Here is a 115343-nt window from a genome sequence, read left to right on the forward strand (position 1 = left end):
ATCTTTAAAACCGAGTTCGTTCGCGGTCGTCATTTCGCAAGTTTAGAAGAATTGACCTTAGAATTGAACGACTACGTAAACTGGTTTAACAATGTCAGAATCCATGGAACACTGGGCTATTTGAGTCCTGTTCAGTACAGTACAGGCAGGAACACCTTAAAAAAATTGTCTAGTTTCGTGTTGACATACCATCAATTAACATGCCTTATAACAATTCTTTCACAACTTGGTGTGGATGGTTACTAGATTATAAAACAGACACTTTAATCATTCTAGATGAGGAAAAAGTTAAAGTGGAGGCAGTTATTAAAGACTTTGAATCTATTGGTTTAGATAATATTATTGCTTTTGCACCTTTAAAGGTAATACAAAGATTTACTAGATTAGAAAGTTACAAAGAAGACACATCAATCGAATTATATCCGCATATAAAAGGTGGAAGTGTTAAGGTAATCGACGTGCGTAGTAAAAAAGAGTGGGAGGAAGGACATCTTCATGATGCAATACATATCCCTTTAGGAAATCTATTTAAGCAGCTAGATTGTATACCAAAAGATTGCCCAATAGTTTTACAATGTCGAACTGGATTGCGTTCCGCTATAGCAGCTAGTATTTTACAAAGAGCTGGTATAAAGGAAGTAGTGAATTTAAAGGGAGGATTTCTTGCATGGAAAAAAGAAGGGCTTCCTTATACAACATGCAATCTCAATGTGTAGAAAATATTATATGAAATGTGACTAAAAATATTATTGCGAAATTAGTAAAATAGTAAAGAAGGTCGTCATTCACGGCGACCTTCTTTACTATGCGTTATACCCAAATAATTTTAAATCTTCTCCTGAATCTGAAATGATTTTCTCAAATTGCAATCCTACTTTTTCTAAAAGCTTTCCTGAATTGATGTTATCTATAGTAGTAATTGCTACAATTCGTTTCAGCCCTAGTTTTTGTACACCGTATTCGATTACAGCAGAAGCTGACTCGTAGCCATATCCTTTTGAACGGAATTCTTCTAAAAAGGCAAAGCCGATATCAACATCTTCTAATGAATCCCTTTTTATAAGGCCGCACATACCAATTGGTGTGTGATCTTCTTTTCGTTCAACTAAGTAAAGGCCAAATCCGAGTTTGTTATACATATCGATTGGTCCTTTTACAATATAATTTTTTGCATCTTCCAAGTTTCTAATTCCTTTATTACCAATAAACTGAATCCATGCAGGATCGTTTACTAACTCAAGAATAAACGGAGCATCTTTTATATCGAGCCAACGAAGAGTGAGTCGTTCAGTTTCAAGAACTATCAATCTATTGCACCACCTTTAAAAGTTATAACAATTAGTATGGATTGAGAAATACAAAAGTGCAACATATTTTAATGGGGCTTTGTTTGTTCACATAAAGTTCGTTTGTTTTGTATAAAAGGATATTTTATAATTAGATTTGATTGTAAAGAGTGAGATGCTTATACAATGACTCCTAGGTGACTAGGAGTTTTTACTATATAACTATCATTATTACTAAATATGACACACTACACATTCTACTCAAGGAGGTATATAATGAAGAAATTATATAATGCATCGTTTACGTATTTGATTATCGGTTTATTGTCAGGGATTTTCGCTAGGGAATATGGAAAGTATAAGGGGATTGTAGGATCTACTTTGTTAAATCTTTTGCATACACATATACTTGTACTAGGCTTTTTCTTCTTCTTAATTGCTTTAGGATTAGCAAAAGTATTCGCGTTTCATGAAGCGAAAAGTTTTAATAAGTGGTTTATTGTACATAATATCGCATTAATATTAATGTTAGGCTCATTGGCAGCAAGAGGGCTTCTTCAGTTAAATGGAGCGGACTTTAAAGGGTTAACTTATATTGTTGGTTTTTCTCATTCGCTGATGGCAGTTACTTTAATTTGGTTTATGTTGTTAATAAAGAAGTCATTTAAAATATAGTTTTATAGAAAAGAACTTGCAGCAATTGCTGCAAGTTCTTTTCGTTTATTCGAAAGTAAGAAATGAATTATATGTAAAACTTGAATTATTTAATTTTTCGGATTATTATGTATAAAATAGTTAGCATATTTTGTAATTCGGATTTATAGAAAGAAGGAGAGTGTACAATGGAAATAACGGTAGAGCGTTTAGTAAATGAATTAAAGGGTGTACTTCCCGAAGATCGAGTAGTTGTGAATACGACAGTAAGAGAGTTACATAGTAAAGATGAATCTTATCATGCTAGTAGTTTACCTGATGTAGTAGTTTTTCCGAAAACGACCGAAGAGGTTAGTAGAATAATGAAAGTAGCGAGTGAGCATAAAAAACCTGTCGTTCCTTTTGGGGTAGGTTCTAGTTTAGAAGGCCACGTTATTCCATATGAAAAGGGAATTACAATGGACTTGTCACTTATGAATAAAATACTTGAGATAAGAGAGAAAGATTTTCTAGTGAGAGTACAACCGGGAGTGACTCGCTCTCAGCTTAATAAAGAATTGAAAAAGTATGGATTGTTTTTTAGTGTGGATCCAGGAGCAGATGCAACGTTAGGTGGAATGGCTGCTACAAATGCGAGCGGAACGACAGCGGTAAAGTATGGCGTTATGCGTGATCAAGTTCGTGATTTAGAAGTTGTTCTTGCTGATGGAGAAATAATACATACCGGGAATTTAGCAGCGAAGTCGTCATCAGGTTACCATTTAAATGGTGTTTTCGTAGGATCAGAAGGTACGCTTGGATGCTTTACAGAGTTAACATTAAAAGTATACGGCATACCAGAGCATGTTATGGCCGCAAGAGCATCGTTTCCAACTATAAATGATGCAGTTGAAGCTGTTATTAACATACTGCAAGCCGGTATTCCGATTGCGAGAATTGAACTCGTTGATGAACTATCTATGAAACAAGTCAATCATTACAGTGAAACAAGTTACAGAGAAGAACCTACACTGTTTTTAGAGTTTCACGGTAATGAAGCAGGGCTAAAGCAAGATATTGAATTTACGAAGGAAATTGTTTGTGATCATAAATGTAAAGAAGTTGCTTTTGAAACGGAAACTGCAGCGAGAAATAAATTATGGGATGCACGGCATAACCTAGCATACGCTTACGTTCATAGCTATCCTGGTAAAAAGCTTATGAGTACAGATGTGTGTGTACCAATTTCAGAATTAGCTGGGGCAATTCAACATGCGAAAGAGACATTAGATAAGGTTGGTCTTGTTGGTGGTATTCTTGGTCATGTAGGAGATGGGAATTTCCATGTGCTTTTAATGGTGGATCCAAACGATAAAGAAGAAGTGGAAAAGGCAGACGAAATAAATGAAAATATCGTTTTGTATGCTCTTAAACGAGGGGGAACGTGTACAGGAGAACATGGCGTCGGAATCGGAAAAAGGAAGTATCAAGAAGAAGAACACGGGGCGGCATTATTCGTAATGCAAAAAATAAAGAGAGCTCTTGATCCGCAAAATATTTTGAATCCGAATAAGGTGTTTCAATTAAAGGATAGGGGCTGATTGGGTGAAAGTACTAGAGGCGATAAGTAATATAGCTGGAAAGTATTTTGCATTTTGGGTTATTTGTATTGCAGCTATTACATATTTTATTCCTGCTCCATTTCTCGGGTTAACTAGTTACATAACGATTTTACTTGGGGTTGTCATGTTTGGGATGGGATTAACATTAAAAGCTGTTGATTTTAAAATCATTGCTACAAAACCATTGCCAGTTATTATCGGAGTATGTGCTCAGTTTGTTATTATGCCACTTGTCGCATACGTACTAGCCTACGTTATGAATCTGCCAGCCGAATTAGCAGCTGGATTAGTGTTGCTCGGTTCAGTACCGGGTGGCACTGCATCAAATGTTATGGTTTATTTAGCAAAAGGGAATTTAGCGTTGTCTATTGCAATGACGTCATTATCAACGTTACTAGCACCAATTGCTACACCACTTATTTTATTATTACTTGCAGGACAATGGATGCCGGTTAATCCTATGTCTATGTTTCTTTCTATCGTACAAGTCATTATCATACCGATTATTTTAGGATTAGTAGTGAAGAAGTTTTTCCCTAAAACTGTTACGAAAGGAATGACCGTTATCCCTTTAATATCAGTTTTAGCAATTATCATTATTGTTTCTGCGGTTGTTTCAGCGAATGTAAGTAGCATTACTTCTTCAGGCCTTCTTATCTTTATTGCTGTTATGCTTCATAATGCTTTCGGTTTTTTACTCGGGTATATAACAGCATTCATACTTAGACTAGACGAAGGGACAAGAAGGGCTATTTCAATAGAAGTAGGAATGCAAAATTCAGGTTTAGGTGTTGCGCTGGCAACAGCACATTTTGGACCAGCAGCTGCGCTTCCGAGTGTATTAGCGGCAGTGTGGCATAACATTGCAGGGCCGATTTTAGCAACCATCTGGTCAAAAAATGCAAAGAATACTTTCGGTGATGAAAAATTCTCGGTAAATATAGAAAAATAGGAATGATAAAGAATGCAAAAACGTATTGTACATTTTGAAGGCTTAGTTGTATTCTTGGCCGCGATTTATACGTATTCATTATATGAATTTAGTTGGATCATATTTTTGGTATTCCTATTAGCGCCGGATTTATCAATGTTAGCTTATCGGATAAATAATCAAGTTGGTGCTAACATTTATAATTTATTTCACACATATATTATATCCATATTAATTGTTATCATAGGTATCTTTTTTAAGATAGACACAGTAATTATGATAGGCCTAATATGGACAGCACATATTGGAATGGATCGAATGTTTGGATATGGATTGAAATATGAGACGGATTTTAAAGATACTCATATTCAAAGGTTGTAATTGTTTGTGAGAAGAGGGATATATTGAAAAAGAGAATTACTATAGAAGGATATAACACCAAATGGGAAATTGAATTTAATAAGCTACAAACTCTCATTAACGATGTAATGGAAGAGAGCATTTTATTCATTGAACATGTTGGGAGTACATCTATTAAAGGACTTGCAGCAAAACCAGTATTAGATTAGATATTGATATAGTAATAGAAGATTACGAAATTTTTCCTGAAGTAGTAACAAAGCTTGAAGCGATAGGATACTATCATCAGGCAGAATGGAGTTACAAAGGGAGAGAGGCGTTTGGCAGAAAGGACGCTTTCGTTCCGTGGGACGGAGAAAGTACAGATTGGATGGAACATCATTTGTATGTGTGTGATAAAGAAAGTGAAGAGTTAAGAAGACATATAGCGTTTCGGGATTACCTTCGTGAACATGAAGACGTTGCTGTTGAATATGGGCGTTTAAAGGAAGAGTTAGCAAGAGAATCGAAAAATCAATCCAGTTATAGTGAAGGTAAGACGGCATTTATTACAAATATATTAGGGGAAATAAACTAAGGTCGCATGGAGTATATGCGGCCTATTCTTTTTAAATTGAAAGCTGCCACTATAAAATAATGACAAACTGTCCCTTTTGATTGATGCGATTACTAAATATAATAGGAAATAAAATAGAAAAGAGTGGAAAAGAGGGAGCTTATGTATATACCAAAATATTTCGCAATACAAGATGAAGAAATGAAGTGCGAAATAATGGAAAAAAATAGCTTTGCAACGTTATTTTCTCAAAATAATGGGGAACCATTTGCAACGCATTTACCGTTGTTATTAAATAGGGAGACCCTTACTTTACATGGTCACTTCGCACGGCCGAATGAACAGTGGAAAGATATTGAGAATCAACAAGTGCTTGCTATATTCCAAGGGCCACACAGTTACATATCACCGTCATGGTATGAAACAAACAATGCAGTACCAACATGGAATTACGTTGCTGTACATGTATACGGTGAATTAGAAATTGTTGAGGGTGAACAGGAATTAATAGACTCTCTTCAAGAATTAGTACATAAATATGAAGATCCACAGAGTACCTACTTGCTAAATGAGGTAGATTCGAATTATATGGCAGGATTAAGTAAAGGGATAGTTGGTTTTAAAATTAAGATTAGTAAAATAGAAGGAAAAGCGAAGTTAAGCCAAAATCATTCTGTGGAAAGAAGAAAATTAGTTGTGGAGAAACTTGAGAAAGTTGGTAGCGAGGGGAGTAGGGGGATTGCTAGAATGATGACGTGGAATTCGTTGTAATAGAAAAAACAAGTTATATATTATTGATTTTGGTAATGTAAATGAAATAAGAGAGCTAAGAAAAAGAAGCAAAAGTTTCAACGAATAAAAATGAAGTCATACGATAATGCATGACTTCACTTTTTTCGCGTGAAAAAATGTATTGATCAACCGCCTCCATCACCTACAGAAAGGCTTTGTATCTTGGTATTAGAATGATCCAACTTTGTTGGACTTGTTATACCAGTACTAAATGCTAGAATTGTAACGATTCCCATAAAACTTAAGAGTAATTTTTTCATTTTAATCCTCCTTTAGCATTTGCTTTTTTCTTTGCTTGTAATGCCATATAAAAATATTTACTTGCTTCAGAATGTTCGTTTTCATCATAGAATTTAATTGCCAATGTTTCATATTGTTCCTGAACATCTTCATATAATTCTTCGCGTTCGAAATATTTAATTCCTGCTAATGCTATTTTTTCAAATGTTTTAGCAGGTGAACTGTTATTTAGTTCTTGTAAAATCATAAAGCGATGTTGGAACTCCTCTTGTTTTAGTTCGTTACTAATATTTAATCCCCTTTTTATTAGCTCGTCTGCGACGCTAAGTTCCTTTAATTTGTAGTATTCTAAGGCGCTAGCAAAGATAGCTTTATAATGATTTGGGGATTTCTCGATAACTTCAGAGAGATAACGAATAGCTAATGCATTAAGATTTTGATTTGAATACATCCATCCTAAGTTATGTCGAACCATTAAAATGAATTTTTCTTCTCCTATTTTTTGGAATTGATTCATTGCAGCTGTAAAGTGTTCTTCAGCAAGCTCCCATTCTTTTAAGTTTATACATGCTAAACCTAAAATGTTATCACAAAAAGCTACATTCACTTCATATCCTAGATGATTAGAAAACATATCTTTAGCTTTTGTTACTTCTTTGATAGCTTGAAGTGCTTGTTGATTATCATAGTAGGAATATCCTAGTTTATAGTAGAACTCTGCTTTCTCAATTTCATCTGGAATGTATTGAAGCAAAGCTTCAGCTTTATCATAATGTTCTCTCGCTAGTATATAATTTCCAATTGCATCTGAGTGAATAGCTTTAAAGAAATGATAGTAATATGATAAGAAATTATTTGTTGGAATTTCAAACGACTCAATTTTATTAAAACTGTCTTTAGAGACGCCTAAGTTATCAATTAAATAATTATATCGGAAATTTAGTAAAGAATAATAGAGCAATAAGTTTTGATCAGGTATACCTTTTGGATAGTTGTTTTTTAAAATGTTGATTTTATTATCTATTTGTTCTTTAAAACGGTTTGCGCTATCAATGCGTCTTAAACGGATTTCTATGTACCATTCATTTAATAGTTGTGTGATTTGTTCACTTTTAGTGGATGTAAACATGAAGATTCCTCCTTCTTTAGAATATTCTTATAAATAATAATAACAAAAATAATAACACTAAAAAGCAAAACTTATATTTCTCAACATTTTTCACGAATATAGTCAATTAATATGATTGGAATAGTGATATATGTGTGGTTTGATTGGAGTACGATTTATGCTTATGTAAAAAAATGTGCCTTCAATAATTGAAAGCACATTAAAAAAGATTAAATCATCAAGTCCCACAAAAAGTACGATAAGGACGATTCGTCGGCGCAGGCGGAACGCAGTAATCTTCTTGCTCTGCGGAATACGCATAAGGATTTGATAGAGCCTCAAGAAGTTTCTCCATTACACTATAATCTCCACTTGTAACAGCTGCTTCTAATGCTTCTTCTACACGGTGGTTTCTTGGAATGATGGATGGGTTATTATTTTTCATCATTTCGTAGGCATTTTCTTTCGATTCCTCTTGTCTTTCTAATCGAGATTGCCATAGTTTGTACCATTCTTTAAATTCAGGGCTATCGAATAGAGGGGCATTTTCGATCGTATCAAGAGTTAATGAACGGAATGTATTAGTGTAATCTGCTTTATATTTCTCCATCATTTTTAAAAATTGCTCAATAAGTGAATGATCTTGTTCTTCGTTGCTAAATAGTCCTAATTTCTTTTTCATTCCAATGAACCACTGGTTTTCATACTGTACGCTAAATTTTGAAATTTCATCTTGAGCAATCTTTAATGCTTCTTCTTCATCTTCATGTAGAATCGGTATTAAAGATTCAGCTAGTCGCGCGAGGTCCCATGCGGCCATATATGGCTGATTTCCATATGCGTAGCGACCTTGTGTATCGATAGAGCTAAAGACGGTTCCTTGGTCGTAATTGTCCATAAATGCACAAGGGCCGTAATCAATCGTTTCTCCGCTAATTGTTATATTGTCAGTGTTCATTACACCGTGGATAAATCCAACAAGTTGCCATTTAGCGATGAGACTTGCTTGTTTCTTTATGACTTCTTGTAGTAATGCAGTATATCGGTTTTCATGAGCTTCAATTTCTGGATAATGCCTTTTTATTGTATAGTCAGCTAGTGATTGAAGATCCTCGATAGAACCACGAGCTGCAGCATATTGAAATGTGCCAACACGAATATGACTACTAGCGACCCTGGTTAAAATTGCTCCAGGTAACTTTGTTTCACGATATGTTGGTTCACCAGTTGTGACAACTGCTAAACTACGAGTAGTCGGAATATCAAGTGCATACATTGCCTCACTAATAATATATTCACGTAGCATCGGACCGAGTGCAGCACGACCATCACCGTGGCGTGAATACGGAGTAGGGCCAGAACCTTTCAGTTGAATGTCAAAACGTTTACCTGAAGGATTAATTTGTTCGCCAATTAAAAGAGCACGACCGTCGCCTAACATATTAAAATGTCCGAATTGATGTCCAGCATACGCTTGCGCTAATGGATGAGCTCCTTCTGGGAGTGCATTACCAGCGAAAATAGCAACTTCGGCTTCTTTCTTCATTTCTTCAGGATTAAAGCCAAGAGATATTGCTAGCGAATGATTTAGTTTAACTAGCTCCGGTGAACTTACGGGAGTAGGGGGGATTTCTGTATAAAATGAATGTGGTAAAGTAGCATAACTATTGTCTAAATTCCAACCTACTTCATTATTTTTAGTCATTTTATCTCCTCCTTATTTATTTTTTATTATGTATTTGTACGTATGTATTCTTTGTAAAATCAGCTAAAAGTATAATATGATATTTCCCCTTGCAATCTATTGTAAGGACTTCAGTGCACTATGTCTATTTAGCAGCAAATTTAAAACCTCCATTTTAAAAAAAATGGAGGTTTTATTATTATTTTATTTTTACAATTATTTTTCCTTTTGCTCTTCCAGCCTCTGAATATTCCATTGCTTTTTGAGCATCTTCAAAAGGGAAGACTCGATCGATTACCGGTTTGATTTTTCCGGCTTCAATATAGTTTGCGATAGTACGTAATTGATCACCGCTTGGCTTCATAAATAAAAATGAATATTGCGCATTATGTTTCTTTTCAAGGGCAGTAAGTTTTTTAGATATACCTTTTTTCTATTATGCTAGATTATAGTAATAGGATACATATTCTTCTAGACCATGAACCTCTTTTTCAGGTGGCTCAATACCACCTTTTCTGCCGTAGCAAACATTTCTCAAGTATTCTCCAAAAATCATAGAGCGGCTTTTCTCGTTTTCCATCCAATTATATCTATTAATTATAAACTCACCATCAAAACTTGTATCAAATGTATATGGGATACAAGTAATAGTTTTAGGTAAATGTTTTTTTAATACTCTATATTGACGACCAGCGCCTAAACTTTTGCATACAAATAGTAGCCGATTAATCTTTGTGAAATCAAAAATCTTTTTCGCTTCCATTACATTAGCGATAGAATGGAGGGAGTTTTTCTCGAACATGATAGCGTCGCTTGGTACGCCATGTTCAATTAATTTATTTACAATTACTTCTGCATCTGACAAATCCCCGTAATTCCAGCTTGGATGTTTCATGCCATGTAAACTAGTACCACCTGTAACGATAATTTGATTTCCTAAACCTTGCCGATAAGCTTCTAGAGGGGCTTGCCAATTGCCCGGGTGAGAACCGCCGAAAACGAAAATGGCATCACATTTTTGTGGTGTTATTTCTTTTAGAAAAGTGATTTCTGTAATTTGATCGATTTGTTTTTTCGTAAGAGCAGGAACATCAGGATATTTAGGGATTACCATTTGAAAACCTCCTATATAGTAAAATGATAAATTCATTATATAGCGATTTTATTAAGTGGAAAAAGGGAAGCTTTTCATTTGAAAGTACCCCTTTTAAGATAACTCCCCAATAAACCAAATTTCTTTTTTATCGATTGCATCCTCATCATAAATGACTTCTTGAAATTGTAACATTTGGGCAGTAGGACAAATTGAAATTCCCCATGTTTCCCAAAAATTCATTTCATTTGAAAGAGGAATCCATGTTTGAAATTCATTATTTCTATTGAAAAAGTTATGAAAGTAGTCATCGTCTTTAAATACGATAATTTGAGAACTCCATAAATTTTCTATAGAAATGAAAACAATAACTCGATATGTATGTGTATCGCTCGGTTTTATTTTTATTAAATGCTGTGCTTGATTTAATAAGGTTTGTATACACAATCGTTTTACTTTTCTAGGCGTTTTACACGAATCGATAAAAGCTTGGGAAACTGGTAAAGGCATATACCAATATTCATTGTTATAGAAAGCAGAAGGGAACGTTTTTGTATGTTCCTCAATGCGTTTAATCATAGTGTTTGTTTTTCGTTTCATCCCACGTATTTTCTTTTCATGCATTGTGAGTCATCTCCATAAATTTTTGTAATGCAGCTGAGCGAAATATATCGTTTCTAGTAATAAAAGTAGTAGGAACTTTTTTGAAGCTATTTGGTAAAGGATTGAATGATACGTCATGTTCATGTCCCTTTAAAATTGATTTCATCATAATCGCTACGCCCATACTTGATTTTACACATGCAAGTATCGCTTCGATTGTTCCGAATTCTAATACTCGTTTAGGCGAGACCCCTTCTTCTTGAAGCCAGTCTTCTAATAAACTTCTATAATAGCAACCGTGACTAAAAGCGAGTAAATTCATATCTTCTATGTCTTTAAGAGAGGATAAAGGTTTTTTACTAATGAGAATTAATTCTTCTTCATGAAATACATTTGTATGAAGTTCAGCATGCTGAGTAGAGCCAGCTATAAATGCTCCGTCAAGTTTTCGCTCTAATACAAGCTTAATTAGTTGTTCAGTTGTATTTGTTTCTAAAATCAAATCGACTTTTGGGTATTTCTCATAGTAGGCCGTTAATATAGAGGGGAGCCTTACCGCAGTTGTAGATTCTGTACATCCAATTTTTAAAGTGCCTTTTGGTTCAGTTCCATTATTTTGAACCGCTTTTATAGATTGATCCATTAAGTGGATAATTTGTTTGGCGTACGTTAATAAAATCTCACCGTTAGAAGTTAAAGTTACACCTTTTCCGTTACGGTAAAATAAAGGCACGCCTAATTCATTTTCTAGTTGTTTCATACGCATTGTTACGCCTGATTGTACGTAGTTCAAATTTTTCGCTGCGTGAGAAATATTGTTTTCTTTCGCGACTTCGTAAAATACAGTTAAATCTTTTATGTCCACGTATCATCCCTCCAAAAAGGTATCATTTTTTTTGATGGATTATATAATGAATCTTTATTTTATATGATATCAGAACTTTCATACAATGGAAGAGGATGGAGGGATTATTGTGTTAATGGAAGAAAGGATGAACAGTACTTCTAAGTGGGTGATGTTAATTGTTGCGACGATTGCTCAAACAACAGCGACGCTTATAACATATGGTGTCGGGGTCTTCGCTTTATTTTGGAAAGAAGAATATGCGCTTACGAATACGGAGAGTGGATTGTTAGTAAGTGTTGTAAATATTGGACCGTTATTTTGTATGCTTTTTGTCGGACGGCTACTTGATCAATATAATGAAAAAATATTAATTTCTATCAGTTCATTTTTGTTAGGAGGTTCGCTTTTACTGACTAATATAGTAAATGGATTTAAGGGGTTATTATTTGTACTTTTATTAGTAGGAACGTTTTATAGTGTTTCCCAGCCGGGAGGAAGTAAAGTGGTTATAAAATGGTTCCCAAAAGAAATTCGCGGATTAGCGATGGGAATAAGGCAAGCTGGTATACCGATTGGTGGCGCGTTAGCGGGAGTGTTAATCCCGTTTCTTACAATACAATATAATGTGACTTACGCGATAAATAGTATTGCATGCATTTGTATAATTGGAGGACTATTACTTCTTTTTTTTTATAAAGAGCCATATGTTCAGGAGGAAGCAAGGAAAGAACATATTAAAATTGCTTTTTGGACGGAGCTAAAAGTAGTGATATGTAAAAAAGAGTTGTATCCCATTTATATGACGGGTATTTGCATGATTTCATTGCAAATGGTGTTAGTTGGGCACTTTATGAAATTTTTAGTAAGGGAACAATCCATTACATCTATTGTAGCCGGCTCAGTATTTTCAGTGATGTTCTTTTCTGGAATGATTGGCCGTGTTGTATTAGCAGCTAGTAGTGATTTGTTTTATAAAGGGAATCGACATACGCCTTTATTTATAGCTGTCTGTGCTTCTATCGGTTTGATTCTATTGTTAGTAATGAGCATACATACAGTAACGAGTGGAGTATTGTATGGTATAAGCGCATTGTTAGGCTTCTTTTCAATTGGTTGGTTTAGTCTTTTTATCGTCGAAGTTGCTGAATTGGCAAGTGAAGAATCTGTGGGAATAACAGTTAGTTTGGCACTTACATTCAATCAAATTGCGGTTATTATTGCACCTGTTTTATTTGGTTATATTGTCGATGAGAAAGGGTATACGTATGCGTGGTTGTGTATAGTGGTATTACTAAGTATTTCGGCAGTGAGTTTATCCCGCAATTTGCCAGGCAGCCAGTAAAAGCCGGATTGGGGTGGGCTAATAATCAGTGGGGACGGACAAAACACCACTGATTAAAGCTTCACTTTATATAGTAAAAATAAAAGAAAGTTAGCAATGTAAATTTTTTATGAAGACAGTCTAAAGAAATGCAAAATGAGCGACATTTCTTTTTTATATGTTGTATAATCATAATATAAATGAGATTCGTTTTCAGTTATGTTCATTTCCTCTTTTGAAATTGCCTGTTACTTTAGCCATAATGAGTTGTTTTTCTGAATCATTATGTGCATAATTTATTTTGGATAAAAATTTTTCAGCATCATTTCCTTTTAATACCATAATCTGTTTTCCGTAATATTCAATTAAAGCTATGCTGTTTTTTGTTACCCTGTAATGAAACATCCTATCATTTAAACGATTGCGTTTATCGGTATTTTTCATCGTAATAACTCCGTTTCTTAATGTGTGTAACAAATGTTACATAAGATGTTGAAATTATAGTAGGGGGCATCCGATTGTAAGGTGGAAATTTCGCAAGAAAGAAATACAATAGAAAGTAGCCAAAAACTGAATATGAGAAAAAGGAATCTAGTTTAATTAGGTGAATAATAGATAGGTAATAATATAAAGTATTTAAAAATTAATAGAGATAGAATAGAATGGATGCGCGTTAAGTGAAACTAGATAAAAGAGGGTTCCTATTATGCTGAAGAAATGGTTAATTGTTTTCTTTATTTTTGCTATTTTTTGTGGGAGTGTCGTTGCACTAATACATGCAAATAAAGGTAAGAAATATGATATAAAGGCATTTTCTAATTTAAATAGTAAGCAAAAGGACGATATGCAAGAAGTTGATGCAACTGAGAAAAAACGCTATGAAGCTGTAGCTGGAAAACTAGATCAATATTTAAAAGATAAAGGATTTAATGGGAGCGTTCTTGTAGCTAGTAAAGATCATGTGATTTTACGAAAAGGTTATGGATATGCGAATGTGAAAGATAAAGTAGTAACAACGCCAAGAACGAAATATCGTATTGGTTCTATTACGAAAACGGTCGTTGCAATATCTATTATGCAGCTAAAAGAAAAAGGAAAATTAAATATTGAAGATAATGTAAATAAGTATATTCCATCGTTTCCAGCAGATAAAAACATTACGTTACGAAATCTATTAACACACACGTCAGGCTTACCAGATCAAGGACAAGGTAGGGTGGATGCGGGGTCACGTTTAAAGTTAGTAACGTGGATTGGAGCGCAAAAATTGCAATTTCCTGCAGGGACAGGCTGGAAATATACAGACTATAATTATATGGTACTTGCATATATTGTAGAAAAAATTACGAATAAACCGCTCGCTGAATACGTCAAAGAAAATATTTTTGCTCCTGTTGCAATGCATGAATCTGGAATGGGGGCAACTCTCCCAGAAGATATTTTTTTAGCAGAAGGTTATACGAAAAAAGATAATGAATTAATTGCTGCACCCCGCTTAAAAATGAACTGGTTGTATGGGTGTGGTGAAATGTATACGACTGTTGAAGATATGAAAAGATTAGATGAGGCAATTATGGACGGGAAACTGTTATCGAAACAAAGTGTATTAGATATGTTTACGGCATCACCTGCAAGAAAATATGGATTTAGTTTCTATACGTATCCAGATTATTATCATAACCACGGCGTATTAGCAGGTTGGAATACTTTTAATAATTTTAACTCGGATAAAAAAATGTTTGTCATATTATTCTCTAACGTCCAAAATGGTATGAATGATGCATTTAATCAAGAGTTTAGGAAAATGGCAAGTGATTTAATAGAAGGAAAAGGAGCCTAAAAGAGAAAGAGCCTCTAGTGAGAGAGGCTCTTCTTTTTATAATGCTGAAAATTCTTCAACAAGTGCATTAAAACGATTTAATGCACTTTCAAGCGGTTCTGGCGTAGTTAAATCAACACCAGCTTTTTTCAATAAGTTTAATGGGTAGTCTGAACTTCCGCCTTTAAGGAATTCAATATAATGTTTTTGAGCATTTGGATCGCCGCTCAATAACTTATCGGCAATTTGAATTGCAGAAGCGAATCCAGTTGCGTATTTGTATACGTAAAATGGACGATAGAAATGCGGTATTCTAGCCCATCCGTATTTTACTTCCTCGTCAAATACGAGGGAGTCGCCATTATACTCTCTGAACAAGTTTTCATAAACTTCGCTAAAGACTTGGGCATTTAATGGTTTGCCTTGCTGCGCCATTTCATGTGTGATTTTTTCAAACTCAGCGAACATAATTTGTGTAAAGAAAGTGCCTTTAAATTTCTCGATGAAATGGTTTACTAAATGGTTACGTACATTAGCATCTTTTGCTTCTTTTAATAAATGATGGATTAATAGCACTTCATTTACTGTAGAAGCGACTTCTGCAACGAAAATAGTATAGTGTGCAGAAATTCTTGGTTGGTATCCGTGTGAGTAGTGCGTATGCATACCGTGTCCACATTCATGAGTGAGAGTGAAAAGGCTATTTAAATCATCATGATGATTTAAAAGAATGAAAGGATGAACACCGTATACACCAAAGTTATAGGCGCCGGAACGTTTTCCTGGCGTTTCTCTCACGTCAATATAACGTTTATCTTTAAAGCTTTTTAATGTTTCAATATATTCTTCACCTAATGGAGCTAGTGATTTGATCATGATGTCAAACGCTTTGTCATATGGAATGTCTTGTTTTACACCCGTTACTAAATCAACGCTCAAATCGTACTGGCGTAGTTCATCTACATTTAATTTTTCTTTTCGAAGTTGATTATAAGTATGTAATGACTGAATGTTTTTTTTCGTTGTCTCAATTAAATTTTCATAAACTTCTTTCGGAACCATATCGCCAAATAATGACTTTTCTAAAGCTGATGGATATTTTCTTAGCTTTGAAACAGTAACATTATTTTTAATAGCGGCAGATAAAGTAGAAGCGATAGAATTCTTTAATTGAACGTATGGTTTGTAATAAGCTTTATAGGCTTCTTTACGTTTCTCACGGTTCTCATCTTCTATTAACTTTGCATACATTCCTCGTGTTAAAGTAACTTTTTCTCCCTCATCAGTAGTCACTTCACCAAATAGTATATCTGCATTATTTAACATGCCATATGTACGCTGAGGAGAGGAAAGTGCTTCCCCCATTTGTGATAAAATCTCTTCTTGGTCCTTATTCAATACGTGTTTTTTATAACGGTACAATTCAAATAAGTCTTCTTTATAATATTGTAAGCCTTCTGCTTCTTCTATGTAAGAATGTAATGTGTTTTCATCTACGCTAAGTAAGAATGGAGAAAAGAAAGATTTAGCCGCACTTACTTTCACATGTAATTGTGACACTTTATCGACAAGAGATTGGGCGTCAGTATCGCGCGTATCAAGATCAGATTGTAATCGTGCATAAGCAAACATTAAAGATATTATGCTAGATATTTCTTCACTCTTTGTTAAATAAGCTAATAAGCTATTACCATCGTAAATATTTCCATTAAATTCGTGTAATTCTTTCGTTAATACTTCAATTTTATGAAAATCGCTTTCCCAATCTTCAATGGTATCGTAAATATCCGTTAAATCCCATTTGTCTTTCTCATCTACTTGTAGTCGATCTTTAAGTTCAGTCATAATCATTTCCTTTCTAAATATGTAGTTATATTCCTATATAACTATGAAATACAACAAATTGCAAAAAATCCCTGCTGAAAATTTTTAACCCTTGCTAAAATGGCAAGGCTTAAAAATTATAATGTAATTCCGAATTTTGAATGTAAAAGATTTTTATATTGCACATCTGTAACGTTTTCTTTCGTTTTTTTACCGTTTTTCGCTATTGTCAGAGTATCCTTTGTTAAAGATGCATGCCCATCTTCAGTTAGTTTTACAATCAGAGGTACTTTGTTAAATGGTGAGCCCTCATGTTCAACAATAATTTTTTCTTTTAGATTTTCTTTTGATATTTCTGTAAAGTTGTTTTCGAGAATATTTAAGTTTTCAAAGGGGACAGTTTGCGCCATTGCTTGCATAATGTGAGGCAAATATTCAAATGAAACTGTTTCTTTTTCTTCTATATTTACTCGCGTGAAAAATTGTTTTTGATAGTCAGTCATAGAAACCCCTCCGTCATGCTTTTATAGATAAATTGTAAACAATCTTGAATAAGATGTGAAATGAAAACTATGTTGAATATTTGAAGGTAAATTAAAAATAATGTGGAAGAGTGACAGATTGATACTTTACTAACAGAGGGATGAATATTATAATAATTCTGATAAACTATGCAAACGTTTTCTTTAAAGGGGATGGTTTAAATATGTTGAAAAAAATAACAGTAGTCGGCTTGTCGGCTGTTTTGTTTTTACCTAGTATATATGGGGAGAGTAAAGCGTATGCAGATACGGTTAACAATGGAACGTTAATGCAGTATTTTGAGTGGTATGCTCCAAATGATGGGAATCATTGGAATCGCTTGCGTTCGGATGCTGGAAATTTAGCTCAAAAGGGAATTACATCCGTTTGGATACCACCTGCATATAAAGGAACTACGCAAAATGACGTAGGATATGGAGCATATGATTTATATGACTTAGGGGAATTCAATCAAAAAGGAACTGTGCGGACGAAATATGGGACAAAAGTACAGTTGAAATCTGCAATTGAAGCTTTACATAAGCAAAACATCGATGTATACGGTGATGTAGTTATGAATCATAAAGGTGGGGCTGATTATACGGAAACTATCACAGCAGTTGAGGTAGACCCGAGCAATCGAAATATTGAAGTATCAGGTGATTATGAAATTAATGCATGGACAGGGTTTAACTTTCCTGGGCGCGGAGATTCTTATTCTAATTTCAAATGGAAATGGTATCATTTTGACGGAACGGATTGGGATGAAGGAAGGAAATTGAATCGAATTTATAAATTTAGGGGTATAGGTAAAGCGTGGGACTGGGAAGTGTCTAGCGAGAATGGAAATTATGATTATTTGATGTATGCAGACCTTGATTTTGATCATCCAGATGTTGCGAATGAGATGAAAAATTGGGGGACGTGGTATGCGAATGAATTAAATTTAGATGGTTTTCGTTTAGATGCTGTTAAACATATTGATCATGAATATTTACGCGATTGGGTAAATCATGTCAGACAGCAAACGGGGAAAGAAATGTTTACGGTGGCTGAATATTGGCAAAATGATATCCGAACTTTAAATAATTATTTAGCGAAAGTCAATTATAATCAATCTGTATTTGATGCACCACTTCATTATAATTTTCACTATGCTTCAACAGGAAATGGAAATTATGATATGAGAAATATTTTAAAAGGAACGGTAGTTGCGAATCATCCTACACTTGCGGTTACTCTAGTTGAAAATCATGATTCGCAGCCTGGACAGTCCTTGGAATCTTTAGTAAGTCCGTGGTTTAAACCGTTGGCATATGCATTTATTTTAACTCGTGCAGAGGGCTATCCTTCAGTTTTCTATGGTGATTACTATGGGACAAGCGGAAATAGTAGTTATGAAATTCCAGCGTTAAAGGACAAAATTGATCCGATTTTGACGGCACGAAAAAACTTTGCATATGGTACGCAGCGTGATTATTTTGATCATCCAGATGTGATTGGCTGGACAAGAGAAGGGGATAGTGTACATGCTAATTCTGGTTTAGCGACATTAATCTCTGATGGACCAGGAGGATTAAAGTGGATGGATGTTGGAAAGAGTAACGCAGGGGAAGTATGGCATGATATTACGGGTAATCAAACAAATACAGTAACAATTAATAAGGATGGGTGGGGGCAGTTCCATGTAAGTGGAGGATCAGTTTCCGTATATGTTCAGCAGTAAGCTTTCCTCTTCATTCTTTACATGCTGCATAGTTATAAAGTTATGACACCTTTACTTCTTACAAAACATATAGTATGATGATTTCAGTAAATTAGATTTCAATGACTATAATATAAATTAATGAGAGGTGCTTTTTGTGAGTGCGGTAGGTACTAAATAGGAAAAATTGAATGAAATAAATCGGATAAGAACAGGGGATTTTTATGTAGATCATACCCCTAATTTTGTCATGGATTTATTTCGATACCTATGAAGATACCTACAATACTTTATAAAGCGTGTAATAAGAGGATTGCCATCTGTTGTTTTATGGCTTATTTACTCATATGTTATTACACATGCCTTGTAAATGTAAAAGCTGCGGTATCCCCGCAGCTTTTTTGTATATAATTTAAATGTATAAAAATGGTAATTTGGTAATGTAGGGCTCACTGGAATCTAATGAGTAGGTATCTTCATTTATGATAGAAATCAATCATAGTGAGGAGAAACAAAATGAATACGATGACTTTTGAAAAGTTACAATATAAAGAATTAAAGGATATAGTGAAATCTTATTGTGTAAGTGGATTAGGTAAGGAATTAATAAATAAATTAGAGCCGAGTGCGAGTATAAAAGTAGTGAGGAATCGATTAAATGAAACGACAGAAGCACGAGTTATATTAGATGCAGAAGGGCATGTGCCTTTTTTCGGTATTTCAAATATTGCTAGTACAATTCAAAAATTAGAAAAAGGGATGATTTTAGATCCAGAAGAATTAGTAAGTGTTTCAGACTTTTTACGTGGATGTAGAAAGATTAAAAATTTTATGTTAGATAAAGAATTTTTTGCGCCAGTATTAGCTTCTTATGCAAATTCAATGACTGAATATAAAAGCATTGAAGAGGAAATTAACTTTTCAATTAAAGGAAATAGTATTGATTCTGCCGCTAGTAAAGAGTTAAAACGAATTCGAAATAACATTGATTCTGTAGACGGAAAAATCAAAGAGCGTTTAATGAAGTTTTTAAATAGTAGTGCAAATAAGAAGTATATTCAAGAATTCTTTATTAGTAAGAAAGATGATAGATATACGATTCCAATTAAATCTTCTTATAAAAATCAAGTTGCGGGAAGTATAGTTGAAGCGTCCGCTAAAGGTTCTACTGTATTTATAGAACCGCATACAGTTACAAAATTAAATGCGGAATTTGCAAGTTTGAAAGCTGAAGAAGCGATAGAAGAATATCAAATTTTAGCGACTTTATCAGGAATGGTAGTAGAAAACATTTATCATATAAAAATTAATATGGAATTGATTAGCCAATATGATATGGTGTTTGCGAAAGCGAAGTTTAGTAAATCAATTGATGGAATAGAGCCGAAATTAAATGATTATGGCTACATTCATTTAGTAAATTGTAAGCATCCGCTTTTAAGTGGGAAAGTAGTACCGTTAAACTTTGAAATCGGTCAAAACTATCGTAGTTTAATTATTACAGGACCGAATGCGGGCGGGAAGACAATTGTATTAAAAACAATCGGATTGTTAACATTAGCGACAATGTCAGGCCTTCATATTGCAGGAGATAAAGATACAGAAATTGCTATTTTTGAAAATGTATTTGTAGATATTGGTGATAATCAAAGTATCGAAAACGCACTAAGTACATTTTCATCTCATATGAAAAATCTTTCTGAGATTATGAGGATGTCAAATAATAATACGTTGTTATTATTTGATGAAATAGGAAGCGGGACTGAACCGAATGAAGGGGCAGCACTTGCAATTTCTATTTTAGAGGAGTTTTATCTTGCAGGATGTATTACAGTTGCGAGTACGCATTACGGTGAAATTAAACGCTTCTCAGAAATGCACGATGATTTTATGAATGCAGCAATGCAATTTAATAGTGAAACGTTAGAACCACTTTACAAATTAGTAATAGGTAAATCGGGTGAAAGTAATGCACTTTGGATTGCAAATAAAATGAACGTAAGAGAACATGTACTGAAAAGAGCGAAAGCGTACATGGGAAATAAAGAATATGCTCTAGAAAAAGTGAATGAAAGTAAAATTAGAAAGCCCAAATTTGTGCAAGAAAAAAGAGAAAATCATTACGAGTATAAAATCGGCGATCGTGTAAATTTATTAGATTATGATGATTTTGGTATCATCTATAAGGAAAAAGATAATTTTTATAACGTTGTTGTATATTATAACGGTGAATTCGTTGAAGTAAATGTAAAACGTATTACTTTAGAGGTATCAGCAAAGGAGTTATATCCAGAGGGATACGATTTAAATACACTATTTGTCGATTATAAAGAAAGAAAAATGCAGCACGACATCGAGCGTGGATCGAAAAAAGCACTTCGTAAAATTCAAAAAGAAATGAGAAAGAATAGAGGGTAATCTAGGGTGGTAACGATTAGACAAGAACAAAAAAATGATTATAGAAAAACAGAAGAAGTTGTAAAAGAAGCATTTTTACATGAAGAGTTTAGTGATAAAAAAGAACATTAACTTGTAAGACGTATTAGAGAATGTGACGTATTTATTCCAGAATTATCAATTGTGGCGATAGATGAAGAAATAGTCGGTCACATTATGTTATCGAAAATTACGATAGAACAGGATGGAACTTCTGAAGAATCATTAGCACTTGCACCAGTTTCAGTTGCTAGGGGTCATCAGAAAAAGGGAATTGGCGGTAAACTTATCGCTTATGCTTTAGAAAAAGCGAAAGACCTTGGATACGGGTCAGTTGTAGTATTAGGACATCCAGAGTACTATCCGAAATTTGGTTTTAAGAAAGCAAGTGAGTGGAATATAAAAGCGCCATTTGAAGTGCCAGATGAAGTGTTTATGGTGATGGAACTGAGAGGAAATGCTCTTGAAGGTGTAGAAGGAATTGTACAATATTCGAGTGCTTTTGCTGAATAGGAGTATCGGTTAAGAAATGTAATCATAAAAGATGCTATCTTTTTGTAGAGATATACAGAAAGATAGCTTTTTTATTAAGCAGATCTATTGACGTATATTTTGCTCAATGAATAATTGAGGTGGTAAAATTGATATAGAAATGTAAAGGGAGAGAATAGAATGAATAAGCGAGAACAAGATAGCAATGAGAATGTAGTTACGTTATATGTTACAAGACATGGTAAAACAATATTAAATACGAACCATCGCGCGCAAGGTTGGGCAGACTCTCCATTAGTAGAAAAAGGTGTGGAAGTTGCCATAAATTTAGGAACCGGATTAAAAGATGTTCATTTTATGAATGCGTATAGTAGTGATAGCGGCCGAGCAATTGAAACTGCTAATTTAGTATTAAAATATAGTGAGCAATCAAAGTTGAAACTTGAGAAAAGAAAAAATTTACGAGAATTAAATTTTGGTATTTTTGAAGGTGAAAAACTTGATAATATGTGGGATACGGTTGGAAAAGCTGCTGGCGTTACATCACCAGAAGAACTTATGAAGTTTTCTATTCAAGAAGTTATTGATCTTATTAGAGCAGCAGACCCTACGAAACAAGCGGAAGATTGGGAAGTATTTTCTACTCGTATAAAAGCAGAGATTGATAAAATTAGTGAAGAAGCTGTTGGAAATGGTGGCGGTAATGTTTTAGTTGTCGTTCACGGACTTTTGATTACAACCTTAATAGAAATGTTAGACAGTAGCAAAACAAAGCTTGGATTGGAAAATGCTAGTGTGACGAAGATTGTATATCAAAATGGAACATATACGGTCGAGTCGGTTGGAGATATGAGTTATGTTGCAAAAGGGAAAGAAAGTGTGGAAATATAATTATATCTCAAATTGAGATAAGAAAAGGAAGGTAGAGAAATCTAGCTTCCTTTTCATTTTGTGAATTATGGGATCAATAAAATCTTCCCTGTGCTTTTACGGCTCTCTAATAATTCATGGGCACGGGCACCGTCTTGTAAAGAGAATGTAGTGGGACTCGCGATGTTTAATTTTCCACTAGCGATCCAATCAAATAATTGGGTAGAGCGTTTTTTACGTTCTTCATATGCAGTAAGAACATTCCAAAGATCTCCACCAGTTAAAGTTTTTGAAGTATCCATAAGCATACGTGGATCAAAGGGCGCGGGATTACCACCAGCCATTCCGTAAAATACGACAGTGCCACCAGTTTTAGTAGCGTTAAAACTTTCCTCTAATGTAGAGCCTACTGATTCATATACAACATTTACTCCAGTACCATTTGTTATTTCAAGTACTTTTGAATGCCATTCTTTAGTATATAAAAATACGTGATCAGCACCAGCTAACGTGGCTACTTTTGCTTTTTCGTTTGATGACGTAAGACCGATTACTTTTCCGCCCTGTAGTTTAATCATTTGAATAAGAAGTTGACCAACGCCGCCAGCCGCAGCGTGTACTAAAGCTATATCACTTTGTTTTATTTGGTAGCTATCTTTCGTTAAATAATGTGCCGTTAGACCTTGCAATAGGGCAGAAGCGGCTGTTTCAAAAGAAATAGAATTTGGAAGCTGAATTGCTTTTTCAGATGGAACGGCAACTAATTCTGCATTTGCAAATGGAACATCAGCAAATGCAATACGGTCTCCAGGATTGATAGTTGTAACGTCAGCTCCTACTTTTTCAACAATACCAGCCCCTTCATAGCCTAATATATAAGGAGGGTTACCAGCGAGATGATAATCACCTCGGCGTCTATAAATATCAGCGAAGTTTAATCCGATTGCTTGCATGCGGACAAGAATTTCATTTGGATTTATGATTGGATCATGTATTTCTTTATATTGTAGTACATCCGGACTTCCAAACTGTTCGAAACAAAGTGCTTTCATATGGAATACCTCCATTTTATTGTTTGTCGATGCTCTTTATCATACAATATAAATATCAATAGACAAAGAGGATTATTTCGATGAAATCAATCGGAAATACCGATTGAAAAGAGGGATGATAAATGGAGATAAAACAATTAATTACATTTAAAGTAGCGGCAGACACTTTGAACTTTACACAAACTGCGAAGAAATTGAACTTTGCTCAATCGAGCGTGACAGCGCAAATTAAAACGTTAGAAGCTGAGCTCGGTACGCCGTTATTTGAAAGATTAGGGAAACGTCTTTTCTTAACTGAAGCAGGAAGGAAGTTTCAATTATATGCTGATAAGATGATTGCACTCAGTAATGAAGCAAAAATGGCTGTGAAAGATGATGAAGAAATAGCAGGTACGTTAATAATCGGTGCGCAAGAAAGTCAATGTACATATAGGCTTCCATCTATATTAAAGAGGTTTAAAGCACAATTTCCACAAATCAAACTTATCTTTAAACCAGCACATTCCAATAAAGATGCGAAGGACCAATTGATGGAGGGGAAAGTTGATCTTGCATTTATTTTGGATGAATGTAAAACGGAAGATGCTTTGTATGTGGAGCCACTTATGAAAGAAGCATTAAAAGTAGTAGCTGCTTCAGGGCATTGTTTACTCGAGCGACCTTCCGTTTCTATAAAAGATTTAGAGAAGGAAACGCTTTTGTTAACAGAACTAGGGTGCTCATACCGGACTTTATTTGAAGACCTGTTTCGTACAGAAGATGTGTATCCAGCGAATAAGATTGAGTTTGTAAGTGTCGAGGCAATTAAACAATGTGTCATTGCGGATTTAGGTATAGCAGTTTTGCCAGCAATAGTAGTAGAAAAAGATATACGAGAGGGAACGATAAAAGAGTTGCAACTAGAAAATACTATCAATCCAATTTTTACACAAATTGCTTGGCATAAAGATAAATGGATGACAGCACCACTGCAGCAATTTATTGATGTAACAAGGGAGTTTTTTACAACGGATTAAGTAGAGAAATATTTATTTTATATAAAAGAAAAAATGGCACTTTTGTATAAAGAATGCTATAAAATGTGTATTTCTCAACTTTTTTTTCGTTTCTGTAAGATGCCTCTAGGTGGAATGAAAGGAGGGGCGTACATAGGGGATAGATTGTCTTTATTATACGTACTTATTTTGAGGGAGGAGATTTACAATGTTTACAAAGTTCATGAAAGTATGTGTGTTAAGTATAGCGAGTGTAGGGGTATGATTTAGTTTTCAAGGAAGTATATTTGCAGCTACCGATCTAAGTAGTTATTTGATATGAAAATGAAAGAGCCTTACTGCAATTTATTGTGGTAAGGCTCTTTAAAGTTGTTTAATAGATTAAGTACATTCATTTACAATGACATATCTTTATAATCACTTTTAAGTATTGCCATAATAATTTCATCCGAGTATGTATCGTTATAAAACAAAGATTGACGTAAGGTTCCTTCTTTTGCAAACCCAACTTTTTCATAAGCTCTAATTCCGCGTAAATTATGGCTAAACACTTCTAACTGTAAACGATTTAATGATAGTTGTTCAAAAACAAAACTTAAAACTATTTTAATAGCTTCAGTTCCATAGCCTTTTCCTGTTAATGACATAGAAAGCATCGATATTCGGAAGCCTGCTCTTTTGTTCCCCTCATCGATATCTAAAATCGACAACTCTCCAATCATTTCGTCATTGCTTTGTAAACAAATAGCGAAATCGTAGCGACTCGAATCATTATTTATATGAGCTATATGTGTCTTTATTTGTTCCAATGAAAAAGTAGGCTTGGTTCCAGTCATATAACGTATCTCTGTATCCATCGTACTTTCTAATATAAAGGGGGCATCTAGTTCGCAAAGAGGTCTTAAATAAATTCTTTCGCTCTCTAATCTCATTATAATTTTCTCCTTTAGTTAGTAATTGAATGTATAAATACTTAGACTTTCTTCAATGAGTTACATAAAAAATATAAATCTTAATTCGATGTTACATGAATTTTATAATGGTATGGTATACCTAAAACAAATAATAAAAGTTTTATACATAACAAAATGTATCAACGAGTTTTTGGATAATACTATTATTATTGCTGTTCATTCCGCTTTTAACTGAACACGAGCTTTTATTTATATTTTAAGCTGAAAATAAGCATGTACCATTAATCTCCATCGTAGTTCAACAAGAATTAAATTATTTTATCGTCACTTTAAAAGGGCTTGTTTTGATCGTTTTTCAAAACAAGCCCTTTCTTTTTGTTTATTTATTCCCCCTTAATGGATAGTAAGACTCCACATTCGAATTGCGAATGAAGCAAAGTAGGTAGGTGGAAGCGGGCTCACTCATAAAAGCCTGATTTAGTATGGATGTTCCTTTCATGTTTTTGGGATAATTTAACATGGAATGTTTTCTTTTATCCAAATTTATGCTGTAATTAAAACAAAGGAGGCAAGTAAATGGGGAATGAGATTAAACGATATGTAATATGTACTTTAATATTTACATGGATACTATGGGGGCTATTAATTAACTTGATAAAATTAAATATTACGACATTAGGTGCACCACTAGCGATGATATTATTTGTTTTCGGGGGAATTATGCCGGCAATCGTTGCAATTAGTTTAAAGAAAAAATATGGATCAAAAGAAGAGTTCCGAGTGTTTATTAAAAATGTTGTTAATCCTAAGTATCATTTTGTATGGTATGTTCTAATCATTGTTTTAGCTTTTATTAGTTGTTATCTTCCAACAATATTTGGTGGAGCAACGATGCAAAAACCATTATACGAGGCATTACTTAGTTTCCCAATAATGATCGTTGGTGGTGGTCTTGAAGAAATTGGATGGAGAGGATTCTTACAACCTGCCCTTCAGAAAAGGCTTTCGGCATTTTTAAGTACGGTTATTGTGAGTGTTATATGGGCTATTTGGCACTGGCCATTATGGTTTATTCCAGGCACGAATCAAACTCAAAGGGATTTTATAGCCTTCATAATTACGACAATTGCTGTTTCTTTCTTACTTACTACAATTTTTAACGCAACTAAAAGTATTTTTATGTGTCTAATTTTTCATGCGCTTCTTAATTCTTTTTGGAGTGTGTACGTGCCAAATGATAAAGTGTTACCAGCATTTTCAACTTTTATTTTCGGAATTTTCATTTTCATTGTGTATAAAGTAGTAATAAAAAGAAAAACCCTCTTATTGATTAGGTAACTGAAATAATAAAAGGAAACATATTAATATATTTTTTTATAGATATTGAATTAGTCAATAAGAACACGACACAAACATAATTAAAATAAAAGTATTTAAGTTTGTGCCGCAAGAAAATTTGCGAAAATATAAACAACATAAAAAAGAATGAAGAGCCTTTCCGTTTACCTAAACAATGTTAACGACAGTTATAGTAGTTCATTTGTTAGAACAATTGAATTAACTAAGGTCTGTATCAGGAGGAGTGTATCCAAGGTGACGAGTCATTGATACAATTTGTCCTTTATGGTGAAACTCATGTGTTTCCGTATGAGTTAAAAGCCATAGCGGAGTTGTACGCCAAGGTTCTTTTTGCCATTTCACTTCATTTGCTATATTTTCGAGCCAACGGTCATTGTATTCATCTAAAAAACGTAGTACAACCTCATCTACTAACTTAAATCTAGCACGGACATTCGCGACATCTGCATGCTCAATTTCAAAATTGCTAGCAAATGAAAAATCTGCTCGTTTTTGCTTGAATGCGAATGATCCAAGCCAGTATCGATAGCAATCAGCTACATGAATATGCGTCTTTATAATGCTACCGCTTCCGAAATTCGGAACAGTGTTATGTAATTTTTCTAGTGGGATTTCTTCCAAAAACGTAAATAGAGTTTCTCTTGTAGAGCTAATATGATTATATTGTTGTTTTAAAACATGTGACATGCCATGACACTCCTCTTTTATTTATTAAACTATTTGTGTAGTAAGTAATTCTATATTTACGAGAGGTGAACCTTTTTATTATTTTTACTAAGCATATTAGATGTATTTCTTCATTGTTTCTGATAGATTAAACAAGGTGAAACTTTAATAAGTTGAACATTTTTAGTTCATAATAAATTGTACATCAAGAAGGGAACGATAAAATGAATAGACTAGTTGGTTTAAAACAATTTGAAATAACGCGCGGGGCATTACTTAAATTTATGGAAACATTAGATAATAAAACTGCGGATACGCAGCCGAATGGCTTTAACAATACAATTCGTTGGCATATTGGTCACGTGTTAACAGCAGCGGAAACATTCATGTTTGGAAGAGAGTTTAAACAATTACCAACGGAATATCCAGGTATGTTTGGATATGGATCAAGACCATCTAAATGGAAAACAGAAGGACCATCGTTAGAAGTGTTAACGGTTCAATTAAAAGAACAAGCAAAACGTATTAACGAAATTCCAGCAGAAGCATTTGAAAATAAACTTCCAGAGCCATTTTTAGGATTGGAAACAGTAGGGGAGCTATACGGTATGATGCTTTATCATGAAGCAGATCATATTGGGCAAATGAAGGCGATGGAACGTATTATTAAGGCTCTTTAGTTAAAAAAACGAAATCCTAGATGGATTTCGTTTTTTTATTGAGCAAATAGAGTAGGTGAATTGATGTTAATGTTTTTACGTAATCAGTATTATCTTTTCGACTGTTTTAAATGTTTGAGTTGTGTAACAATCATAATGCTAATGACAACAAGCAAAAACCATGAGCTAATTTTGCTAAGGTGAACGAGGTTCCATGTTTCTCGTTGATTTGGATATTGCCATGCCCCCCAAAAAGTAGCGATGTTTTCTGCAATCCAAATAAAGAATCCGATAAGGAAAAATGAGAGAACGAGCGGCATTTTATATGTAATACCTTGTAATGAAAATTCCACAAATGTCCGAAAGAAAACAATGAATAAAAGTAAAGTTAATACCCATCTAAAATCGTATATAAAATGGTGGGTGAAAAAATTGAAGTAAATCATAGCTCCTAATGGCACGGCAAAAATAGCTTTCGGCCAATGGTACATATGTAAATGCAACCTTCTCCATGCTTGGCATATGTAACTTGCGACACTCGCATACATAAAACCACTGTATAGTGGAACTCCAAAAACCTTTGAATACGCCTCTTCAGGATAACTCCATGAACCGAAATGTACTTTATATATTTCTAGCAAGAGTCCGATGAGGTGGAAGACAGTAATTACTTTTAATTCATCTTTCGTCTCAAGTCCAGTCTTATACATAATCCACTGCATAAGAATACATACGATGAGTATGAAATCGTAGCGGTATAACCCCGGGGTAGAAATAATTTTTGAAAGGGCTAGTGTTAAAAAAATAACGACTGGAAATAAGCAAGATAACGCTTGCCCGTAAGTGAAGTGTAGTAGTTGTTTTATATAGAACATTGTGTCACCTTCGATATTTTTATTTGAAAACTCAAAATAATGACTAAGTATACTACAATTTTAAAAATAAGCTAGTAGTCTATTTTGCGTGTATTTGTAAGTTTTGGAAGGGAATTGTAATAAGTATTTTAATATTGTAGCAAAGTAAAAAAAATAGTTTGCTATTTAAAAAAAGTGGGGATATAATAACTAAATGAAAATGATAATTATTATCAATAATAATTACAAATAAAAAATGATTATAAAAAACAACTCAATATAAAGGATGAAATGAAACATGTTACATAAGCCTGCTGTATATGCTGGCAATAATCGCTGGATACATATTAAGTTCATATGTTTCATGAGCTTAACAATTTTATGTTTAATTGGATCTATATTTTTGGCCGTTGCATTTGGTGCAAAGGATATTCATTTGCAAACCATATGGGCAGCAGTTTTTGATTACAATCCGAAATTAACGCAGCACCAAATTATATATGAATTAAGGCTCCCAAGGGTCATTGGCGCAGCAGTTGTAGGGGCAGCTTTTGCAGTTGCTGGGGCTGTTATGCAAGGAGTAACACGAAACCCTTTAGCTGATGCAGGTGTGCTTGGGATAAATGCAGGTGCGATGTTTGTAGTAGCACTTAGTTTTGCCTTTTTCCCGCATATGCCGTATTCCTATTTAATGATTGTTTCCTTTGTTGGAGCGGTTTTAAGTACAGTACTCATTTTTATTATCGGATCGGCAACATCAGGTGGATTAACACCGATGAGGTTGACGATTGCGGGGGCAGTCATGGCCGCGCTTTTGCATTCGTTAAGTTCAGGTGTCGCGATTTATTATGACTTAAGTCAAGATTTAGCGTTTTGGTACGCTGGTGGTGTTGCGGGGGTTAAGTGGGAACACTTGAAATTTTTAGTTCCTATTATTCTCATAACAATTGTTTTTGCGACAATGATAGGGCGGTCTATTTCACTCATATCAATGGGGGATGACGTTGCTACGAATTTAGGAGTAAAAACGAACCGAACGAGAATACTAGGAATGATTATAGTAGTCATTCTTGCAGGTGTATCTGTTTCAGCTGTTGGTTCTATCGGATTTGTAGGACTTGTTATTCCGCATATCGCTAGAAAAATAGTTGGTGTTAATTATAGACTCATTATTCCTATGTCAGCATTATTAGGTGCTATGTTATTAGTTATAGCTGACCTAGGGGCAAGAACAGTAAACCCTCCTAAAGAACTTGCGATAGGAATTATGGTAGCTCTTGTTGGAGTTCCGTTCTTCCTCTATATAGCACGTAAAGTTGGGAGGGAGCTATAAGTGAAGAAGATTTTAAACACGGATAAAAAAAGAGCCATTACTGTAACTACAATATTCGGTTGTATTAGTATCGCTGTCATTTTCATTAGTTTAAATACAGGGACATTGAGTATCACACCACTTAAAGTAATTCAAACGATTTTCGGTTATGGTGATTTTGAGAGCGCGACCGTGCTATACGATTATCGTATGCCAAGAATTATAATCACAATGTTAGCGGGTATTGGCCTTGGGATTTCCGGTGCGATTTTGCAAGGATTATCACGTAATGCGTTGGCCGATCCTGGTATTCTTGGACTGCATTCAGGTGCATCTTTCGGGCTAATTATATTCGTTACTTTCTTTCATTCTATTAATGAGAATGCATCGATTTTAATACCGTTATTTACATTTGGCGGGGGAGTGTTAGCAGCATTTTTAATTATTATACTTGCGAGTGATCGATCAAAAGGTTTACTTCCTATTAGACTTATTCTCGTTGGTATTGCTGTTTCAGCTGGATTTAGTGCGATTTCGTTATTTTTCTCTCTCAAGTTAAATGATGAGACGTATACATTCGCTTCTAGATGGCTAGTTGGTAACGTGTGGGGAAGAGATTGGATTCATGTTCTAGCATTATTACCTTGGATTTTCATACTTACCCCGTATGCGTGGTTAAAATCTAAAACGTTAAATGCATTGTCACTAGGTGATAGTGTGGCAGCAGGACTTGGTGTTTCTGTTCAAAAAGAACGATTACTACTTTTAGCGACAGCAGTCGGATTATCTTGCGCAAGTGTATCGATGGCAGGAGGGATTGGCTTTATCGGTTTAGTTGCTCCGCATATCGCCAGAAAGTTAGTAGGTACTACCTATCAACACTTCCTTCCGTTAGCTGGCATAATCGGAATGATTATTTTAGTACTCGCAGATACGATAGGGCGCTCTTTATTTGAGCCAAATTCTATTCCAGCTGGTGTAGTAGTGGCAGCTTTAGGAGCACCGTATTTTCTTTATTTACTTACAAAAACAAAATAAATACTTCAAAGAGGAGAACATATGAAAAAGAAACTTACTATTTTATTTAGCATGATGTGTATTTTAGTATTAGCAGCATGTGGTCAAACAAAACCTAATGAAGAGGCAAGTAAAAAAACGGGGAAAAGTAATGACCCAAAAATTGCTTCAATGTCTATTCACTTAACAAATGATTTACTTGCATTAGGAATTACACCAGTAGGTTCTGTTATTGGCGGAGGTTTAAAAGATTTCTTACCGCATGCTAAAGAGCAGCTGAAAGATACGAAGAAACTCGGCGTTGTAACAGATCCAAATATGGAAGCGTTACTTCAATTGAAGCCATCTGACATTTATGTTGATGAAAAATACGCTGGTAAAGGTTTAGAAAAATACGAAAAAATTGCAAAAACGCATTCTTTCAATTTAGATGAAGGTACGTGGAGAGATCAGTTAAAACAAGTTGGTAAACTTGTAAACCGTGAGAAAGAAGCGGATAAATATATTCAAGATTACGAAGAACAATCAAAACGAGTAAAAAGTTTAATAGATAAAGAATTAGGTAATAACGAAAAAGTAATGGCAATTCGTGTTACTGCAAAAGAATTACGTGTATTTAGTACGAAAAGACCGATGGGACCAATTTTATTCCAAGACTTAGGATTACAACCTGCAAATGGTGTAGAGAAAATTGATGGAAACCGTCCTTTCGAAGTCATTTCACAAGAAGTATTACCTGACTTTGATGCAGATGCGATTTTCGTTGTTGTAAATAGAGATGATAAAGCAAAAGCTGCATTTAAACAACTTCAAGAAACACCAATTTGGAAAGACTTAAAAGCTGTTAAAGGCAAGCACGTATACATTATTAATGACCAACCATGGCTTGACTATTCTGCGTTAGGAAACAAAATGGCAATGGATGAAGCTGAGAAAATGTTTACGAAATAATACAGTTTTGCTATTAGGAAAGGCCCTCTAAATTTGAAGGGTCTTTCTGTTATTGTTAGAATAAATAAAAAATTATACAATGAAGTTAATGCAATATAGAGGAGATGTGCCAATGTCAGCGCTTATTGTGAGTATCCCGTTTATAAAACAGTTGATAGAACAAGGGGATAAATAGGCTCGAATAATTATCCCCGTTATTTAATAAAGGGGGAGTTTGAAATGACAATGAATCTTTTTCAAAATAAAACGATTAAATTATCGGCTATTAGAGAAGCAGCTCAAAGAGATGGGAAGTGTTTTGATCGTATCATTATGGGGATATTGCGGGATGAATGGATAGAGCTACAAGATTAGAAAGCATATTTAAAATTATATATGTAGTATGCAGGAAATATAATGATAATTGGCGAAAATTTACAGTGTATTGATTGAATTTATCCCGCGTTAACGGGCAGTAAAACTCCCACCTCAAAATTCAGTTGGAGCAAAGAAGTTAGGTGGGAGTCGGGCTGTCCGTAAACGTCCGATTGGTTCAACTAATAATCAGAGGGGGGATGAACAACCCCCCCTCTGATTAAAGTTTCACTTTATAAGGAGCTATGCAAAATGAACTTAGAAAAAAGTAAACCAGTAAATGAAGAAGTCGCTGAATTAAAGGAACTAATTAAAGAATTGCATGGAAGTGTACACCAACTGCAAAGTGAAGTGCAGCAACTAAGGCACGAAAGGCCGGTTGTTGAAGTGCGTAAGGGTGTTCAACTCTCACCAGCAATCGTCGGACAAATTGGTGGTATGATATTAGGTGGATTAGCAATTATCGGTATATTTTGGTGAACGAAAAAAAGGTATGCAATTTAGAGTTGCATACCTTTTTTGCTGTTGATATTCTCTGTCGAATCGTTGATATAATTTCACGCACTACAATTTTTACATTAAATAACGTAAATAAATATAGGCGTGTGATAATAGTAATGCAATGATTGTTAAGGGTAAACCAATTTTTAAGAAGTCCATATAAGAGAAAGCATGTCCTTCACGTTTTGCAATACCAGCTACAACTACGTTTGCGGATGCTCCGATTAATGTTCCGTTTCCTCCTAAACAAGCTCCAAGTGATAACGCCCACCATAGTACTTCGATTTGCGGGGAATCGACAGATAGTCCGAGCCCTGTAGCCAAATCTTGAATAAGCGGGATCATCGTTGCTACAAATGGGATATTGTCGATTGTCGCAGATGCGATGCCAGATACCCATAAAATAAGTATCGCAGCGAAACCGATATCCCCGTTCGTTACGCCTATTACTTCTTTTGCGAGTGAAGAAATAAGGCCGATATCAATTAATCCGCCAACGAGAATGAATAGTCCGGCGAAGAAGAAAATGGTTACCCATTCAACATGGGCAAATACATCTTCAATATCATGTTCTTTTACTCCAATTAGCATAAGAAGTGTAGCACCTGTCATCGCGATAATCGCAGCGTCTACCTGAATAATGGAATGGAGTACAAAGCCTAAAATAGTTAGTCCTAAAATCGAAATGGATTTTAAAAGGAGGCTTTGATCTTTAATATAATCTTTTTCGTTTAATGCCATTAATATTTTGATTTGCTCAGTTGTTGTTTTTAGTTTGTTACGATACATGAAGTAAATAATGCCAAGTGTCACGATAGAAATAATAATTACGATAGGAGCTAAGTTAAGTAAAAAGGCATTAAAGTCTAAATGCTTATTTGCTGATCCAATCATAATGTTTGGTGGATCACCGATTAATGTTGCTGTTCCGCCTATATTTGAAAATAGTACTTCTGAAATTAAATAAGGAACAGGATTTACTTTTAAAATACGTGTAATGGATAGTGTAACAGGAACGATTAATAAAACGGTTGTTACGTTGTCCAAAAATGCTGAACCGACAGCAGTTAATAGGGATAGTAATAATAAAATGCGGATTGGCTTTCCGCCAGCTGCTTTCGCTGCTTTAATGGCTACAAATTCAAAGACACCTGATTGACTCGTAATATGTACGAGAATCATCATTCCGATTAAAAGGGTAATCGTTTCCCATTGAATATGTGATGTGAAAGCAGTATGTAGATCTACAACTCCAAAAATAATCATAATAGCAGCACCGAATAGTGCGATTACAGCACGATTCAATTTCTCAGAAATAATAAATCCGTACGTGACTAAAAATACGGCAATTGCAAAATAATATTGCCAATTTGCTACTTCATGTGCTGATTGTTCCAATCATGTCACCTTCTTTAAAGTATGTATTCAATTGTAAACATGCATCCTTCTGCATAATTTATATTGTAGCAAATTCAAAAAAGAAAGAAAACTATTTAACAAAGTGAAGGAAAAAATATGATTTTTACATATGATATAAAAAATATAAAAAACACAGTGCAAATTATTAGGAAAAGTGAGCGTTGTCCTCTAATATAGAGATAGCAATTTACATTATTTTTGCGTAAAATGGTTTAAAGAGGTGAATTCCGATGGAAATAGTAAAAGATAGTTCTCTTATTCAAAATGAAATTGAACGTTTTGTAAATAAAGATGTATATATTCATTTAGAAACGACGAACGGAGCGTATGCATCACACATAAATGAAAAGATGATGACAGTCGGTGCTTTCATTCGAAATGCGATTATCCGTTTTGAGCGCGGGAAAATTACTGGAACAAATCCATACCGAGTTGGTCTGAAAATGGATCATGGCTGGGTATATGCAGAAGGTATTACGCACTGGGAAGTAGACGATAAAGAGCGTTTATTATTAGCAGGGCACGATAATCAAGGTCGCTTAGCGGTAGCGCTTGAGTTAAGCTTAACGCCATTTAAGTAAGAAGGAGGGAAACTTATGGAGAGACATGTACTTGTTGTATTTCCGCATCCAGATGATGAAGCATTTGCTGCGGGAGGAACAATTCGCTTATTAACAGATCAAGGAGTACCTGTAACGTATGCGTGTGGTACTTTAGGACAAATGGGACGTAACATGGGGAAAAACGTATTCGCTAACCGTGAAACGATTCCAAATATCCGTGAAAAAGAATTGAAAGATGCATGTGAAGCGATGGGGATTCAAGATTTAAGAATGCTTGGTTTCCATGATAAAACGTTAGAATTTGAAGATGTTGATTTCGTTGCTGACAAAATTGAAGCAATCATTCAAGAAGTAAATCCATCTCGAATTATTACATTTTATCCAGAGCACGGCGTACATCCAGATCATGATGCATTTGGCCGCGCTGTCGTTCGCGCCGTATCACGTATGTCAAAAGAAGAACGTCCAGTTATTCATGCGGTTGCGATTACGAAAAATCGTGAAGCAGTATTAGGTGAGCCAGATGTTGTAAATAACATTAGTGAAGTATTTGATCATAAATTAGCTGCATTAGGTGCGCACCGTTCACAAACAGAAGCAATGCTGGAAGACATGCATGCAAAAATAAAAAATAAAGATGCAGCAACATTAAAATGGCTGCAACTTGAACAATTTTGGACTTATAAATGGGAGTAGGCTAGAAGGGTACCTTCTAGTAGCTCTTACATAGAAGAAATCGCCGTCACTTGTGATGGCGATTTTTTTGTTAAAGAGTATATATTTCTTAAAGGTATGCTACAAAATTAAAAAATTAACGTGCAGTATAGCCTCCATCAACAAGAAGTGTTGTACCATTAACAAAACTAGCATCATCACTTGCTAAAAATAAGACAGCTTTTGCTACTTTGTCTTTTAATTTCATATAAACCTCTCCATTCATTAATGAATTTAAGTCGAATCTTTTAATCTGGTTATATCACTATTAACCTTAAATAGTAAGTAGATAGAAGAAAAAATTAGCGTTTACTTAATTGTGAAAGTACTAATTTTTTCTTTACTTTCTTTTTTTGCACTTAATCCTTTTAGAACTGATATTTAGTAATAGTGTATAAGAAGCGTATGTTTTGAATTACTTAATAAAATAATATATATTTATATTGATTTAATGATTTTAGTTTGTTAAAAATGGGGAAATCGATATGAAGATTAAATTTGCTGTAATAAAAGATGAAAATTTTGATTATAGTCTATTAGAAACAAAATTATTGAAAACCTTTAAAGAAGTGGATAGTAAAGCTGATATTGTAAAAGTTGAGGATGAAATTATTGAAAACAATGCTATTCAAACACATTTAGTAGAAATCAACATTAATGTTAATGGGAAAAATATCGGATATAGATCTGCTTCAGCTAGTATATTTCTTGTACTAGAGAGTTTATCAATACAGCTATTGCATATTAATATTAGTATACATTAAGTAGCTAAAAAGCTGATTTTTAAGAAGAGCATATTGACTATATTGAGTTGTAAATATGAGAATGGTGATTTAAAGAATAGTAATTATCGTAGGTGCTACCGCATGTTGGATTGCACCTTGTTTGTTGTTAAAAAAATAAAAAAGCCTTTAAATATGCTACAGGTCTTTATGAAAAGGCATATAAAGAGTACTCAGAATACATTATTAAAGTAGAGTAATGAGATTTCCTTTCATACCACATATTATCTAAACGATGATTTATATATAGTAGAATGGAAACCTGTAAGTAATTCAATTAGATTGTACAAATAATTTGGTGCGCGGATATACAGAATGTATTCACGGGTAAGAGGGTTGTCTCATAATATATATAGATTTTCTATTAAGATGAATAGAAGGTGTGAATATATGGAAGATGTTTACGCTAAAATTGACAGTCTCAAGGCGGAGCAAAAAGAAACTATGAGAGACATTCGTAATTTAGAAACGCGTACCACTATTAATGAGAAAGACATAGCAACAATCAATAAGCAATTAGAAAAAATAAGTACAAACACAACTTGGATTTTGCGAATTATTATTAGTGCGATAGTAATGTCAATTTTAGGGTTGATATTAAAAGGGATGATTTAATCTTGTGAAATAGGACGATATAAAAGAAAGAGGGGAGCTCCCCCTTTCTTTTATGTAAATGAGAAGCTATAAATTTTCCGTTTCTATTTTATCTGCATATTTTTCCTCTAAGGAAATTAATAGAGGGATTGATATAGTTACAAGAATGATTAAAGTGGTGATAAAAGATTTAGAAAGAGAAAAAGAACCTTCAATTAAAGGTGATAAAAACTTGAATGAAAGTATACTTGTTATTAAGGAAATTACTAAAAAGCTAAAAAGAGATATATTTTTATTCTTTATAGATGTCTCTATAAAGTCTTTAACACAGGTTATTACGACAAATATAGTTAATATGATAAGAGAAACAAAATAATGTGTTACATTTGTCATACTAATAGTAGGATCGTCGATTATGTAAGCAAGTAACTTTGATACTAACATGCCTCCAAACAATAAAATAATAAAAGCGAGTAATCCTTCCGATATATAAGTGCTGAAATTGTCTTTCTTGTTAAAGAGTTTATAGTTTAGAGTAGATTGGGTTATTTGAATTAGGAATAGGCTAATAATCCATACATAATATACAATTGGTAATTCTCCTGAGAATAGAGAAATTAGAAAGTTTAATACTGTCCTTAAAATTTCAATCATTACGAAAGTCCTCCTACTTGTTCAGCTTTATGACATTAAGAATATAGGGGTCTATCATTTTATAATTAGGTTTATCGATTCAAACTATTTCTAATTATTCCATAATAAGGTGGTTATATCAAGTTGTTATCTTCTATGGCATGTATTAGTTGTTTGTTAATATAAAAAGAATATTCGAACGTTAATACTAGAAAAATAAAAGTAATATGTAATATAATTGAAAAAGTATATTTTAAAATCAATGTTAATATGACCCTCCTATAAGTATTAACATACGTAATTGAGGTGTTTTCTTTGTTGTTTTATGATCGAATTTCTATAATGGCCCCTCCTGTTCCGTAGCTAAGGAAAGTCTTTTTATTTCTGAGATTTTCAAAGTTATAGGAGGGTATGAAAAATGAAAAAAGTCTCAGTACCATCACTTTTGTTAATGATCATTCTTGTCGCATTTCCGCAAATTAGTGAAACGATTTACACACCGTCTTTACCTGATATTTCAAAGGCGTTACATGTAAGTAATAATGAGGTGCAGTTAACACTTAGTGTGTATTTTGCTGGATTTGCTTTAGGTGTATTTTTTATTGGATGGTTATCAGATATAATTGGTCGTCGCCCGGCAATGTTATTTGGAATTTTAATATATGGCGCTGGGAGTTTCTTATGCTTTATTGCAAATTCCATTGAAGTTTTATTGCTAAGTCGTTTTATTCAAGCGTTTGGAGCAAGTGCTGGCTCTGTTGTTACACAAACGATTCTACGTGAAAGTGTAGAAGGGCATAAGAGGCATGTTATGTTTGCTCAAATCTCAGCAGTCATTGCTTTTACACCAGCGATAGGACCGTTAATTGGTGGCTTTCTTGATCAAATGTTTGGATTTAAAATCGTATTTTTAAGTTTAGTAGTTATGAGTGTCGGGATTTTTCTGTATACGTTTGTTTCTCTTCCGGAAACAAAGACGGATTCAGTAACTAATAAAATAAATGTGTTTTCAGTCTTGAAGAGGTTAATTACAAATCCAAAAGTAGTAACATATGGGGTATTAATTGGGGGAGCAAATGGTGTTTTATTTAGCTATTATGCAGAAGCACCGTTTATCTTTATTGAATACTTTCAGTTATCGCCTAGTATGTATGGATTTCTAGGTATTGTTGTTGCGTCTGCTTCTATTGTTGGGGCGAAAGTTTCAAAAAGATTGCTTGTCACGTATAGACCAGAGAAAATTATATATATTGGTTGTCTTGTAATGACAGGAGGAGCTATTCTTTTATCTGTTATTACTTCATTTGGATCAAATCCAAACATAATATATATGATTGGATTTTTAGTAGCGATGTTTATATTGTTATTAGGAATTGGAGTAGCGTTACCTAACTGTTTAAGTTTAGCATTAGTGGATTTTCAAGATGTCATTGGTACAGCCGGAGCATTGTTTAGCTTAGGATATTATGTAATTGTAACGATGACAATTTGGGGAATGAGTCATCTGCATACAGGCTCGTTACTGGTGATGCCACTTTATTTTCTAGCTATTGTAGTTATCATGATGGTGTTTACTAAAGTGTTTATTTTAGGTAAACAAACTTCAAAGATGATTTAAATATGAAAATATAAAAGAGTCTCATTAAAAAATGAGACTCTTTTATATTTTATCACGCTGTTTTGAGGCAGTAAGATTCCTGCCTCAAAATTGGAGTGGAGTAAAGAATTTAGTAGTGTATTAATATATTAAATTTCTGATTGGTATATGAATTGGACGTTTGGGAAATTGCGTTATTAACTATAAAGATTGAAGTACGTGAGATGTGAAATTGAGGAAGAAATGCTTTCCACGGTTATTTATATTGTAATAATATTCATACCAGAATCATATTGAATAGATGTATTTTATTGTTAATTTAGTTAAAAGTTAATCAGACTTATGTATAATAATTTATCCCGCTTTAACGGGCAGTAAGACTTCCACCTCAAAATTCGGGTGGGCCAAAGAAGCAACTGCCCATAAAAGCCCGATTGGTTCAAATAATAATCAGTGGGATAAACCCACTCCACTGATTAAAGTTTCACTTTATCAAAAAAATAATTGAATTTTTCAGATTAATGAATTAATATAAGGTAAGTAATTTTAAGATTTATATAATATTGGAAGATGAAGGGTTTTGAGAATTTTGTAAGAGGCAAAAAACGATTTTAGGATAGCTTTAAAGCTAGTGTAAAATGACGTTTGCTTCATCATTTTCAGGACCGAAAGGAATTAGGGGAAAGCATCTTGTTTTAAAATGCGGCTATGAATCATCTAAGAGGGGGAAATGAAGTGGCAAACAAAGAATTGAAAAGAGGTTTAGAAGCACGTCATATTCAAATGATTGCTTTAGGCGGAACGATTGGTGTTGGCTTGTTTATGGGCTCGGCCAGCACGATTAAATGGACAGGTCCGTCAGTAATGCTTGCTTATGCAATTGCAGGTATTTTTATCTTCTTCATCATGCGTGCCATGGGAGAAATGTTGTATATGGAGCCAAGTACAGGTTCATTTGCAACGTTTGGTCATAAGTATATTCATCCGCTAGCTGGTTATATGACAGCGTGGAGTAACTGGTTCCAGTGGGTTATCGTTGGGATGTCAGAAATTATTGCGGTTGGAGCGTATATGCAATATTGGTTCCCTGATGTACCAGCTTGGATACCAGGTGTAATTGCAATGGTGATTCTTGGCGCAGCTAACTTAATTTCTGTTAAGTCATTTGGTGAATTTGAATTTTGGTTTGCGATGATTAAAATCGTTACAATTCTATTAATGATTATTGCAGGATTTGGACTTATTTTCTTCGGAATTGGTAACGGCGGAGAAGCGATTGGTATATCGAATCTTTGGTCAAATGGCGGTTTCTTTACAGGTGGTTTTTCAGGATTCTTCTTTGCTTTATCACTTGTAGTTGGAGCGTATCAAGGTGTGGAATTAATCGGTATTACTGCTGGTGAAGCGAAGGATCCGAAGAAGACACTTACAAGAGCGATTCAAAGTACAATTTGGCGTATTTTAATTTTCTATATTGGTGCTATTTTCGTTATTGTAACTGTGTATCCGTGGGATCAATTAAGTACAATTGGTAGCCCGTTCGTAGCAACTTTTGCGAAGGTTGGTATTACGGCAGCAGCTGGACTTATTAACTTCGTTGTTATTACAGCGGCGATGTCTGGGTGTAATAGTGGTATTTATAGTGCGGGGCGTATGCTTTATACGTTAGGTGTAAATGGACAAGCGCCGAAATATTTCACGAAACTTTCTGGAAATGGTGTACCTTTATTCGGTACAGTTGGCGTAATTATCGGTTTAGCGGTCGGTGTTGTGTTAAGTTATATCGCACCGAAAAACTTATTCGTATATGTATATAGTGCGAGCGTACTTCCTGGTATGGTACCATGGTTCGTCATTTTAATAAGTCAAATTAATTTTAGAAAAGAAAAGGGAGCAGAGATGAAAGATCATCCGTTCAAAATGCCGTTTGCTCCTGTTACAAACTATTTGACGATTGCCTTTTTAATTATGGTATTAATCGGAATGTGGTTTAACGATGATACGCGTATTTCACTAGTTGTAGGTATTATTTTCTTAGCTATCGTTACAATTAGCTTCTATGCTTTCGGAATCGGGAAGCGAACTCCGTTAGACGTTCAAAATGATCAAGAGATTTCAAGTAAATAAAGATGAAAAAAAGTCCGATTTCTAAATAAGAAATCGGACTTTTTATTATTAAAATTTCTCTAAAACGATTTTCCCAATGGTGTGTCCACTTTCAAGTAGTGCGTGTGCTTTCTTTACGTTTTCAGCATTAATTGGTGTTAATGTTTCATTTAAAGTAGTCTTTAAAATGCCTTCATCTAATAGTTCGCTTACTCTATTTAATAGTTCGTGCTGCGTGATCATATCACCAGTTTCATACATCGCTTTTGTAAACATAAACTCCCAAACGAATGTAGCACTTTTGCTTTTTAAAATACCCATCTCAAGAGGGTGTTCATTTTCTACGATAGAGCAAATTTTTCCTTGTGGTTTAATGAGGTCACATATTGCTTGCCAATGTTGATCTGTATTGTTTAAGCAGAAAATATAATCTACATCTTTTAGCCCAAACTCTAATATTTGATCTTGTAAAGGTTGGTGATGGTTAATGATATAATCGGCACCGAATTTTTCAACCCAGCGTATCGTTTCATTGCGGGATGCAGTTGTGATTACATTCAGTCCAGCCCATTTTGCTAATTGAATTGCAATCGAGCCAACACCACCAGCTCCGCCGATAATTAAAATATTTTTAAATGTATTTGTATCTTTCTTATTATAATCAACGCCCAAGCGTTCGAATAAACCTTCCCACGCCGTAATAGCTGCTAAAGGAAGTGCTGCAGATTCAGCATTACTTAACGTTTTAGGTTTTTTACCGACGATTCTTTCATCAACTAGGTGGTATTCACTATATGTACCTTGTCTCGTTATACTTCCAGCGTAAAACACTTCGTCGCCTTCTTTAAATAAAGTACAACCTTCGCCCGTTTGTACGACAACACCACTAGCGTCCCAACCAAGTATTTTCGCTACATCTTCTTTTTTATCTTTCGGAGAGCGAACTTTTGTATCAACTGGATTAACGGAAATAGCGTTAATTTTAACGAGTATATCTCTTCCTGTTGCAACAGGTCTTTCAACTTCAATATCAATTAAACTATTTTCTTCTTCAATAGGTAAGTATTCATGTAAACCAATTGCTTTCATTTGTATTCCCTCCATTAAAGTAAGAGTCATTTACTCTTTTATTATAGATGGTGAAATGCCATTATGTAAAAAAGTACACTCTTTTTTATTTATGCTGGTATGAAAGTGTGGAAGGAGTTTATTTCTAAAAAGAAGAATTTTTAAATGTGTTACCTTATCTCAAATTAAATGTAAAGGTGGATACATAATGACAGTAAAGAAGCTTTATTTCCTTACAGCTGGTCGGTGTATGTTAGATCATTCTTCAGTTAATAGTACGCTCACACCAGGAAATCTATTAGACTTACCTGTATGGTGTTATCTTTTGGAGACAGAAGAGGGGCCTGTTTTAGTAGATACAGGTATGCCAGAAAGTGCAGTTAATAATGAAAACTTGTTTGAAGGGACATTTGTAGAAGGGCAGATTTTACCGAAAATGACTGAAGAAGATAGAATCGTCAATATTTTAAAACGTGTAGGGTATAAGCCGGAAGACCTTCTTTATATTATTAGTTCTCACTTGCATTTTGATCATGCAGGGGGAAATGGTGCTTTTACAAATACACCGATTATTGTGCAGCGTGCTGAATATGAGGCAGCACAACATAGTGAAGAATATATGAAAGAATGTAAATTGCCGAATTTAAACTACAAAATCATTGAAGGGGATTATGAAGTCGTACCAGGAGTTCAATTATTGTATACACCAGGACATACTCCGGGGCATCAGTCACTATTCATTGAGACAGAGAACTCTGGCCCAGTGTTATTAACGATCGATGCATCGTATACGAAAGAAAATTTTGAAGATGAAGTGCCATTTGCGGGATTTGATCCAGAATTAGCTTTATCTTCAATTAAACGTTTAAAAGAAGTTGTGATGAAAGAGAAGCCAATTGTTTTCTTTGGACATGATATAGAACAGGAAAAGGGATGTAAAGTGTTCCCTGAATATATATAATGCAAAAAGTCATGAGCTCACTTGCTCATGACTTTTTCGTTTAAATAATTTTTTTAAATAAGTTATAAACTTTTTTTGAACTATCTTCATTTAATTGATAGTACGTAAGGTTTACATCATCAGGGGTATCTTGCTGGGCGATCATCACTTCGCTATTGTGATGATCAACTACCCATATGAAATATTTTTTATAAGTCCCATCTTCAAAAGTAATCCACATATCACAATCTATTAAATCTGATCCTTCTTCATCTAATGTTAATTTTCCTTTTTTTGCGGTATCCATACTATTAATAAACGTTTTTAATTCATCTGTTTTTGTGAGGAAGATATCCTTTTTTGTTTTAATTGACTCGACATGTATATCTTTGATTTCCTGCTTTCCTAAAAAGACAGGGGTCTGATTTGGGTCTCTTTGAGTTGAAATGATAGCCACTTTCTTTTTCGGTTTGTTTGCTGTATAGAAGTCTTGAATAGATTTTTCAGAGTTTAAAAACCATACGATTCCAAAAATGATCAATGCGCTACCTAGCAGTAAAATGATTTTCTTAATAGAATATTCTCCTCTCTATTACTTCGTATGAAGAACTTTTCTATTAATATATGATAGGTAAGCGTAAAGTATTATAGTTGAACTTGGTTATGCTTCACAGTTTTTATCGGACGATCCACGAGTAAATTGTAAGTGAGCCCGATTAATACGAAAATGCCACCGACAACTTTGCCCATTGAGAGTTCGTGTGACAGGATGAAATCAATGATAGTCCCCGCAAATAATTGTCCAATAAAGATGAGTAACGTTAAATAAAATGCTGATATTTTAGGAGTAATATAGTTGGATAATGAAATGACGATAACACCTACTAATCCACCTAAGTACACAGCGATAGGAATAGATTGTAACGTCTGCATCGGAATATACAATGAATCTGAACTGAACATTAAAAATAACATAGAGAAAAATAATCCAGTAATATAATTAAAAAACGTGCCTTCCCAATTTCCAATTTTCGCTGCTAAATTCGCGTTAATAATTCTAGCAACAACGATAGAAACACCAGCTAAAATAGCGATCGTAACATATAACATTTTTTTGCCTCCATTAATAAATTGTCATGATTATAATTCCGGAAGAGATGAAACATAATCCAATTAGTTTTTTCTTTTCAAACTTTGCAACTTTCATTCCTAATAAGCCGAAATGATCAATAACTATGGAAGCAATGGATTGACCAAGTAAACTTAATGCGATCGTAATAGAGGCACCAAGGACGGAGAAACTTATATTATTAAAAAGAACAGTGAATACCCCAATCGCTCCAGCACTATATAGAAAAAGTGGAATACCTTTATCGAAACGAATTTTATTTTTGTTTATGATTAAAACGAAAATAACTGCAATCAAGCCGACAAGGTGAATGACAACGCTTGCTGCATACTTGCCAATTAATTCAGATAAAATCCCATTCAATGGAAGCATAACGGCGATGAGCACACCAATAAAGACAGAAAGAAAGTTATACAATGTAATATCCCCTTTAAATTTCATATTTGTAATGACTGTATCATGCTGAAATTGTGTATTACTATGACATATGTCATAGTGGAAGAAGAAAATTTTGATTACAATGGGGATGAGTTGTAGAGGCGGGGGAACTATGAAGAAAGTATGTAATTCAATTAAATTAGCAAATTATATGAAACAAAATAATATTGACTCATTTTTTAGTAATGATATGAAACCATATATGGAACTCATATTTTTTAAAAAGAATGAGTTTATTTGTAGAGAAAATGAAGAGATAGATTATTTATATTTTTTCGTTGAAGGAAAAGCGAAAGCGTTTAATACATTAAGTAACGGTAAATCTGTATTGTTATGTTTTTATGATAGTTTGCAGCTGTTAGGAGATGTGGAGTTAATTCATTCTCAAAAGACTGCTTCGAACGTACAAGTAATGGCAGATTCATATTGTGTTGGTTTACCTTTAGGAAAAGTGAGAAATCAACTATTTCATGATGCGAAATTTTTACGATGTATTTGCGGATCGTTAGCACATAAGTTAAACCGACTTTCAAAAAATAGTACCATTAATTTACTATATCCACTGGAAAATAGACTTGCGAGTTACATGTTAGCAGCAGGAGAACGGGCAGTACAGCACGGAAATAGAATTGTATTTAGTGGAAATTTAACGGAAACAGCTGAATTGTTAGGAACGAGTTATCGGCATTTGTTGCGTACATTAAATATTTTTTGTGATAAAGAGATTATAAAGAAGAACGATGGATGCTTTGAAGTAGTGAATGTGGAAGTTTTGAGAGAATTGGCGGCAGATGTTTATAAATAATATAGTAAAATGGGGATTTAGATGAAAATAGTGCGATATTAAAGAATGAAAAAAATATAATGGATCAACTCCAAAATATAGAACAAAAAATAATAGTATGTGGTCATCCCCTCAGTTTCACAATGTCTGTCATCACATATTTTTCAAATACATTCATCACAATATAAATCACCACCACAAATTCCTAAGGGAAAAGTACTAGTAGTAGGTGGCGGGAATTCAGGAATACAAATTGCAGTAGAACTTGCAAAAACTCATGAAGTTACAATGTCTATCAGTCATCCTTTAAAATTTTTACCGTTACATCTTTTTAGAAAAAGTATTTTTAGTTGGTTAAAGAAAATAGGTTTATTGTACGCTGAAATACATACAAAGAGGGGGGAGTGGTTTCAGAAGAGAAAGGACCCCATTTTTGGATTTGAAGGTAAGGAACTCATTCGTAATGGAGCAATACAACTACAGGAAAAAGTAGTAAGTGCATCAGAAAATAACATTATGTTTCAGAACGGTGAAACATATAGTGCAGAAAGCATTATATGGTCAACAGGTTTTATTCAGAACTATAAATGGATTGAAATAGAAAAGGCAGTGAATGAGAATGGATTTCCTAATCAGGTAAAGGGAATAAGTCCAGTAAGAGGATTATATTATATCGGTTTGCCGTGGCAATCTCAAAGGGAATCTGCACTTATTTGTGGTGTAGGAAAAGATGCAGCGTATTTGCTTTCTGAAATCAAAAAAATAGATCAGTAGCAGCAACTACTGATCATCCATATGTACATGAATTAGGAGAGGTCAAACATTTATTAATTTTATTATAATAGATTTTCATAAGGATAAAAACTGAAAATTCTAATTTTGTGTTGAGAAAGTTTTTTGTATCGAAATATATAAAAGAATAGGGATTTTTAGTATAAGGAAATATGATATTTATATTTTAATAAATTGTGATATAGTTTATAAAGAATAGATTACCTAAAATATTATTTTATTACATAGTAATCGTGTTTTGGATTAAGGAAGGGGGAAATGGTTGTGAAGTTTGATGATCAACGCCTACTAGGAGTCCGACTAGGATCGGTACTTGTAACAGAGGAAAATCAATATTTAGTAATTAAGAAAAAAGATCATTATGCACTATTAAATATACATAGTTTAGAATGCACACATGTTGAAGTACAGTTAGAACATATTGAAGAAATGTTGCAGGAAGATTTCCAAGAAAGTATAACAGAGATTATCGCACCAGAACATATAAAAATTGTTGCGAAAAATGTTATATAAGAAAGAAGCTGAAAGGAACAGCTTCTTTCTTTTTTATTATAAGGATAACGTTTTTAAAACGTCACCAATAATTCCTTCCATTTGATGAACACCTAAGTCAGCGTTCGTCATAATAACAGCGCCATTACCTCGGTATGGATAGCATACAAGCATACATTGAAATCCCACGCCCCATCCAAGTGAATACATTTGTAAGTCTTCGTTAGAATCATCTAGAAAAATACCTAATCCATTCCATTTTGAGCAACCTTGAGGAGAAATCATGTCTTGTACTGTTTTTTGAGAAAGTTTTAGTTTGCCCTTTTCTTGTAAGGAATGAATGATTTCAATTACTAAAGTTGATAAGTCAGTTGGTGTTGTCCAAATGCCTGAAGCAGCTGCGAATGGATAAAATGGATACTTCTCATTTGTAACGGTGCCATCTTTATTATGCCCGCAAGCAAAGGGCTCCATTTTATTTATATCTTCAGGAGAGAATACCGTACTATTCTTTAGTTGGAGTGGCTGAAAGATATATTTTTCAAGTAAAAGGGTGAATGGTTTTCCAGTTATATCCTCAAGTAGTAGTTCGATAATACAAAAGTTTGCATCAGAGTAGTGAAATTCGCTTTCTGGTTTATAAGTTATTTCTATCGGTACGGGACAATATGATGTTTTACCAGCAAGGAGTTCAGACATGTTTGGTCGCCCTTGTGCAAGTGTATAATGTTCAAAACTATTAGGAGGGTCAATAATTCCAGATTGGTGACTTAATAAATTTCGTAACGTGACTTTTTTCTGTGAAGTAAATAGAGTGGTAGGAATATTCCAAGATGTGAGTCTATCATTTACGTCTTCGTCTAAATGCACGATTTCTTGATCTGATAACGTTAGTACGAGCATTGTAGTGATGAACTTGCTAATAGAACAAGAATTGAATATAGAATTCGTAGTGATAGTTCTAGTTGTTCCAAATGCAAGTGTTCCGAAGGCAGTCGCTTCGTCTAGTTTGCCGTCACGTATAACGGCAAGACTTAAACCTGCAACGGAATATTGGTTCATTTTCTCGTATATATTGTTATTTTTTAAGTTCATAGTGACTCCTTTCTTCAAAAAAACAGAATGTTAGTTCTATTATACAGTAGTAAATAGAGAGAATGAGAGAAAAAGAAAAAACTTCATCTTTTATCGATGAAGTTTTTTAGTTAATTCGATGTGAATGCTTTAAAAAATTTATCTCGGTACATGTACAGTAGCCATGAGGTTGTTAGTAAGGGAATAATGATTTCTTTGTTTTTAATTGGCACATTGAAAACAAGCCAGCCAACGATATCAAATAATAAATGTAGTGCGATTAAATTATAAAGACCAACTATTTTTGATAACTTCACTTTATCCCGCTTTAATGGGCAGTAAGACCCCCAACTCAAAATGCAGCGAAAGCAAAGAAGTTAGGTGGGGGATCAACTGCCCATAAAAGTCCGATTGGTTCAACTAATAATCAGTGGGGGATGAAGAAAACCCCCACTGATTAAAGTTTCACTTTATCTGGTACACGGCGTTCATTGAATCATGATAAGAGCCAAGTGTATTGTTTTACTCCGATGAAATAGGCTAGTATAAATGAAATGATTGCTAGTATGAATAATGATGGGGAAGCGAAGAGAATCATTGAAAACACCTCCGTTAAAGGGCTATAAATAAATTATAGTATGAATGTTATAATTTAACAAAATACAATTAAAGCGCACAAAATTTTGTGTGCTTTTTATTTATGTTATGAAAAATATGTAAGAAAAGATGGAACAAACTGTTAAGGTGATTTGTCTATTATAGGTAATAACTATTTCGTTTGAAAGAAAGGGTAGAGAAAATGAAAAAGAATACATTATTAAAAGTAGGGGTATGTGTAAGTTTACTAGGAGTAACTCAATTTGTTAGTACAATTTCTTCTGTGAAAGCGGAACAAAAGCTAGAGCAAAAAGTAATAAAGAATGAGAAAGGAACTATTTCAATTTCTCAGTTAAACAAAAATGTATGGGTTCATACGGAGTTAGGTTATTTTAACGGAGAAGCAGTTCCTTCGAACGGTCTAGTTCTTACTACTTCTAAAGGGTTAGTACTTGTCGATTCTTCTTGGGATGATAAGTTAACGAAGGAATTAATAGAGATGGTAGAAAAGAAATTTAAGAAGCGCGTAACGGATGTTATTATTACACATGCGCACGCTGATCGAATTGGCGGAATAAAAACGTTGAAAGAAAGAGGCATTAAAGCGCATAGTACAGCATTGACTGCGGAACTAGCAAAGAAAAGTGGATATGAAGAACCACTTGGAGATTTACAAACGATTACGAATTTAAAGTTTGGAAATATGAAAGTAGAAACGTTCTATCCAGGGAAAGGACATACAGAAGATAATATTGTTGTATGGTTACCGCAATACAATATTTTAGCTGGAGGCTGTATAGTAAAATCTGCTGAAGCTAAAGATTTAGGAAACGTCGCTGATGCCTATGTAAATGAATGGTCTAGATCGATTGAGAATGTGATGCAGCGATATAGAAATATAAATTCGGTAGTACCCGGTCATGGAGAAGTAGGAGACAGAGGATTACTTTTACATACATTGGATTTGTTGAAATAAGAAACTGTGGGAATATAAAAGCGAGGAGAAACAATTTTCTCCTCGCTTTTTTCTAACTATATTTAAATGCGAAGCCTGCATACGTTACTGAGATTTTAATTCCAAGTATACAAATACCAGTACCGTCATAATTGCGATAACAACGTAAGTAGCATCAAGCATTATAAGTGTCTTTAAAGTTTCAGCCATCCTCATTCACCCCTGTTATGAAAATATAACATAATCTCTTGTCAAGCAGATCAGAGATTATAAAGATAACAATGTAAATGAAATTTCTTAAGTAGTTTCTATATAAATGTATCATATAAATAATGTAAACAATATTAAAATAATGTAAATAAAGGGCTTTCCCATAGAATCTTTAATCAAAAATAGCTAGTTAATAGTTCTCTAAATCTATTAACTAGCTATTTGAAAGTACCAACAAAGATGCGCATTTTTCAGTAATGTTTTTAGAGTCAATAAAAATATTATGTCAACAATATGAACTGTCACAAATTCTTATATATTATTGTGATTGATATCACATCCTTTTTCCTCAATGGGTATTATGCTTAGTTTGTAAGCAATCATTGGGAGAGGGTGGGATGATCATGTTTTGTTATCAATGTGAACAAACGCCAACAGGCGGATGTAAAGTAATAGGTGTTTGCGGTAAAAATGAAACAATAGCAAGTTTACAAGATACGATTGTGTTTGGGTTAAAAGGAATTGCTGCTTATCGTACGCATGCTGCTCAGCTAGGGTATACGGATGCTTTTGTAGATGCTACAACCCAAGAAGCACTGTATATGACATTAACCAATTCTAACTTTAATGAACAAGAACATATTGATATGGCTATGAAAGTAGGGAAATCAGCTTTACGAGTAATGGAGTTATTAGATGAGGCACATACGAATCACTTTGGTGTTCCAGAACCTGTTCAAATTACACAAAACCATGTAGAAGGTAAAGCAATTGTAGTTACTGGTCATAATTTGTTTGCATTAGAAGAATTATTAAAGCAAACAGAAGGAAAAGAAATTAATATTTATACGCATTCTGAGATGTTGCCAGCACACGGTTATCCGCAGCTGAAAAAATATAAGCATTTAAAAGGAAACATTGGTAAGGCATGGTATGATCAACGACGTCTTTTTGAAAAATTTACAGGCGCCATATTAGCGACAACGAACTGTGTTATGCCAATTAAAGGATCATACTCTGATCGATTCTTTTCATATGATATTGCAGGTTTAGAGGGTGTACAAAAAATTGAAAATGATGATTTTGCACCGTTGATTCAAAAAGCGCTAGAACTTCCAGAAGTACATATGGAGTCGGATGAACAGTTAGTAACAGGGTTTCATCATAATACAGTATTATCATTAGCTCCAGAAATTATTGAAGCAGTAAAGGAAGGGAAAATAAAACGTTTCTTTGTTATTGCAGGTTGTGATGCACCAGGAAAAGACGGAGAATATTATCGTGAATTAGCAACGTTACTTCCGCCAGAAACAGTTATTTTAACAACTTCTTGCGGGAAATTCCGCTTTAATGATGTGGATTACGGTGTTGTACCTGGTACGGAAATTCCGCGTTACATTGACTTGGGACAATGCAATAATTCAATTTCTACAGTGAAAATAGCAGCCGCTTTAGCAGATGCTTTTCAATGCGAAGTGAATGAATTGCCAGTGAGTATTGTCCTATCGTGGTTTGAACAAAAAGCGGTTGCTATTTTACTTGGGCTATTTAGTCTTGGTATTCAAGATATTCGCATCGGTCCAAAGGCTCCTGAATTTATTTCACCTGGCGTGCTTGATGTATTACAAGAAACATTCGGTTTGAAACTGATTACAAATGCAGCGGAAGATATGGAAATGATGTTATCGTAACAGAAGGATAATCTGTCTTATTAATAAGAAGAGCTAGCCTATAGCACCCCGAAACAAAAATGTAGAATTTTTGTTTTGGGGTATTTTCTTTTCTTAGCGGGATAGGTATGTGGAGAAATTTCTTCAAAAAAAATGCGCTGTATCTAATAGGTAATAGTTGATTTTAGAAAAATATAAAAATCGAGTTGACATTTACAACTACTCAGTCATACAATGTACTTGTAATAGGTGATACTGAGTAGTGTTTTTTTAAAAAATATTTTCAGTAAACAATAGGTAATAGCGGATTTTAGAAAAATTTTGAAAATCAGTTGACATCTATTGCTACTAAGTCATACAATGTAGTTGTAATAAGTAATACTGAATAGTGTGGTTTTACTCAAAAGCTATTCAGTAAAAATTCGCCTTAGTACTCTGTGATACTGAATATAAGTCAGACAGAATAGGGGGTAAAGGAGGATCAGGATATGGAAAATTTAACTGAAATGCTGAAAGGTTCACTGGAAGGGTGTGTACTAGAAATCATTAGCCGCCGTGAAACGTATGGCTATGAGATTACTCGCCACTTGAATGATCTTGGGTTTACCGAAGTTGTGGAAGGGACGGTTTATACTATCCTCGTACGATTAGAAAAGAAAAAGCTTGTGAATATTGAAAAGAAACCATCAGATATGGGACCGCCTCGTAAGTTTTATTCACTAAATGAGGATGGTCGTCAGGAACTGGAATTGTTTTGGAAAAAATGGGATTTTGTATCTTCGAAAATTAACGTCTTGAAGTCAAACTAGCTTCATAATATAAAATGTTCCGGCCCATAATTGGAGAGTTTCTTGTTCCGCTGTATAAAAAAGGAGGAAAATAAGATGTTGGAAATGTTCAAAAAATTAATTGGTGATAAAAAAGAGTACAAAATGATGATGGCACGTGTTGGGGCACTACCGGAAGACTATCAGTTTGTGTTTAAGAAAATTCAAAACTACATGTGGAATTTCTCAGCGGGCAACGGGATGGATATGCTGCACATACAGTATGAATTAATTGATTTGTTTGAAGCCGGTGCAGCGGAAGGCAGACAAGTGCTTGATATTACTGGGGAGGACGTAGCATCCTTTGCTGATGAACTAGTGGCAAACGCTAAAACGTATGTCTCCAAGTATCGTGAAGATTTGAATGAAAGTATCATGAAGAAATTGAGAAAAAAATAAATGTAATAAGTCATACCGACTGATTAGCTGGTTACCAATGTGAACTGCCGCCATTGCTATTCAGTTATATTTTTAAACCACTACTAAGTAATACAGATTATCAGTGATACTAAATAGAGGGTGTAAGTAATCTATTTTTTAAGGGGGAAAAAGTATGGGTAATGCAGCGATTTTTGTAAAAGGGATAAAAAAATCTTTTAAAGACAAAGAAGTCTTAAAGGGAGTGGATTTTGAGGTGCAGCGTGGCGAAATTTTCGCGCTGCTAGGATCAAATGGAGCGGGAAAGACGACAACGGTCAATATCCTTTCGACGCTAATGAAACAAGATGATGGTGAAGTAAGTATTTGCGGGTTTGATATTCAGCGTCAACCGGATCATGTTCGGCAAAGCATCAGTTTGACAGGACAGTTCGCAGCTTTAGACGGCATGCTTACTGGGAGGGAAAACTTGATAATGATTGCTAAGTTACGTGGTGTTTCTAGTCCCGTCCAAGTTGCTGACAATCTACTTGCAAGATTTAGCTTGACAGATGCAGCCAACCAGAGGGCAGATCAGTATTCAGGCGGGATGAAACGCCGGCTTGATATCGCGATGAGTTTGATCGGGGCGCCAGCAGTTATTTTTCTTGACGAACCAACGACTGGACTTGATCCGGAAGCACGGATCGAAGTGTGGGATACAGTCAAGGAACTTGCCGGCAGCGGCACAACGATCTTGCTCACGACTCAGTACTTGGAGGAAGCAGAACAACTGGCTGATCGTATTGCAATTTTGCATGGCGGAAAAATTATTACGACAGGTACTCTTACTGAACTGAAAGAGAGGTTCCCACCAGCGAAAGTGGAGTATATCGAGAAGCAGCCAACATTGGAAGAAATTTTCCTTGCGATTATCGGTAAAAAGGGGGAGATGTAAATGAAAAGCAAAACAGAGGTATTACTAGGGCGCTTAATGCGTAATATTATGCGTAGTCCAGATACAATTATTACTGTAGCGATTACACCGATTATGATGATGCTATTGTTTGTTTACGTATTTGGCGGGGCAATAAAGACAGGAACGGATAACTACGTCAATTATTTATTGCCGGGAATTTTGCTAATGGCTATCGCATCCGGTGTGGCTTACACTTCTGTACGATTATTTACGGATGTAAAGAGTGGGCTAATGGCACGTTTTATTACGATGCCTATTAAGCGCTCATCGATATTGTGGGCTCACGTTTTAACCTCTCTTGTTGCTAATGTGCTTACTATCGTGGTAGTTATTCTTGTTGCGCTCTTAATGGGCTTTCGTTCTAGTGCTAATATTCTAGATTGGCTTGCAGTAGCTGGAATACTGGGGATGTTTACGTTAGCGCTAACATGGCTAGCTATCATTCCAGGGCTGACAGCGAAGTCTATGGAAGGGGCGACAGCATACTCGTACCCACTAGTTTTTCTTCCATTTATTAGTTCGGCCTTCGTCCCTACCGAAACAATGCCCAAAATCGTCCGTGCGTTTGCAGAGAATCAGCCTGTAACTTCAATCGTAAATGCAATTCGTGCCCTTTTATATGAAGGGACTGTTGGCAAAGATATATGGATTGCGCTCATTTGGTGTGTAGGCATCATGATCATCTCTTACTTTTTCGCTAGTAAAGCATTTAAACGTCAGTTAGGGTAAGTACCGAGTTCACTAAACCTTCAGGAATAATATATATATTAAGAAAAGCACGGAAGATTTTCCGTGCTTTTCTTATTTGTTGCGCACTCATGGTAGAAAATATGGGCAACCGGTAACGAATTAAACTCAATATTTTGAGGTTTAACGGATCGCTGCTTACGAAGAATATAAACATAACCGCTCTTGTAAATCGTTTAATACTCCTTCAGGCATTTCCACAATTTCAATATCCTTCCCTAGGAAAAGCAGCCAATTTGTAATCTCTGTCACTTCATCGGAATTGTGAACATTGATAAATGTTTTTAAAATAGCTGTAGATTGATAAGGGTTTGTATAAGATATTGAAACTTTGAAAGGGTGGTATTTTTTGAACTGAGCAATCGCTTTTGGTCCTAATTCAAGTACTAGATTAATTATTTCGTCCTTTTTACTGAGTTTTTCTAAAATTTTTTTCTTACTTACCCTTTTTTTCGTCGTGTACGGTTCAATATTGATGAGGTCATCGACAGGAAAAATTAGCTTCTTTTCTTCTTTTAAGTCAAACCCTTCAATGATCCAATGGCTTTTTTCTTGATAAAGGTGTAGTAGATAAATTGGATAAGACTTGATTTCCTCTTCTTCTTTGACAGTAATCAATAAATGTCTATCCAAAAGAAGAATTTGGATGAGTTTTTCTAACATAGGGTGGGGGAGGTCAGAAAGCTCAAGTAGGTCGGGATTATGAGGGTTAGTCCCTTCAAAAAGCAAGAGTTGATTTAAAAGAACAAGGTCATCTTGCTGGGTTTCTGAGATGAGTCCTAGTAGTTTTTCGGCTAAAGATTGACGACTTTTTAAATAGGGAAGTTGTTGATTTCTTGTGGCCATAAAGGCAATAAAAAGAGCTTTGACTTCGTTATCAGTAAAGCGAACAACGGGCAGGATAGAGTTATGCATGACGAAATATCCACCAGTTCGCCCAACTTCAGCGACAAGTGGCATGCCCATAGCTTCAATTTCTCTAATGTCTCTAATAGCTGTCGATCGTGATATGTTAAATTCTCGTATGATTTCAGTAATTGTAAAGTGGGAGCGATTGTTGATATAACGCATAATTGTATTAATCCGTTCAACTTTTTTCATTGGAGTCTCCTAAACAGTATCATTTTTTGACATGATTTAAAGATATTATAAACTCATCAGATGAAAAGATAAATCATTTGATTCATTAAAAAAAAGGAAGGTTTTGAATATGAAAAATTATACGATAGAAGAAAAAGATAGCTTTATTGTGTTAGGCATTGGAACTGAAATTAAGAGCGAATACACAGACTTTGCTGGAATAAATAAAGAAAAGGAAGACTTTTGGTCGGCTGTTAAAGAAGATGGAAGGCTGGATACTTTAAAAGCTTTAGCTACAAACGAATACATTTTTTCTGTGAGCGAAGCGGTGAATAACAAGATGATGTATTATGCTGGTGTCATGACAGAAGCACAAATAGAAGAAGAGTCTAGAGTGATCCAGTTTCCGAGGGGAGAATACTTAATAGTGAAAGGGGAAGATAAAACGGCTGAAGAGCTAAGTAATAAGCTTACGGGCATCGCCTTCAGTCAAGCTTTACCAGATGCAAAAGATTTTGCCTATGTGGGTGGGCCGAATACAACGGTTGAGATGGGACAAAGAAATGGTTTAGTGTTTGGTGAAATGTGGATTCCAGTTGTTAGGAAGTAAAGTGATAAAAGGTGCGAATATGGAAAATAGAGGCTAACAATCTTGGATTTTACTGAAAGGCAAAAATGTTGAAGTTTAAGGCTAAATCTAGCTATGAAGACATGTTGTTAAACAATCATATGATAATAGGGAGTGGGGGATTCACTCCTTTTATCACGACAATTAGGGGTACCGCCAGCATTTCGGAAACAGACAACGCTAAGCAAAAAATAAAATGAGCTGTCCATATTTGTCATATTTTATAGCGAGACTTATTCTTTATAAAATTTGATAGATAGGGAGGATATAAATATGTCTCAAGCAAATTTACCAAATATTACGCCCGATATTACATTATCTAGAACAGAATCACTAGATTTAATCATTGCATCGATTGCATTAGAGGAATTGGCACTTGCACATATTATTAATGCAGAAGCAGAAAAAATTCAATATGTGTTAGGAACACTTCCAGGGTTATCACCAGCAGCAACAATCAGTAATGTACTAGCAGTGAATGAAAGTGTAAATTGTATGTTGCAAACTGCAACACAACAACAAATGTATTTACAAAATAAGTTAAAAGAGGTATTGAAAGCTCCTTCATTAACAGGACCTACGGGACCAGCTGGGGGACCAACCGGTCCAACTGGCTCAACTGGTGCCACTGGAGTAACAGGACCTACTGGTGTGTGTGCTACTTGTCCTACGGGAGCTACGGGAGCAACTGGTCCAAGTGGAGCTACAGGAGCTACAGGAGCTACGGGAGCAACTGGTCCAAGTGGAGCTACAGGAGCTACGGGAGCAACTGGTCCAAGTGGGGCTACAGGAGCTACAGGAGCAACTGGTCCAAGTGGGGCTACAGGAGCTACCGGTCCATTAATTACAGCTAATAATGCTAGCATAAGTAATATTGGTATGGTTGTAACTGTTGCTAGCGGCGCAAATGTCCCTTTAATTAGTAACGATGTTATTAATGGAACAGCGATTACACATACTCCAGGTTCTACAGATATCATGTTAGCACCAAATCAGACTTATTATATTTCTTATCAAGCTGATGTTTCAGTGGGAAGTGGAAGTGGACAGTTAGCTTTTGATTTAAATGGAACTTTAGTACCAGGATCGGCAAGTGGTTTCGCAGCATTAGGTAATTTATTTCCAGTCTCTCAAGTATCAGTATCTGCAGGTGCAGTAATAAATACAGGAGCAGGACCGAATGTACTAACACTAAATAACCTTTCTCCCGATACTAAAACTGTAAATGGAGCTACTGTTCAGATAGTAAAACTGGCATAACAAATTTTGATAGATTGAAGTGTAATATGAGTAGAATGATGAAAATAATAAGGGTACCACTCACATTTTAACGAAAATATATGCTTAGAATATAAAAAACGTTATTTTTTATATTCTAAGCGTTTTTTATAATCATTTATAAACGTTTATTAATACCTAATATTTTTACAAACGTCCTAGAGTGTAAAAATGTTAAAATGTGCGCGCTACCTCTTAAAAAAAATCAATTGTTTGTTCAGGTGTTAAACTAATTGTATATATTAAATGATTTATATTTTTTGTAAAATTATGTTAAATACTTAAGTTTATGATATTAGTCAACGGTAAGCGGAACAAAGTGAGCATTAAGGAGTTGATTAATTTCACAATCCCCCCATCTCCTCATTTTCTGAGGTGGTGGGGGTGTTTTTTTGATTTTGAAAAAATACAGGCTTTCCGGACAGGCTCAAAATTCTTTCCAAGCTCGTATGATGTATAGATTTTGAAAAAAGAAAGGAAGATGAATATGTCTCAAGCGAATATCCCTAATATTACTCCAACTATTTCAATTACCCCAGGACAATCTATTTCTTTGATTGTAGCTTCTATTGCGATGGAGGAATTAGCATTAGCGCATATTATTAATAGTGAAGCGGAAAAAACTCAATTTATATTAGGAACACTAGATACGGGTGTTACTCCTCCACCAGTGACATTGTCAAATTTGTTAACAGTAAATAATAGTGTAAAACAAACACTACAAACAGTTGTAAAGCAAGAAATGCTTTTACAATTTAAATTAGAAAATGTATTAGATTTGGTTGGTATTACACCTCTATAAGTTTCAAAGGTAAAATTTTAAACATATTTGTCCATTCATATTATTCTAGACAAATATGTTTAAATATACAATTACAAAGTACAACAAAAAAGCCACTTGTACTATAAGTAAGGTGTTTAATCTACAATTATAGTTGAGGGGCTTTTTTGTTGTTATACAATTAATCCAAAGTGTCTAGACTTAAAGAAATATACCTACACGATATTGTAGTTACTTTTATGAAAGCTAACACTCACACGCAAAAATAAGGAAACCCCAAAGATTAACCATTCATAATAAATAGTTTAAAGAAGAGTAGAGAAGAACTTATTGTATAGTGTGAAATTTATGTATGTTGTATACATATTTTGTTAACATAACGTCTCATTATCAGTAGCAAGGGTAAGGTGGAATCCTTGCTCACATAAGGAATCCACTTTTTTCTCTTTTTATCAGTCTATACATTCCTATCATGGTGTGGTTTTTCGTGTTTTAGCTTGTTACTGGATTAGCTGAAAAACTGTATAAAATTCTGCATGCTCTTAGCGTGGGAGGGCGAAGTGCTGGCGGTCCCCCTTTAATTACTTTTAGATTCGGTATTACATGTTACCTCTCTGTCTTTATTCCTGCGCGACCTTCAACACTTTAATTAACTCTACGAGCTCAAGGAATACTTCAATCCCCTCGTTCAATTTATGATTGTCTTCGCCACCAACTAGCTTCAGAGCCATTTCTTTACGATTCAATATACCCTTGGGTTTGTTATAGTCATAATCAGTTTTATAAAAGTACATAGGATCATCTATTTCAAAAAAATCACTTAGCTTCTTTATATGCTCTTCGATGTTACTCTTGCCATTCAACATATTATAAAAAGCATTTTTACCGATTCCCGCTCTTTCCATTACCCATGAATTCTTTAATTCTCTAGATTCAATGAATACTCTTATATTTTTACCTACAATTTTATTAATATAACTCATTTAATTGGTCCTCCGGTATACATCATTAACCATGTAAATCACTTATTATTTTGAAGCTATTTTAGCTCTAATTCATGTTTCTTTATGCAATACATTAATTATATTTGTAGTTCATTATTTTTTAAATAGTAAACTAAATACAACCTTTGTTTACTGTTTTATTATGTGGGTACAACGACAAATTATTGTTTTAATTCAATTTTTATCCCTCGTATGTCTCAAATAACTTTTCCAAATACTCTAGATTTCCTTCTGCGATATATTGCTCAGCTTCTATCAAACGCGTTGCTAATTCAGCCTTTGTTAAACGCATATACTGTTTGTACACATTCTTTAAATTTCTGTCCGGCTTTAATTGCTCGAACTTATGAAAAGTATGTTTTTCATTTTCTCGATAGGGAAGATGCTTTTCTAGCTCTTTTTGTTTTTTCTTATAGCTCTTACTCTTTTCTTTATAATACGCATAGAGTTTTTCATAATTTCTAATAGTGTTAAAATGAATCCCTTTACCTTGTTCATCAAGTTCTTTTGTCTTTTTAGATACATTGTGCAAGGTAACTTTTTTGCCCTCCGAAAGTAGGGCGTCTATTGCTTTTTTACCTAGTTCGAAGGAGTTAACCCTTCTTTTTTCGTAATCACGCTCTAGACCATTTTTATGGTTTTCTATGGATAAGTCTTGGCTCATTTTTCTTATCTCTCCTATACTCCTCGATTAATGCTATTTCTTTTAATTCATCTTTCGCATCATGTATCGTTTTTTTCATTTTCAAAACTTCCAGTTTGTAACCTCTTTCCTCATGATACTCCTTCGATTTTTCTGCCCAATCAAGATATTCAAGTAATTCATGTTTTTGTTCTGGTTCAGGTATTTTAGTAGCGCATCCTACACATGCAAGTCTTGTTGGACAAATCTTGTTAGTAACACATGTACCCCCAACGGTTTTACTAAAAGGAAATTACTGTAAGGTGGTGGCTTATGGCAAGCGTCTTGACAGGGCTTGCTGTACGTCTTGCTTTTGAACGTCGACAGTAGGAGTATCTAAAAAATTTGAAAATCTTTTTTATGTTACGGGAATTTTATTTTGTATTGCTTGATAGCACTATAAAACCTAAAGCAATAATAGTTTATCTTCAGCTCCTATAATATAACTTAATAAATTTCAATATATATTCTGTATAACAGATATTTATCTTATAAAATAAGGGGGATATTATGACTGAGACAAACAAATCTTCAGGAGTCAATTTGAAAAAAGATGTGAAATTTTCTATTATAATTCCTGCACATAATGAAGAAAAGTACATTAAAAAATGTTTAGATTCAATTGCAAAGGCATCAGAGGCATATAAAGAGCAAACGGAAGTTATAGTTGTTTTAAATCGTTGCACAGATAAAACAGAGGAAATAGCAAAATCTTATAATTGTATTACATTAAAAAATAATGATAAAAACTTATCTAAAATCCGAAATGCAGGGGCAAAAATAGCTAGTGGAGAAATAATCATTACTATAGACGCTGATACTATAATGACAGAGTCTATGTTGTCTAATGTGGATAAATATTTAGCTTCAGGTAAATACATTGGTGGTGGGGTGAATGGGAAGTTTGAAAGAATATCTTTAGGAATATTCTTTTCTGCAATGCTAATTATAATCCCCTTACTTTTTAAGTATGGAGCTATATCTGTAGGGATTTTTTGGTGCTATAAAAAAGATTTCATGGTAATTAACGGGTTTAATGAAAACATGCTGATGGCAGAAGATGCAGATTTTGCTAAACGGTTAAAAGAATGGGGAAAGCAAAATAATAAGAAATTCGGTACCATTAAAAATGGAATGATAACTTCATGCAGAAGATTTGATACATATGGAGACTGGGCCTTATTTAAAAATCCAAAAGTAATATTAGCTTATCTAAAAGGAAATGATAGAAAATATGCAGATAAGACATATTATGATAATCAAGAAAGGTAACGTTGGAGAAAATCGGCAGAAAATAGTGAGAATAGCTGATTTTCTTATATATAATGAGAGCACAACTTAATTTAATAGATACTACAAAAAAACCATCAATTTGATTAGCCCTTTTTCAAATTAATGGTTTTTATTTTTGAAATAAATATCTATTTTTTATAAAAAATATTTTTTGACCCCCATAAAACTTTGTATTCCTCCGAATATGTATAGCGAAGAAAAATGATTATGAAAGAATGTTGAAGTGTTAATAAAATTACTAGATTAAGTGGGGCATCTGAAATAAAAGGATGAAATTACCAATTATATTGAGGAGAGTTATTCAAGGATTGCAGATAAAATAGAAAAAGAATAAGCAAAACGAGCGGTAGAAAATAAGAAAGTAGATAAAAATACAAACTTAACTTTAGTGCCGAGAGAAAAGGGAAATCATTAAGAAAACGTTGGAAAAAGTTAGACTCGAAAAATATAACTAACAGCAAGAAGACAAGACCAAAGAAAAGTACTAACAAAATGTGGTTAAATGGTCACTTGTTTAGTGACCATTTTTCTATTTAAAGCAGAAGGAGGGAGAGAGATTACCAGTGTTGAGTTTAGTAATGAAGATCTTAAGAAAACCGAAAATAGAAGATATCGTATGTAACATACAAAACAACGGAGAAGATAAGGAAGCCTTTATCGTTCAGTATCAGCCGTTTATTAGAAAATCAATCTCGTCTGTCTGCCGCCGATATATTACAGAACAGGATGATGAATATAGTATTGGATTGTTTGCGTTTAACGAAGCAATTGAACAGTATTCATATAAAAAAGGGAAATCTTTTCTAGCGTTTGCTGATCTTCTTATAAAAAGAGATGTAATTGACTATATACGCAAGGAGTCTAAGCATAACCGTGTCTTTTTAAAAGAAGATGAGCAAGAGGAAATGTTAGAAATGCAAGTATCGCTTACGGAGTATATGAAAGAAATGGACAATAGTAACCGTAAGGAGGAAATTCTTCATTTTCAAAGTGTGTTAGCTGAGTTTAAAATCACATTTTCAGAGCTTGCGAAAGAATCTCCTAAGCATCGTGACACGCGTGAGCACTTAATAGAAATTGTAAAGATGATTATAAAAGAAGAGGAAATGATGGAGGAGCTGTTCCGAAAGAAAAAGTTACCGCTTAAACATATTGAACCGCGTGTTAGGGTAAGTCGTAAAACGTTGGAACGACATAGAAAATACATTATTGCAATGTGTATTATTTTTGCAAACAACTATACATATATTCTTGGTTATATAAGAGGGGAAAAGCATGATGAATAAAGGAATTGTGATGGATATAAAAAAGCATAGCGTAGTTGTTTTAACTCCAAATGGAGAGTTTATTACGTGTAAAAGAAAAGGGGATTCTTGCATGATTGGAGAGGAAATTTCATTTGATGAGCAAGAACAAAAAGCAGCGCGTTTTTCAATCCCTTATTTCTTAAAGCCAGCATCATTACTTGTTGCTTGTTTTCTATGTGCGCTGTTATTTTTCTACAACCAACCGGAAGAAAAAGTATTTGCTTACGTCTCAGTTGATATAAATCCAAGTTTAGAGGCGAGCGTAACGAAGGATCTTCGTGTTATAGATTTGCGGGCTTGTAATGATGACGGAAGGCGCATTTTAAAAGAAATGAAAAGGTGGGAAAATAAGCATCTGCAAGATGTGATACGCACTATTATAAAGCAGAGTCAAGAGGATAAGTATTTAACGAATGATAAGCAAGTTATGCTAACAGCTGTTGCAAAGGACAAGTTGCTAGAACCACAGTTGGAAACGGTAATGAAAGAATTAAAGAAAGAATATGAGCTAAAACATATTACAGTCGAATATCAAAGTAGCACGATGCAAGTACGAGAGAATGCTAGAAAAGCCGGAATTGGCACAGGTGTCTATATAAAGCAAGAAAATGAGAAGAATAAATCGCTTACTCCTCCTGCCACGCCGTCTAATCAGGTGGAAAACGAAGAAGAGGTGCAATCGCAGCAAAAGCCAGCCCCTGATGCATCACCAGATTTGTCTCCTATAAAAGAAAAAAAATATGAGAAGCCAGAGCATAAAGAACAAAAGAAAACAGGGGAACAGCCATCGAAGCAAATAAAAGAAAACAATGGAAGAGGATCTCAGCAAGAAAATAGAGGAACTCAACAAGAGAATAACGGTAGAGGATCTCAACAAGGGAATAATGGAAATAAGCAAGGAAACAACAGTAAGGGATCCCAACAAGGGAATAATGGAAACGAGCAAGGAAACAACGGTAGAGGTCCTCAACAAGGGAATAATGGAAATAAGCAAGGGGACAACGGTAGAGGTCCTCAACAAGGAAATAATGGAAATCAGCAAGGAAACAACGGTAGGGGATCCCAACAAGGGAATAATGGAAACGAGCAAGGGAACAACGGTAGAGGATCTCAACAAGGGAATAATGGAAACGAGCAAGGAAACAACGGTAGAGGTCCTCAACAAGGAAATAATGGAAATCAGCAAGGGAACAATGGAAGAGGATCCCAGAAAGAAAATGATGGAAACGAGCAAGGGAACAATGGTAGGGGGTCTCAACAAGAAAATAGAGGCCACCAGCAAGGGAATGAAAAGAAGAATCAATAGAATATGGAAGCGGGAGATTCATTTCAAAGCTAAAAGGATTTATCTCGCTATTGCGGGCAGTAAAACTCCCATCTCAAAATGTGGCTATGGCAAAGAAGTTAGGTGGGAGTGGGCTGCTTGTAAATGCCCAATTGGTGAGGGCTGATTAAAGTTGCACTTTATTATTCTATAGTTCTATTAAGAAGGAGTATGTGAAAAATATAATGGAGAAAAATATTCAACAAGAGAACGATAAATCAAAACCTGTTTTTTATGATCCTAAAGGAAGGAGAAACAAAGCTTTTATTTGGTTTCTATGTATCTCAGTAGTTAGCGTAAGTATTGTATTTTATTTTTTCTTTCAAAGTATTTTTTCAACACCAGAAATTCCAAATATGAATACCGCTGTACAACAAGATAATAAACTTGTACCTATTAATCAAAAACTTAGTGATCAGCAGTTAAAGAAGGAAGAATTTAAACCAAATACCGAAACGAAGGATAAGAAAAATTTGGTGAATTCGACGAACGCTAGTAAACAACCTAAAGAAGTGTATGGTTTTTATGTAAATTAGGATGAAAATAGTACTGCTTCTTTAAAAGAAAATATCGATTCATTAACCACCCTAGTACCAGAGTGGTATCATTTAAAAGCAGATTTAACGATTAGAAGTGAGATAAATCCTGAGATAGTAAAGTTAGCAGAAAAAAACCAAGTAAAAATTATGCCTTTACTTACTAACTATACAGAGGAAGCTTCTGATCCTGATAGTGGGCTAATTCATAAGTTACTGAATTCCTCAAATGATGTAAAGACAAAGTTTATAAATGATTTAGTAAAGCAAGTTGAAAAGAATCAATTTGCGGGTATTAATATTGACTTTGAGGCAGTACCTGAAAGTGATAGAGAAAACTTAACAAATTTTATGAAAGAACTTACTACGGTCTTTCATCAACATGATTTGCTCGTTACACAAGATATTCCAGCTAATGATAAGGCTTTTGATTATAGTGCGTTAGCAAAAATAATAGATCGAATGATTGTAATGATGTACGATGAGCACTATGGAGCGGGAGAACCAGGACCAATTGCTTCAAATAAATGGTTCCAACACACATTGAAAGAACTGAATATTCCGTCTAATAAACTTATAGTTGCTTTCGGTAACTATGGATATGATTGGAAAGTAAATAGTAAGGAACCGGCGAAATCTTTAACTTTTTCAGAAGTTATGGTAATGGCTCATAATTCAAATATGAAAATTCAATGGGATAAGATTAGTGGAAATCCTTATTTTAGATATAAAACAGGAGAGAAAGAACATACTGCTTGGTTCTTAGACGGTGTTACTCTCTATAATCAAGTGAAAATCGCAATGGACAACAATGCAAAGGGGTTTGCGCTATGGAGATTAGGAGCAGAAGATCCTACAATATGGAAAGTTTTAAAAAATCCGATTGAGGCACAAAAAAATCCTGATGTATTACATAAAATCACTAGTTTAGATGAAGTGAATTATTCTGGACAAGGTGAAATTTTACAGATTGAGAATGAAAAGAAAAATGGATTGAGAGATTTTAAAGTAAGCAAAGATGGTTATCTTACAGATGAAGTATATCAATCCTTACCATCTGCATATGAAGTGCAACGATATGGAAAACCAAATGGGAAACAAGTAGTATTAACATTTGATGATGGACCAGACCCGAAATATACGCCAGAAATTTTGGATATATTAAAAGAGAATAAAATAAAAGCTGCTTTTTTTGTACTTGGTGAAAACGCGCAACTAAATCCTAGTATTGTAAAAAGAATATACGATGAAGGTCATGAAATTGGCAATCATACTTTCAAGCATCCTAACGTAGCTAATACGTCTTTACTACGAACAAAAGTAGAACTTAATACGACGCAACGTTTAATTCAGGAAGTAACTGGACATTCTACGGTTTTATTTAGACCACCATATGAAGCGGATGCTAACCCGGATTCATCAAATGAAATATTACCGATTTTACGTGCACAAAATATGAACTATACAATGGTAGCAGAAAAAGTTGATCCTGAAGACTGGGCAACACCATCAACAAATGAATTAGTAAAGCGTGCTCTTAATCCCGTTTATAAGGGAGAGGGAAATATTATTCTTCTCCATGATGCGGGAGGGAATCGTACCCATACAGTAGAGGCGCTGCCAATCATTATTAAAGACCTTAAAAAGCATGGATATAGTTTTGTAACAATTTCAGATTTAATGAATAAAGAACGAGATGAAATTATGCCTCCTGTTTCTTCTGAGGGTGAGCAATATTTACTTTACAATAAAGCTGTCTTTTCAGGAGCGGGATATTTTAAACATATATTAACAACTATTTTTTATGTTGCTATTGGATTAGGTATTTTTCGATTCTTATTCTTAATTTATTTTGCATGGAAGCAGAAAAGAAAAACGCTATCTCGCTATATTAATTCGTCCTATCAACCTTTTGTTAGTGTTGTCATAGCAGCATATAATGAAGAAAAGGTGATAGCCAAAACGATTCGCTCAATTTTGGATAGTAATTATAGAGAATTTGAAGTTATTGTTGTGGATGACGGATCGACAGATGGTACGTCAAAAGTAATGCAAGAAACATTTTATAAACATCCTAAAGTTCGTTTCATTCAGAAAGAAAACGGCGGGAAATCATCGGCAATGAACCTAGGGTTTCAACAATCGCGAGGAGAAATCATTGTCACTTTAGATGCGGATACTATTATTGCGCAAGACGCCATCTCTCTAATGGTTAGACACTTTGAAGATCAGAATGTAGCTGCAGTTTCAGGTAATGTCAAAGTGGGGAATAGACGGAATTTGTTAACTACTTGGCAACATGTTGAGTACATTACAGGGTTTAATTTAGAACGTAGAGCTTTTGATGAGTTAAATTGTATTACAGTAGTTCCAGGAGCTATTGGGGCGTGGCGTAAGAAGAATGTAGTTGAATCTGGATATTTAAGCGAAGATACATTAGCAGAAGATACGGATCTTACTATTACATTTTTACGTCAAGGACATAGAATTGTATATGAAGAAAAGGCTTATGCTTTTACGGAGTCACCTGAAGATGTGAAAAGTCTCATTAAACAGCGATATCGTTGGTCATATGGTACACTTCAATGTCTTTGGAAACATCGAAAAGCGTTATGTAATTCAAAGCATAAAACATTAGGATTTATCGCATTGCCAAATATGTGGTTATTCCAATATGTTCTCCAATTCATTGCTCCTTTTGCAGATATATTAATGATTGTGGGACTATTTAGTAGTAATCCACTAAAAGTTTTAGGATTTTATTTTGTATTCTTTTTAATGGATCTCCTCGCATCTCTGTTTGCATTTAAATTAGAGGAGGAGAATCCGAAACCATTAGTATGGTTAATTTTACAACGCTTTATTTATCGTCAATTTATGACTTATGTTGTCATTAAATCTATATTCTCATCGATTCGAGGAGTAGCGGTAGGGTGGAATAAGCTAAAGAGAATGGGGAGCGTTAAACATTCTACGGAACATAAGGAGGCATCTTAAGAGAGCGGGTTATCCGCTCTCTTTTTATTGATTTTAGTTAGTTGAGTGTAGATTAGATACGTCTGTATCTATAAGGGTACTGATAGTGAGACATTATGTTAAGATACGCCTTTAGTTTCGGGAAAAAAATTTTTTATATTTTTTTAAAATGACGGACATAAAATCATATATACCTTCGAAATATATATATGGATAACATAAATATGTATATAAAAGGGGAGAAAAAATATGAAAGAAATGTATGAAGAAATCACTGAAGTATTGAAGGTATTAGCACATCCTGTCCGTTTATCATTAGTAAACATAATGCTTGCAAAAGGTCCTATTAACGTAACGACAATGTATGAAATGTTACAAATGCCTCAAAGTACAATTAGTCAACATTTATCTAAATTAAAAGCTACTAAAGTCGTTACAGGTACTCGGAAAGGGTTAGAAATTTATTATGAAGTAACGGATAATCGTACAAAAGCGATATTATTAAGCTTGGCTTAATGGGTGACTGTTTAGACTTCAAAATGAAGTAAGAAATTCAGCGACTATAATTTTCTTATTAACATTAGTCGTATGCATTGTGGTTTTTAATTTGTTTCATATACTTCTTAATTTGGGTCTTGCCGTATCACTATCAAGCTAATTTTTAAATGGATTATAAAAATGAAAGTTTTCTTATTAGGGTCTTTTTGTTAGCTTGATAGTGATGTGCCGTTCCCTCTAGTATGTAAAGAAGTTGGTAGGTTTTTTAGTCATGCAATCTTTTTATTTGATGATCTTTTCCCCATTCGCATAATTCATCCATAATTTGCATTAAAGATTTCCCGTATTCACTTATTGTGTACTCAACCTTTGGTGGTACTTCTTGATATACAGTACGATGGATAATCCCATCAGCTTCAAGTTGCCTAAGTTGTTGTGTAAGAACTTTTTGTGTAATGTTTGGGATTTCCCGTCGGATTTCATTTGTACGCATTTTTCCATCCATCAAAACACATAGAATATGAACTTTCCATTTTCCGCCGATTACATCGAGTGTTGTTGCAATTGGGCAATCATTATTTTGATTCATATTACACCTCCAAAGGTACTTTCAGGTTCCTATAGCACTTGAAAGTACGTACTTTTCAATTATATGTAACGCATTCATACTAATACGTAAAGGATTGATTAATTTATAAAGGGGATGGAAAATGATGAGAACACTTGTAATTGTAGCACACCCTCATATTGAAAAATCAAAAATTAATAAAAGATGGATAGAAGAACTTGAGAAACATTCGGATGAAATTACGGTGCATGAATTATATAAAGTGGCACCGAATTGGGAGTTTAATATTGAAGAAGAGCAAAAGTTATTAGTAGAACACGACAGATATATATTCCAATTTCCGCTATACTGGTACAGTTCACCACCATTATTGAAAAAATGGTTTGATGATGTATTAACATATGGATTTGCGTACGGATCAAAAGGGGATAAAGTGAAGGGAAAAGAGTTTGGTGTAGCTATTTCTATAGGTGGTTTAGAAAAAGACTATAATAATAGCGGAATTACGATGGATGATTTAACGAAACCATTCCAAGCTACGTGCTTATATACAGACATGAAATTTATACCTTCATTTTATTTATATGGTGCAGAATATAAATTAAGTGATGCAGAGATTGATAAAAGTGCACCTGAGTATGTGCAATATGTGATGAATAAGGAGTATTCTAATATATAAGAGAAAATAGCCATTTACTTGTTAGGTAGATGGCTATTTTTATAAAAATTATATTCACTAAGTGTAATATTTAGTAAATTAATAGTTAATCTGATAAAATAAAAAACCTAACATATATAAAGGGGAGTTTTACTTGAGAACGATGCAAAAATTATTACAAAAAAGAGCAATGCAATCACCAAATTTGGAAGCGCTTGTAGGCCGAGAGAAAAGGTATTCGTTTCAACAGTATAATGAACGAGTAAACCAGCTTGCACATTATTTTTTACATAAAGGTGTGCAAAGAGCGGATCGTATAGGAATACTTTGCAAAAATAATCACCCGTTTCCAAGCGTTATGATGGCAAGTTTAAAAATTGGAGCGGTATTTATTCCGCTAAATCATCAGCTTACTGTTTATGAATTAGAAACGATTGTAAAAGAAGCGAAATTAAAAGTATTAATTATTGATGAAGAATTTAGTGAAGTGTTATTGAAGATTGATGCTGTTAAAGAAATTCCTTATGTAATTGAAACGACAGAAGAAGGTTTTGGTTCGTTTGAATTGAAACTACAAGAACAGCCAAGTACAGAACCGAACGTAGAAGTTCATGAAGATGATGATGCGATTTACTTATTTACTTCAGGAACGACTGGACAGGCGAAAGCATGTGTAATTGGACATAAAAACTTACATTATTATTTTGCTGAGATTGCGGGACAAAGAGAAATTCCAGCAGGTGAACGCTTTTTATCTGTGCATCCATTGTTTCATATGAGTGGGGTGCTTTCTATTTTAAATTGCATTTATCATGGTGTTACGATGATCTTCTTAGCTGATTCGAATCCTACTCTTATTTGGGATAAGATTGAAGAAGAGAAAATTACTACGATGCTTGCGTTCCCGGCTGTTTATAGCTACATGCTTGATGAAATAAATAAAAAAGAGCGTAATATTTCGACCTTTAAAGTAGCACAAAGCGGTGGTACAAAAGTGCCAGAAACACTTATTCAAAGATATATGGAAAAAGGAATATATATGGTGCAAGGTTATGGGAGTACAGAAGGTTGGGTAGTAACTTCATGGCATCCAATGATGGGAAAAGAAAAGATGTCTTCTGTAGGGAAAACACTTAAACATGTAGAGTTAAAAATTGTTCATCCAGAAACAGGACATGAACTAACAACAAATGAAGTTGGAGAGATTCATGTAAGAAGTCCATACATGTTTAAAGGGTATTGGAATAATGAAAAGGCGACAAAGAAGGTAGTAAAAGATAATTGGTTTAACATGGGCGATGCTGGCATGATAGATGACGACGGATTCCTGCATATTATGGGAAGATATAAAGACGTTATCATACGCGGTGGTGATAACGTATATCCAGATCAAGTAGAAGATGTTATTCATGAAATACATGGTGTTTTAGAAGTTGCAGTAGTTGGGGTTCCGGATGACTTTTGGGGAGAAGTTCCAAGAGCTTATCTTGTAAAGGATAGCGAAACAACATTAACAGAAGAAAGTATTATTCAGTATTGTAAGGAGAAATTAGCAAGTTACAAAATACCAGAAGTGGTATTTATCGAAGAGTTACCGAAAAACGCTTTAGGGAAAGTGTTGAAGAGAGAATTACGGGATGTAGTTCTTGTGAAATAAAAAGGGTATTAAACGATGAAGAACCCAGTTATGTATAAAGCATGACTGGGTTTTTATGTATCAAAAACATAATAATTTACTAGATTTTGCATTTTGTGTAAGATAATAAAGAATATTCAAATATTAATTAAGAGAAGAGATGTAAATGAAGCTGCCGCTATTACAGGTAGAGACAGAGAGACTTATAATCCGTCCGTTCCAAAATGATGATTATGAAAGTTGGTTAGATGGATTTAATAAGAGGTTACCATCGCAGTATAAATATGACGATGGTTATCAAGTTATGGCATCATCAACAAAAGAATGGTTCACGGAATGGATAAGAGGCTTTGATGAAGCAGCACACCGGGATGAGATGTATGTATTAGGTATTTTTCGTAAAGGAGACGGGGCTAATATTGGAAAGCTAGAGCTAATAAAAATTTTACGTATGGACTATCAATGGGCGATGATGGGGTATTCCATACATAATCAATATTGGAAAAATGGATATGGCATGGAAAGTGTAAAAGCTGCGATATCGTTATTTTTTAATAGTCTTCATTTTCATAGAATTGAATTACATATACGTGTTGGTAATGAGCCATCCGTTCGTCTTGCGGAAAGAGCAGGTTTTTCTTTTGAGTGCAAGAGAGAGGCGTTTTCATTAGAGAATGGTAAGTGGATGGATTTTCTTATTTATTTTAAAAATAAGGAGATGGATATATGAGAGTTCTAATTACAGGTGGAAATCGCGGATTAGGGTCACAGTTAGTAAAAGTATTTCACGAAAATGGGCATATCGTTTATCCGTTAGTTAGAACTGAGGTTGCGATAACACAATTGAAGAAAATGTTTAGTTGTAGATGTTTTCCTATATTGGCAGACTTATCGATTGATGAGAGTACGGAGCAAATTAAAAGCCAGCTTGAGGATTGATCTAGTTATCAATAACGCAGGAATTACTGGGAAGGAGACTGAGGTTTTACATACGAATTCAGAAGAGTTAACGGATTTATTTAATATTCATTGCTTAGGTGTGATTCGAGCTGTAAAAGGTACATATGTGTCTTTAGCTAAATCGGATTATCCGAGAATCATAAATGTGTCCTCTCGATTAGGTTCATTGCATAAAATGGCGAACAAAGAGTTTCAACAAGGTCAGTTTTCGTATTCTTATCGAATTGCTAAAGCTGCACAAAATATGTTAACGCTCTGCTTACAACAAGAGTTTGAGGATAAAGGAATTCGTGTAACTGCCATTCACCCTGGAAAATTAAAGACTGATATTGGTGCTTTTGATGCGAATATGACTTCGGCTGAAGGAGCAAAAAATATATATGATTGGTTAATAGATTCAAATGAGGATGTTTCAGGGAAGTTTATTGAGCCAGGTGTGGGGGAATTGAAGTGGTAAAAACGGAGATAGAGTTATATTCTAAAATTTTTAAAGAAGGTTAGGAGAAAAGAAAATGAAGACTATAAATGTATTTTATTATGACGCATTTACAAATAAACCGAATATGGGTAATCCAGCAGGTATTGTATTAGATGCAGATGGATTAACAGAAGAGGAAATGCAGCGTATTGCTGAAAAAATTGGATTTAACGAAACAACTTTTGTTTTTTCTTCAGAGGTAGCAGATGTGAGAATGCGCTATTTTACACCTCGTTTTGAAATGGATTTATGTGGCCATGGGACAGTCGGGACAATATTTGCCTTACGTGAAAGAGGTTTATTAGAAGAGAGAACAAATATTACGATTGAAACGAAGGCTGGGATTTTACCGATACAAATAGATGTAAATAAAAAGGGAGAAACCTTTATTAAAATGAGGCAGGCAGCACCTCAGTTTAAAGATTTTGCGGGTTCAAAAGAAGAATTAGCTCATAGTATTGGTTTAGAAGTAAATGATTTAGATGTAAGTTTACCAATCGTATATGGAAGTACGGGGAACTGGACTGTAATTGTACCTATTAAAAATCTTGATGCATGTGAGAGAATGAAACCTAATAATGATGCGTTTCCATCAGTATTAAAAGAAATCCCCAACGCTTCTATTCATCCAGTTTGTCTAGAAACTTATGATGAGCAGGTGCAAATGCATGGGCGTCATTTCTCATCGGCTTTTGCTGGAACGATTGAAGATCCAGTGACAGGAACAGCTTTAGGTGTAATGGGAGCGTATTATGCGGCGTATTTAGAGAAAGATTTTGAACAAGAATTGGAGTTAATCGTTGAGCAAGGACAGGAAATAAATAAAGATGGTCGTGTAATGGTGTATGTAACGAAAGATGTAGAAACTGAGAATTTACAAATAGATATTGCTGGAACAGCGGTGTATGTGAAAGAGTTTGAAGTTTCAATATAAAGAAGAAAGCCCGGAATACATCCGGACTTTCATTATCTGTTCAACACTTCAATATACGAAGCATCTCCAGTTGTTCTTAAAGCGGAGCGGAAATTATTATTTTCTAACGTTTCAGCAACTTGTTGTAATTGCTGGGCATCATCATGATGAATAATTAAACTGTCTGCACCACTTTCTTCTATATGAATATGTTCGACATTTCCGATGGCATCATGTACAGCTTTTAAAAATTCAGGTTTCATATTGTCCTCCTATATGTATGTAACGTTGTTAGTAGTATTTCCTTATTTTTGAAATATAAAAGTAAATGAAAGGAGAAATACAAATGAATATATCTCAGTTTAAAGAACATATTACATCACTTTTTGAAGAACATCTTAATAAATACGGTGACGATGAGTATGGCTTCACTTACATTAGTAAAGAGGAATTTCATAAAATAGGTTACACGACAAATTTGACGTTAGAGACAATTGAAGAAGCTTATGAAAATGGGATTGATATGATACTTACACATCATGCACCGTGGAGCTTTTTATTTGGTATGGAAGAGGCTTGTATTGAGAAATTAAAAGAATATGAAATGAATCATTTTTGGATTCATTTGCCGTTAGATTTTGTAAAGTTTGGTACATGTACGTCGTTATTTAATGAAATTGGGATAGATACAATACTGGAATATTCCACGTATGAGGAAGAAGAGCTACCAGGAATAGGAGAGTGTAAAGAAGCGATTCCTTTTTCAAACTTAGTAGGCAAACTTGAAGAGAGAATGGAAGAGAAAGTGAAGAGCTGGAAAAATCACGATAAACCAGTGAAACGGATTGCGATTTTAACAGGTGCAGGAAATAAAGTGATAATCTAAATTGGAATGAAAATAGTTCGTATCCCAAAATAGGATATCAGCCATTTTACCGGATGGAGATTAATGAAGTGTATAAGTTTGACGGTGAGTATGAAGCCGATAAAAGGATGTTTGTTAGAGTAGAAGAGAGTGCAGTGTATCATTATAAATGGAATGAATTATATGATGAAATCTTGAAGGAAGCTGTTTTGATAAAGTGAAAATTAATTTCTATTATATTAAGATGTTTGAAGGTATTTTCTATTTGTTTGTCAAATAATAGTAAAGTTGTCTTTTGAATTAAGGAAATATTCGGAGTTGAAGGGTGAGGGAATGGACATTTCAGTAATCGCTGCACAACTAGTTAAGGAGAACGTGATTTCACATTATCCAAATAGCATAAAAGTGTTGAACGGAGGAACGACAAGTACTGTATATTTGTTGGATGAAAAGTATGTTGTAAAACTGAATGAATCGGAAGTAATACGTGAAGAAGCTTATTTTCTTTCTTTTTATGAGGGGAATACTTTATTTTCAAAGCTTTTGTATAAGGAACCTTTACATACATATATTGTGTATTCTTTCCTTGAAGGTAGTACTTCGTGCAAACAAGGACATAAACGAAGTGCGCTTAGTACTCTTGTAAAAGAAGTTATCAATAAGTATAAAATTGTTCCAGAGGCAGATGGCTGGGGATGGAAAGAAAGTCCGGTTCAATCTTGGAATGAATTTTTAGCGAAAAATGTGATGGAAGCTCATGAAAATGTAAGACGTTACATAAGTGATGAAAAGTATAAAACAGTTCTTAAACTAGCAAATAGTCAAAATAGGGGGACTGGAATAAATCAGCCATTTTTATTGCATGGTGATCTTGGATTTCATAATTTTATATTTCAAGGAAATAAGCTGCACGGTGTAATTGATCCCTTACCAGTGTTAGGAGATCCTATATACGATTTAATTTATGCTTTTTGTTCAACTCCGGAAGATTTAACAAAAGAAACAATCGATTATGCGATGAAACAATGTGTATTTTATAAAAAAGACCGTGATTTATATGAGGAAATAGTCATAGGATTATATTTGCGTATAGATACGTGTTTAAGACACCACCCGAAAGATTTAGAACATTATTTAGCAGCTTGGCGTTATTGGATGAGCGAGGTTGAGATGACTTTATAGTACAAATACTTTGGGGGAGATAGTGAGATGAATGTTGCAGAAGCGAAAAAAGATTTGGCAAGAAAAACGAAGAGAGGCTTACCAATTATAGTAGCTGGCATTTTATTTTGGATAGTTATGAGTATAACGGGCTTTGTTCTTTCTGAAAAACAAGTTGTGTGGGTGTATATAATTGGTATGGGCTGTGTGTTTCCTTTTGGTTTAATGATAGCTGCTATATTAAAAATTGATATGTTTGCGAAAGGAAATCCACTAGGGGTTTTAGCGGGAGTAATTGGTGGAATAAATGTATTGAATATTCCGCTTGTATTATTTGCGTATTTTCAAATTCCGGAGTGGTTACCTTTTGTAGTAGCAATGTTAATAGGTGTTCATTTTATCCCGTACGTATGGATTTACGAAAGTAAAAGTTATGGTTTATTGTCAGTAGGAACTGTATTCGTAACGTCAGTTTGCGGGATTCTTTTTGAGGAAAAAGGATTCACTTTAATTCCATGGTCAGTTACAGTTGTCTATTTACTTACTTTTATATGTTTATTAATTGAAAATAAAAAAGCAGATCATTATCAACAAAAATCAGCTTAATAAAAATATAGGGATAGGGGAAATGATTATGAAAAATTTCGTGTGTACAACGTGTGGCGTGCAGTATGCAGCGAGTGTAGAAGAACCGGTGAGTTGTCATATTTGTGATGAAGAGAGGCAATATGTTAATCCGAAAGGGCAGTCTTGGACGACGCTAGAAAACTTACAAACAGGTGATACATATAAAAATGAAATAATCGAAGAGGAAAATGGACTTTATAGTATTACGACAAAACCAGGGTTTGCGATCGGTCAAACTGCATTTGTAGTGAAAACAGAGTCATATCGTTTACTATGGGACTGTATTACTTATTTGGATGAAACGACAATTGCGAAAATAAAAGAGCTTGGTGGATTAGATGCAATTGCATTATCTCACCCGCATTATTATTCGACGCAAGTAGAATGGGCAGAGATATTCGATGTACCAATTTATATACACGAAGATGATAAAGAGTGGGTAATGCGCCCGAGTAGTCGTATTATTTATTGGTCTGGTGAGTCTTTACAATTAGCTGATGGATTGGTCATTCATCGTTTAGGCGGTCATTTTAAAGGAGGATCTGTCTTACATTGGGAAGAAGGTAATGATGGAAAAGGGATTTTGTTAACAGGTGATATTATTCAAGTTGTAGCAGATGAGCGGTGGGTGAGTTTCATGTACAGCTATCCAAACTTAATTCCACTACCAGCGAGAAAAGTGGAAGAAATGGTGAATCGAGTAAAGCAGTTACAGTTTAATCGTTTATACAACGCTTTTCATCGAGTAGTAAAAGAAAATGCAAATGAGGCAGTTGAACGTTCTGCTGAAAGATATATAAAAGCAATAGAAGGAAAGTTGTTTCATACGTAAAAGGAGAGTAGCTTAATGAAAACGTTAGTATGCTTTGGAGATAGTATTACAGCTGATGATGTATTTTTTGATGGTACACCTAGATTAACGCCAAGGTTACAAAGGATATTCCCAAATTGGGAAGTGGTGAATGCAGGTGTTCCAGGTGATAATACTTTTGATGCGTTAAAAAGGATTAAAGAAGATGTATTATCATATAAACCGGACTTCGTAACAGTTTTTCTTGGTACGAATGATGCAGTTTCTTTTTCACAAGTGCCATTACAAGTATACAAAGAAAACTTAGAGAAGATTGTAAACCAGATTTCGTCAGATAAAGTACTTCTTATTAGTCCTGCACCAGTTGATGAGGAAAGACAGCAGAGTAGAACAAATGAAGTGCTCGGTCAGTATGCAGACGTGGTGGAGGAAGTGGCGAGGGAAACAGGAAGTTATTTTCTAAATGTATATGCTCAAATGATTCAAGAACGGGATTATAAAAGATTTGTAGAAAATGATGAAAAAGATGGATTACACTTTGGGCCAGAAGGTTATGAGTATGTAGCGAAGTTAATTGGTGAAAAGTTAAAAGGGATTTTATAAAAAGCAAAGCACTTGGTGCTTTGCTTTTTCGTATTTCTTTCGCAGTCTATAAACTTATTGATCGCTGTAATTTGGACAGATATTTTGCTTTTTTATGTGTGTAAAAGGTTAGCTCTGTTTTAAAGTAATATAAATTTATTTTAAAAAATTTATATTTCGTAGTTGAAAATTAGTAAAGGTGTAACTATAATAGTTGCAGAAAGTTTGTTGTTTTGAAATATACATATTGAATTACAAGAATGAAGGGAGTTTTTATGTAAAACAAAAAGGTATAAAATCTATTAATTTTTATAATAAGATAAAATATTTTTTGATGCATACACATTATTAAATTATGTTATTTCTAATAGAAAACTAGAGGTGGAAAAATGAAAAATTTTAAAGGTATGTTGATATCATCACTTGCAATTGCAACTTTTGCTGGGGTAGGTACGACATTTGTAACAAATACAGTACATGCTGCTAATAACGATTCTAGTAAAATACAAGTTCGTTCTAATAAGAGTATAAACACAACAACTGGCTCGAGATTGCCTGTATTATCAGTCAATCCTTATGATGAACCTAGATTTTCGAGACAGGGATATCTTGAAGATGCACCTTTAGGAATTAATGCTCCTTATGCTTGGGGAATTAAAGGAGGAGATGGTCAAGGAGCAACTTTTGTAGATTTGGAAGAAGGCTGGTTATTAAATCATGAAGATTTAGTCGGTCAAAATATTGAATTTATGTCTGGAAAAATGAGTAATGATCTTTCTCACGGTACTTCAGTTCTAGGTGTTGTTTCTGCAGCTGACAATGGGATTGGGAACATTGGGATTGCACCAAAAGCAAAGGCAAAAGTAATTTCAGTAATCCGAGATAATGGGAGAATCGATGTAAGAGATGCTATTTTAAGTGCCGTAGATTCTTTACAGGCTGGAGATGTTTTATTAATAGAAGAATCCTTTAAATATGATGGATATGGAGATGACCCTTTACCAGTAGAAGTGTACCCGAGTATATTTAACGCAATTCGCAAAGGTACAGATAAAGGCATTATTATTGTAGAAGCAGGTGGTAATGGTGGGATTGATTTAGATGAATTTAAAGACCGTAATGGTAAACAGATTTTAAATCGAAATAGTCCAGACTTTAAAGATTCAGGAGCTATTATAGTTGGAGCATCTACTGCAAGAGTTCCTCATAAACGTTTAGCTTTCTCTAACTATGGTAGTAGAATTGATGTATATGGTTGGGGAGAGTATGTTGATACATTAGATACATATCAAAATCAAAACAGTAAAGGACAAAAAGTTACAGATCAGAACATAATTAATCGTTATACTTCTAATTTCCGTGGTACTTCTAGCGCTTCGCCTATAATTGCTGGGGCTGCTGTATCGATTCAAGGGATTGCTAAAGAACATTTAGGTAAGGCATATACACCAAAAGAATTGAGAGCAATTTTAAGTAATCCAAATACAGGCACAAATTCTAATAACCCATCATCTGATAAAATAGGGGTTTTACCAGATTTAAAAGCGATTTTGTCTAACCTTGGATTTAATAGTAATTTGACTACCAATGATTCTATGGTATTTCCAGATAACGTAGAAAAAAATGAAGGGAAAGAAAATTCAACTTTCGTATTTCCAGGTGAAGAAACAAAAAGAACAGGGGATAAAAATTCAACTGTAACCTTCCCAGAAGAAGATTTAAAACAGCAAGAAAAAGAAGAGGGATTAATTGTTTTTCCGGATTAATAAAAAATACTACCTTCCATTTGGAGGTAGTATTTTTTATTTCTTGTAATGAAAAAGCGTGCATGAAATTTGTATTTGTTTATCCCGCATTAACGGGCAGTAAGACCCCCACTTCAAAATTCAGCGAAAGCAAAGAAGTTAGGTGGGGGATCAACTGCCCGTAAAAGCCCGATTGGTTCAACTAATAATCAGTGGGGATAAATAAAACCCCCACTGATTAAAGTTTCACTTTATTTTACGTTGGGTGGTAGTGGGGCATTAGGTGCTACTAGTTTTTGTTCGCGCATTTCTTCCCAGAATGCTGCTGGAATTACTATGTTTAATGCATTTTGATCTTCTACAATTCGTTAGGAACAACGGCAGTAATACTTGATGCCCTCTAATAGTTTTTAGCAATGTATAAATTTATAGGTCCATAACTTATAGTGAAAATGAATTTTATCCTGGATTTTTTATTTAATATATAATTACAAAGTTAAAACTATATACTTTTAATGATTAAAATATATAATAAATATAGAAACGAAAATTTATGAGCAAGGAAGTTGAAAAACATGACATTAACAATGGGCTTTATTGGATTTGGAAAGTCAGCTAACCGCTATCACTTACCTTATGTAAACACACGTAATAATATAAAAATAAAAACGATTTTTGTACGTCAAATAAATGAAGAATTAGCGGCTCCATATGAGGAAAAAGGTGTTTACTTCACTACTGATTTGGACGAATTGTTGAATGACAAAGAAATTCAATTAGTAACGATCTGTACGCCAGCACATACGCATTACGAATTAGCGAAAAAAGTTATACTAGCCGGAAAATCCGTTATCGTTGAAAAACCATTTTGCGATACAGTAAAACATGCTAAAGAATTATTAGCTTTAGGACGAGAGAAAGGTGTAGTCGTTATGCCTTACCAAAACCGTCGTTTTGATGGTGATTTCTTAGCTGTGAAACAGGTTGTTGAACAAGGATTCCTTGGTGATATTATTGAGATTGAATCGCATATTGATTATTTCCGTCCGGGTTCAATCACTCACGAAGGTCCGAAAGAAGAAGGTTCATTTTATAGTTTAGGTATTCATACGATGGACCGTATGATTTCACTATTTGGCCGTCCTGATACGGTAACATACGATATTCGTAATAATGAAGTGGAAGGTGCGGTTGATAATTATTTCGATGTTGGTTTACATTACGGAAATCAGCTGAAAATTAAACTGAAAACGAACCATGTTGTAGCGAAAGATTATCCACGCTTTATCGTTCATGGAACAAATGGATCGTTTATTAAATACGGTGAAGATCAGCAGGAAAATGATCTGAAAGCGGGTATTATGCCTGAGAGTGCAGGATTTGGTGAAGATTCGCCGATGTACTATGGGATTGCTAAATATCGCAATGCAAACGGTGATTGGATTGAAAAACAAATTAAAACGCCGCTTGGTGATTACGGCCGTTTCTATGATGCAGCGTATGAAACAATCGTAAATGGTGCACCAAAGCTTGTGAAAGACGAAGAAGCGGTAACGAATATTGAAATCTTAGAAAACGGATTTGCTGCTCCATCACCTTCAGTTTACAAACTTGAGGCTTTACATTTGAATGAATAGAAGAGGGGATAGAGTATAAAGGAGGTATGGAAATGGCAAGCGGATCAACACAAGTAAAATACCTCGGCATTTATCAAAAAATTAAACAGCAAATTTTAGACGGTGAATATAAAATTAACGAAAAAATTCCAAGTAGCCCCGTCCTTGCTGAAGAATTTGGTGTTTCAGTCCTTACCATAAAAAAAGCGCTGGATTTGTTAGTTAGAGACGGATACATTATCCGCCGGCGCGGAAGTGGAACAGTCGTTCAAGATTGGCGTCAGCAGGAAAAGGCACGAATGATTCAAACTTTAACAGGTACGAAAGCTGTTTACGGCAGTGAGGTAGAAAGTAAAATTATCGAGTTTACGATTGTCGGTGCCGATGAAATCATTGCTGAAAAATTGGGCATTTCAGTAGGGGATTTCGTATATAAAATCATTCGCCTTCGTATCATTCACAGTATCCCAACGATTATGGAGCATACGTGGATGCCGATTTCGGTCATCCCAGGTGTTGAAGCTTCGGTTTTAGAGGAGTCGATATACTCACATATTCAAAATAAACTTGGTCTTGAAGTAGGGACATCTGTTGTCAGGGTTAAAGGAATTCGCCCAGATGATAGGGAAAAGCAGTTTATGAACTTAACAAATCAGGATTTCCTAATGCGAGTTGAACAAGTGGCTTACTTAACGGATGGACGAACTTTTGAATATTCTTATGCAGATCATCTACCGGAAACCTTTGAGTTTGAAACAGTCATTACGGCAAAAAATTATAAAGAGATATAAAAACCGGTTGAGGCAAGTATTGTCTCAACCGGTTTTTATATCCTCGATAGAATTTACACATATAGTAGGAGCAGTTATTATTCATCGGCTGTAATCAGCATGGATGTGTTCCCGTTTTTTTTAAGATGATTTTCTCCCCAAGCACAAAGTGAATCGAGTATAGTTCCTAAAGATGAACCGTAATCCGTTAAAGAGTACTCTACTTTCGGTGGTACTTGGTCATATACTTTCCTTTGGGTTACACCATCTTCTTCTAGTTCCCGTAATTGTTGTGTTAACATTTTTTGCGTAATATTAGGCATTAAACGTTTTAATTCACTCGTTCTTTTTGTTCCTTTTTTTAAATAACAAAGGATAACTGCTTTCCACTTTCTGCCAATAACTTCTAAAGTCGCTTCTACATGAATATTGTATTTCTTCATAAAAAAACTCCTTTGATGAGTTTAGATTTCAGTTTTGGGTTACATCCGTTGTAATACTAAAATTATTTCTTTTTAGTGCCTATAACACTTTAAAGTGCGTACTATTTATTGTGCTAAATATCGTTCATAATAACCGATGTAGAACTGTACTAGAAAGTTTATACGTTACTTTTTAGTACCTATAATAATTTAAAGTACGTACTTTTTATTAGGATGAATATAATTCATAATAGCACTTGTAAGCAAGAAATGAGTAAAATGTACTTTGAAGGAGCCATCATGCTATGGGGAATTTTACATGAGAACAATTTGGTGAGTTATTAAAATTAATCCAAGACTTAACAGTTGATTAATTGAACTGTAAAGTTTAAGATTACAGTAAGGTTTTTAAAAGTGAGTTGTTAACGTCTGTAAAATGTAGCATGAATATAATTAAACCCAAGACTTTTCAGGATTTAAATATAGATAAGAAATTTGTTTGAAAGGAGGAAACAGAAGGTGATAGAAGTATGTGTTACAGTCAATTATAACGATAGAAATTATCAAACAAATGTTATTGTAAGCAAAGATACGATATGGACAAAAATTAAACAGTTGGCAGAAGAACAAGTGAAGAAACAATGGAGTCTTTAAATGTATTTTTAACTTAAAAGCTAAATGAAGTTATGTAATCTATTTCTTTATGCTAAGAGTGGTTCTTATATATTTCAACGTTCAACTAACCTATCTGTAATGTTTATGGCTACAGTATGTTAATATATGAGAAACAATATTTTTGATCGTAGGAGGAAAAAAATGAACAGCGATTTTACCTTGGCCATACACAGTTTAACTTATTTAGCTTTACAGCCAGACCGGATGTCAACAAGTAATGCTATTTCAGAAAGTGCAGGTGTTCACCCAGTACGCATTCGCAAAGTGCTAAGTTTGTTAAAAAAACATAAGTTTATACAATCGAAAGAGGGAACTGGTGGAGGTTTTATTTTCGCTCGAGATTTAAGTGAAGTTAACCTCTGGCATATATATCAGATAACCTCTGAAGGTGCGTTGCAGCCTAAGTGTCCTGAATCAAATGATCAGTGTATTGTAGGTTTGAATATGCGAAAAGTCCTGTTCACTATTTTCTTAGGTGCGGAAGAACATCTAGGTGAATACTTAAAGAACTATACAATGAAAGAAGTTGTTGATCTTATCAATCAAGAGCGTTAAGCGGCTTAATTGTTATATAGAGCCGGAAGTTCTTACTATTTAAATGTAATGGGAAATATTACAGTTTGATTTCGTTTTTATTTCTTTTTTATCGTCACAAAAAATATTTATAAGAAGGTGAAAAAGTATGATGTCAAATAATAATCATGTTTTAAAAGTGGGAGATTGGGTTCGTGGAATATCAAATGAGGGTGAATTCATAGTTGGTTACATTGTATCACTTGATGAAGTGGAAGATATAGTTACAGTTAGTATTGTGAAACGTGACGACAAGTACACAATAAACGAAGCGATTTTACTCTTTAGTAAACATGTTAACAAACTCCCTGAATCAAAGGTAATCAATAAGGAGCAAATCCTTTATCTTATAGACCTTGCATTATTAACAGGGGACGAAGAATGGTTTATCGAGCTTTCTTCAAAATTAAACTCGATAAAAGAGCTAGTTAACGAGGGGGTTTAAAGATTACATGATTTGCTTTTAATAGGTTGAATCGTGCAATAATCAATAATATCATCTCTAAGGAAACGATGTAAAAACTATTAATTATAAACATAGAGATATTCCTGAAGAAGAGTTGAAAAAACTTGAATTACGATGACATTGCATTGAGTTGTTTGCACACTTCTGATAACAATTGTTATGTAAATAGGCTGCCTGATATGGGCAGTTTATTTTATTTTTTCGTTTAGCGTAGGTTTTGTAAAATGTTAGCGGTCCTCTTATTGCTATCAAGTAAAAAACGTATCTTCCTAAAAATGTATATGAATGCAATGTCGATAATATATATCCTAAAAATTAGGTTTGATATTGAAAAAGGTATTTCTTTTTAACCACATTAATTATTTATTAGAATATCTTTTTTGATTAAAATAAATTTTTTTGACAAAGAAGAATATAAGTATCTTTATAATGAGTAACTTGTATAAGTAATATATGAATGTATTTTATGCTAATTCATTCAGTTTTAAGCGATAGGAACAATTGCAACATGCTAACTGTAAAATATTATCCATATAAAATTTTTCCTGCTGAATATTTCTGAAAATATAAAAATATTAATTTTATAAATATACACGTTATAATGAGGGCGTCGAGAGAAATTTTATTATCTCTGGAGAAAATATAAAAAATGCGATTATTAGTAAGAAAGGTGTGTGATTAGAGGCGAAATGTATGTAAAGTGCTTCAGTGGCTTGCGTAAGCAATATCATCAGTGCTGCCGAAGTTATTAAAGTAATGTATAGAATTGAGAAAGAAATGCCTCGCAAATGAAGAGAGGCCGGTTTAGCTAAAATTACTGTTAAAAGTAAAAAGAGAAACCATTAAAGTAATACACTGTTATTAGAAATGTTGCAACGTATTTATGAAGTCTATTCTATATTGTTCTCTTAAGGGGTCTTTATATAAAGAGCGGATATTACGAGTGAAATTTTTTGTGAACGCTAACAATTATATTAGGACGTTAACTAGCGAATGTTTTAATTTGGAGTCATTATGATGAAGGACATACAATGTGGGGCAACTTGTAAGGAATTCATTTTCCGAAAAAAGGAAAATGTTTGTTAGCTATAAAGAGAGATGCAGGAATAGATACAAGGGGGAGTTATTATATGAACGGGAATACTGCAAAGAAAATAGAAGTTCAAGCTGAAAATACCGCACTAAAAAATGAGCAATATGCAGATCCGAAAAAGTGGCATAAGCAGGATACTACATGGGCATTAAGTCTATTTGGAACTGCAATTGGAGCAGGGGTGCTCTTTTTACCGATTAATGCAGGTTCAGGTGGTTTATTATCATTACTACTAATTACATTGCTTGCATATCCAGTTATGTATTACTCACATAGGGCACTTGCTAAAATGATATACGCTTCTAATTCTGCTGATGAGGGGATCACAGGTACAATTAGAGAGTATTTCGGAAATAAAGCGAGTATCATTTTTAACATCGTATATTTCGGTTCAATTTATACAATCGTACTAATGTATTCGGTTGCGCTTACAAATACTGCAAGTAGTTTTATCGTGCATCAATTGCATATGCCAGAACCTCCAAGGGCTATTTTATCACTTGTATTAGTTCTTGGTCTTATCGCTATACTGAATTTTGGTCAAGATATTACTGTAAAGGTAATGAGTATGCTAGTGTATCCTTTCATAGCTTCTCTACTGTTTATTGCAATATCTTTAATTCCACAGTGGAATACGTCAATGCTTAGCTTTTCAGCTGTTTCTACTGCTTCAACAGGAACAGGATATTTTGGAACGATATTGATGATTCTACCAATTATTGTATTCTCATTTAATCATTCACCTATGATTTCATCATTTGTTGTGAAACAGAGAGCTACGTATGGAATCGAAGCCACTGATGCTAAATGTGCGCAAATACAAAAGGTTTGTTATATTCTGACATTCGTTGTAGTTATGTTCTTCGTTTGGAGTAGTGCACTGAGCTTGACTCCAGAGGATTTAAAAATGGCGAAAGAGCAAAACTTATCAATCCTTTCATATCTTGCTAATGAGCTTAATTCACCTGTAATCACTATTGCAGCTCCAATCATTGCTTTTGTGGCTATTACAAAATCTTTCCTTGGCCATTATATCGGAGCATTTGAAGTAATGCGTGACATGATTATTAAGTTCGGTAAATCACGTGGAAAAGTAATTGAAGAAAAAACAATTAAGACAATCGTCCTTACTTTTGTTGTATTAACATGCTGGTTTGTTGCTTATACAAATCCAAGTATTCTTGGACTTATTGATTCTCTAAGTGGTCCATTAGTTGCTGCTATCTTATGTCTATTACCGATGTATGCGATTCAAAAAGTACCAGTACTAGCTAAATACAAAGGAAAAATGAGTAACGTATTTGTTATTATTGTAGGTGTACTTACTGTTTTAGCAAGTATTAAATCATTATTTTAATTCACGATTGCTAGTTCTAGTGTAAAATAAAATAGAGCGATTTTGGGACAGGCTTCTCCGTTGGGAGAGTTTGTCCCTTTTTAAATTAACGATAAAAGTTCATCTTTCACATAGGCTCTTTTTGTACATAATGTTGCTTTATTGCGTAACACTTTTATCCTTATTGATTTTATGAGATTTTTACGCATAATTGTAACTAAGGGAGATGATTCCAAGTTGAGTAGGCCGAATATAAGCACAACAGTTTTGGGAGATATAATTGTTACCCGTCTTATCGGCAAGATCAAAAAAGATGATGTTTATGAATGGTTTAATGGTTTCGAGCGGGTTTGTCAGCAATGTATTTCCGAGGGCCGGAAATACAAATTGTTGGTGGATAGAAAAGGATACACACCAGATCATTTTTCTGTTCAAAAAGCATGGAAAGATAAGTTTTTAAATGAAACGATTTTGAATCACAGTAAGGCAATTGCTTTTCTCCTTGAAGAAGGGGAGATACTGAACTATTTACAACAATCCAATACAAAAGAATCTGTTAAATTTTTTGATGATTATGAACAAGCATTCTTTTGGTTGAATGAATATCCCATATGAAACGTTTAGCGAACCAGTTGTTCAATCAACTGGTTTTTTTATGTTTGTAAGTAGTATTCGGAAGAAAACTTTTATACGAAATGTTTAGCACTAGAGGACATACATTTTTAATGCGTTAAATATAATTCATAATAGCACCAAGAAGAAAAGAATACGCTTTACGGTATTAGTTATATGGAAAGGCCGTACGATAGGATCGCATAAACTCAAAAATATCAATGTGGCATAAAGTGAGTAAGGGGGATACAAGATATGAGTACTTCAAATTTGAGTGAAATAAGCAAACAAATTTTAATAGAGGAGGAAACGCTTCAATTTACCTCTTTTACAAATGAAGATGCCTTGCAACTAGGTTTATTTATCGTTGAAACAGCAAAGCAAGAAGGGAAATTGATTGCTGTTGATATAACAAAAAATGGTGTGCAATTATTTCATTTCAAGATGACAGGGACAAATGAGGAAAATACGAAATGGATTGAGCGTAAAAAACGAGTTGTTTCCCTGCATGATCATAGCTCGTATTATATGCAGATACAAAGTGAAATAACTGGAATCTCATATAATGAAAAATATCTTTTAGATAGCTCGGAATATGCTGCGTTTGGTGGATGTTTTCCTGTCCAAATAAAAGACGTAGGGGTTATTGGAATGATAACAGTTTCAGGATTACCACCAGAAGAAGATCATGAATTGGTTATAAGAGCAGTGAAAAATCAATTAAATCAGTAATGAAAGTAATTTTAATGGCTTAATAAAAAGGCAAAAATGAACATATTCCTGTTCGTTTTTGCTTTTTTATTATATTTTTTTGTAATATCGGGCATAAAAATTAAAAATTCAACTATTCCTTGTATTAAATGACAAAGGAGAGTAGCTTAAATGTAATAAGTCAAGTAATGAGTTATTAATGATTCCTGTCTTTCTTGGTGACTATAATAGATCAATTTAATGTTACTATTTCCCATTAAAGACATGTCGCTTCAAGATAAAATTTGATGATTAAAGTAGCTACATTTTATATTTGTGTAAATATGAAACACACAGGATATATGAATAGAGAATGGGTAAAATAGTACCGAATGATGATTAGATTTTATTAATGATGTTATAAGACGTTTTTTAGGTAAACTGAACCGTTTTGGACAAGAAGTAGTATGTTTAGATTCAGAATGATTGGCAACTGGTGTTATGGAGTTCAATAATTAAAAAATGAACTCATTTATACTCATATTATCTTCGCGATGTATCATTTTGAAGGACTAGGAGGAAATAAATTATGACAAAAGATTTCTATACTGCACTGAAAGAAAGACGGACTTACTATGGGATTAATAAAGAGGTACAAGTATCAGATGAAAGAATTAAAGAAATCGTAGAGTTTGCTGTGAAATATACTCCATCATCTTTCAATTCTCAAACTGCGCGATTAGTTGTATTATTTTGTGAAGCTCATGATAAATTATGGGATATTACAACTGAAACATTAAGAAAAGTAGTTGGGGATGGAGATTTTTCAGGAACGCAACAAAAAATGGATTCTTTTAAAGCTGGTTATGGAACAGTACTATTCTTTGAAGATGAGGCAATAGTTAAATCGCTTCAAGAAAAATTTGCTGCATATGCTGAAAACTTCCCAATTTGGTCACACCAAGCATCAGGTATGCATCAATTAGTCGTGTGGACAGGATTAGAAGCAGAGGGATTAGGGGCGTCTTTACAACATTATAATCCATTAATTGATGATGAAGTGAAAACAGAGTGGAATGTTCCTGCTAATTGGAAACTGATTGCACAAATGCCATTTGGTAATCCAACGGCTGCACCAGGAGAAAAGGAATTCCAACCGATTGAAGAGCGTGTGAAATTTCATAAGTAATAAAGTGAAGCTTTAATTAGTAGTGGTCTTACTGTCCGTAAATAGTGGGATAACCTAACTGTATTGTGAAAATAAAACCGTTTAGTTACAAAAAAATTTATTCGTTCTTTTTATTAAGCGAGTATGTATGAATAAAAGGCGTTAGAAACACTATTTTAAACTTTAAAGGAACAAGGTGATCGTTTTGATCACCTTGTTTTATTTCTTAAAAAACGCTAAGTTTTCATAAATGCTTGAAAAACTAGCGTTTTAATAATAGGTATCTGTAATTTGATTACTTAAAACTATATACGAAAAAGCTTTTATGCTATTCCTCAAGTTCTATCCATTCCTGTGACCATTCTTCTATTCCGCGAATAATAGCTTCTAAGGCAAATCCTTTTTGAGTTAAAGAATATTCTATACGAACCGGTGTATCAGGAAAGACTTTACGTTCGACAATTCCTTCTAGTTCTAATTCTTTCAATCTTTCTGAAAGTAATCTTCCGCTAACAGGAAGAGAAGATTCAAGCGTACAAAAGCGCTGAGATCCAGAGAAAAGTTGGTAAATAATTAGTGCTGTCCATCGTTGACTAAAAAAGTTCATTCCTTTTTCAAAGCGAGGGCATAATGTAGAATCATTCATTTTCCTTCACCTCCTAAAACAAATTATATAACATCTTACTATTAGTAACAAATGTTTTTATAATTAATTACTTGACGTAAATTGATTACGAATGTATACTCGCTTACATAAAGTAACTAAGTTGTTTTATGTAACTAAAACTCTTTTCTTTAAATGGCCAAAGTTGTAATGATACATATTACATATAAGCTGAGAGGAAAAGAATATCATCTGTAAAAACACTTACGTTGTGTAAGTTCAACAATAAAAATATAACAATGGAAGAGAATTTTTTAGAGATTCTTTATACTAGGAGGTACCTAATGGTTACAACAGATACAATTCATATGTTAGAAGATAAAATTCAATTTATACATCAAGATGGCAAGGATATTTATTTAGTAGGTCCTATCAAATTGCCAATTAATTTATATGGGGAGACTAAAGTTTTCCAATGGTATTCTTGGTTGCAATGTAGTGAGGTTACAAATAGTGTAGAAGGAATTATTGAAAAACTTTCATCTATTAATTTAGCTGATATGCAGCAATCTAGTGTGCTTGTATATGGTGATTTTGAGAATTCTGAAGATGCCCTAATTCGTATGCATAGTATTTGTCACACTGGTGACATCTTTGGTAGTAAACGTTGTGATTGTGGATTCCAATTAAAGCAGTCTTTACAAATGATTACAGAACATGGTTCAGGTGCTTTATTTTACTTAGCGAATCATGAAGGAAGAGGAATTGGTTTGTTTAGTAAAGCGATGACGTATCTCTTGCAAGAAAATGGGTTAGATACAGTAGAAGCTAATCTGAACCTAGGTTTTGAAGATGACATTCGAAATTACGATGATACAATTGAAGTATTAAAAGCGCTACGCTCAAAACCTGTAAAACTTATTACAAATAATCCGAAAAAATTAGAAGCGTTACAAAAAGCTGGATTAAATGTTACGAGTCGTGAACCGTTATGGGGTGATGTCTCAGAGTTTAATGAGAAATATTTGCAAACGAAGATTCAGCGTTCTGGACATTTTGAAGGGGGACACTTACATGAGTGAGCATGAACTGTATATGAATCTAGCACTAGAAAATGCCAAGGCTATGAAGGGACAAACGACTCCGAATCCACTGGTTGGATCTGTAATTGTAAATGATAATCGAATTGTAGGGATCGGAGCACATATGAAGGCCGGAGAGCCACATGCCGAAATACATGCGATACGTATGGCGGGAGAACAGGCCCGTGGTGGTACAATCTATGTAACTCTTGAACCTTGTTCTCATCATGGAAGAACAGGACCTTGTGCTGAAGCGATTGTACAAGCAGGAATTAAGAAGGTAGTAGTTGCTACACTTGATCCAAATCCAATTGTTTCTGGACGTGGAATTAAAATCCTACAAGATGCTGGTATTGAAGTGCTTGTAGGAGTGTGTGAAGAAGAATCAAAAAAAATGAATGAAGTCTTTAATAAATATATTATGACAAAGCGCCCATTTGTAACGATTAAATCGGGTGTTACATTAGATGGGAAGATTGCTACTTCTTTATCGGATAGTAAGTGGATCACATCTACAGAAGCAAGACAGGAAGTACACCAAATACGAAATGAAAATGCAGCCATTTTAGTAGGAGCGAATACTGTCCAAAAGGATAATCCATCATTGACAACGCGTATTTCAAATGGAAGAAATCCAATTCGAGTGATATTGGACTCAACATTACGCATACCAATGGAAGCTAACGTTGTTACAGATGGGGAAGCTCCTACTTGGATTTTTACAACAAGTAATCATGCAGCGGAAAAAAGGAAGGCATTAGAAAATGCAGGAGTCAAAGTATTTGTTACTAGCGGAGAAAAGCATATAAACTTACATGAAATGCTTGATGTTTTAGGGCAAAAAGGAGTTTCCTCCCTGCTTATTGAAGGTGGTGGAGAAGTAAATGCTTCGTTTATTGAAAATAAATTAATAGATAAACTTATTTTATATATTGCACCTAAAATTATTGGGGGTAGAATGGCACCTAGCTTTGTAGCGGGTGCTGGTATTACTAAAATGCAAGATGCAATTGAATTTAAGGATATATCATTTACCCAGGTTGGAAAAGATTATAGATTTATTGGCTATCCAGAATATCGGAAAGATGAGAAATAAGGAGAATAAAAAACTACTTATGTTTTTTAATAAATGAAGTGCAGAAAGGAGCGATGAAGAGTGAAGTTTGGATTTGATATCGATGATACGTTAATTGATTTAAGACAGCATGCTTTTCATTTATATAATGAAAAATTAAACAAAAAAGTAGGATTGGATGTATTTCATTCTTTAAAAACAATTGAAATTCATGAAGCATTTGGCATGACTTCGGAGGAAGGTGGTCAGATGTGGAATAGTTTGCTTGATGAAATTTATTATACTTCTTGTTCACCGTTTCCGTATGCAGTAGAGACATTGCAAGAATTAGAAAGACAGGGACATGAAATATACTATATAACGGCGCGACCTAAAGAGCATGGAGAGCAAACAAAAAAATGGTTAATAGAAAAAGGATTTCCGGTACATGAAGATCGATTTTTCTATGGGATGAAGGACGAAGAAAAAATACACTTCATACAAGAAATAAAATTAAACTATTTCTTTGATGATAAGCCAGCTGTATTAGAAACGTTAATAGGAAAACCGATAAATGTATATGCAAAAACTACTTCTTACAATCAACATCTCAAAATCCCGCGGATTACAAGTTGGACGGAGTTAGGAAATATTATAAAGAAAGATATGTAAAGATTTAATTAGAAAATTAAATAGAGCCAAGAGCGTATTGAGTATTACAATATTACAGAACAAAAAGGATGAGCAAATCGTAAAAAATTAGGTATGGCTATCATCCCAAAAATAATTGATTTTTCGCGATTAAAAAGATTCTAGTAATTAATTCAAGCACAAGTGTAATAACATGGATATTTCAAAAAAGCATGAAGACTTAAGGGTCTTCGTGTTTTTTTGAGTAATGCATGAAAGAATATCGATAATTATACGATATTTTGGTGTTTATAATAAATTATTTTTATATACAAAATAAAATATATAAAATGATTGATAATTATGAATTATAGAAGTTTTAATAAATAGATAAAGACTAAAAAATATTACGGCATAAAAATCTTTATTTTAAGACATTTTTATTGACGGTAATAGTTCATAAAGTTAATATTCCGAATATAAGTTTATTAAGTTACTAAAAATAATTTAGTATACATTTTATTGTTAAATTTGATAAGTAAGTTGTGGGAGAAATGCTTTGAATTGCCACTATTAATATTGGGGATAATTAGAAAGCGACAAATATAAAAAATTAGAAGTTCAGCAGCAAGAGTGGATCAACAATAATAGTAGCTTCTGTACAATGCATTTTTACTTTAGTGACAATGACTATACATCACGAGGGGGACTGAAATTGGAATCAATGACCTTTGTTTTATTTGGAGCAACAGGGGACTTAGCTAAAAGGAAAATTTACCCTGCGCTATATAACTTATATAGAGATCAAAAGCTTCCAAAGCAAATATCCGTTATTGGGCTTGGAAGACGTGAAGTATCTCATTTAGATTTTCAAAAAAGAATAAAGGAATCTATAGAAACTTTTTCTCGTCGCAGAGAGGAAGGTACTCCGAAAATAGAAGATTTTTTAGAGTGTTTTCGTTATTGTCCGTTAGATGTGAATAAGCCAGAAGATTATAAAAGGTTATTACAAGTAGTTCGTGAAAGGGAGGAAGAACAAAATATAAAAGGGAATAGAATGTTCTACCTTTCAGTTACTCCTGAATTTTTTGAGACAATTGCTTTAAATATTAAAGAAAGTGGACTTGATAAAACGGATGGATGGAAGCGCCTGATGATTGAGAAACCGTTTGGTCATGACCTTAAATCTGCCCGAGAGCTGAATGATAAGCTTAGCCAAACATTTGAAGAAGATGAAATATACCGTATTGATCATTATTTAGGTAAACCGATGATTCAAAACATTGAAGCACTTGAATTTGCAAATCCTATTCTTCAATCGATTTGGAATAAAGAACATATAGCGAATGTACAAATAACAGCTAGTGAAACGGTTGGGGTAGAAGAAAGGGCAGGATATTATGATCAGGCAGGAGCCATTCGTGATATGGTTCAAAATCATATGTTGCAAATATTAATGATGACTGCTATGAATTTGCCGGAAAAAATAAATGCATGTGAAATTCGTGAGGAAAAACGAAAGGTAATGGAAACTCTTCGAAAAGTGAAAAAAGAAGACGTTCAGAACCATATCATTCGCGGGCAATATGCTTCAGGGGAGATCAAAGGACAACAAGTTGTAGCGTATAGAGAGGAGCCAGGAGTAAATCCTTCTTCTCAAACAGATACATTTGTTGCTGCTCGCTTATGGATTGATAACCCATTTTGGACTGATGTTCCCTTTTATATACGAACAGGAAAAAGAATGAAAGAAAAGTCTACTCGTATTGTAATTGAATTTAAAAATACATTAAAACAGCAATATCAAGATAGTAATCCAAATGCGGAGCCTAATTTGTTAATCATTGAAATTAGCCCAAGTGAAAATGTTTCACTCCAATTAAATAGTAAAAATCCATTGAACAATGGAGAGCTTGAACCCATCCGTATTCATTTTACTTGTGAGCAAACTGGAATGGGAATACCTGAAGCATATGAAAGACTCATTTATGATGCTATATGTGGAGATTCTACATTTTTTGCACACTGGAGAGAAGTTGAATTATCATGGGAATGGGTGCAGCCAATACTTGAAGCGTTCGAAGAGAACTTGTTATCTCTTCATGAATATGAGTCTGGCTCGTATGGTCCGGATGCTGCTCATGCTCTATTACAAGAAAGTGAATTTAAATGGTGGTTAGATGAGGGATTGCAAAAATAAGTACATTCTTATAAGTAAAGCAATATGACAAAAAGATATTCATCATTTTATTAATATGTATTTATGATGAAAGGTAATTCAAGGAGGAATTATATTATGAGAGTAGGATTAATTGGTTTAGGTAAAATGGGATTAAATTTAGGGAAGAATTTAATTGATCATAAACATGAAGTAGCAGCATTTGATTTAAATACGAATGCAGTGGAAGAAATGAAAGAGTATGGTGCTACAGGTGTATCTAGTTTAAGCGAACTTGTTCAATCATTAGAATCACCAAGAATTCTTTGGGTAATGGTTCCGCACGCTGTTGTTGATTCTGTTATTAATGAGGTTACCCCGCTGTTATCAAAAGGAGATATTTTAATTGAAGCTGGTAATTCACATTATAAAGAGTCTATCCGCCGATATGAGCAACTACAGAAAGATGGCATTCACTTTATGGATGCAGGAACTTCTGGCGGAATGGAAGGCGCTCGTAATGGTGCTTGTTACATGATCGGAGGAGATCAAGAAGCTTGGGACATCGTTGAACCTATCTTCCGTGATACTGCTGTAGAAAATGGGTACTTATATGCTGGAAAAGCTGGTAGTGGTCACTTCTTAAAAATGATTCACAATGGAATTGAATACGGTATGATGGCTGCTATTGGTGAAGGATTTGAGGTTTTAGAAAAAAGTGAATTTGACTACGATTATGAAAAAGTATCAAGAGTATGGAATAACGGTTCAGTAATTCGCTCATGGTTAATGGAATTAACTGAAAATGCATTTTCTAAAGATGCAAAACTGGATGAAATTAAGGGCGTTATGCATTCTTCTGGTGAAGGAAAATGGACAGTAGAAACAGCATTAGACCTTCAAACAGCAACTCCTGTTATCGCAATGTCTCTATTAATGCGCTACCGCTCATTAGACAATGATACATTTACAGGAAAAGTAGTAGCAGCTCTGCGCAATGAATTTGGCGGACATGCAGTAGAGAAGAAATAAACATCTTAAAATTATAACTCGTTAACGTTTAAAAATTGGAGGGAATGGATTATGAAGTTTTTTATTGATACTGCAAATCTTGAGGACATAAAAAAAGCATATAAACTTGGAGTTTTAGCTGGTGTTACAACGAACCCTTCTTTAGTAGCAAAAGAGGGCATTAAGTTTGAAGACCGTATTGCAGAAATTTGTCAGGCAGTGCCTAAAGTTGAATCTGTTTCGGCAGAAGTAACGCCAGATGCTGTTACAGCTGAAGAGATGATCACTCAAGCAGAAGAACTGATTAAGATTAACGGCGGCGATGAAAAAGTTACAATAAAACTTCCGATGACGCTAGCGGGATTAGAAGCTTGTCGCTATCTTACTGAAAAAGGTGTGAAAACGAACGTTACACTTATTTTCACTGTGAACCAAGCTCTTTTAGCTGCTCGAGCAGGTGCAACGTATGTTTCTCCATTTTTAGGTCGTTTAGATGATATTTCTGAAGATGGCGTATTATTAGTTGCTAAAATTGCTGAATTATTCGATGTTCATCAATTAGATACACAAATTATTGCAGCTTCTGTCAGACACCCAGACCATGTAACTCGTGTAGCGATGGCAGGTGCTCACATTGCAACAATCCCTTATAAAGTCATTGAACAACTTGCTATGCATCCATTAACGGACCAAGGTATTGAAAAGTTTGCCGCGGATTGGGCGAAAGCGCCTAAGTTATAATGAAGTGAAGTTTCAACAATTGCTTTTTCACGAAAGGGCCAATCTCTATGTAGCTTCATCCTATAAACTTAATTTCGAGTTTGGCATCTTATTACGTGAAAACGGCAATATAATAAAAAAACGATTCATTTTTAAATTAGCACAATAGATATGAAAAGGCCCCCCTTATGAGAGTAAAGTTAGTTAGCACGTAATTCTCATAAGGGAGAGTCTTTTTTCGTATAAATCATGGTGCTCCCAAGTATGTATACATAATCAAGAAAGAATTTGAGAGTGTTCTTTTGTTAATGGGATATTATGAAAGGGGTTACATAGTGAGCTCGAAATATATGATCGGTGTAGATATTGGAACAACTAGTACAAAATCCGTTTTGTTTTCGATTGATGGATCAGTTATTGCGAATCATGGGATTGAATATCCCTTATATTCTCCTACGTCGGAAATAGCAAAACAAGATCCAGAAGAAATCTTTCAAGCGGTAATACATACGATTAAAGAAGTTGTGCGATCAAGTAATGTACAGCCGGTTGATATTTTTTGTGTTTCTTTTAGCTCGGCCATGCATAGTGTCATTGCTGTGGATGAAAAGGGGAATCCGTTAACGAGATGTATTACTTGGGCAGATAATAGAAGCGCAAGCTGGGCAGAGAAAATAAAAAATGATATGAATGGTCATGAAATTTATTTGCGTACTGGCACACCAATTCATCCTATGTCACCACTTTCGAAATTAGTTTGGCTTAAGAATGAGCATGGGAAGCGCTTAGGAAAAGATCCATATGAAGTGCTTACGGAAATAGCAGCAAAAGTGAATCCTGGATCTGATGGTTTATTATTTCATCCGTATTTAGCGGGCGAAAGAGCTCCTTTATGGAATGCCAATGCACGAGGGTCTTTCTTTGGACTTGGGTTGCATCATAAGAAAGAACATCTTATTCGTGCTGTTTTAGAAGGGATCATGTATAACTTGTATACAGTTCTTCTTGCTTTAAAAGAGCTCATTGGTGAACCGAAAAAAATTCAAGCGACAGGTGGTTTTGCAAGGTCCGAACTTTGGAGACAGATGATGGCGGATATTTTTCATCAAGATGTATATGTTCCCGAAAGTTTCGAAAGCTCATGCTTAGGAGCTGCTATCCTTGGATTATATAGTTTAGGTGAAATAAATACATTACACGTAGTTTCTGAAATGGTAGGTGCAAATTTTTATCATGAGCCAAACATGGAAAGTGTGGAGAAATATAAAGATTTAACACCAATCTATATTCGTTTGTCCCGTCACTTGGAAGAAGAATATGAAAGTGTAGCAGCTTTTCAGAAAAAGTGGGTTTAGAGGCTATTTGGCAGAAAAATATGGTAACTTATAAAGAGGCACTCAAGTTTTTTAGATGTTCTTTCAAAAAATAGTTTAAGATTGTTCCGTAAAAAGTATAAGGAATAAACACTATAGGGAGAGAGGGTTATGAAAATGACGGATAACAAAGAGTTTATTGGATATGTTGGAACTTATACGAAAGAAAATAGTGAAGGAATATATAAGTTTACTTTAGACACAGAAGCAAAGAAAATTAGTAATGTAACACTTGCGGCCAAGCTGGACAACCCTACATATGTAACGATTAATCGAAATAATGAATACCTCTATTCCGTTGTTAAGGAAGGCGAATCTGGTGGTGTAGCTACTTATTCGATTGACAGTCATACTGGAAAATTAAAGGCGGGAAATAGACAAGTAGTAGAAGGTGCTTCTCCTTGTCATGTGAGTGTTGATAGTGGAAGTCATACGGTAGTTACAGCGAATTACCATAAAGGAACGATTGAGTCTTTCGTAATAAATGAAGAAAATGGAACTATAAATCCTGCCACATCTATTATGAGGCATAAAGGTTCAGGTCCAAATAAAGAAAGACAAGAAAAACCACATGCACATTATGCGGGATATACTCCTGATGAAAAGTATGTAGTTGGCGTTGATTTAGGAATTGATAAATTAATTACGTATGAAATAAAAGATAGTACATTAATAGAAGTGAATAGCTTATCCGTAAATCCAGGGAGTGGTCCGAGACATATTACCTTTCATCCGAATGGAAAATATGCCTATGTGATGACGGAGCTTAGTTCAGAGGTTATTGTGTTAACATATAATCCAGCAGAAGGAGCATTTACAGAATTACAGTATATTTCTACCGTTCCAGAAGAATTTGATGGAAATAATCAAGGAAGTGCGATTCATATTTCTTCTGACGGCCGCTTTGCATATGCAGGTAATCGTGGTCATAATAGTATTGCTGTTTTCAGCGTGGATCAAAATTCAGGTCAGCTTACATTTGTGGAACATACATCTACAGAAGGAAATTGGCCGAGGGATTTTGTATTAGATCCTACTGAAAAGTTCCTTGTTACTACAAATGAAAAGTCACATAATCTCGTGCTATTTTCAAGAAATGAAACAACAGGGAAGCTAACTCTTTTACAATCTGATGTTGTTGTACCAGAGCCTGTTTGTGTGAAGTTTCTGAATGTTTAACTTGTACTGAAGTTCAATGCACATAGGGATGTCGTTATTTGTCGGTAAGTCGATATAATTGTACATACTCAAAAACAGTAAAAAGCAAAGCGATCTCGCTTTGCTTTTTACTGTTTCTTTTTCGGTCTACGCACCAATTCGCCACCGCAGTTTGGACAAACGTTTTCTCTTTCTTCTGTACATGGTGCGCAAAATGTACATTCATACACGCAAATGTAAGCTTCAGAATTTGGTTTGAGGGATTGATCGCAAATTTGACAGTTTGTTTTCATTTGTAGTGCCATAGTAATTCTCCTTTTATTTGAAAATTTATAATTTAATTATAATTCATTAGATAGAATTAGTCTTTTTCAATTGAAAGGAAATCGAATGATAAATTTGTGATTTGAAATGAAAGATGCCAATTTATTTTAAAATTGATTATTTAGTGCAGTTGGAATATTATGAAATAGTCAAAAGACAACAGGGGGTATACATTTTGACTAATTATAACGATCATTTAAAAGCAAACTGCGAAAAATGCTTCGGTCTATGCTGTGTGGCGTTGCCATTCGCAGCATCGGTAGATTTTGCGGTGAATAAAGATGGTGGGAAGCCATGTTCTCATTTACAGTCAGATTTTAAATGTAGCATACATAAAAATCTTAGAGGAAAAGGTTATAAAGGTTGTACAGTATTTGAGTGTTTTGGCGCTGGACAGAAGATTTCTCAAGTGACATTTAACGGGATTGATTGGCGGAAAGATGCTAAGCATGCGAGAAAAATGTATGATGCTTTTCCAGTTATGCATCAGCTTCATGAAATGCTTTGGTATTTGAATGAGGCTATTTTATTGAAGGCAACACAATCGATCCATAAAGAATTAAGTAAAGCAATTGAAAAGACTGAGCATCTGTCCAATTTAAGTCCAGATGAGTTAATGAAAATCAATGTTCCATTACACAGAGCGGAAGTGAACATTCTCCTTTTAGAAACGAGCGAATTAGTATGGAAGGAAATGAATGCGACGCGTAAGAAACGAATCATTCACCGCGGGGCAGACCTGATGGGAGCAAATCTGAAGAAGAAAGATTTGCAAGGTGCGAATTTAAGAGGAGCATACTTAATTGCGGCTAACTTAAATGGAGCAGATCTTATTGGAGCAGATTTGCGAGATGCAGATATCCGTGGGGCCGATTTTACAAATAGTATTTTTCTGACGCAAGTTCAAGTTAATGCGGCAAGAGGGGACAAACATACGAAATTGCCGAAATTGTTGTCCCGTCCATCGCATTGGAGTGTGTAAAGAGTGTATACGAACAGGCAGAGATTCTTAATCTCTGCCTGTTTTTTATTTCTTTTCAAAAGTAGTAATGAAAACGCTACATATAATAAGAATACCGCCAATAAAAAAGTTACTATTTACTGTCTCATTTAAGAGTAACCAGCCAAGTAACGATCCGACGATAGGTTGGAAGAAGAAAAATAAGGAGCCGATGCTTGCATCTATTAATTCTAATCCTTTATTCCAAAGGAAAAATGCACCTGCCGTTGATATGATTCCTAAATATAATACGCCTAGTATTACGTACGTATTTACGGTTCCGATAGAGGCTGCTTGTAGTTCCCATATCATAAAAGGTGTAATAAAAAAGAGTGAAAAGAATATGGCGTACGTTGTAATAACTAAAGATGAAAATTGGGCTGAAGCAATCTTTACATAAACGGATAGTAAAGCCCACGTAATAGCGGCTCCAATTAATATAATTGTACCGATAAAATAGGAGCCAATTTCAATATCCCATCCGATTACGATAATGACGCCGATTGTCGCTATAATAGTAGATAGAAGTCTACGAGCAGTTAATTTTTCTTTTAAAATGAGCGCTGCAAATATAACCATAAATGCCGGAGTGGCTGATGTAACTAAAGAGCCTGTATGAGCGTCCGATAATTTTGTTCCGATAAATTGACATGTGATCGAAATAAAATATCCGATAAATCCAATCCAAGCAAATAAGATCCAATCTTTTTTATGAATGGTTACTTTTTTCTTTTGCTTTTTCTCAGCTATTTTCAAAATCAAATACAAAACTACAAAAGCGATAATAAAGCGTAGCCAAACGAGTGTAAGCGGTGGGATAAAATCGAGTACATATTTGCTAACAACATACATACCGCCCCATATACTAGCTGCTAGTGATAAGCATATAGCTCCTAAAATTGTTTGTCTCATGAAGTGTACCTCCGTCTATTTTTAGGGTAATCGTAGTTTCCCTAAGACGAGGCAAAATGTATTTGTTAGATGAATGCCCGTCTTAGTTTATAGACGGCTTACAGGTTGATCGTTTTCGAATGAAGTGTTGTAGTACATGTGTGCAGTCCTCCTTCATATTTTATAATTATATTATAACTTAATTTTCAGTTTATTGAGGTGTTTCTTTAGAAAACTTAAATGGTGGTTGTCTAAGAAAGCATAGTCTATGGTAGAAAAACATATTTTTTAAATAAAAGAAACCAATTACATAAGTGATAAATATATTAAGAGTAGGATGAAAAAATAGATTAATAGAGAAAGAGGAGGAGATTTATATTACTACAACCGTTATATCTCATTTTTACAATGAAGAGTATTTATTGCCGTGGTGGCTTATGCATCATACGAAACTGTTTGATCATGGTATTTTAATTAATAAAGGTTCAACAGATCGCTCAGTTGAAATTTGTAAACAATTTGCACCGCATTGGGAAGTGCGCGATTCTGCACATCCAGAGTTTGATGCGATAGTGACAGATCATGAAGTAATGAGGGTGGAGCAAGAAGTAGAAGGTTGGAAAATGATTTTAAATACGACTGAGTTTCTTTGTGTGCAAGATAAAAATCAATTTTGGAAATCACTTGATGAATTGGGAGGGAGGATGTATTGGCTGGGGGGGCTTATTATGGTCGATGATCTTAACTATAATTATCCGGACCTTAACTTTGGAGTACCTTTAATGAAACAGCGATTTCACGGTTATTTACCAGAAGATTGGCCGTTATGGAGAAGAGGTAGATTTATTCATAATCATGAACACGGAAGTTATACGGTTGGAAGACATTTCTCAGCACATGAATCTATGATTTATCCGCCACTTGCGTGTATTGCATGGTTTGGTTTCAGCCCTTGGAACGATGCGATGAGAAAGAGGAAATTACAAATTGGTCCGACTCTATCAGAAGCTAGTAAGCAAGGGGGGATGGGAACGCATCATATTATTACACCTGAAAAATTAGAAGAATGGTATAAAGATTTAGCAAGAGGGACGAAGGATTTACGTTTTAGTGATGCATATCGTTATGTTTTTTTATAAATGATTCCCACCATAAAATTGTTTCTTCGATTCCTGTATTTAGATTGTATGTTGGTTTCCAGTTTACTTCAGTTTTTAAACGTTCTACATTAACGCCGACAAATAAAGGTTCATCTTTAGAGAAAGGGATCGCACCTAGTTTAATTAAATGTTCTTTTCCCATCTTTTTAGCAATGATAGATGCCAATTCTTTAATTTGTACAGATTGACCAGAAGCGATATTGATTGTGCCTGTAACGTTGTGTTCCAATATTGTTACGAGAGCGTCAGCGACGTCACTCACATGGAGGAAATCTCTTGATTGTTTTCCATGTGTACATAGTGCTTCCTCATTTTTTAATAAGGAAGTGATGATATTAGAAACGAGTCGATTACCTTGTTCGTAAGGGCCGTACATATGAAAGATTCGGCCCCAACACATGCTGAGACCGGTTTGTTGTGCATACGTTTGTAGCCAGGAGTGCAGTGCATTTTTACATAATGAATACGGAGTTTTATAGGAAAGAAGTGGTGAATCTTCAGACAATACGCCATTAAACCATTCATATTCTGCGCCAGTACCTGCAACAATGACGCGCTCCCCGCCGCATGTTGTGAAGTGTTGAATTAATGAAATACTGGACTGGAGCCAATAGTAATTATTAATTGATACATAGCATGATGGCGGCACTGCTTCCCAAGCAAGATGGATAAGATGACTTGGCTTAATATCATAAATAAATTTTTTTACTTCGTTATTGCGAAGTAAGTTTACTTTATACCAATGGCAAGGAAGATGAGAGGGTTTGTTTGTATTATACGTGGCGTGAACTTCATAGCCCTTTTGCATAAGTGAATGTACAACATATTTACCTATCCAGCCACTACCACCTGTTACAACAACTTTCTTCATGGTTCAATCACCTCAACTTCTGGAACCGTCACTAAAAATTTACCGCCCCATTCACGAATGAAAGAGCATTCCTTCATAATTTCGTCTTTCAAATTCCAAGGAAGTATGAGAATATAATCAGGTTTTGTACGTTTTATTTCTTCTGGAGATTTTATTGGAATACGAGTTCCTGGTAAAAGAAGATTTTGTTTGTGAGGATTTTTATCTACTGTATAAGCTAGAAATGCTTTACCTATCCCGCAATAATTTAAAAGGGTGTTTCCTTTAGCGGGTGCACCGTAACCGATAATTTGTTTCTTTAAAGTTTTTGCTTCAATGAAAAACTTTAAAATGTCTATTTTCAATTGTTCCACTCGTTTTGAGAAAAGGAGGTAGCAATCTAATGTATCTAGCCCGTGGTCGACTTCTTTTTGGATTAATTTTGTAACGTTAGAATGGATAGTAGATTGGGCATTTAGATGGTTTATAAAAATACGCAATGATCCACCGTGCGTTGAAAGTTCTTCTACATCGACAATTTGTAAATGATGATGAGCTAAAATTTTTTGAAGGCTTATAAGTGAGAAATAGGAGAAGTGCTCATGGTAGATCGTATCAAACTGTTTAAAGGATATGAGGTTTAATAAGTGCGGAAATTCAATTGTTATCGTGCCATCTTGTTTTAATAACGTTTTTAAACCAGCGACAAAATCATGTAAGTTCGGGACGTGTGCTAATACGTTATTTGCGACGATTAAATCAGCTTGTGGTAACTTTTTTGCTAAGTCATTGCTGAAAAAATTCACTTCAGTAGGAATTCCTTTTCGGATAGCGATTTCTGCTACATTTTTTGCTGGTTCAATTCCTAACGTTTCGATATTTTCTTTTTGAAAGTATTGTAATAAGTACCCGTCGTTACTCGCGATTTCAATCACTTTCGAATGGTTTGTTAAGTTGAAACGCTTCATAGCCATTTCTACATATTGCTTAGCGTGTAGTAGCCAACTGGAGGAGTAAGAGCTAAAGTATAAATAGTCATGAAAAATATTGTGCGGAGATTCAAATTCATCTAATTGTACAAGTAAACAAGAGTGACAAACAAACGTGTGCAGCGGATAAAATGGTTCCATTTTATATGAGTTTTCTGGAGCTACAAATGAGTTAGCGAGAGGAGAAACACCTAAATCTAAAAAAGTATTTGTTAGTAATGTGTGGCAAAAACGGCATTTTTTCTGTTCCATTCTATAGCCCCCTTATAGATTTTTGAATGCATCGATTTGTTGTCGCGTGAAAGATTCCATATTTTCACCAGATGCATATTTTTTGTACCAATCAACAGTCCAAGCGATAGAATTATCTGTTGATAACTTAGGAGTCCACCCGAGTTTATTTACTGCTTTTGTACTATTGAGTGTTAAAATTGGTGATTCGTAAGGAGTATTTGTATGAGGAGAAAGGATTGTTAGTGGTTTATTCCATAATTTCATTATAGATTGAATGACATCATGAACTGTTTTGTTAGGTTCATTCATCGGGCCGAAATTCCACGCTGTTGCATATTCGGCGTCTTTCCAAAGTGTTTCAGCTAAAAGGATATAGCCATATAAAGGATCTAATACGTGTTGCCACGGGCGAATAGCGTGTTTGTTTCTAATATTTAACGTATCATCTTGTAAATATGCACGAATGACATCTGGGAATAATCGGTCTTTTGCCCAATCACCACCACCGATGACGTTACCTGCTCTTACTGAGGCAAGGTTAAGAGTGTTAGTGCGAAAGAATGATTTTTGATAGGATGTTGCAACTAGCTCAGCACAAGCTTTACTAGCACTATAAGGATCGAAACCTCCTAGTCGGTCAGTTTCTACGAATGCCCGATTACCGCTCCCGTCATTTTCATAGCATTTATCACTTGTAACATTAATGATGCAACGTATACTTTCTATATGTTTTGCCGCTTCTAATACGTGAACAGTACCTAAAACATTCGTTTTAAATGTTTCGATAGGATTTTTGTATGAAGTGGTGACGATTGGCTGGGCTGCTAAATGAAATATCATATCAGGTTTATGCTGCATAATAGCATGAAATAAAGAATTGTAATCTGTAATATCACCGTTAATTGTCATGCACTCTTTTGCTACGTTACCTTGTTCAAAAAGGTTAGGGGTGGATGGGGGATGAGAAGAATAGCCAACTACTTCTGCGCCTAAAGAAGTTAAGAAAAGGGTGAGCCATGAGCCTTTAAAGCCAGTATGTCCCGTAATAAATACTTTTTTCTTATTCCAAAAAGATGATGAAGTCATATTACCCAACCTTCCACGGAGCGTTATTACTTTTCCATAGCTCAACTAATTTATTTTTATCGCGCAAAGTATCCATAGGATGCCAAAAACCAGTATGTTGATATGCGGCTAATTCGTTTTTGGTTACTAACTGAACTAAAGTGTCTGTTTCAAAAACAGACTCATCTCCACTAATATAGTTGAAAATATCAGGATTTAAAACGAAAAAACCACCGTTAACCCATCCGCCATCCCCGAGTGGTTTTTCTTGAAAGGATGTTACAGACTGTTTATCTAATACGAGAGAACCAAACCTACCAGGAGGTTGTACGGCAGTAACAGTAGCCATTTTTTCGTGTTTTTTATGAAATGCAATAAGTTCTTTTATATTTACATTGCTTAACCCATCGCCATAAGTAAGGCAAAAAGGTTCGTCCCCGACGTAATTTTGTATTTTTTTAATTCGTCCACCCGTTTCGGTATTTAGACCGGTATCAATCAGTGTAACTTTCCATGGTTCTACACGATGAGAATGGCTAGTAATTGTATTATCGCTTAAATGTATCGTGAAATCTGACATGTGTAAGTTGTAATTTAGAAAGAACTCTTTAATTGCATATCCTTTATAGCCTAAGCAAATAATAAACTCAGTAATCCCGTAATGACTATACAAACTCATAATGTGCCATAGAATAGGCTTTGTTCCAATTTCAATCATAGGTTTTGGCTTTAAATGAGTTTCTTCCCCAATCCTTGTACCATATCCACCTGCAAGAATAACAGCTTTCATTTTTTTCCTCCTAAAATAAAAAATAAAGTATATAAAAGCATTTATATTGTATGCAAATGGTTTTGTTTTTGATTAAGTGAATGCAAATGTGTAAAGATTATTAAAGTTTGAATTTAGAATAACCGTTAATATTCAGGGGGGTTACGTAGGTCTTGTGTTGAGCTGCTAAGTTTTAAAAATCGGGTTTCAAGTTCGTCAGGGGACTGACCATAATGTGTTTGAATTCCCATTTGAACACCTTTTTTTGAAAGGGTAGGTGTAATTTGTAATTTTCTTGCCTTTGCCTAATCATTCCAAGGGCTAAAATAAAATTTTAAAATGAATGAAGGGTAGCTATAAACGACAAATTGGTGCCGTGTATAATGTCTACCAGGGGAAAATGCGTCATCAAGATGGTTGTGTATAAATCTCCAGGCGCATCCGAATTCTAGTTTGAAAGGAACATGCGATTCCATAATTATATTTTGATAGCAATGTAGTGTAAAAATAATAATTCTGTTATATAGATGATATGATGTTGATTTGCAAAATAATAAGATGGTAAGTGGAATTTTGTATAAATTATGAATAATAAACCGTCACGTTTGACTGTACAGTTTATGTATTGTATGATGTTAGTAATATAAACAAGGGGGGAAGATCGTTGGGAAGGTGTATCGAATCGGACAGTTGGCTCTCATGGCTCACGTGTCGAAACGAACGATTGATTATTATACGAATCTAGGTATCTTAAAAGCGGAGCGATCTCAATCTAATTATCGCTATTACGACGAAACAGCATTTGAGACATTACAATTTATTGAGAAGTGCAAAGAAATGCATATGCCGCTTTGTGAGATTAAAGAGAAAATCGAGGAGAAGAAGAAGCTGCTCGGTATCAATGAACACGTTTCGAAACAAGTGAATGAAGTGACAGACCATATTCATCGATTAGAAGCAGAGTTAACAGAGTTAAAGCCGCTTTTAGATGGATTGACTGATTCACAACGTGAAAAAATATCGAAATCTTTATCTGGTCAAACGACAGCTTTAATACAGACACTTGCTCTATTATTATAGAAAAAAGTGTAATCCGACCTCTTTAATTTTTGTATCGGGCTATGTTTTCTAAGAAACAAATAAGAAAACATTATAGTATACAGGAGGTGGACACCTTAGTTTTTTTAACTAAGGGGATTCATTGGAAATATTTAATTTAGTCATGGTTGCGATTTTAATCGCATTTACTGGATTTTTCGTAGCAGCTGAGTTTGCGATTGTAAAAGTACGTTCAAGTCGTATTGATCAGCTTGTTGCGGAAGGAAAACGCGGTGCTTTAGCAGCGAAAAAAGTAACAACAAATTTAGATGAATATTTATCTGCTTGTCAATTAGGTATTACAGTTACAGCTATGGGATTAGGTTGGTTAGGTGAACCGACAATTGAAAAGTTATTACACCCGTTATTTGAGAAATGGAACTTAAATCCTTCTATTTCATCAGTATTAACATTTGGTCTTGCTTTTATGATTATGACATATTTACACGTTGTAGTCGGGGAATTAGCTCCGAAAACGATGGCAATTCAAAAGGCTGAAAGGGTAACGTTATTATTGGCAGGTCCATTAATGATGTTCTATAAAGTGATGTATCCATTTATTTGGGTATTGAACGGTTCAGCGCGTGTTGTAACGGGCTTATTCGGTTTAAAACCAGCTTCAGAACATGAAGTAGCTCATACAGAGGAAGAATTACGCCTTATCCTTTCAGATAGCTATGAAAGTGGCGAAATTAATCAGGCTGAATACAAGTATGTAAATAATATTTTTGAATTTGATAATCGTATTGCAAAAGAGATTATGGTACCGCGAACAGAAATCGTTGGTTTCTACCTGGAAGATTCAGTAGAAGAACACATGAAAGTAATCCAAAATGAGCGATACACACGTTATCCGATTTTTGGAGAAGATAAAGACGATATTATCGGTATGGTCAATGTAAAAGATTTCTTTATTCGATATATGACCGAAGATCAAAAAGATTTATCATCCATTCGCTCGTATATGCGTCCGATTATTGAAGTGATGGAAACAACTCCAATTCACGATTTATTACTTCAAATGCAGAAGAAGCGAATTCCGATGGCTGTTTTATATGATGAGTACGGAGGAACAGCTGGAATTGTAACGCTTGAGGACATCTTGGAGGAAATCGTCGGCGAAATCCGTGATGAATATGATGAAGATGAAGCACCGCCAATTCAACATGTGAACGAGCAACATATCATTGTTGATGGAAAAGTGCTTATCTCAGAAGTAAAAGATTTATTTGGATTACACATTGAAGAAGACGATGTGGATACAATCGGTGGCTGGATTATGATGCAAAATCATGAAATTGAAGAAGGACAACACGTTGAGGCAGAAGGTTATGAATTTAAAGTGTTAGAAAAAGACGCTTACCAAATTAAACGTGTTGAAATTCGTAAGATGGAGCAAGAACAAGAAGAAGAGAAAGCAGCAACTGTGTAAGTTGCTGCTTTTCTTCTAAAGTATAAAAAATGAGAAATTAGGAGCGGATATTTTGATTCAAGTAGCCTTACGTGTATATCGATTACAATTGTATGCGATCTTTAGTGGTTTACTACTTATGTGGACGATTACTCCGTTTGGAAAACAAGTAACAGGGTTTGGTATCGGATTAGCTGTAAGTGCATATTGCCTTTGGTTATTAGCTCGCAGAGTGGAGAAACTTGGGAAAAGTATCGTAATGAAGGAAAAGGCTCCGGGATTAGGAGTTCTAAACCGATTTGCAGCTGCCATTTTAGGAGCTATCATCATGTATGAAATTGAGCATGAAATGGAAATGTGGGCATTTGGTACAGGTATTTTAGGTGGTCACTTTTTAATGATTGCAAATTTAGCTTATGCAAATATGCAGTTAGTGAAAGAAGAAGAGAAGCAAAAGGAACGTGCTTCGAAAAACATAGAGCTATGATGAAAGGGACCTAATGGGGTTCCTTTTTTAGTTTAGCGATAGGATACAAGTAATCAAAATAACGACAAATATAATACGCTTCTTTTTTACGTTTTTCAATAGTATGAAAAATAATGTAAAAAAATTTAAAAACCCATCGATTTCTAAAGCTTATGTATGTTATTATGACAAAAGACTTTTTGAAAGAGGTGGATACCAATGTTACAAGCGTTACTTATTTTTGTGCTTCAAATTATTTACGTTCCAATTTTAACAATCCGTACGATTTTGCTTGTAAAGAATCAAACAAGATCCGCTGCTGGTGTTGGATTGTTAGAAGGAGCTATTTACATTGTTAGTTTAGGTATTGTGTTTCAAGATTTATCAAATTGGATGAACATCGTTGCCTATGTCATTGGCTTTAGTGCGGGACTGTTATTAGGCGGTTATATAGAGAATAAATTAGCAATTGGTTATATTACGTATCAAGTTAGTTTACTAGACCGTTGTAATGAATTAGTAGATGAATTACGTCACTCTGGATTTGGCGTTACAGTGTTTGAAGGCGAAGGTATTAATTCTATACGTTATCGCTTAGATATCGTTGCAAAGCGTTCTAGAGAAAAAGAACTGTTAGAAATTATTAATGAAATTGCACCGAAAGCGTTTATGTCTTCTTATGAAATTCGTTCATTTAAAGGCGGATATTTAACGAAGGCGATGAAGAAAAGAGCGTTAATGAAGAAGAAAAATCATCATGTATCGTAAAAAGGGGAGTAGTGCTGCATGAAAAGCGCAGTATAAGTCCATATGTAAAAGGGAGGAATCTATTTTGATGTAGATTCCTCCTTTTTTTATGAAAAATATTTATCTGTTAATTGAAAAACTAAATCGTATAATTATTTTTTCTACTCATCCTCAAATTAATGATTAGCCATATAATTTGAAAAAATACCGGTATGATAAACGCGATTAATAAGACGATAAGTGATATGGATTTAATTTCGGGTGTTTGAGTAACACCAGCACCATCAACATCTCGTAGCCAAATAATAGCTGCCCATATTCCAAAAACGATAATCCAAAATATGTTACCAATCCACCAAGAAATCCATCGTTTTTTCATGTTAGCACCCCTTACATTTACCCACTGTTAAAAGTATATTTTCGTTCGTTACATTTATAATGAAACAACTTTTAAATTAGTTTTTAACTGTATATCTAACTTGTTTGAAGGTTACTATTTCTCCATCATTATTATCATCTTTCGTTTGCAAAAGTTGAACTTTTGGTTTGTAGTCTGTCCTATGAGCGTGCTCAATATCTTTAATGTTAAGTTTGTAAGATTCGCCATTATTAATTTTTTGTTCCAATACTTTTTTATTAGCAACATAAATAAAAGTCACTTTATTTTCATCAATGCCCTCGGTCTTAATTTCTAACTCATTATCTTTTGTTGTAATCGTTGGTGTTAATAATTCAATACTGCCGTTTCCAGTTTCTAAAGAATTCTCTGCTATAGTTGAACATCCGGATAATATGATTCCGGTGAATAGAAGAACAGCTAATTTCTGTTTCATAACATCCCCCAATTTCAAGTGATTTTTAATTTTGGTATTGCTAGTTTGCTAGTGTTTTAAGTAAATGTTTAGCTAGCACTTTTTAATTGTACCATAATATGTAAAATAAAACTGGTTGTATATCCAATTTAAGGGAGATTGAAAAGTTTACTTATTGTTTTACATTCGTGTGTTTTAGCTTCTATTTCAATCCAAATGTAGACAGGAGAAAGAAATTTTTTTAATTATAGGTCGCTTGTCTAAAGGTACCATCCCAATTGTAATGTGTTAAAGATGTTTCGTATCATTACATAGGTATATATCTTCTTTGGAGGCCCCTTTTTTAATATTTAAAATATGAAGTGAAATAAAACCAATAAGTCCTATTCCGCCAAAAATAAGCCATGGTGTATACATTCTGTTTAAGTTGGATGTAAAAGATGTACCGGTATAATTACCGATGATAAAACCAAATGCGAGTGATAGTTGATAAAATCCGAAGTAAGTAGCTGTATATGATTCGCTACTATAATTTGAAATAGCGATATCAGCGTTAGGTAATACGAGTGTTTCACCGATTGTAAATAAAATTACACAAATAAATAGCCAATACGGGTGTTGAAATAAAGGGATGAGTAAAAAGGAAATACTCATTAATAAAATGCCGTATTTAATAATCGAAAGTGTGTTGTATTTGTGAAATAGTTTTCGGAATAACACCATAAATATGACGCCTGTTATTGCATTTATCGTAATAACTAGTGTAGCAAGTTGATTGCTATTACTAATGTTTTTCATATGAAGTGGAAGTGCGACAGTAAGCTGAGTAAACATAATATAGAAGAAAATCATGATAAATGAAAACAGAAGAAAAGACTTGTTTTGTAAGATAGCCTGTATTCCTAATGTAATAGACGTGTTTTCAGTAGTGACTTGGAAGTGATTTTTAAGTAAGTAAAAGATAAAAGCGAATAACAGCATAAGAGATCCTGTTAGAGAGAAAGCATAGATTGGATCGAGTAAGAGTAAGAACCCTCCTGCAATTGGTCCGATTATTGCACCGCAATTAAAACTAAGGTTTAAATATGTAAATGAATTTTTTCTCATATGAGCTGGTTGTGAACCAAATATAGCGCGAGCAGCAGGTTCGTAAAATGCAGTTCCGAAGCCAATAAGTGCAGAAGAAATAGAAATGGTATAGAAATCAGAACATATTCCTAAAGCAATAAATCCAATTCCCCTTAAAAATAATCCGGCTATCATCATAATGATATAGCCTATTTTGTCAGCAATTAATCCTGAAAATAATGGGATAACTCGTGATGTGATTGTCATAACTGTCAACACGGTTCCTACTTGAATAGCTGAAAAATGAAGAAAGTTTAATAGATAAATAGCTAAAAATGCGTATACTGCAAAATACCCAAAAGACATAAAAAATGAAGAAATAAGCATGAAACGTATCGGTATTGAGAAACTTTTCATAGAAATCCCCCTAATTATGTAACCAGTAAAATTGATTAATGGTTAACTATTTTATATTATAATTATACATAAAGTCAGAAAAAAGTAAATTTTAAGAAGAAGGTGAATGGAATTGAATCAAAACGCACCAAACGAATTAGAGTATATTCGAGAATTTTTAAATACATGGAGAATACCAAATGATACGAGAGAAGCAATTGATTTGCTACAAACAGAAGAGGATATAAAGCTCTTTATGAAAGAATATTTTCATGAAGAGTTCCCTTTTCATACGATAGAGGAATTAAAACGTTTTCGAGAAGATATTCGGATGACAATGGAAGGAGAAGGATCGTTGCAAAAATGGTTAGAGAAATACCCATTTCATGTATATATAAAGGAAGATATGAAAGGTATTACATATGAACCTGTGCACGAAGAGAATGTATATACAAAAGTATTAAGCATTGTGTTAATGGCGATTCAAGAAAATTGGTGGGGAAGGTTAAAAGCATGTCCAGATTGTCGCTGGGTATTTTATGATCATTCGCGTAATGGAAGTAAAAGATGGTGCGGTATGTATGCTGGAGAAGAAGGAGGAAGAGCATGCGGTACGATCGCGAAAGTGAAAAATTACCGGGCGAAGAGAAAAGGAAGATCGGGTTATAATGTGTAATTTATATTAGGGGAAGAAAATTGGATGGGGGAATGAAGGATATGGAAAGTACACAAATATTAGCTATAAATAAAAAGTGTTGGGATACGGTTGCACCATATTTCTTTCAAGTTGATTGTTTACCAAAATACGGCCCGTATACAGCGTCTGAAGATGAGATTCGTTTGTTCGATTCAATCAGAAATAAAAAGGTTCTTGATATTGGATGTGGAAGTGGGCATTCGTTGCAGTATATGGCGGAACATGGTGCAGAAGAATTATGGGGACTTGATCTTTCAAGTGCACAAATTAAAACAGCAAATGAAACGTTAAAGTGTTGGAATCCAAAGTTAGTATGTGGAGCAATGGAAGAGGAAGGGGATATTCCGAAAGGGTATTTTGATATTGTATACTCCATTTACGCATTAGGTTGGACCTCGAATTTAGGAAATACATTAGAGCTTATTTATTCCTATTTAAAACCAGGAGGAAGTTTTATCTTTAGCTGGGAGCACCCCGTATATTCAAATTTACAGTATGGTACAGAAGAAATTGTTTTAAGCTCTTCCTATTATGAGGAAACTCCAATTACTTTTGAAAGGTTTAAAGGGGAAGAAGTACAAGCGACATTATATAAACGAAAAATGAGTACATACATAAATGAGCTAAATAAAGCGGGTTTTACAATTGAGAGAATAGAAGAACCTGAACCAGCTAGATCGTTTGATGAAGAATTAGCGGAGCCTTCTACGAAGTATTATTCTTTATATAAAGCTAGAATGGTGCCGACGACGTTTATTGTGAAGGCAAGAAAATGAAAAATACAGCGTACACTTTTTTTAGTGTACGCTGTATTTTGTTAAAGGTTAGTAGTTATCTTTTCGGCTGAAAAATATGTTGGAAAAAGTATTTGTGATGCAAATTATCTACAACTTTATTTGCTTGATATGTGCGATGTTGCTCTAGTCGAAGTCTTTGTTCCATCATTTTTATTGCGTGATCAGATAAACGTAACATTATACATATCTCCTTTTCTATAAATATAGGTGACTATTTGGCATCGATCCCATATTTATAATTAAGGAGGCAAAATGTGTAACATAGGCAGAAAGCACCTTCCTCTCCCATTACGCTTACGAGGTTAGCTGTCGGACTCGGGAAGTGAGAGTTTCCCTACTTAAAAAAGATTCGCCCCAAGTAGCATAGCTACAAAAATGGTTCCCCCGCTCCAAAATTTGGACTCAGCAAAAGGTTTTATAAAGTAAAAGATAACACGAATAATTTTAAAAGTCAAACTATTTATTGTTTTCTTTTTTTTTTTTTTGAGTGAGGTTAAAACCACTCCATCGGGTAATATGATATCTTTTACTTCAATAAAGCCATGTTTTTTATATAAAGACAGAGCAGGTATATTTTTTTTTCCTGTTTGTATAATATATGTTTTTGAAGGGGGGAACATGTCAAATATATATAGTAGTAGTTTTGTAGCAATTCCTTTATGAAAATGATCGGGGGATACTACTAAACGATGAATATCAACTTCCTCTTTATCAATTTTAAAAGAAATAAACCCGGCAAGTGTATCTTCATAAAAATAGCCGTAGAAAATTTCATCACATGATTGAATATCGGCTATAGTATCATAAAGGCGAGGGATAGCTGTACTATTTATATATTTTGCCTCAATTTCATAAGCGGGTATTTGAATGTTTAAAATAGAAGTAGCGGTTTTGTGAGAAGTTGTTATTAATTTTTGAATCATACGATAAAAACCTCCTTGTAGACTTTATTTTCATAGATTTGACAAGATTTTTCTTTTTTGGATATAATAATTTAGTATCAAAAAGAAATACACTATAATAGAAGTGGAGGACTAAAGATGGGATGGATTATCACATTAATAGTTGGTGCTATTATAGGTGCAATTGCAGGTTCTATTACAGGTAAAGATTTTCCTGCCGGTATATTTGGAAATATAATTGCTGGTTTACTAGGAGCTTGGCTAGGCGGTAAATTATTTGGGGCTTGGGGCCCTTCACTAGGTGGTATTCATATTGTACCAGCCTTATTAGGATCAATCGTTCTCGTTCTTATTGTATCATTTGTAGTGAAAGCTGCAAGAAAATAAAGATATAGATTATGATGAAAAGCCCTGAATAAGGGCTTTTCATCATTCGAAGAGGTGGTTTCATTGGAGAAAGTAAATATAAGAAAAAGAGACAGGTTAAGAAAGTTTTTTAGAGAACAAAATTATTTGGCGGTGTTACTTGGATTTGCGTTATTGTTCATTAACATATTATTGTTAACAAAAATATCCTTTGTGTTTACGCCGTTTATTGTCTTCTTAAAGACAATTTTCTTCCCGGTATTATTAGCGGGCGTACTATTTTACATTTTGCATCCATTCGTTTCGCTTCTCGAAAAGAAAGGCGTTTCAAGAATCGTATCGATAGCTTCCATATATTTAATAGTACTAGGATTATTTGTATTTTTAGTTGTTACGGTAATTCCAATTATTAAGGATCAAATCGATGCATTAATAGATAACTTACCGTATTTCGGTCATGAAATTGAACGAGCGGCACGTCGATTCGGTGAAAGTAATTTACTAGGGAAAATTCAGGAGAATTTAAATATTGATGTAGCGAGTATGGTAAAAGATTACACAGTTGATTTTACGAAATCGTTATCCTCAGTAACAGGAAATGTAACTGGATTTTTAAGTACTGTTACAGAGGTCGTTTTAACGTTTGTAATGGTTCCGTTTATATTGTTCTACCTTTTAAAAGATGGTGAGCAATTACCGAATCACTTTTTAAAGTTTATTTCAGAACAAAGACAACCAGCAGCGATGAGAATACTAGATGATATGCATTATGCGATTAGTTCGTATATTAGAGGGCAAATTATCGTTAGCTTGTTTATCGGTATTATGCTATTAATCGGTTACCTTATTATTGG

115 protein-coding genes, 16 pseudogenes and 1 riboswitch (1 of these 132 running past the window's edge) are annotated in these 115343 nt (G+C 34.3%); of the genes and pseudogenes, 87 read left to right on the plus strand and 44 right to left on the minus strand.

Going from position 1 to position 115343, the window contains the following annotated elements; genetic code table 11:
* Together CO726_RS32480 and CO726_RS17260 are read left to right on the plus strand one after the other, a co-directional pair.
* A pseudogene (locus tag CO726_RS32480) lies at positions 1-138 on the plus strand (IS3 family transposase); the annotation flags it as partial.
* Positions 139-191: 53 nt separating this feature from the next.
* Positions 192-716: pseudogene (locus CO726_RS17260) on the plus strand (rhodanese-like domain-containing protein); the annotation flags it as partial.
* 87 nt (positions 717-803) lie between these two features.
* Here CO726_RS17260 and CO726_RS17265 read toward each other — a convergent pair.
* A complete protein-coding gene (locus tag CO726_RS17265; RefSeq protein WP_099685049.1) occupies positions 804-1307 on the minus strand; it encodes a GNAT family N-acetyltransferase in 504 nt (167 codons plus the stop codon).
* A gap of 255 nt (positions 1308-1562) precedes the next feature.
* Here CO726_RS17265 and CO726_RS17270 point away from each other — a divergent pair, with 255 nt between their 5' ends.
* The 6 genes and pseudogenes from CO726_RS17270 to CO726_RS17295 all read left to right on the plus strand — a co-directional run bounded on the left by CO726_RS17270 (position 1563) and on the right by CO726_RS17295 (position 6159).
* Positions 1563-1961: a DUF2871 domain-containing protein gene (locus tag CO726_RS17270; protein WP_098760585.1), complete on the plus strand. Its 399-nt coding sequence runs from the start codon at positions 1563-1565 to the stop codon at positions 1959-1961.
* Between the two features lie 167 nt (positions 1962-2128).
* Complete coding sequence (locus CO726_RS17275; RefSeq protein ID WP_099685050.1) at positions 2129-3520, plus strand: FAD-binding oxidoreductase; 1392 nt, start codon at positions 2129-2131, stop codon at positions 3518-3520.
* 4 nt (positions 3521-3524) lie between these two features.
* The gene (locus CO726_RS17280) at positions 3525-4493 is read left to right on the plus strand and encodes a bile acid:sodium symporter family protein (protein ID WP_099685051.1); all 969 of its coding nucleotides are present in this window, start codon (positions 3525-3527) and stop codon (positions 4491-4493) included.
* A gap of 12 nt (positions 4494-4505) precedes the next feature.
* Positions 4506-4853: a DUF4260 domain-containing protein gene (locus CO726_RS17285; protein WP_099685052.1), complete on the plus strand. Its 348-nt coding sequence runs from the start codon at positions 4506-4508 to the stop codon at positions 4851-4853.
* A 23-nt stretch (positions 4854-4876) separates the two neighbouring features.
* A pseudogene (locus CO726_RS17290) lies at positions 4877-5409 on the plus strand (GrpB family protein).
* A gap of 141 nt (positions 5410-5550) precedes the next feature.
* On the plus strand, positions 5551-6159 hold the full coding sequence (locus tag CO726_RS17295; RefSeq protein WP_099685053.1) for an FMN-binding negative transcriptional regulator: 609 nt from the start codon (positions 5551-5553) through the stop codon (positions 6157-6159).
* Between the two features lie 146 nt (positions 6160-6305).
* Here CO726_RS17295 and CO726_RS17300 read toward each other — a convergent pair whose 3' ends face one another.
* From CO726_RS17300 to CO726_RS17330, 7 genes and pseudogenes are all read right to left on the minus strand, one after another.
* Positions 6306-6440: a Phr family secreted Rap phosphatase inhibitor gene (locus tag CO726_RS17300; protein ID WP_000735069.1), complete on the minus strand. Its 135-nt coding sequence runs from the start codon at positions 6438-6440 to the stop codon at positions 6306-6308.
* Positions 6437-7549, minus strand: a complete 1113-nt coding sequence (locus CO726_RS17305) for a response regulator aspartate phosphatase (RefSeq protein WP_099685054.1) — start codon at positions 7547-7549, stop codon at positions 6437-6439. Before CO726_RS17305 ends, CO726_RS17300 begins: the two co-directional genes overlap by 4 nt.
* Before the next feature lie 217 nt (positions 7550-7766).
* Positions 7767-9233 carry a protein adenylyltransferase SelO gene (locus CO726_RS17310; RefSeq protein ID WP_099685055.1) on the minus strand — a complete coding sequence of 489 codons (1467 nt, stop codon included), beginning with the start codon at positions 9231-9233 and terminating at the stop codon, positions 7767-7769.
* 178 nt (positions 9234-9411) lie between these two features.
* Positions 9412-9633 (minus strand): annotated as a pseudogene (locus CO726_RS17315) (zinc-binding dehydrogenase); the annotation flags it as partial.
* 15 nt (positions 9634-9648) lie between these two features.
* Positions 9649-10326, minus strand: a complete 678-nt coding sequence (locus tag CO726_RS17320; RefSeq protein WP_099685056.1) for a YdcF family protein — start codon at positions 10324-10326, stop codon at positions 9649-9651.
* A gap of 93 nt (positions 10327-10419) precedes the next feature.
* Positions 10420-10929 carry a DUF3916 domain-containing protein gene (locus tag CO726_RS17325; protein ID WP_099685057.1) on the minus strand — a complete coding sequence of 170 codons (510 nt, stop codon included), beginning with the start codon at positions 10927-10929 and terminating at the stop codon, positions 10420-10422.
* Positions 10922-11773: a LysR family transcriptional regulator gene (locus CO726_RS17330; RefSeq protein ID WP_099685058.1), complete on the minus strand. Its 852-nt coding sequence runs from the start codon at positions 11771-11773 to the stop codon at positions 10922-10924. The genes CO726_RS17325 and CO726_RS17330 overlap by 8 nt, the downstream gene beginning before the upstream one ends.
* Before the next feature lie 85 nt (positions 11774-11858).
* Here CO726_RS17330 and CO726_RS17335 point away from each other — a divergent pair, with 85 nt between their 5' ends.
* Positions 11859-13097, plus strand: a complete 1239-nt coding sequence (locus CO726_RS17335) for an MFS transporter (protein ID WP_136699701.1) — start codon at positions 11859-11861, stop codon at positions 13095-13097.
* 192 nt (positions 13098-13289) lie between these two features.
* Here CO726_RS17335 and CO726_RS17340 read toward each other — a convergent pair whose 3' ends face one another.
* Entirely contained in the window at positions 13290-13520 is a 231-nt protein-coding gene (locus tag CO726_RS17340; RefSeq protein WP_099685059.1) for a hypothetical protein, read from the minus strand.
* Positions 13521-13782: 262 nt separating this feature from the next.
* Here CO726_RS17340 and CO726_RS17345 point away from each other — a divergent pair, with 262 nt between their 5' ends.
* A complete protein-coding gene (locus CO726_RS17345; RefSeq protein ID WP_099685060.1) occupies positions 13783-14916 on the plus strand; it encodes a serine hydrolase domain-containing protein in 1134 nt (377 codons plus the stop codon).
* 36 nt (positions 14917-14952) lie between these two features.
* On the opposite strand, the gene pepF is transcribed toward CO726_RS17345, so the two are convergent.
* Positions 14953-16740, minus strand: a complete 1788-nt coding sequence (gene pepF / locus CO726_RS17350) for an oligoendopeptidase F (protein ID WP_099685061.1) — start codon at positions 16738-16740, stop codon at positions 14953-14955.
* 116 nt (positions 16741-16856) lie between these two features.
* Positions 16857-17222, minus strand: a complete 366-nt coding sequence (locus CO726_RS17355; RefSeq protein ID WP_099685062.1) for an arylamine N-acetyltransferase — start codon at positions 17220-17222, stop codon at positions 16857-16859.
* 203 nt (positions 17223-17425) lie between these two features.
* Between CO726_RS17355 and amyS the strand changes: the two genes are divergently transcribed.
* From amyS to CO726_RS17375, 4 genes are all read left to right on the plus strand, one after another.
* Positions 17426-18967, plus strand: coding sequence for an alpha-amylase (gene amyS, locus CO726_RS17360; RefSeq protein WP_099685063.1), 1542 nt, complete (start codon positions 17426-17428; stop codon positions 18965-18967).
* A gap of 495 nt (positions 18968-19462) precedes the next feature.
* Entirely contained in the window at positions 19463-21364 is a 1902-nt protein-coding gene (locus tag CO726_RS17365; RefSeq protein ID WP_099685064.1) for an endonuclease MutS2, read from the plus strand.
* A gap of 123 nt (positions 21365-21487) precedes the next feature.
* Complete coding sequence (locus tag CO726_RS17370) at positions 21488-21895, plus strand: GNAT family N-acetyltransferase (protein WP_245916677.1); 408 nt, start codon at positions 21488-21490, stop codon at positions 21893-21895.
* Between the two features lie 159 nt (positions 21896-22054).
* The gene (locus tag CO726_RS17375) at positions 22055-22765 is read left to right on the plus strand and encodes a histidine phosphatase family protein (protein ID WP_099685065.1); all 711 of its coding nucleotides are present in this window, start codon (positions 22055-22057) and stop codon (positions 22763-22765) included.
* A 65-nt stretch (positions 22766-22830) separates the two neighbouring features.
* Here CO726_RS17375 and CO726_RS17380 read toward each other — a convergent pair whose 3' ends face one another.
* On the minus strand, positions 22831-23796 hold the full coding sequence (locus CO726_RS17380; protein WP_099685066.1) for a quinone oxidoreductase family protein: 966 nt from the start codon (positions 23794-23796) through the stop codon (positions 22831-22833).
* Positions 23797-23918: 122 nt separating this feature from the next.
* On the opposite strand from CO726_RS17380, the gene CO726_RS17385 reads away from it, so the two are divergent.
* Positions 23919-24812 (plus strand): LysR family transcriptional regulator, encoded by an 894-nt coding sequence (locus CO726_RS17385; RefSeq protein WP_099685067.1) that lies wholly within the window; start codon positions 23919-23921, stop codon positions 24810-24812.
* A gap of 374 nt (positions 24813-25186) precedes the next feature.
* On the opposite strand, the gene CO726_RS17390 is transcribed toward CO726_RS17385, so the two are convergent.
* Entirely contained in the window at positions 25187-25723 is a 537-nt protein-coding gene (locus tag CO726_RS17390; RefSeq protein WP_098760604.1) for a GNAT family N-acetyltransferase, read from the minus strand.
* Positions 25724-26281: 558 nt separating this feature from the next.
* Between CO726_RS17390 and CO726_RS17395 the strand changes: the two genes are divergently transcribed.
* On the plus strand, positions 26282-27043 hold the full coding sequence (locus CO726_RS17395) for a CPBP family intramembrane glutamic endopeptidase (RefSeq protein WP_099685068.1): 762 nt from the start codon (positions 26282-26284) through the stop codon (positions 27041-27043).
* A gap of 219 nt (positions 27044-27262) precedes the next feature.
* Here CO726_RS17395 and CO726_RS17400 read toward each other — a convergent pair whose 3' ends face one another.
* Positions 27263-27751, minus strand: a complete 489-nt coding sequence (locus CO726_RS17400) for a DinB family protein (protein ID WP_099685069.1) — start codon at positions 27749-27751, stop codon at positions 27263-27265.
* A gap of 203 nt (positions 27752-27954) precedes the next feature.
* On the opposite strand from CO726_RS17400, the gene CO726_RS17405 reads away from it, so the two are divergent.
* Entirely contained in the window at positions 27955-28410 is a 456-nt protein-coding gene (locus CO726_RS17405; protein WP_099685070.1) for a DinB family protein, read from the plus strand.
* A gap of 89 nt (positions 28411-28499) precedes the next feature.
* Here CO726_RS17405 and CO726_RS17410 read toward each other — a convergent pair whose 3' ends face one another.
* The gene (locus CO726_RS17410) at positions 28500-29264 is read right to left on the minus strand and encodes a DUF817 domain-containing protein (protein WP_099685071.1); all 765 of its coding nucleotides are present in this window, start codon (positions 29262-29264) and stop codon (positions 28500-28502) included.
* A 277-nt stretch (positions 29265-29541) separates the two neighbouring features.
* Here CO726_RS17410 and CO726_RS17415 point away from each other — a divergent pair, with 277 nt between their 5' ends.
* The 5 genes and pseudogenes from CO726_RS17415 to CO726_RS17435 all read left to right on the plus strand — a co-directional run bounded on the left by CO726_RS17415 (position 29542) and on the right by CO726_RS17435 (position 33357).
* Positions 29542-30576, plus strand: coding sequence for a FecCD family ABC transporter permease (locus CO726_RS17415; RefSeq protein WP_099685072.1), 1035 nt, complete (start codon positions 29542-29544; stop codon positions 30574-30576).
* Positions 30577-31593: a FecCD family ABC transporter permease gene (locus tag CO726_RS17420; RefSeq protein ID WP_099685073.1), complete on the plus strand. Its 1017-nt coding sequence runs from the start codon at positions 30577-30579 to the stop codon at positions 31591-31593.
* 21 nt (positions 31594-31614) lie between these two features.
* Complete coding sequence (locus tag CO726_RS17425) at positions 31615-32523, plus strand: iron-hydroxamate ABC transporter substrate-binding protein (RefSeq protein ID WP_099685074.1); 909 nt, start codon at positions 31615-31617, stop codon at positions 32521-32523.
* A 264-nt stretch (positions 32524-32787) separates the two neighbouring features.
* Positions 32788-32877: pseudogene (locus CO726_RS17430) on the plus strand (GNAT family N-acetyltransferase); the annotation flags it as partial.
* 252 nt (positions 32878-33129) lie between these two features.
* Positions 33130-33357: a coiled-coil domain-containing protein gene (locus tag CO726_RS17435; RefSeq protein ID WP_001047523.1), complete on the plus strand. Its 228-nt coding sequence runs from the start codon at positions 33130-33132 to the stop codon at positions 33355-33357.
* 93 nt (positions 33358-33450) lie between these two features.
* On the opposite strand, the gene CO726_RS17440 is transcribed toward CO726_RS17435, so the two are convergent.
* Entirely contained in the window at positions 33451-34776 is a 1326-nt protein-coding gene (locus tag CO726_RS17440) for an ArsB/NhaD family transporter (RefSeq protein ID WP_099685076.1), read from the minus strand.
* Between the two features lie 251 nt (positions 34777-35027).
* Here CO726_RS17440 and CO726_RS17445 point away from each other — a divergent pair, with 251 nt between their 5' ends.
* Complete coding sequence (locus tag CO726_RS17445) at positions 35028-35378, plus strand: YojF family protein (RefSeq protein WP_098758474.1); 351 nt, start codon at positions 35028-35030, stop codon at positions 35376-35378.
* A gap of 15 nt (positions 35379-35393) precedes the next feature.
* Positions 35394-36056 (plus strand): bacillithiol biosynthesis deacetylase BshB2, encoded by a 663-nt coding sequence (gene bshB2 / locus CO726_RS17450; RefSeq protein ID WP_098758475.1) that lies wholly within the window; start codon positions 35394-35396, stop codon positions 36054-36056.
* A 115-nt stretch (positions 36057-36171) separates the two neighbouring features.
* Here the strand turns inward: bshB2 and CO726_RS17455 are convergent.
* A pseudogene (locus tag CO726_RS17455) lies at positions 36172-36270 on the minus strand (SDR family oxidoreductase); the annotation flags it as partial.
* Between the two features lie 289 nt (positions 36271-36559).
* Here CO726_RS17455 and CO726_RS17460 point away from each other — a divergent pair.
* Both CO726_RS17460 and CO726_RS17465 read left to right on the plus strand, forming a co-directional pair.
* On the plus strand, positions 36560-36838 hold the full coding sequence (locus CO726_RS17460) for a hypothetical protein (protein ID WP_099685077.1): 279 nt from the start codon (positions 36560-36562) through the stop codon (positions 36836-36838).
* A 408-nt stretch (positions 36839-37246) separates the two neighbouring features.
* A complete protein-coding gene (locus tag CO726_RS17465; RefSeq protein WP_098758477.1) occupies positions 37247-37471 on the plus strand; it encodes a hemolysin XhlA family protein in 225 nt (74 codons plus the stop codon).
* A gap of 66 nt (positions 37472-37537) precedes the next feature.
* Here CO726_RS17465 and CO726_RS17470 read toward each other — a convergent pair whose 3' ends face one another.
* Positions 37538-38104: a DUF5823 family protein gene (locus CO726_RS17470; protein WP_099685078.1), complete on the minus strand. Its 567-nt coding sequence runs from the start codon at positions 38102-38104 to the stop codon at positions 37538-37540.
* A 397-nt stretch (positions 38105-38501) separates the two neighbouring features.
* On the opposite strand from CO726_RS17470, the gene CO726_RS17475 reads away from it, so the two are divergent.
* Together CO726_RS17475 and CO726_RS17480 are read left to right on the plus strand one after the other, a co-directional pair.
* Positions 38502-39701 (plus strand): multidrug effflux MFS transporter, encoded by a 1200-nt coding sequence (locus CO726_RS17475; protein ID WP_099685079.1) that lies wholly within the window; start codon positions 38502-38504, stop codon positions 39699-39701.
* A 714-nt stretch (positions 39702-40415) separates the two neighbouring features.
* The gene (locus tag CO726_RS17480) at positions 40416-41807 is read left to right on the plus strand and encodes an amino acid permease (protein ID WP_136699703.1); all 1392 of its coding nucleotides are present in this window, start codon (positions 40416-40418) and stop codon (positions 41805-41807) included.
* 48 nt (positions 41808-41855) lie between these two features.
* Here CO726_RS17480 and CO726_RS17485 read toward each other — a convergent pair whose 3' ends face one another.
* On the minus strand, positions 41856-42875 hold the full coding sequence (locus tag CO726_RS17485; RefSeq protein ID WP_099685081.1) for a zinc-binding alcohol dehydrogenase family protein: 1020 nt from the start codon (positions 42873-42875) through the stop codon (positions 41856-41858).
* A 187-nt stretch (positions 42876-43062) separates the two neighbouring features.
* Between CO726_RS17485 and aiiA the strand changes: the two genes are divergently transcribed.
* Positions 43063-43815: a quorum-quenching N-acyl homoserine lactonase AiiA gene (gene aiiA, locus CO726_RS17490; RefSeq protein WP_099685082.1), complete on the plus strand. Its 753-nt coding sequence runs from the start codon at positions 43063-43065 to the stop codon at positions 43813-43815.
* Positions 43816-43855: 40 nt separating this feature from the next.
* Here the strand turns inward: aiiA and CO726_RS17495 are convergent, their stop codons facing one another.
* The 3 genes from CO726_RS17495 to CO726_RS17505 all read right to left on the minus strand — a co-directional run bounded on the left by CO726_RS17495 (position 43856) and on the right by CO726_RS17505 (position 45364).
* Positions 43856-44350, minus strand: a complete 495-nt coding sequence (locus CO726_RS17495) for a hypothetical protein (protein ID WP_136699705.1) — start codon at positions 44348-44350, stop codon at positions 43856-43858.
* A gap of 89 nt (positions 44351-44439) precedes the next feature.
* Positions 44440-44904 (minus strand): DMT family transporter, encoded by a 465-nt coding sequence (locus CO726_RS17500; RefSeq protein WP_098543037.1) that lies wholly within the window; start codon positions 44902-44904, stop codon positions 44440-44442.
* Between the two features lie 13 nt (positions 44905-44917).
* Positions 44918-45364: a DMT family transporter gene (locus tag CO726_RS17505; protein ID WP_136699707.1), complete on the minus strand. Its 447-nt coding sequence runs from the start codon at positions 45362-45364 to the stop codon at positions 44918-44920.
* A gap of 109 nt (positions 45365-45473) precedes the next feature.
* On the opposite strand from CO726_RS17505, the gene CO726_RS17510 reads away from it, so the two are divergent.
* From CO726_RS17510 to CO726_RS17525, 4 genes and pseudogenes are all read left to right on the plus strand, one after another.
* Positions 45474-46166 (plus strand): cyclic nucleotide-binding domain-containing protein, encoded by a 693-nt coding sequence (locus CO726_RS17510; RefSeq protein WP_099685084.1) that lies wholly within the window; start codon positions 45474-45476, stop codon positions 46164-46166.
* Positions 46167-46180: 14 nt separating this feature from the next.
* Positions 46181-46273 (plus strand): annotated as a pseudogene (locus CO726_RS32485) (metallophosphoesterase family protein); the annotation flags it as partial.
* Positions 46272-46919, plus strand: a pseudogene (locus CO726_RS17520) (NAD(P)-binding domain-containing protein); the annotation flags it as partial. The pseudogenes CO726_RS32485 and CO726_RS17520, both read left to right, overlap by 2 nt.
* Before the next feature lie 282 nt (positions 46920-47201).
* The gene (locus CO726_RS17525) at positions 47202-47450 is read left to right on the plus strand and encodes a hypothetical protein (RefSeq protein WP_099685085.1); all 249 of its coding nucleotides are present in this window, start codon (positions 47202-47204) and stop codon (positions 47448-47450) included.
* Between the two features lie 36 nt (positions 47451-47486).
* Here CO726_RS17525 and CO726_RS17530 read toward each other — a convergent pair whose 3' ends face one another.
* Positions 47487-48524, minus strand: a complete 1038-nt coding sequence (locus tag CO726_RS17530; protein ID WP_099685086.1) for a serine hydrolase domain-containing protein — start codon at positions 48522-48524, stop codon at positions 47487-47489.
* Positions 48525-48634: 110 nt separating this feature from the next.
* Positions 48635-48820, minus strand: coding sequence for a hypothetical protein (locus tag CO726_RS17535; RefSeq protein WP_099685087.1), 186 nt, complete (start codon positions 48818-48820; stop codon positions 48635-48637).
* Positions 48821-49302: 482 nt separating this feature from the next.
* On the opposite strand from CO726_RS17535, the gene bla2 reads away from it, so the two are divergent.
* From bla2 to CO726_RS17575, 6 genes are all read left to right on the plus strand, one after another.
* Complete coding sequence (gene bla2, locus CO726_RS17540) at positions 49303-50076, plus strand: BcII family subclass B1 metallo-beta-lactamase (RefSeq protein WP_099685088.1); 774 nt, start codon at positions 49303-49305, stop codon at positions 50074-50076.
* A gap of 593 nt (positions 50077-50669) precedes the next feature.
* Complete coding sequence (hcp, locus tag CO726_RS17550) at positions 50670-51956, plus strand: hydroxylamine reductase (protein ID WP_099685089.1); 1287 nt, start codon at positions 50670-50672, stop codon at positions 51954-51956.
* Positions 51957-52423: 467 nt separating this feature from the next.
* Positions 52424-52744, plus strand: a complete 321-nt coding sequence (locus CO726_RS17560; RefSeq protein WP_000429486.1) for a PadR family transcriptional regulator — start codon at positions 52424-52426, stop codon at positions 52742-52744.
* Positions 52745-52819: 75 nt separating this feature from the next.
* Positions 52820-53161 (plus strand): DUF1048 domain-containing protein, encoded by a 342-nt coding sequence (locus CO726_RS17565; RefSeq protein ID WP_000891990.1) that lies wholly within the window; start codon positions 52820-52822, stop codon positions 53159-53161.
* Positions 53162-53315: 154 nt separating this feature from the next.
* The gene (locus CO726_RS17570) at positions 53316-54077 is read left to right on the plus strand and encodes an ABC transporter ATP-binding protein (RefSeq protein WP_099685090.1); all 762 of its coding nucleotides are present in this window, start codon (positions 53316-53318) and stop codon (positions 54075-54077) included.
* Complete coding sequence (locus tag CO726_RS17575; RefSeq protein WP_099685091.1) at positions 54078-54827, plus strand: ABC transporter permease; 750 nt, start codon at positions 54078-54080, stop codon at positions 54825-54827.
* Positions 54828-54983: 156 nt separating this feature from the next.
* On the opposite strand, the gene CO726_RS17580 is transcribed toward CO726_RS17575, so the two are convergent.
* Complete coding sequence (locus CO726_RS17580; RefSeq protein ID WP_099685092.1) at positions 54984-55946, minus strand: helix-turn-helix transcriptional regulator; 963 nt, start codon at positions 55944-55946, stop codon at positions 54984-54986.
* 109 nt (positions 55947-56055) lie between these two features.
* Here CO726_RS17580 and CO726_RS17585 point away from each other — a divergent pair, with 109 nt between their 5' ends.
* The 3 genes from CO726_RS17585 to CO726_RS17595 all read left to right on the plus strand — a co-directional run bounded on the left by CO726_RS17585 (position 56056) and on the right by CO726_RS17595 (position 58633).
* A complete protein-coding gene (locus tag CO726_RS17585) occupies positions 56056-56535 on the plus strand; it encodes a GyrI-like domain-containing protein (RefSeq protein WP_099685093.1) in 480 nt (159 codons plus the stop codon).
* Positions 56536-56826: 291 nt separating this feature from the next.
* Positions 56827-57813: an alpha-helical endospore appendage domain-containing protein gene (locus tag CO726_RS32825; protein WP_099685094.1), complete on the plus strand. Its 987-nt coding sequence runs from the start codon at positions 56827-56829 to the stop codon at positions 57811-57813.
* Positions 57814-58318: 505 nt separating this feature from the next.
* Positions 58319-58633 (plus strand): alpha-helical endospore appendage domain-containing protein, encoded by a 315-nt coding sequence (locus tag CO726_RS17595; protein WP_099685095.1) that lies wholly within the window; start codon positions 58319-58321, stop codon positions 58631-58633.
* Positions 58634-59232: 599 nt separating this feature from the next.
* Here the strand turns inward: CO726_RS17595 and CO726_RS17600 are convergent.
* Positions 59233-59595: a hypothetical protein gene (locus CO726_RS17600; RefSeq protein WP_099685096.1), complete on the minus strand. Its 363-nt coding sequence runs from the start codon at positions 59593-59595 to the stop codon at positions 59233-59235.
* 202 nt (positions 59596-59797) lie between these two features.
* Complete coding sequence (locus CO726_RS17605) at positions 59798-60280, minus strand: hypothetical protein (protein WP_099685097.1); 483 nt, start codon at positions 60278-60280, stop codon at positions 59798-59800.
* A gap of 528 nt (positions 60281-60808) precedes the next feature.
* Here CO726_RS17605 and CO726_RS17620 point away from each other — a divergent pair.
* The 5 genes and pseudogenes from CO726_RS17620 to CO726_RS17645 all read left to right on the plus strand — a co-directional run bounded on the left by CO726_RS17620 (position 60809) and on the right by CO726_RS17645 (position 68250).
* Positions 60809-61570: a glycosyltransferase gene (locus tag CO726_RS17620; protein ID WP_099685098.1), complete on the plus strand. Its 762-nt coding sequence runs from the start codon at positions 60809-60811 to the stop codon at positions 61568-61570.
* Positions 61571-62154: 584 nt separating this feature from the next.
* Positions 62155-62877, plus strand: coding sequence for an RNA polymerase sigma factor SigI (gene sigI, locus CO726_RS17630; protein ID WP_099685099.1), 723 nt, complete (start codon positions 62155-62157; stop codon positions 62875-62877).
* Positions 62867-64204: an anti-sigma factor domain-containing protein gene (locus CO726_RS17635; protein ID WP_099685100.1), complete on the plus strand. Its 1338-nt coding sequence runs from the start codon at positions 62867-62869 to the stop codon at positions 64202-64204. The genes sigI and CO726_RS17635 overlap by 11 nt, the downstream gene beginning before the upstream one ends.
* Positions 64205-64407: 203 nt before the next feature.
* Positions 64408-67755 (plus strand): annotated as a pseudogene (locus CO726_RS17640) (trifunctional glycoside hydrolase family 18/polysaccharide deacetylase/glycosyltransferase family 2 protein).
* 228 nt (positions 67756-67983) lie between these two features.
* Positions 67984-68250: an ArsR/SmtB family transcription factor gene (locus CO726_RS17645; RefSeq protein WP_098761052.1), complete on the plus strand. Its 267-nt coding sequence runs from the start codon at positions 67984-67986 to the stop codon at positions 68248-68250.
* Positions 68251-68497: 247 nt separating this feature from the next.
* Here CO726_RS17645 and CO726_RS17650 read toward each other — a convergent pair whose 3' ends face one another.
* Positions 68498-68821 carry a winged helix-turn-helix transcriptional regulator gene (locus CO726_RS17650; protein ID WP_099685101.1) on the minus strand — a complete coding sequence of 108 codons (324 nt, stop codon included), beginning with the start codon at positions 68819-68821 and terminating at the stop codon, positions 68498-68500.
* Between the two features lie 124 nt (positions 68822-68945).
* On the opposite strand from CO726_RS17650, the gene CO726_RS17655 reads away from it, so the two are divergent.
* The 5 genes and pseudogenes from CO726_RS17655 to CO726_RS17675 all read left to right on the plus strand — a co-directional run bounded on the left by CO726_RS17655 (position 68946) and on the right by CO726_RS17675 (position 73466).
* Positions 68946-69479, plus strand: a complete 534-nt coding sequence (locus tag CO726_RS17655) for an NAD(P)H-dependent oxidoreductase (protein ID WP_136699709.1) — start codon at positions 68946-68948, stop codon at positions 69477-69479.
* 133 nt (positions 69480-69612) lie between these two features.
* Positions 69613-71115 carry a class I adenylate-forming enzyme family protein gene (locus CO726_RS17660; RefSeq protein ID WP_136699711.1) on the plus strand — a complete coding sequence of 501 codons (1503 nt, stop codon included), beginning with the start codon at positions 69613-69615 and terminating at the stop codon, positions 71113-71115.
* 145 nt (positions 71116-71260) lie between these two features.
* The gene (locus CO726_RS17665) at positions 71261-71824 is read left to right on the plus strand and encodes a GNAT family N-acetyltransferase (RefSeq protein WP_099685103.1); all 564 of its coding nucleotides are present in this window, start codon (positions 71261-71263) and stop codon (positions 71822-71824) included.
* Positions 71821-72511: pseudogene (locus CO726_RS17670) on the plus strand (SDR family NAD(P)-dependent oxidoreductase). Before CO726_RS17665 ends, CO726_RS17670 begins: the two are co-directional and overlap by 4 nt.
* A gap of 55 nt (positions 72512-72566) precedes the next feature.
* Positions 72567-73466 (plus strand): PhzF family phenazine biosynthesis protein, encoded by a 900-nt coding sequence (locus tag CO726_RS17675; RefSeq protein ID WP_099685104.1) that lies wholly within the window; start codon positions 72567-72569, stop codon positions 73464-73466.
* 32 nt (positions 73467-73498) lie between these two features.
* Here the strand turns inward: CO726_RS17675 and CO726_RS17680 are convergent, their stop codons facing one another.
* Positions 73499-73708, minus strand: a complete 210-nt coding sequence (locus tag CO726_RS17680; RefSeq protein WP_098614899.1) for a hypothetical protein — start codon at positions 73706-73708, stop codon at positions 73499-73501.
* Positions 73709-73791: 83 nt separating this feature from the next.
* Here CO726_RS17680 and CO726_RS17685 point away from each other — a divergent pair.
* The 7 genes and pseudogenes from CO726_RS17685 to CO726_RS17715 form a co-directional block, all read left to right on the plus strand.
* Positions 73792-74316: pseudogene (locus CO726_RS17685) on the plus strand (Nif3-like dinuclear metal center hexameric protein); the annotation flags it as partial.
* 2 nt (positions 74317-74318) lie between these two features.
* Positions 74319-74531: pseudogene (locus CO726_RS17690) on the plus strand (NUDIX hydrolase); the annotation flags it as partial.
* A 112-nt stretch (positions 74532-74643) separates the two neighbouring features.
* Positions 74644-75492, plus strand: coding sequence for a phosphotransferase (locus CO726_RS17695; RefSeq protein WP_099685105.1), 849 nt, complete (start codon positions 74644-74646; stop codon positions 75490-75492).
* A gap of 27 nt (positions 75493-75519) precedes the next feature.
* Positions 75520-76077, plus strand: coding sequence for a DUF7010 family protein (locus CO726_RS17700; RefSeq protein WP_099685106.1), 558 nt, complete (start codon positions 75520-75522; stop codon positions 76075-76077).
* A gap of 28 nt (positions 76078-76105) precedes the next feature.
* Positions 76106-76930, plus strand: coding sequence for an MBL fold metallo-hydrolase (locus CO726_RS17705; protein WP_099685107.1), 825 nt, complete (start codon positions 76106-76108; stop codon positions 76928-76930).
* Between the two features lie 15 nt (positions 76931-76945).
* Positions 76946-77512, plus strand: a complete 567-nt coding sequence (locus CO726_RS17710; protein WP_099685108.1) for an SGNH/GDSL hydrolase family protein — start codon at positions 76946-76948, stop codon at positions 77510-77512.
* 368 nt (positions 77513-77880) lie between these two features.
* Positions 77881-79257 carry a S8 family peptidase gene (locus tag CO726_RS17715; protein WP_099685109.1) on the plus strand — a complete coding sequence of 459 codons (1377 nt, stop codon included), beginning with the start codon at positions 77881-77883 and terminating at the stop codon, positions 79255-79257.
* A gap of 230 nt (positions 79258-79487) precedes the next feature.
* On the opposite strand, the pseudogene CO726_RS17720 reads toward CO726_RS17715, so the two are convergent.
* Positions 79488-79604 (minus strand): annotated as a pseudogene (locus CO726_RS17720) (aldo/keto reductase); the annotation flags it as partial.
* Between the two features lie 207 nt (positions 79605-79811).
* Here CO726_RS17720 and CO726_RS17725 point away from each other — a divergent pair.
* The gene (locus CO726_RS17725; protein WP_099685110.1) at positions 79812-80873 is read left to right on the plus strand and encodes an oxidoreductase; all 1062 of its coding nucleotides are present in this window, start codon (positions 79812-79814) and stop codon (positions 80871-80873) included.
* Between the two features lie 32 nt (positions 80874-80905).
* Entirely contained in the window at positions 80906-81643 is a 738-nt protein-coding gene (locus CO726_RS17730; protein WP_099685111.1) for a GntR family transcriptional regulator, read from the plus strand.
* A gap of 77 nt (positions 81644-81720) precedes the next feature.
* On the opposite strand, the gene CO726_RS17735 is transcribed toward CO726_RS17730, so the two are convergent.
* Entirely contained in the window at positions 81721-82065 is a 345-nt protein-coding gene (locus CO726_RS17735) for a winged helix-turn-helix transcriptional regulator (protein ID WP_099685112.1), read from the minus strand.
* A gap of 498 nt (positions 82066-82563) precedes the next feature.
* Between CO726_RS17735 and CO726_RS17740 the strand changes: the two genes are divergently transcribed.
* The 8 genes and pseudogenes from CO726_RS17740 to CO726_RS17775 all read left to right on the plus strand — a co-directional run bounded on the left by CO726_RS17740 (position 82564) and on the right by CO726_RS17775 (position 88678).
* A complete protein-coding gene (locus tag CO726_RS17740; RefSeq protein ID WP_000573531.1) occupies positions 82564-82698 on the plus strand; it encodes a BA3454 family stress response protein in 135 nt (44 codons plus the stop codon).
* 162 nt (positions 82699-82860) lie between these two features.
* Positions 82861-83274, plus strand: a complete 414-nt coding sequence (saiR, locus tag CO726_RS17745; protein WP_099685114.1) for an Rrf2-family transcriptional regulator SaiR — start codon at positions 82861-82863, stop codon at positions 83272-83274.
* A 127-nt stretch (positions 83275-83401) separates the two neighbouring features.
* A complete protein-coding gene (locus CO726_RS17750; protein ID WP_099685115.1) occupies positions 83402-83737 on the plus strand; it encodes an IDEAL domain-containing protein in 336 nt (111 codons plus the stop codon).
* 61 nt (positions 83738-83798) lie between these two features.
* Positions 83799-83876: pseudogene (locus tag CO726_RS33190) on the plus strand (DUF3888 domain-containing protein); the annotation flags it as partial.
* Positions 83877-84888: 1012 nt separating this feature from the next.
* On the plus strand, positions 84889-86208 hold the full coding sequence (locus tag CO726_RS17760; RefSeq protein ID WP_099685116.1) for an aromatic amino acid transport family protein: 1320 nt from the start codon (positions 84889-84891) through the stop codon (positions 86206-86208).
* Positions 86209-86379: 171 nt separating this feature from the next.
* Positions 86380-86802 carry an STAS/SEC14 domain-containing protein gene (locus tag CO726_RS17765; RefSeq protein WP_099685173.1) on the plus strand — a complete coding sequence of 141 codons (423 nt, stop codon included), beginning with the start codon at positions 86380-86382 and terminating at the stop codon, positions 86800-86802.
* A 252-nt stretch (positions 86803-87054) separates the two neighbouring features.
* Positions 87055-87531: a heme-degrading domain-containing protein gene (locus CO726_RS17770; protein WP_099685117.1), complete on the plus strand. Its 477-nt coding sequence runs from the start codon at positions 87055-87057 to the stop codon at positions 87529-87531.
* Positions 87532-88078: 547 nt separating this feature from the next.
* The gene (locus CO726_RS17775) at positions 88079-88678 is read left to right on the plus strand and encodes a nitroreductase family protein (RefSeq protein ID WP_099685118.1); all 600 of its coding nucleotides are present in this window, start codon (positions 88079-88081) and stop codon (positions 88676-88678) included.
* Positions 88679-88985: 307 nt separating this feature from the next.
* On the opposite strand, the gene CO726_RS17780 is transcribed toward CO726_RS17775, so the two are convergent.
* Positions 88986-89303, minus strand: a complete 318-nt coding sequence (locus CO726_RS17780) for a winged helix-turn-helix transcriptional regulator (RefSeq protein WP_099685119.1) — start codon at positions 89301-89303, stop codon at positions 88986-88988.
* 302 nt (positions 89304-89605) lie between these two features.
* Here CO726_RS17780 and CO726_RS17785 point away from each other — a divergent pair, with 302 nt between their 5' ends.
* The 8 genes from CO726_RS17785 (at position 89606) to CO726_RS17820 (ending at position 98468) form a co-directional block, all read left to right on the plus strand.
* Positions 89606-90343 (plus strand): GTP cyclohydrolase II, encoded by a 738-nt coding sequence (locus CO726_RS17785; protein ID WP_099685120.1) that lies wholly within the window; start codon positions 89606-89608, stop codon positions 90341-90343.
* Positions 90336-91439, plus strand: coding sequence for a bifunctional diaminohydroxyphosphoribosylaminopyrimidine deaminase/5-amino-6-(5-phosphoribosylamino)uracil reductase RibD (ribD, locus tag CO726_RS17790; RefSeq protein WP_099685121.1), 1104 nt, complete (start codon positions 90336-90338; stop codon positions 91437-91439). The genes CO726_RS17785 and ribD overlap by 8 nt, the downstream gene beginning before the upstream one ends.
* A gap of 60 nt (positions 91440-91499) precedes the next feature.
* Complete coding sequence (locus CO726_RS17795) at positions 91500-92069, plus strand: 5' nucleotidase, NT5C type (protein WP_099685122.1); 570 nt, start codon at positions 91500-91502, stop codon at positions 92067-92069.
* 673 nt (positions 92070-92742) lie between these two features.
* Positions 92743-94227, plus strand: a complete 1485-nt coding sequence (zwf, locus tag CO726_RS17800) for a glucose-6-phosphate dehydrogenase (RefSeq protein WP_099685123.1) — start codon at positions 92743-92745, stop codon at positions 94225-94227.
* A gap of 96 nt (positions 94228-94323) precedes the next feature.
* On the plus strand, positions 94324-95217 hold the full coding sequence (gnd, locus tag CO726_RS17805) for a phosphogluconate dehydrogenase (NAD(+)-dependent, decarboxylating) (RefSeq protein WP_099685124.1): 894 nt from the start codon (positions 94324-94326) through the stop codon (positions 95215-95217).
* Between the two features lie 51 nt (positions 95218-95268).
* Positions 95269-95937 (plus strand): fructose-6-phosphate aldolase, encoded by a 669-nt coding sequence (fsa, locus tag CO726_RS17810; protein ID WP_099685125.1) that lies wholly within the window; start codon positions 95269-95271, stop codon positions 95935-95937.
* A 329-nt stretch (positions 95938-96266) separates the two neighbouring features.
* Entirely contained in the window at positions 96267-97271 is a 1005-nt protein-coding gene (locus tag CO726_RS17815; RefSeq protein ID WP_136699726.1) for an FGGY family carbohydrate kinase, read from the plus strand.
* 129 nt (positions 97272-97400) lie between these two features.
* Positions 97401-98468: a lactonase family protein gene (locus CO726_RS17820; RefSeq protein WP_099685126.1), complete on the plus strand. Its 1068-nt coding sequence runs from the start codon at positions 97401-97403 to the stop codon at positions 98466-98468.
* 107 nt (positions 98469-98575) lie between these two features.
* On the opposite strand, the gene CO726_RS17825 is transcribed toward CO726_RS17820, so the two are convergent.
* On the minus strand, positions 98576-98752 hold the full coding sequence (locus CO726_RS17825; protein ID WP_099685127.1) for a DUF1272 domain-containing protein: 177 nt from the start codon (positions 98750-98752) through the stop codon (positions 98576-98578).
* A gap of 194 nt (positions 98753-98946) precedes the next feature.
* Between CO726_RS17825 and CO726_RS17830 the strand changes: the two genes are divergently transcribed.
* On the plus strand, positions 98947-99753 hold the full coding sequence (locus CO726_RS17830) for a pentapeptide repeat-containing protein (protein ID WP_099685128.1): 807 nt from the start codon (positions 98947-98949) through the stop codon (positions 99751-99753).
* 45 nt (positions 99754-99798) lie between these two features.
* Here CO726_RS17830 and CO726_RS17835 read toward each other — a convergent pair whose 3' ends face one another.
* Complete coding sequence (locus CO726_RS17835) at positions 99799-100683, minus strand: DMT family transporter (RefSeq protein ID WP_099685129.1); 885 nt, start codon at positions 100681-100683, stop codon at positions 99799-99801.
* A gap of 332 nt (positions 100684-101015) precedes the next feature.
* On the opposite strand from CO726_RS17835, the gene CO726_RS17840 reads away from it, so the two are divergent.
* A complete protein-coding gene (locus CO726_RS17840) occupies positions 101016-101801 on the plus strand; it encodes a glycosyltransferase family 2 protein (RefSeq protein ID WP_099685130.1) in 786 nt (261 codons plus the stop codon).
* Here the strand turns inward: CO726_RS17840 and CO726_RS17845 are convergent.
* The 5 genes and pseudogenes from CO726_RS17845 to CO726_RS17865 form a co-directional block, all read right to left on the minus strand.
* Positions 101770-102693, minus strand: coding sequence for an NAD-dependent epimerase/dehydratase family protein (locus CO726_RS17845; RefSeq protein WP_099685131.1), 924 nt, complete (start codon positions 102691-102693; stop codon positions 101770-101772). The genes CO726_RS17840 and CO726_RS17845 overlap by 32 nt on opposite strands.
* The gene (locus CO726_RS17850; protein WP_099685132.1) at positions 102690-103913 is read right to left on the minus strand and encodes a class I SAM-dependent methyltransferase; all 1224 of its coding nucleotides are present in this window, start codon (positions 103911-103913) and stop codon (positions 102690-102692) included. The genes CO726_RS17845 and CO726_RS17850 overlap by 4 nt, the downstream gene beginning before the upstream one ends.
* A gap of 12 nt (positions 103914-103925) precedes the next feature.
* Positions 103926-104981 carry a CDP-glucose 4,6-dehydratase gene (rfbG, locus tag CO726_RS17855; protein WP_099685133.1) on the minus strand — a complete coding sequence of 352 codons (1056 nt, stop codon included), beginning with the start codon at positions 104979-104981 and terminating at the stop codon, positions 103926-103928.
* A 1-nt stretch (position 104982) separates the two neighbouring features.
* On the minus strand, positions 104983-105750 hold the full coding sequence (gene rfbF, locus CO726_RS17860) for a glucose-1-phosphate cytidylyltransferase (RefSeq protein ID WP_099685134.1): 768 nt from the start codon (positions 105748-105750) through the stop codon (positions 104983-104985).
* 125 nt (positions 105751-105875) lie between these two features.
* Positions 105876-106175 (minus strand): annotated as a pseudogene (locus CO726_RS17865) (glycosyltransferase family 2 protein); the annotation flags it as partial.
* Positions 106176-106401: 226 nt separating this feature from the next.
* Here CO726_RS17865 and CO726_RS17870 point away from each other — a divergent pair.
* From CO726_RS17870 to CO726_RS17885, 4 genes are all read left to right on the plus strand, one after another.
* Positions 106402-106809 (plus strand): MerR family transcriptional regulator, encoded by a 408-nt coding sequence (locus tag CO726_RS17870; RefSeq protein WP_000285637.1) that lies wholly within the window; start codon positions 106402-106404, stop codon positions 106807-106809.
* A gap of 121 nt (positions 106810-106930) precedes the next feature.
* Positions 106931-108259, plus strand: coding sequence for a hemolysin family protein (locus CO726_RS17875; RefSeq protein WP_000402271.1), 1329 nt, complete (start codon positions 106931-106933; stop codon positions 108257-108259).
* A 52-nt stretch (positions 108260-108311) separates the two neighbouring features.
* On the plus strand, positions 108312-108725 hold the full coding sequence (locus CO726_RS17880; RefSeq protein WP_099685135.1) for an ATP synthase subunit I: 414 nt from the start codon (positions 108312-108314) through the stop codon (positions 108723-108725).
* A 198-nt stretch (positions 108726-108923) separates the two neighbouring features.
* Positions 108924-109472, plus strand: coding sequence for a DUF2179 domain-containing protein (locus CO726_RS17885; RefSeq protein WP_098762168.1), 549 nt, complete (start codon positions 108924-108926; stop codon positions 109470-109472).
* A 118-nt stretch (positions 109473-109590) separates the two neighbouring features.
* Here CO726_RS17885 and CO726_RS17890 read toward each other — a convergent pair whose 3' ends face one another.
* The 3 genes from CO726_RS17890 to CO726_RS17900 all read right to left on the minus strand — a co-directional run bounded on the left by CO726_RS17890 (position 109591) and on the right by CO726_RS17900 (position 111748).
* Positions 109591-109830: a DUF3923 family protein gene (locus CO726_RS17890; protein WP_098762166.1), complete on the minus strand. Its 240-nt coding sequence runs from the start codon at positions 109828-109830 to the stop codon at positions 109591-109593.
* Between the two features lie 76 nt (positions 109831-109906).
* Entirely contained in the window at positions 109907-110284 is a 378-nt protein-coding gene (locus tag CO726_RS17895) for a hypothetical protein (protein WP_136699718.1), read from the minus strand.
* A gap of 267 nt (positions 110285-110551) precedes the next feature.
* Positions 110552-111748 carry an MDR family MFS transporter gene (locus tag CO726_RS17900; protein WP_099685137.1) on the minus strand — a complete coding sequence of 399 codons (1197 nt, stop codon included), beginning with the start codon at positions 111746-111748 and terminating at the stop codon, positions 110552-110554.
* 112 nt (positions 111749-111860) lie between these two features.
* On the opposite strand from CO726_RS17900, the gene CO726_RS17905 reads away from it, so the two are divergent.
* Together CO726_RS17905 and CO726_RS17910 are read left to right on the plus strand one after the other, a co-directional pair.
* The gene (locus CO726_RS17905) at positions 111861-112403 is read left to right on the plus strand and encodes a CGNR zinc finger domain-containing protein (protein ID WP_136699720.1); all 543 of its coding nucleotides are present in this window, start codon (positions 111861-111863) and stop codon (positions 112401-112403) included.
* 41 nt (positions 112404-112444) lie between these two features.
* On the plus strand, positions 112445-113200 hold the full coding sequence (locus tag CO726_RS17910) for a class I SAM-dependent methyltransferase (RefSeq protein WP_099685175.1): 756 nt from the start codon (positions 112445-112447) through the stop codon (positions 113198-113200).
* 55 nt (positions 113201-113255) lie between these two features.
* On the opposite strand, the gene CO726_RS31825 is transcribed toward CO726_RS17910, so the two are convergent.
* Both CO726_RS31825 and CO726_RS17920 read right to left on the minus strand, forming a co-directional pair.
* Complete coding sequence (locus CO726_RS31825) at positions 113256-113399, minus strand: hypothetical protein (RefSeq protein ID WP_000945246.1); 144 nt, start codon at positions 113397-113399, stop codon at positions 113256-113258.
* 97 nt (positions 113400-113496) lie between these two features.
* Positions 113497-113639, minus strand: a riboswitch (cyclic di-AMP (ydaO/yuaA leader).
* A 55-nt stretch (positions 113640-113694) separates the two neighbouring features.
* Positions 113695-114144 (minus strand): annotated as a pseudogene (locus CO726_RS17920) (GNAT family N-acetyltransferase); the annotation flags it as partial.
* A gap of 117 nt (positions 114145-114261) precedes the next feature.
* On the opposite strand from CO726_RS17920, the gene CO726_RS17925 reads away from it, so the two are divergent.
* Positions 114262-114510, plus strand: coding sequence for a GlsB/YeaQ/YmgE family stress response membrane protein (locus CO726_RS17925; RefSeq protein WP_099685139.1), 249 nt, complete (start codon positions 114262-114264; stop codon positions 114508-114510).
* Positions 114511-114573: 63 nt separating this feature from the next.
* On the plus strand, positions 114574-115343 hold the 5' portion of the coding sequence (locus CO726_RS17930) for an AI-2E family transporter (protein WP_136699722.1). 352 nt of this gene lie beyond the right edge of the window; 770 of the gene's 1122 nt are visible here — the first part of the coding sequence; the start codon lies at positions 114574-114576; its stop codon lies off the right edge, out of view.

The sequence above is a fragment of the Bacillus fungorum genome, from assembly GCF_002746455.1.
Taxonomy (GTDB): domain Bacteria; phylum Bacillota; class Bacilli; order Bacillales; family Bacillaceae_G; genus Bacillus_A; species Bacillus_A fungorum.

Excerpts from the sequence above, each read along its gene's own strand:
- CO726_RS17270 (WP_098760585.1), top strand. The coding sequence starts at position 1,563 with ATGAAGAAATTATATAATGCATCGTTTACGTATTTGATTATCGGTTTA.
- CO726_RS17275 (WP_099685050.1), top strand. The coding sequence starts at position 2,129 with ATGGAAATAACGGTAGAGCGTTTAGTAAATGAATTAAAGGGTGTACTT.
- CO726_RS17285 (WP_099685052.1), top strand. The coding sequence starts at position 4,506 with ATGCAAAAACGTATTGTACATTTTGAAGGCTTAGTTGTATTCTTGGCC.
- CO726_RS17295 (WP_099685053.1), top strand. The coding sequence starts at position 5,551 with ATGTATATACCAAAATATTTCGCAATACAAGATGAAGAAATGAAGTGC.
- CO726_RS17300 (WP_000735069.1), bottom strand. The coding sequence starts at position 6,440 with ATGAAAAAATTACTCTTAAGTTTTATGGGAATCGTTACAATTCTAGCA.
- CO726_RS17305 (WP_099685054.1), bottom strand. The coding sequence starts at position 7,549 with ATGTTTACATCCACTAAAAGTGAACAAATCACACAACTATTAAATGAA.
- CO726_RS17310 (WP_099685055.1), bottom strand. The coding sequence starts at position 9,233 with ATGACTAAAAATAATGAAGTAGGTTGGAATTTAGACAATAGTTATGCT.
- CO726_RS17320 (WP_099685056.1), bottom strand. The coding sequence starts at position 10,326 with ATGGTAATCCCTAAATATCCTGATGTTCCTGCTCTTACGAAAAAACAA.
- CO726_RS17325 (WP_099685057.1), bottom strand. The coding sequence starts at position 10,929 with ATGCATGAAAAGAAAATACGTGGGATGAAACGAAAAACAAACACTATG.
- CO726_RS17335 (WP_136699701.1), top strand. The coding sequence starts at position 11,859 with ATGGAAGAGGATGGAGGGATTATTGTGTTAATGGAAGAAAGGATGAAC.
- CO726_RS17340 (WP_099685059.1), bottom strand. The coding sequence starts at position 13,520 with ATGAAAAATACCGATAAACGCAATCGTTTAAATGATAGGATGTTTCAT.
- CO726_RS17345 (WP_099685060.1), top strand. The coding sequence starts at position 13,783 with ATGCTGAAGAAATGGTTAATTGTTTTCTTTATTTTTGCTATTTTTTGT.
- pepF (WP_099685061.1), bottom strand. The coding sequence starts at position 16,740 with ATGACTGAACTTAAAGATCGACTACAAGTAGATGAGAAAGACAAATGG.
- CO726_RS17355 (WP_099685062.1), bottom strand. The coding sequence starts at position 17,222 with ATGACTGACTATCAAAAACAATTTTTCACGCGAGTAAATATAGAAGAA.
- amyS (WP_099685063.1), top strand. The coding sequence starts at position 17,426 with ATGTTGAAAAAAATAACAGTAGTCGGCTTGTCGGCTGTTTTGTTTTTA.
- CO726_RS17365 (WP_099685064.1), top strand. The coding sequence starts at position 19,463 with ATGAATACGATGACTTTTGAAAAGTTACAATATAAAGAATTAAAGGAT.
- CO726_RS17375 (WP_099685065.1), top strand. The coding sequence starts at position 22,055 with ATGAATAAGCGAGAACAAGATAGCAATGAGAATGTAGTTACGTTATAT.
- CO726_RS17380 (WP_099685066.1), bottom strand. The coding sequence starts at position 23,796 with ATGAAAGCACTTTGTTTCGAACAGTTTGGAAGTCCGGATGTACTACAA.
- CO726_RS17385 (WP_099685067.1), top strand. The coding sequence starts at position 23,919 with ATGGAGATAAAACAATTAATTACATTTAAAGTAGCGGCAGACACTTTG.
- CO726_RS17390 (WP_098760604.1), bottom strand. The coding sequence starts at position 25,723 with ATGAGATTAGAGAGCGAAAGAATTTATTTAAGACCTCTTTGCGAACTA.
- CO726_RS17395 (WP_099685068.1), top strand. The coding sequence starts at position 26,282 with ATGGGGAATGAGATTAAACGATATGTAATATGTACTTTAATATTTACA.
- CO726_RS17400 (WP_099685069.1), bottom strand. The coding sequence starts at position 27,751 with ATGTCACATGTTTTAAAACAACAATATAATCATATTAGCTCTACAAGA.
- CO726_RS17405 (WP_099685070.1), top strand. The coding sequence starts at position 27,955 with ATGAATAGACTAGTTGGTTTAAAACAATTTGAAATAACGCGCGGGGCA.
- CO726_RS17410 (WP_099685071.1), bottom strand. The coding sequence starts at position 29,264 with ATGTTCTATATAAAACAACTACTACACTTCACTTACGGGCAAGCGTTA.
- CO726_RS17415 (WP_099685072.1), top strand. The coding sequence starts at position 29,542 with ATGTTACATAAGCCTGCTGTATATGCTGGCAATAATCGCTGGATACAT.
- CO726_RS17425 (WP_099685074.1), top strand. The coding sequence starts at position 31,615 with ATGAAAAAGAAACTTACTATTTTATTTAGCATGATGTGTATTTTAGTA.
- CO726_RS17435 (WP_001047523.1), top strand. The coding sequence starts at position 33,130 with ATGAACTTAGAAAAAAGTAAACCAGTAAATGAAGAAGTCGCTGAATTA.
- CO726_RS17445 (WP_098758474.1), top strand. The coding sequence starts at position 35,028 with ATGGAAATAGTAAAAGATAGTTCTCTTATTCAAAATGAAATTGAACGT.
- bshB2 (WP_098758475.1), top strand. The coding sequence starts at position 35,394 with ATGGAGAGACATGTACTTGTTGTATTTCCGCATCCAGATGATGAAGCA.
- CO726_RS17460 (WP_099685077.1), top strand. The coding sequence starts at position 36,560 with ATGAAGATTAAATTTGCTGTAATAAAAGATGAAAATTTTGATTATAGT.
- CO726_RS17465 (WP_098758477.1), top strand. The coding sequence starts at position 37,247 with ATGGAAGATGTTTACGCTAAAATTGACAGTCTCAAGGCGGAGCAAAAA.
- CO726_RS17470 (WP_099685078.1), bottom strand. The coding sequence starts at position 38,104 with ATGATTGAAATTTTAAGGACAGTATTAAACTTTCTAATTTCTCTATTC.
- CO726_RS17475 (WP_099685079.1), top strand. The coding sequence starts at position 38,502 with ATGAAAAAAGTCTCAGTACCATCACTTTTGTTAATGATCATTCTTGTC.
- CO726_RS17485 (WP_099685081.1), bottom strand. The coding sequence starts at position 42,875 with ATGAAAGCAATTGGTTTACATGAATACTTACCTATTGAAGAAGAAAAT.
- aiiA (WP_099685082.1), top strand. The coding sequence starts at position 43,063 with ATGACAGTAAAGAAGCTTTATTTCCTTACAGCTGGTCGGTGTATGTTA.
- CO726_RS17500 (WP_098543037.1), bottom strand. The coding sequence starts at position 44,904 with ATGTTATATGTTACGATCGCTATTTTAGCTGGTGTTTCTATCGTTGTT.
- CO726_RS17505 (WP_136699707.1), bottom strand. The coding sequence starts at position 45,364 with ATGAAATTTAAAGGGGATATTACATTGTATAACTTTCTTTCTGTCTTT.
- CO726_RS17510 (WP_099685084.1), top strand. The coding sequence starts at position 45,474 with ATGAAGAAAGTATGTAATTCAATTAAATTAGCAAATTATATGAAACAA.
- CO726_RS17530 (WP_099685086.1), bottom strand. The coding sequence starts at position 48,524 with ATGAACTTAAAAAATAACAATATATACGAGAAAATGAACCAATATTCC.
- bla2 (WP_099685088.1), top strand. The coding sequence starts at position 49,303 with ATGAAAAAGAATACATTATTAAAAGTAGGGGTATGTGTAAGTTTACTA.
- hcp (WP_099685089.1), top strand. The coding sequence starts at position 50,670 with ATGTTTTGTTATCAATGTGAACAAACGCCAACAGGCGGATGTAAAGTA.
- CO726_RS17560 (WP_000429486.1), top strand. The coding sequence starts at position 52,424 with ATGGAAAATTTAACTGAAATGCTGAAAGGTTCACTGGAAGGGTGTGTA.
- CO726_RS17565 (WP_000891990.1), top strand. The coding sequence starts at position 52,820 with ATGTTGGAAATGTTCAAAAAATTAATTGGTGATAAAAAAGAGTACAAA.
- CO726_RS17570 (WP_099685090.1), top strand. The coding sequence starts at position 53,316 with ATGGGTAATGCAGCGATTTTTGTAAAAGGGATAAAAAAATCTTTTAAA.
- CO726_RS17575 (WP_099685091.1), top strand. The coding sequence starts at position 54,078 with ATGAAAAGCAAAACAGAGGTATTACTAGGGCGCTTAATGCGTAATATT.
- CO726_RS17580 (WP_099685092.1), bottom strand. The coding sequence starts at position 55,946 with ATGAAAAAAGTTGAACGGATTAATACAATTATGCGTTATATCAACAAT.
- CO726_RS17585 (WP_099685093.1), top strand. The coding sequence starts at position 56,056 with ATGAAAAATTATACGATAGAAGAAAAAGATAGCTTTATTGTGTTAGGC.
- CO726_RS32825 (WP_099685094.1), top strand. The coding sequence starts at position 56,827 with ATGTCTCAAGCAAATTTACCAAATATTACGCCCGATATTACATTATCT.
- CO726_RS17595 (WP_099685095.1), top strand. The coding sequence starts at position 58,319 with ATGTCTCAAGCGAATATCCCTAATATTACTCCAACTATTTCAATTACC.
- CO726_RS17600 (WP_099685096.1), bottom strand. The coding sequence starts at position 59,595 with ATGAGTTATATTAATAAAATTGTAGGTAAAAATATAAGAGTATTCATT.
- CO726_RS17605 (WP_099685097.1), bottom strand. The coding sequence starts at position 60,280 with ATGAGCCAAGACTTATCCATAGAAAACCATAAAAATGGTCTAGAGCGT.
- CO726_RS17620 (WP_099685098.1), top strand. The coding sequence starts at position 60,809 with ATGACTGAGACAAACAAATCTTCAGGAGTCAATTTGAAAAAAGATGTG.
- CO726_RS17635 (WP_099685100.1), top strand. The coding sequence starts at position 62,867 with ATGATGAATAAAGGAATTGTGATGGATATAAAAAAGCATAGCGTAGTT.
- CO726_RS17645 (WP_098761052.1), top strand. The coding sequence starts at position 67,984 with ATGAAAGAAATGTATGAAGAAATCACTGAAGTATTGAAGGTATTAGCA.
- CO726_RS17650 (WP_099685101.1), bottom strand. The coding sequence starts at position 68,821 with ATGAATCAAAATAATGATTGCCCAATTGCAACAACACTCGATGTAATC.
- CO726_RS17655 (WP_136699709.1), top strand. The coding sequence starts at position 68,946 with ATGAGAACACTTGTAATTGTAGCACACCCTCATATTGAAAAATCAAAA.
- CO726_RS17665 (WP_099685103.1), top strand. The coding sequence starts at position 71,261 with ATGAAGCTGCCGCTATTACAGGTAGAGACAGAGAGACTTATAATCCGT.
- CO726_RS17675 (WP_099685104.1), top strand. The coding sequence starts at position 72,567 with ATGAAGACTATAAATGTATTTTATTATGACGCATTTACAAATAAACCG.
- CO726_RS17680 (WP_098614899.1), bottom strand. The coding sequence starts at position 73,708 with ATGAAACCTGAATTTTTAAAAGCTGTACATGATGCCATCGGAAATGTC.
- CO726_RS17695 (WP_099685105.1), top strand. The coding sequence starts at position 74,644 with ATGGACATTTCAGTAATCGCTGCACAACTAGTTAAGGAGAACGTGATT.
- CO726_RS17700 (WP_099685106.1), top strand. The coding sequence starts at position 75,520 with ATGAATGTTGCAGAAGCGAAAAAAGATTTGGCAAGAAAAACGAAGAGA.
- CO726_RS17705 (WP_099685107.1), top strand. The coding sequence starts at position 76,106 with ATGAAAAATTTCGTGTGTACAACGTGTGGCGTGCAGTATGCAGCGAGT.
- CO726_RS17710 (WP_099685108.1), top strand. The coding sequence starts at position 76,946 with ATGAAAACGTTAGTATGCTTTGGAGATAGTATTACAGCTGATGATGTA.
- CO726_RS17715 (WP_099685109.1), top strand. The coding sequence starts at position 77,881 with ATGAAAAATTTTAAAGGTATGTTGATATCATCACTTGCAATTGCAACT.
- CO726_RS17725 (WP_099685110.1), top strand. The coding sequence starts at position 79,812 with ATGACATTAACAATGGGCTTTATTGGATTTGGAAAGTCAGCTAACCGC.
- CO726_RS17730 (WP_099685111.1), top strand. The coding sequence starts at position 80,906 with ATGGCAAGCGGATCAACACAAGTAAAATACCTCGGCATTTATCAAAAA.
- CO726_RS17735 (WP_099685112.1), bottom strand. The coding sequence starts at position 82,065 with ATGAAGAAATACAATATTCATGTAGAAGCGACTTTAGAAGTTATTGGC.
- saiR (WP_099685114.1), top strand. The coding sequence starts at position 82,861 with ATGAACAGCGATTTTACCTTGGCCATACACAGTTTAACTTATTTAGCT.
- CO726_RS17750 (WP_099685115.1), top strand. The coding sequence starts at position 83,402 with ATGATGTCAAATAATAATCATGTTTTAAAAGTGGGAGATTGGGTTCGT.
- CO726_RS17760 (WP_099685116.1), top strand. The coding sequence starts at position 84,889 with ATGAACGGGAATACTGCAAAGAAAATAGAAGTTCAAGCTGAAAATACC.
- CO726_RS17765 (WP_099685173.1), top strand. The coding sequence starts at position 86,380 with ATGAGATTTTTACGCATAATTGTAACTAAGGGAGATGATTCCAAGTTG.
- CO726_RS17770 (WP_099685117.1), top strand. The coding sequence starts at position 87,055 with ATGAGTACTTCAAATTTGAGTGAAATAAGCAAACAAATTTTAATAGAG.
- CO726_RS17775 (WP_099685118.1), top strand. The coding sequence starts at position 88,079 with ATGACAAAAGATTTCTATACTGCACTGAAAGAAAGACGGACTTACTAT.
- CO726_RS17780 (WP_099685119.1), bottom strand. The coding sequence starts at position 89,303 with ATGAATGATTCTACATTATGCCCTCGCTTTGAAAAAGGAATGAACTTT.
- CO726_RS17785 (WP_099685120.1), top strand. The coding sequence starts at position 89,606 with ATGGTTACAACAGATACAATTCATATGTTAGAAGATAAAATTCAATTT.
- ribD (WP_099685121.1), top strand. The coding sequence starts at position 90,336 with ATGAGTGAGCATGAACTGTATATGAATCTAGCACTAGAAAATGCCAAG.
- gnd (WP_099685124.1), top strand. The coding sequence starts at position 94,324 with ATGAGAGTAGGATTAATTGGTTTAGGTAAAATGGGATTAAATTTAGGG.
- fsa (WP_099685125.1), top strand. The coding sequence starts at position 95,269 with ATGAAGTTTTTTATTGATACTGCAAATCTTGAGGACATAAAAAAAGCA.
- CO726_RS17815 (WP_136699726.1), top strand. The coding sequence starts at position 96,267 with ATGATCGGTGTAGATATTGGAACAACTAGTACAAAATCCGTTTTGTTT.
- CO726_RS17820 (WP_099685126.1), top strand. The coding sequence starts at position 97,401 with ATGAAAATGACGGATAACAAAGAGTTTATTGGATATGTTGGAACTTAT.
- CO726_RS17825 (WP_099685127.1), bottom strand. The coding sequence starts at position 98,752 with ATGGCACTACAAATGAAAACAAACTGTCAAATTTGCGATCAATCCCTC.
- CO726_RS17835 (WP_099685129.1), bottom strand. The coding sequence starts at position 100,683 with ATGAGACAAACAATTTTAGGAGCTATATGCTTATCACTAGCAGCTAGT.
- CO726_RS17845 (WP_099685131.1), bottom strand. The coding sequence starts at position 102,693 with ATGAAGAAAGTTGTTGTAACAGGTGGTAGTGGCTGGATAGGTAAATAT.
- CO726_RS17850 (WP_099685132.1), bottom strand. The coding sequence starts at position 103,913 with ATGGAACAGAAAAAATGCCGTTTTTGCCACACATTACTAACAAATACT.
- rfbG (WP_099685133.1), bottom strand. The coding sequence starts at position 104,981 with ATGACTTCATCATCTTTTTGGAATAAGAAAAAAGTATTTATTACGGGA.
- rfbF (WP_099685134.1), bottom strand. The coding sequence starts at position 105,750 with ATGAAAGCTGTTATTCTTGCAGGTGGATATGGTACAAGGATTGGGGAA.
- CO726_RS17885 (WP_098762168.1), top strand. The coding sequence starts at position 108,924 with ATGTTACAAGCGTTACTTATTTTTGTGCTTCAAATTATTTACGTTCCA.
- CO726_RS17890 (WP_098762166.1), bottom strand. The coding sequence starts at position 109,830 with ATGAAAAAACGATGGATTTCTTGGTGGATTGGTAACATATTTTGGATT.
- CO726_RS17895 (WP_136699718.1), bottom strand. The coding sequence starts at position 110,284 with ATGAAACAGAAATTAGCTGTTCTTCTATTCACCGGAATCATATTATCC.
- CO726_RS17900 (WP_099685137.1), bottom strand. The coding sequence starts at position 111,748 with ATGAAAAGTTTCTCAATACCGATACGTTTCATGCTTATTTCTTCATTT.
- CO726_RS17910 (WP_099685175.1), top strand. The coding sequence starts at position 112,445 with ATGGAAAGTACACAAATATTAGCTATAAATAAAAAGTGTTGGGATACG.
- CO726_RS31825 (WP_000945246.1), bottom strand. The coding sequence starts at position 113,399 with ATGTTACGTTTATCTGATCACGCAATAAAAATGATGGAACAAAGACTT.
- CO726_RS17925 (WP_099685139.1), top strand. The coding sequence starts at position 114,262 with ATGGGATGGATTATCACATTAATAGTTGGTGCTATTATAGGTGCAATT.